This window comes from Dongia mobilis (assembly GCF_004363235.1).
Classification (GTDB): Bacteria; Pseudomonadota; Alphaproteobacteria; order Dongiales; family Dongiaceae; genus Dongia; species Dongia mobilis.
Map to the genome: position 1 here is coordinate 115,343 of NZ_SNYW01000009.1, position 115,343 is coordinate 230,685.

At 63.4% G+C, this 115,343-nt stretch carries 96 protein-coding genes, 1 pseudogene and 1 riboswitch (2 of these 98 running past the window's edge); of the genes and pseudogenes, 55 read left to right on the top strand and 42 right to left on the bottom strand.

The window, feature by feature from the left end; translation table 11 throughout:
- A protein-coding gene (locus A8950_RS12180; protein ID WP_133613956.1) for a pyridoxamine 5'-phosphate oxidase family protein crosses the window boundary here: on the top strand, positions 1-507 show its 3' portion. Its footprint begins 117 nt before the window's first position; 507 of the gene's 624 nt are visible here — the last part of the coding sequence; its start codon lies beyond the left edge, outside the window; the stop codon is at positions 505-507.
- Between the two features lie 6 nt (positions 508-513).
- Here the strand turns inward: A8950_RS12180 and A8950_RS12185 are convergent, their stop codons facing one another.
- The 5 genes from A8950_RS12185 to A8950_RS12205 form a co-directional block, all read right to left on the bottom strand.
- Entirely contained in the window at positions 514-1,038 is a 525-nt protein-coding gene (locus A8950_RS12185) for a GNAT family N-acetyltransferase (protein WP_133613957.1), read from the bottom strand.
- A complete protein-coding gene (locus A8950_RS12190; RefSeq protein WP_133613958.1) occupies positions 1,035-1,604 on the bottom strand; it encodes a helix-turn-helix domain-containing protein in 570 nt (189 codons plus the stop codon). Before A8950_RS12190 ends, A8950_RS12185 begins: the two co-directional genes overlap by 4 nt.
- 43 nt (positions 1,605-1,647) lie before the next feature.
- On the bottom strand, positions 1,648-2,262 hold the full coding sequence (locus A8950_RS12195) for a GNAT family N-acetyltransferase (RefSeq protein WP_166645141.1): 615 nt from the start codon (positions 2,260-2,262) through the stop codon (positions 1,648-1,650).
- 206 nt (positions 2,263-2,468) lie between these two features.
- On the bottom strand, positions 2,469-2,975 hold the full coding sequence (locus tag A8950_RS12200; RefSeq protein WP_133613960.1) for a TIGR00645 family protein: 507 nt from the start codon (positions 2,973-2,975) through the stop codon (positions 2,469-2,471).
- On the bottom strand, positions 2,975-4,360 hold the full coding sequence (locus A8950_RS12205; protein ID WP_133613961.1) for an aspartate aminotransferase family protein: 1,386 nt from the start codon (positions 4,358-4,360) through the stop codon (positions 2,975-2,977). The genes A8950_RS12200 and A8950_RS12205 overlap by 1 nt, the downstream gene beginning before the upstream one ends.
- A 133-nt stretch (positions 4,361-4,493) precedes the next feature.
- On the opposite strand from A8950_RS12205, the gene A8950_RS12210 reads away from it, so the two are divergent.
- The 6 genes from A8950_RS12210 to A8950_RS12235 all read left to right on the top strand — a co-directional run bounded on the left by A8950_RS12210 (position 4,494) and on the right by A8950_RS12235 (position 10,997).
- On the top strand, positions 4,494-5,426 hold the full coding sequence (locus A8950_RS12210) for a 2-hydroxyacid dehydrogenase (protein ID WP_133613962.1): 933 nt from the start codon (positions 4,494-4,496) through the stop codon (positions 5,424-5,426).
- Between the two features lie 96 nt (positions 5,427-5,522).
- Positions 5,523-6,023: a hypothetical protein gene (locus A8950_RS12215; protein WP_133613963.1), complete on the top strand. Its 501-nt coding sequence runs from the start codon at positions 5,523-5,525 to the stop codon at positions 6,021-6,023.
- 177 nt (positions 6,024-6,200) lie between these two features.
- The gene (locus tag A8950_RS12220) at positions 6,201-7,463 is read left to right on the top strand and encodes an imelysin family protein (RefSeq protein WP_133613964.1); all 1,263 of its coding nucleotides are present in this window, start codon (positions 6,201-6,203) and stop codon (positions 7,461-7,463) included.
- A 74-nt stretch (positions 7,464-7,537) separates the two neighbouring features.
- The gene (locus A8950_RS12225) at positions 7,538-8,896 is read left to right on the top strand and encodes a di-heme oxidoredictase family protein (RefSeq protein ID WP_133613965.1); all 1,359 of its coding nucleotides are present in this window, start codon (positions 7,538-7,540) and stop codon (positions 8,894-8,896) included.
- Positions 8,897-8,905: 9 nt separating this feature from the next.
- Complete coding sequence (locus A8950_RS12230; protein ID WP_133613966.1) at positions 8,906-9,964, top strand: imelysin family protein; 1,059 nt, start codon at positions 8,906-8,908, stop codon at positions 9,962-9,964.
- The gene (locus A8950_RS12235) at positions 9,939-10,997 is read left to right on the top strand and encodes a DUF1513 domain-containing protein (RefSeq protein WP_133613967.1); all 1,059 of its coding nucleotides are present in this window, start codon (positions 9,939-9,941) and stop codon (positions 10,995-10,997) included. The genes A8950_RS12230 and A8950_RS12235 overlap by 26 nt, the downstream gene beginning before the upstream one ends.
- Here the strand turns inward: A8950_RS12235 and A8950_RS12240 are convergent.
- Complete coding sequence (locus A8950_RS12240) at positions 10,994-11,755, bottom strand: GntR family transcriptional regulator (RefSeq protein ID WP_166645142.1); 762 nt, start codon at positions 11,753-11,755, stop codon at positions 10,994-10,996. The genes A8950_RS12235 and A8950_RS12240 overlap by 4 nt on opposite strands.
- A 172-nt stretch (positions 11,756-11,927) precedes the next feature.
- Here A8950_RS12240 and A8950_RS12245 point away from each other — a divergent pair, with 172 nt between their 5' ends.
- The 8 genes from A8950_RS12245 to A8950_RS12280 all read left to right on the top strand — a co-directional run bounded on the left by A8950_RS12245 (position 11,928) and on the right by A8950_RS12280 (position 18,177).
- Positions 11,928-12,389 carry a PAS domain-containing protein gene (locus A8950_RS12245; protein WP_166645143.1) on the top strand — a complete coding sequence of 154 codons (462 nt, stop codon included), beginning with the start codon at positions 11,928-11,930 and terminating at the stop codon, positions 12,387-12,389.
- Between the two features lie 178 nt (positions 12,390-12,567).
- Positions 12,568-12,981, top strand: coding sequence for a hypothetical protein (locus A8950_RS12250; RefSeq protein ID WP_133613970.1), 414 nt, complete (start codon positions 12,568-12,570; stop codon positions 12,979-12,981).
- Between the two features lie 160 nt (positions 12,982-13,141).
- Positions 13,142-13,522, top strand: a complete 381-nt coding sequence (locus A8950_RS19960; RefSeq protein ID WP_133613971.1) for a glycine zipper family protein — start codon at positions 13,142-13,144, stop codon at positions 13,520-13,522.
- Positions 13,523-13,675: 153 nt separating this feature from the next.
- A complete protein-coding gene (ppa, locus tag A8950_RS12260) occupies positions 13,676-14,203 on the top strand; it encodes an inorganic diphosphatase (RefSeq protein ID WP_133613972.1) in 528 nt (175 codons plus the stop codon).
- A gap of 538 nt (positions 14,204-14,741) precedes the next feature.
- Positions 14,742-15,509 carry an SDR family NAD(P)-dependent oxidoreductase gene (locus A8950_RS12265; RefSeq protein ID WP_133613973.1) on the top strand — a complete coding sequence of 256 codons (768 nt, stop codon included), beginning with the start codon at positions 14,742-14,744 and terminating at the stop codon, positions 15,507-15,509.
- Between the two features lie 11 nt (positions 15,510-15,520).
- Entirely contained in the window at positions 15,521-16,720 is a 1,200-nt protein-coding gene (locus A8950_RS12270; RefSeq protein WP_133613974.1) for an acyl-CoA dehydrogenase family protein, read from the top strand.
- A 6-nt stretch (positions 16,721-16,726) separates the two neighbouring features.
- The gene (locus tag A8950_RS12275) at positions 16,727-17,773 is read left to right on the top strand and encodes a phosphotransferase family protein (protein ID WP_133613975.1); all 1,047 of its coding nucleotides are present in this window, start codon (positions 16,727-16,729) and stop codon (positions 17,771-17,773) included.
- Between the two features lie 2 nt (positions 17,774-17,775).
- Positions 17,776-18,177 (top strand): DUF6285 domain-containing protein, encoded by a 402-nt coding sequence (locus tag A8950_RS12280; RefSeq protein ID WP_133613976.1) that lies wholly within the window; start codon positions 17,776-17,778, stop codon positions 18,175-18,177.
- A 2-nt stretch (positions 18,178-18,179) separates the two neighbouring features.
- Here the strand turns inward: A8950_RS12280 and A8950_RS12285 are convergent, their stop codons facing one another.
- The 6 genes from A8950_RS12285 to A8950_RS12310 all read right to left on the bottom strand — a co-directional run bounded on the left by A8950_RS12285 (position 18,180) and on the right by A8950_RS12310 (position 25,508).
- A complete protein-coding gene (locus A8950_RS12285; protein WP_133613977.1) occupies positions 18,180-18,749 on the bottom strand; it encodes a manganese efflux pump MntP in 570 nt (189 codons plus the stop codon).
- Positions 18,750-18,843: 94 nt separating this feature from the next.
- A riboswitch (yybP-ykoY riboswitch) is annotated at positions 18,844-18,963 on the bottom strand.
- A 39-nt stretch (positions 18,964-19,002) separates the two neighbouring features.
- Positions 19,003-20,415, bottom strand: coding sequence for an FGGY family carbohydrate kinase (locus A8950_RS12290; protein ID WP_133613978.1), 1,413 nt, complete (start codon positions 20,413-20,415; stop codon positions 19,003-19,005).
- A gap of 2 nt (positions 20,416-20,417) precedes the next feature.
- Positions 20,418-21,650 (bottom strand): NAD(P)/FAD-dependent oxidoreductase, encoded by a 1,233-nt coding sequence (locus A8950_RS12295; protein WP_133613979.1) that lies wholly within the window; start codon positions 21,648-21,650, stop codon positions 20,418-20,420.
- Positions 21,643-23,031 carry an NAD(P)/FAD-dependent oxidoreductase gene (locus A8950_RS12300; protein ID WP_243735620.1) on the bottom strand — a complete coding sequence of 463 codons (1,389 nt, stop codon included), beginning with the start codon at positions 23,029-23,031 and terminating at the stop codon, positions 21,643-21,645. Before A8950_RS12300 ends, A8950_RS12295 begins: the two co-directional genes overlap by 8 nt.
- Positions 23,032-23,193: 162 nt before the next feature.
- The gene (locus A8950_RS12305; RefSeq protein ID WP_133613980.1) at positions 23,194-24,876 is read right to left on the bottom strand and encodes a methyl-accepting chemotaxis protein; all 1,683 of its coding nucleotides are present in this window, start codon (positions 24,874-24,876) and stop codon (positions 23,194-23,196) included.
- A gap of 20 nt (positions 24,877-24,896) precedes the next feature.
- The gene (locus A8950_RS12310; RefSeq protein WP_208109847.1) at positions 24,897-25,508 is read right to left on the bottom strand and encodes a hypothetical protein; all 612 of its coding nucleotides are present in this window, start codon (positions 25,506-25,508) and stop codon (positions 24,897-24,899) included.
- Positions 25,509-25,796: 288 nt separating this feature from the next.
- On the opposite strand from A8950_RS12310, the gene A8950_RS12315 reads away from it, so the two are divergent.
- The 11 genes from A8950_RS12315 (at position 25,797) to A8950_RS12365 (ending at position 36,340) form a co-directional block, all read left to right on the top strand.
- Positions 25,797-27,116 (top strand): YihY family inner membrane protein, encoded by a 1,320-nt coding sequence (locus tag A8950_RS12315; RefSeq protein ID WP_133613981.1) that lies wholly within the window; start codon positions 25,797-25,799, stop codon positions 27,114-27,116.
- Positions 27,117-27,215: 99 nt separating this feature from the next.
- Entirely contained in the window at positions 27,216-28,496 is a 1,281-nt protein-coding gene (gene eno / locus A8950_RS12320) for a phosphopyruvate hydratase (protein WP_133613982.1), read from the top strand.
- Positions 28,497-28,578: 82 nt separating this feature from the next.
- Positions 28,579-28,911 carry an FtsB family cell division protein gene (locus A8950_RS12325; RefSeq protein ID WP_133613983.1) on the top strand — a complete coding sequence of 111 codons (333 nt, stop codon included), beginning with the start codon at positions 28,579-28,581 and terminating at the stop codon, positions 28,909-28,911.
- Between the two features lie 214 nt (positions 28,912-29,125).
- Positions 29,126-30,130: a pyruvate dehydrogenase (acetyl-transferring) E1 component subunit alpha gene (gene pdhA / locus A8950_RS12330; protein WP_133613984.1), complete on the top strand. Its 1,005-nt coding sequence runs from the start codon at positions 29,126-29,128 to the stop codon at positions 30,128-30,130.
- 15 nt (positions 30,131-30,145) lie between these two features.
- Entirely contained in the window at positions 30,146-31,507 is a 1,362-nt protein-coding gene (locus A8950_RS12335) for a pyruvate dehydrogenase complex E1 component subunit beta (RefSeq protein ID WP_133613985.1), read from the top strand.
- Between the two features lie 15 nt (positions 31,508-31,522).
- Positions 31,523-32,803: a pyruvate dehydrogenase complex dihydrolipoamide acetyltransferase gene (locus tag A8950_RS12340; protein WP_133613986.1), complete on the top strand. Its 1,281-nt coding sequence runs from the start codon at positions 31,523-31,525 to the stop codon at positions 32,801-32,803.
- A gap of 2 nt (positions 32,804-32,805) precedes the next feature.
- Complete coding sequence (locus A8950_RS12345) at positions 32,806-33,132, top strand: hypothetical protein (RefSeq protein ID WP_133613987.1); 327 nt, start codon at positions 32,806-32,808, stop codon at positions 33,130-33,132.
- Positions 33,133-33,138: 6 nt separating this feature from the next.
- Positions 33,139-33,501 (top strand): hypothetical protein, encoded by a 363-nt coding sequence (locus A8950_RS12350; protein WP_133613988.1) that lies wholly within the window; start codon positions 33,139-33,141, stop codon positions 33,499-33,501.
- Between the two features lie 23 nt (positions 33,502-33,524).
- Entirely contained in the window at positions 33,525-34,925 is a 1,401-nt protein-coding gene (gene lpdA / locus A8950_RS12355; RefSeq protein WP_133613989.1) for a dihydrolipoyl dehydrogenase, read from the top strand.
- Positions 34,918-35,883 (top strand): lipoyl synthase, encoded by a 966-nt coding sequence (lipA, locus tag A8950_RS12360; RefSeq protein WP_133613990.1) that lies wholly within the window; start codon positions 34,918-34,920, stop codon positions 35,881-35,883. Before lpdA ends, lipA begins: the two co-directional genes overlap by 8 nt.
- Positions 35,884-35,890: 7 nt before the next feature.
- A complete protein-coding gene (locus tag A8950_RS12365) occupies positions 35,891-36,340 on the top strand; it encodes a type II toxin-antitoxin system RatA family toxin (RefSeq protein ID WP_133613991.1) in 450 nt (149 codons plus the stop codon).
- Positions 36,341-36,382: 42 nt separating this feature from the next.
- Here the strand turns inward: A8950_RS12365 and wrbA are convergent, their stop codons facing one another.
- A complete protein-coding gene (wrbA, locus tag A8950_RS12370; RefSeq protein ID WP_133613992.1) occupies positions 36,383-36,982 on the bottom strand; it encodes an NAD(P)H:quinone oxidoreductase in 600 nt (199 codons plus the stop codon).
- 132 nt (positions 36,983-37,114) lie between these two features.
- On the opposite strand from wrbA, the gene A8950_RS12375 reads away from it, so the two are divergent.
- Both A8950_RS12375 and A8950_RS12380 read left to right on the top strand, forming a co-directional pair.
- Positions 37,115-38,023 carry a LysR family transcriptional regulator gene (locus tag A8950_RS12375; RefSeq protein WP_133613993.1) on the top strand — a complete coding sequence of 303 codons (909 nt, stop codon included), beginning with the start codon at positions 37,115-37,117 and terminating at the stop codon, positions 38,021-38,023.
- Positions 38,024-38,036: 13 nt separating this feature from the next.
- Positions 38,037-38,741: a cytochrome b/b6 domain-containing protein gene (locus A8950_RS12380; protein ID WP_133613994.1), complete on the top strand. Its 705-nt coding sequence runs from the start codon at positions 38,037-38,039 to the stop codon at positions 38,739-38,741.
- Positions 38,742-38,743: 2 nt separating this feature from the next.
- Here the strand turns inward: A8950_RS12380 and A8950_RS12385 are convergent, their stop codons facing one another.
- Positions 38,744-39,181, bottom strand: a complete 438-nt coding sequence (locus A8950_RS12385; protein ID WP_166645144.1) for a c-type cytochrome — start codon at positions 39,179-39,181, stop codon at positions 38,744-38,746.
- A gap of 196 nt (positions 39,182-39,377) precedes the next feature.
- Between A8950_RS12385 and A8950_RS20010 the strand changes: the two are divergent.
- Together A8950_RS20010 and A8950_RS19820 are read left to right on the top strand one after the other, a co-directional pair.
- Positions 39,378-39,911: pseudogene (locus A8950_RS20010) on the top strand (CYTH domain-containing protein); the annotation flags it as partial.
- A gap of 15 nt (positions 39,912-39,926) precedes the next feature.
- A complete protein-coding gene (locus A8950_RS19820; RefSeq protein ID WP_243735622.1) occupies positions 39,927-40,934 on the top strand; it encodes a CHAD domain-containing protein in 1,008 nt (335 codons plus the stop codon).
- 36 nt (positions 40,935-40,970) lie between these two features.
- Here A8950_RS19820 and A8950_RS12395 read toward each other — a convergent pair whose 3' ends face one another.
- Positions 40,971-41,486, bottom strand: coding sequence for a SixA phosphatase family protein (locus A8950_RS12395; RefSeq protein ID WP_166645145.1), 516 nt, complete (start codon positions 41,484-41,486; stop codon positions 40,971-40,973).
- A 145-nt stretch (positions 41,487-41,631) separates the two neighbouring features.
- On the opposite strand from A8950_RS12395, the gene A8950_RS12400 reads away from it, so the two are divergent.
- Complete coding sequence (locus tag A8950_RS12400; protein WP_133613998.1) at positions 41,632-43,785, top strand: RNA degradosome polyphosphate kinase; 2,154 nt, start codon at positions 41,632-41,634, stop codon at positions 43,783-43,785.
- 4 nt (positions 43,786-43,789) lie between these two features.
- Positions 43,790-45,295, top strand: a complete 1,506-nt coding sequence (locus A8950_RS12405; protein ID WP_243735623.1) for a Ppx/GppA family phosphatase — start codon at positions 43,790-43,792, stop codon at positions 45,293-45,295.
- A gap of 17 nt (positions 45,296-45,312) precedes the next feature.
- Here A8950_RS12405 and A8950_RS12410 read toward each other — a convergent pair whose 3' ends face one another.
- On the bottom strand, positions 45,313-46,278 hold the full coding sequence (locus A8950_RS12410; RefSeq protein WP_133613999.1) for a 2-hydroxyacid dehydrogenase: 966 nt from the start codon (positions 46,276-46,278) through the stop codon (positions 45,313-45,315).
- Between the two features lie 249 nt (positions 46,279-46,527).
- Here A8950_RS12410 and A8950_RS12415 point away from each other — a divergent pair, with 249 nt between their 5' ends.
- Positions 46,528-47,376 (top strand): EipB family protein, encoded by an 849-nt coding sequence (locus tag A8950_RS12415; RefSeq protein ID WP_133614000.1) that lies wholly within the window; start codon positions 46,528-46,530, stop codon positions 47,374-47,376.
- A gap of 13 nt (positions 47,377-47,389) precedes the next feature.
- Here A8950_RS12415 and A8950_RS12420 read toward each other — a convergent pair whose 3' ends face one another.
- Positions 47,390-48,658 carry a DNA polymerase IV gene (locus A8950_RS12420; protein ID WP_133614001.1) on the bottom strand — a complete coding sequence of 423 codons (1,269 nt, stop codon included), beginning with the start codon at positions 48,656-48,658 and terminating at the stop codon, positions 47,390-47,392.
- Between the two features lie 223 nt (positions 48,659-48,881).
- Here A8950_RS12420 and A8950_RS12425 point away from each other — a divergent pair, with 223 nt between their 5' ends.
- Positions 48,882-49,289, top strand: a complete 408-nt coding sequence (locus A8950_RS12425) for a response regulator (protein WP_133614002.1) — start codon at positions 48,882-48,884, stop codon at positions 49,287-49,289.
- A gap of 18 nt (positions 49,290-49,307) precedes the next feature.
- Positions 49,308-50,693 carry a PleD family two-component system response regulator gene (locus A8950_RS12430; RefSeq protein ID WP_133614003.1) on the top strand — a complete coding sequence of 462 codons (1,386 nt, stop codon included), beginning with the start codon at positions 49,308-49,310 and terminating at the stop codon, positions 50,691-50,693.
- A 9-nt stretch (positions 50,694-50,702) separates the two neighbouring features.
- Here A8950_RS12430 and A8950_RS12435 read toward each other — a convergent pair whose 3' ends face one another.
- From A8950_RS12435 to A8950_RS12485, 11 genes are all read right to left on the bottom strand, one after another.
- Positions 50,703-51,641 carry a dimethyl sulfoxide reductase anchor subunit family protein gene (locus A8950_RS12435; protein WP_133614004.1) on the bottom strand — a complete coding sequence of 313 codons (939 nt, stop codon included), beginning with the start codon at positions 51,639-51,641 and terminating at the stop codon, positions 50,703-50,705.
- 5 nt (positions 51,642-51,646) lie between these two features.
- Positions 51,647-52,396, bottom strand: coding sequence for a 4Fe-4S dicluster domain-containing protein (locus tag A8950_RS12440; protein WP_133614005.1), 750 nt, complete (start codon positions 52,394-52,396; stop codon positions 51,647-51,649).
- Positions 52,393-55,299 (bottom strand): molybdopterin oxidoreductase family protein, encoded by a 2,907-nt coding sequence (locus tag A8950_RS12445; RefSeq protein WP_133614006.1) that lies wholly within the window; start codon positions 55,297-55,299, stop codon positions 52,393-52,395. Before A8950_RS12445 ends, A8950_RS12440 begins: the two co-directional genes overlap by 4 nt.
- Positions 55,300-55,333: 34 nt before the next feature.
- Complete coding sequence (locus A8950_RS12450) at positions 55,334-56,644, bottom strand: aspartate aminotransferase family protein (RefSeq protein WP_133614007.1); 1,311 nt, start codon at positions 56,642-56,644, stop codon at positions 55,334-55,336.
- Between the two features lie 129 nt (positions 56,645-56,773).
- A complete protein-coding gene (locus A8950_RS12455) occupies positions 56,774-57,574 on the bottom strand; it encodes an NTP transferase domain-containing protein (protein WP_133614008.1) in 801 nt (266 codons plus the stop codon).
- A complete protein-coding gene (locus tag A8950_RS12460; protein WP_133614009.1) occupies positions 57,571-58,719 on the bottom strand; it encodes a dATP pyrophosphohydrolase in 1,149 nt (382 codons plus the stop codon). Before A8950_RS12460 ends, A8950_RS12455 begins: the two co-directional genes overlap by 4 nt.
- Before the next feature lie 10 nt (positions 58,720-58,729).
- Positions 58,730-59,518: a sterol desaturase family protein gene (locus A8950_RS12465; RefSeq protein ID WP_208109848.1), complete on the bottom strand. Its 789-nt coding sequence runs from the start codon at positions 59,516-59,518 to the stop codon at positions 58,730-58,732.
- A 113-nt stretch (positions 59,519-59,631) separates the two neighbouring features.
- The gene (locus A8950_RS12470) at positions 59,632-60,846 is read right to left on the bottom strand and encodes a CDP-alcohol phosphatidyltransferase family protein (RefSeq protein ID WP_133614010.1); all 1,215 of its coding nucleotides are present in this window, start codon (positions 60,844-60,846) and stop codon (positions 59,632-59,634) included.
- A 4-nt stretch (positions 60,847-60,850) separates the two neighbouring features.
- On the bottom strand, positions 60,851-61,942 hold the full coding sequence (gene lptG / locus A8950_RS12475; protein ID WP_133614011.1) for an LPS export ABC transporter permease LptG: 1,092 nt from the start codon (positions 61,940-61,942) through the stop codon (positions 60,851-60,853).
- Positions 61,939-63,153 (bottom strand): LptF/LptG family permease, encoded by a 1,215-nt coding sequence (locus A8950_RS12480; RefSeq protein WP_133614012.1) that lies wholly within the window; start codon positions 63,151-63,153, stop codon positions 61,939-61,941. The genes lptG and A8950_RS12480 overlap by 4 nt, the downstream gene beginning before the upstream one ends.
- A gap of 123 nt (positions 63,154-63,276) precedes the next feature.
- Positions 63,277-64,299, bottom strand: a complete 1,023-nt coding sequence (locus A8950_RS12485) for a metallophosphoesterase family protein (RefSeq protein WP_166645146.1) — start codon at positions 64,297-64,299, stop codon at positions 63,277-63,279.
- A gap of 366 nt (positions 64,300-64,665) precedes the next feature.
- On the opposite strand from A8950_RS12485, the gene A8950_RS12490 reads away from it, so the two are divergent.
- From A8950_RS12490 to A8950_RS12500, 3 genes are read left to right on the top strand one after another with little or no spacing between them, the layout of a single operon-like run.
- Entirely contained in the window at positions 64,666-65,571 is a 906-nt protein-coding gene (locus A8950_RS12490) for a CDP-alcohol phosphatidyltransferase family protein (RefSeq protein WP_208109849.1), read from the top strand.
- Entirely contained in the window at positions 65,550-66,530 is a 981-nt protein-coding gene (locus A8950_RS12495; RefSeq protein ID WP_133614015.1) for a diacylglycerol/lipid kinase family protein, read from the top strand. The genes A8950_RS12490 and A8950_RS12495 overlap by 22 nt, the downstream gene beginning before the upstream one ends.
- A 14-nt stretch (positions 66,531-66,544) precedes the next feature.
- Positions 66,545-67,453, top strand: coding sequence for a hypothetical protein (locus A8950_RS12500; protein ID WP_133614016.1), 909 nt, complete (start codon positions 66,545-66,547; stop codon positions 67,451-67,453).
- Positions 67,454-67,510: 57 nt separating this feature from the next.
- Here the strand turns inward: A8950_RS12500 and spt are convergent, their stop codons facing one another.
- The 4 genes from spt to A8950_RS12520 all read right to left on the bottom strand — a co-directional run bounded on the left by spt (position 67,511) and on the right by A8950_RS12520 (position 71,920).
- Positions 67,511-68,731, bottom strand: a complete 1,221-nt coding sequence (gene spt, locus A8950_RS12505) for a serine palmitoyltransferase (protein ID WP_133614017.1) — start codon at positions 68,729-68,731, stop codon at positions 67,511-67,513.
- A 3-nt stretch (positions 68,732-68,734) separates the two neighbouring features.
- Positions 68,735-68,974: an acyl carrier protein gene (locus A8950_RS12510; RefSeq protein ID WP_133614018.1), complete on the bottom strand. Its 240-nt coding sequence runs from the start codon at positions 68,972-68,974 to the stop codon at positions 68,735-68,737.
- A gap of 243 nt (positions 68,975-69,217) precedes the next feature.
- Complete coding sequence (locus A8950_RS12515) at positions 69,218-70,162, bottom strand: NAD-dependent epimerase/dehydratase family protein (protein ID WP_133614019.1); 945 nt, start codon at positions 70,160-70,162, stop codon at positions 69,218-69,220.
- A gap of 18 nt (positions 70,163-70,180) precedes the next feature.
- The gene (locus tag A8950_RS12520; RefSeq protein WP_133614020.1) at positions 70,181-71,920 is read right to left on the bottom strand and encodes a fatty acyl-AMP ligase; all 1,740 of its coding nucleotides are present in this window, start codon (positions 71,918-71,920) and stop codon (positions 70,181-70,183) included.
- Between the two features lie 222 nt (positions 71,921-72,142).
- Between A8950_RS12520 and A8950_RS12525 the strand changes: the two genes are divergently transcribed.
- From A8950_RS12525 to A8950_RS12535, 3 genes are read left to right on the top strand one after another with little or no spacing between them, the layout of a single operon-like run.
- Positions 72,143-74,128 carry a hypothetical protein gene (locus A8950_RS12525; RefSeq protein WP_133614021.1) on the top strand — a complete coding sequence of 662 codons (1,986 nt, stop codon included), beginning with the start codon at positions 72,143-72,145 and terminating at the stop codon, positions 74,126-74,128.
- Between the two features lie 8 nt (positions 74,129-74,136).
- Positions 74,137-74,799: a hypothetical protein gene (locus A8950_RS12530; protein ID WP_133614022.1), complete on the top strand. Its 663-nt coding sequence runs from the start codon at positions 74,137-74,139 to the stop codon at positions 74,797-74,799.
- Entirely contained in the window at positions 74,792-76,504 is a 1,713-nt protein-coding gene (locus A8950_RS12535; RefSeq protein WP_133614023.1) for an ABC transporter ATP-binding protein, read from the top strand. The genes A8950_RS12530 and A8950_RS12535 overlap by 8 nt, the downstream gene beginning before the upstream one ends.
- On the opposite strand, the gene A8950_RS12540 is transcribed toward A8950_RS12535, so the two are convergent.
- Positions 76,444-78,300: an ABC transporter ATP-binding protein gene (locus tag A8950_RS12540; RefSeq protein ID WP_133614024.1), complete on the bottom strand. Its 1,857-nt coding sequence runs from the start codon at positions 78,298-78,300 to the stop codon at positions 76,444-76,446. The genes A8950_RS12535 and A8950_RS12540 overlap by 61 nt on opposite strands.
- A gap of 338 nt (positions 78,301-78,638) precedes the next feature.
- Between A8950_RS12540 and A8950_RS12545 the strand changes: the two genes are divergently transcribed.
- Positions 78,639-79,547 (top strand): hypothetical protein, encoded by a 909-nt coding sequence (locus tag A8950_RS12545; protein WP_133614025.1) that lies wholly within the window; start codon positions 78,639-78,641, stop codon positions 79,545-79,547.
- Positions 79,548-79,665: 118 nt separating this feature from the next.
- Entirely contained in the window at positions 79,666-80,523 is an 858-nt protein-coding gene (locus tag A8950_RS12550; protein WP_133614026.1) for a 2OG-Fe(II) oxygenase family protein, read from the top strand.
- A gap of 80 nt (positions 80,524-80,603) precedes the next feature.
- Here A8950_RS12550 and A8950_RS12555 read toward each other — a convergent pair whose 3' ends face one another.
- The gene (locus tag A8950_RS12555; protein ID WP_166645147.1) at positions 80,604-81,896 is read right to left on the bottom strand and encodes a CDP-alcohol phosphatidyltransferase family protein; all 1,293 of its coding nucleotides are present in this window, start codon (positions 81,894-81,896) and stop codon (positions 80,604-80,606) included.
- A 110-nt stretch (positions 81,897-82,006) separates the two neighbouring features.
- Positions 82,007-83,182 (bottom strand): mitochondrial fission ELM1 family protein, encoded by a 1,176-nt coding sequence (locus A8950_RS12560; protein ID WP_166645148.1) that lies wholly within the window; start codon positions 83,180-83,182, stop codon positions 82,007-82,009.
- Between the two features lie 303 nt (positions 83,183-83,485).
- Here A8950_RS12560 and A8950_RS12565 point away from each other — a divergent pair, with 303 nt between their 5' ends.
- Both A8950_RS12565 and pbpC read left to right on the top strand, forming a co-directional pair.
- Positions 83,486-88,726 carry an alpha-2-macroglobulin family protein gene (locus A8950_RS12565; RefSeq protein WP_133614029.1) on the top strand — a complete coding sequence of 1,747 codons (5,241 nt, stop codon included), beginning with the start codon at positions 83,486-83,488 and terminating at the stop codon, positions 88,724-88,726.
- A 42-nt stretch (positions 88,727-88,768) separates the two neighbouring features.
- Complete coding sequence (gene pbpC / locus A8950_RS12570; RefSeq protein WP_243735625.1) at positions 88,769-90,832, top strand: penicillin-binding protein 1C; 2,064 nt, start codon at positions 88,769-88,771, stop codon at positions 90,830-90,832.
- Between the two features lie 3 nt (positions 90,833-90,835).
- On the opposite strand, the gene A8950_RS12575 is transcribed toward pbpC, so the two are convergent.
- Both A8950_RS12575 and A8950_RS12580 read right to left on the bottom strand, forming a co-directional pair.
- A complete protein-coding gene (locus A8950_RS12575; RefSeq protein ID WP_133614031.1) occupies positions 90,836-92,233 on the bottom strand; it encodes an aminotransferase in 1,398 nt (465 codons plus the stop codon).
- A gap of 27 nt (positions 92,234-92,260) precedes the next feature.
- Positions 92,261-93,952, bottom strand: coding sequence for a tetratricopeptide repeat protein (locus A8950_RS12580; protein ID WP_133614032.1), 1,692 nt, complete (start codon positions 93,950-93,952; stop codon positions 92,261-92,263).
- A 165-nt stretch (positions 93,953-94,117) separates the two neighbouring features.
- Here A8950_RS12580 and A8950_RS12585 point away from each other — a divergent pair, with 165 nt between their 5' ends.
- The 3 genes from A8950_RS12585 (at position 94,118) to A8950_RS12595 (ending at position 96,878) form a co-directional block, all read left to right on the top strand.
- Positions 94,118-95,350, top strand: coding sequence for a D-alanyl-D-alanine carboxypeptidase family protein (locus A8950_RS12585; RefSeq protein WP_166645149.1), 1,233 nt, complete (start codon positions 94,118-94,120; stop codon positions 95,348-95,350).
- 101 nt (positions 95,351-95,451) lie between these two features.
- Positions 95,452-96,048: a CC0125/CC1285 family lipoprotein gene (locus tag A8950_RS12590; protein WP_133614034.1), complete on the top strand. Its 597-nt coding sequence runs from the start codon at positions 95,452-95,454 to the stop codon at positions 96,046-96,048.
- Between the two features lie 122 nt (positions 96,049-96,170).
- Positions 96,171-96,878 (top strand): DUF502 domain-containing protein, encoded by a 708-nt coding sequence (locus A8950_RS12595; RefSeq protein WP_133614035.1) that lies wholly within the window; start codon positions 96,171-96,173, stop codon positions 96,876-96,878.
- Here the strand turns inward: A8950_RS12595 and recG are convergent.
- Positions 96,870-98,951 (bottom strand): ATP-dependent DNA helicase RecG, encoded by a 2,082-nt coding sequence (gene recG, locus A8950_RS12600; RefSeq protein WP_133614036.1) that lies wholly within the window; start codon positions 98,949-98,951, stop codon positions 96,870-96,872. The two genes, A8950_RS12595 and recG, sit on opposite strands and share 9 nt — an antisense overlap.
- Before the next feature lie 76 nt (positions 98,952-99,027).
- On the opposite strand from recG, the gene A8950_RS12605 reads away from it, so the two are divergent.
- Entirely contained in the window at positions 99,028-99,303 is a 276-nt protein-coding gene (locus A8950_RS12605) for an FAD assembly factor SdhE (protein ID WP_133614037.1), read from the top strand.
- Positions 99,304-99,307: 4 nt separating this feature from the next.
- Complete coding sequence (gene mfd / locus A8950_RS12610) at positions 99,308-102,787, top strand: transcription-repair coupling factor (protein WP_133614038.1); 3,480 nt, start codon at positions 99,308-99,310, stop codon at positions 102,785-102,787.
- Between the two features lie 3 nt (positions 102,788-102,790).
- On the opposite strand, the gene A8950_RS12615 is transcribed toward mfd, so the two are convergent.
- The 3 genes from A8950_RS12615 to A8950_RS12625 form a co-directional block, all read right to left on the bottom strand.
- Positions 102,791-103,438 carry a DsbA family oxidoreductase gene (locus tag A8950_RS12615; protein ID WP_133614039.1) on the bottom strand — a complete coding sequence of 216 codons (648 nt, stop codon included), beginning with the start codon at positions 103,436-103,438 and terminating at the stop codon, positions 102,791-102,793.
- Positions 103,439-103,515: 77 nt separating this feature from the next.
- Positions 103,516-105,741: a N,N-dimethylformamidase beta subunit family domain-containing protein gene (locus A8950_RS12620; protein WP_133614040.1), complete on the bottom strand. Its 2,226-nt coding sequence runs from the start codon at positions 105,739-105,741 to the stop codon at positions 103,516-103,518.
- Between the two features lie 7 nt (positions 105,742-105,748).
- On the bottom strand, positions 105,749-106,087 hold the full coding sequence (locus A8950_RS12625; protein WP_133614041.1) for a hypothetical protein: 339 nt from the start codon (positions 106,085-106,087) through the stop codon (positions 105,749-105,751).
- Between the two features lie 68 nt (positions 106,088-106,155).
- Here A8950_RS12625 and A8950_RS12630 point away from each other — a divergent pair, with 68 nt between their 5' ends.
- Positions 106,156-106,731 (top strand): PAS domain-containing protein, encoded by a 576-nt coding sequence (locus A8950_RS12630; protein ID WP_133614042.1) that lies wholly within the window; start codon positions 106,156-106,158, stop codon positions 106,729-106,731.
- Here the strand turns inward: A8950_RS12630 and A8950_RS12635 are convergent, their stop codons facing one another.
- Positions 106,732-107,883, bottom strand: coding sequence for an aminotransferase (locus tag A8950_RS12635; RefSeq protein ID WP_133614043.1), 1,152 nt, complete (start codon positions 107,881-107,883; stop codon positions 106,732-106,734). It lies immediately after the preceding gene.
- Between the two features lie 206 nt (positions 107,884-108,089).
- Between A8950_RS12635 and A8950_RS12640 the strand changes: the two genes are divergently transcribed.
- The 4 genes from A8950_RS12640 to A8950_RS12655 form a co-directional block, all read left to right on the top strand.
- Positions 108,090-109,214, top strand: a complete 1,125-nt coding sequence (locus tag A8950_RS12640; RefSeq protein WP_133614044.1) for an alpha/beta hydrolase — start codon at positions 108,090-108,092, stop codon at positions 109,212-109,214.
- 55 nt (positions 109,215-109,269) lie between these two features.
- Complete coding sequence (locus A8950_RS12645) at positions 109,270-110,178, top strand: protein-methionine-sulfoxide reductase heme-binding subunit MsrQ (protein ID WP_133614045.1); 909 nt, start codon at positions 109,270-109,272, stop codon at positions 110,176-110,178.
- A gap of 562 nt (positions 110,179-110,740) precedes the next feature.
- Positions 110,741-112,015 (top strand): TolC family outer membrane protein, encoded by a 1,275-nt coding sequence (locus A8950_RS12650; protein WP_166645150.1) that lies wholly within the window; start codon positions 110,741-110,743, stop codon positions 112,013-112,015.
- Between the two features lie 49 nt (positions 112,016-112,064).
- Positions 112,065-115,343 carry the 5' portion of a cadherin domain-containing protein gene (locus A8950_RS12655; RefSeq protein ID WP_133614047.1) on the top strand. 1,728 nt of this gene lie beyond the right edge of the window, so only the first 3,279 of its 5,007 coding nucleotides appear in the window; the start codon lies at positions 112,065-112,067; its stop codon lies off the right edge, out of view.

A 115,343-nucleotide genomic window follows, 5' to 3' on the forward strand; every position in this document is an offset into this window, starting at 1 on the left:
ATCAGGGCGTCGCCCTTCGTGGTCATCGCAACGGCAGGGGAGGAGGGGTTGGATTGCTCGCCGCGCGGCGGCCCGCCCGGTTTCGTGCGTGTGGTCGACCCGAAGACCCTGATGCTGCCGGACCGCAGCGGCAACAACCGCGTCGATACGCTCAGCAACATCGTGAGCGACGGCCGCATTGCCATGCTGTTCCTGGTGCCGGGCTGTGGCGAGACCATGCGCGTCAACGGCCGGGCCAGGGTTTCGGACGATACCGCGCTGTGCGAGAGCTTTGCCGATGCGAACGGCAAGGTGCCGCGCTCTGTCATCATTATCACCGTCGAGAGTGCCTATGTGCATTGCTCGCAGGCATTCTCGCGCTCGAAACTGTGGGATCCCGCAGCGCAGGTGGATCGCAGGTCCCTGCCCAGCATGGGGACCATGCTGCAATCGGCGGCCAACGCCTTTGACGGCGCCAAATACGACCGCGACCTTGCGGCCGAGGGCGGGCTCGTCCCGGACGACTGATGTCGACTACAGCACCTTATAGAAAAAGCTGGCCGGTACCGGCACGGGATCGTCGGCATGGCGGGCATAACTCGGCACCTCGCCGAACTTGATCCAGCCCATGCGGGCATAAAACCTCTCGCCGTCGCTGCCGCTTTCGGTGTCGAGGGTAAGGAGGGTGCGGCCGATTTCCCGCGCGTGGCTCTCGGCGGCGTCCAGCAAGGCTTTGCCGAGACCCTGACGGCGGGCGCGGCGGTGCACCAGCATCTTGGCAATATCCGCGCGATGCGGCTGGTTCTCCTGCGGCGCCAGGATGAGCTGCACGGTGCCGTCGACGCCGCCGTTCCGCTCGGCGACGAAGATGCGCCGCTCGCCCGTGGCAATGTCGCCGAGTGCCCGGTCCCACCATCGTGCCGACTTCTCCCGCGTCATGGGCCACACGAAATTGACCGAGGCGCCCCCCTCCACCGCATCGACCAGCAGATCGATGAGGGCATCGCGATAGGCCGGTGCCTCATCGCTTCGCAGCAGGCGAATGACATACTCGGTCATGGCAGTGTTTCCAGGGTAAGGATGACGGCATAGCGCGCCTTCTTGCCGCTGAGATTGCGGAAGGAGTTGCCCTCGCCCAGGCGCATGTGGAGGCAATCGCCGGACTTCAGCGAAAATGTTTCGCCGGCCATCTCGATTTCGATCTCGCCCTGTAGCATCCAGACATGCTGTTCGATGATGCGGTGCCGGCTCTTCTCGAAGCGTACCTCGGCACCGGCAGGGAAATCGATTTCGACAATGCGGACTGGCGATCCGGTGCCGGCGGGGGCCACCTCGCGACGCAGATAGCCGGTGGCGGGGTCCTGCCAGACCGGCTGGTCGGCAGCGCGTAGCAAAGGCGTAGCGTTGTCCCTGGCGAAGAGGCCCGACAGACTGAGGCCGAGCCCGGCGCAGAGATTGTCCAGGATGACCGCGCTGGCATGCACCTCGCCGCGCTCGATGCGCGATATCATGGCGCGGCTGACACCACTCCGTAGCGATAGTTCGTCGAGAGAGAGGCCAAGGCTTCGCCGCCTTGCGCTGATGCGGGTGGCAATCAGCTGGGAGAGGGGATCGGGTGTTTCCATTAAAAGAGAATATTATCTCTTAATAGAGAAACCAAGCCTATTCCTATTGCAGTGCCGGGAGTTCCCAATGATACCCGATCACCGGGAAGTCGGCGCCGCCGACGCGCTCCAGCCGCGCAACCGGCAGCCTTCTGCCGCCGAGTCGCTGGTAGAATCCGATTGCCGCCCGATTTTCAGCGAGGCACCAGACTTCGGCGCCGCTGGCGCCACCCAGTTGCAGAGCGGCAAACCCGTGCCGCAGCAAGCTTCGGCCGATCCCCTGGTCGCGCCAATCTGTGGCGACATAGAGCATGAAGACCTCGCCGGCCGATTCCTCGTGGCCCTGGGTGTCGCGGCTCATGCCGAAATGGGCAAAGCCGACGATCTCGTCTTCGCTTGCCGCCACCAATGTGCCAGCGCGGCCGGCGAGGCTGGCAAGACGGCGATCCCAACTGGCGATTTGGGCTTGGGGTCGCAAGCGGATGAGATGCGCGTCCGGCAACAGCCCGGCATAGGCGTCGACCCAGCTTTCGACATGAACCCGGGCAATGCCGCCGGCATCGCTGGCGCGGGCGGTGCGGATCAGTGGCTGGGCGGACTCGGTCGCCGGCTGCATGGCGACAGTATAGGGCCAAAGTTTCGCCGGAATGCAAAGCTTGCGCGTGCTGCGTTGCGGCAAGGAAAAGGGCCGACGTCATGGGGGATGACGCCGGCCCGAGGGCTCAAATGGGGGTCGAGATGATCTGTGGAACTCCATGCCACCGCGTTTCGGTTCCGTGGCGGTGACAAGCAGACCTTAGCATCGCTTCCCTTTAATTTGGATGAATCCACCTGCACCATAGTGTGCAGAAGTATCGATTGATCCCTGGACTTGGGATTTGGCGTTCAGTTGCCCTTGGCAGCGGCCATCCTGTCAAGGAAGGCGAGCAGCATAGCCGATGCTACGAAGGTCAAGTGAATGATCACCAGCCACATCAGGTTTTCGTTGCTGAGAGACTGGACATTCAGGAAGGCCTGCAACAGGTGGATGGAAGAAATTGCGACGATGGAGGCCGCCACCTTGACCTTGAGCGTTCCGGTGTCGAGCTTGCCGAGCCAGGAAATGCCATGGCGCTCGGCGTCGATATCGAGGCGCGAAATCATGTTCTCGTAGCCAGAGATAACGACCATCACGACGAGGCTGGCGACCAGCACTGCGTCGACCAGCTTCAGCACCGACAGCAGCATGTCGTTCTTGCTCCAGACCCCGATGTTCTGGAACACGCTGACCAACTCGCCGGCAAAGCTGACGAAGTAGGCGACAAGGGCGAGACAAAGGCCGAGATAGAAGGGCAGCAGCAGCCAGCGCGACCAGAAGATCAGCCGTTCCATCAACGCTTCGAAGCTTTGCATCACAGGATCTCCGCAAGCACCTGATCCAGGCTGACCTTCAGGATGTCGACAATCTCGTCGATCTGCGGTCGGCTCGCTATGTACGGGGGCGAGATGATGGCGATATCCCCGCTGTGACCGTCGACATTGCCGCCGACCGGATAGCAGATCAGGCCATTGAGGAAGCAGCGGTCGCGCAGGCGCTGATACATGGCAAGGCTGGCCGCGAAGGGTCTCTTGCTGCCGCGGTCCTCGACCAGTTCAATCGCCCAGAAAAATCCGCGGCCGCGGATGTCGCCGACATGCGGATGCTCGCCCAGAGCCGCTCGCATCCGACTTTCCAAATAGCGCCCGTCCTCGCGGACCTTGTCGAGCAGCCGGTCGCGCAGAATGATCTTCTGCACCGCAACGCCGGCGGCGCAGGCCAGGGTATGGCCGGTGAAAGTGTGTCCGGTCAGCAGTCCGCCGTATTTCTCGAACATCGGCGCCTTCAGGCGCTGGTGATAGATGGCAACGCCCAGCGGTACATAGCCTGCAGCTAGTCCCTTGGCGGCCGACATGATATCGGGCTCTACGCCGTCATGTTCCAATGCCCGCCAGGTACCGGTCCGCCCGGCCCCGCACATGACTTCGTCGGCGATCATCAGCACGCCATAGCGGTCGCAGATTTCCCGGATACGCTTGGCATAGCCCGGCGGTGCCGGCACGCAGCCACCGGCAGCGCCGACCACAGGTTCGAACACGAAGGCTGCGACCTTGTCCGCTCCAAGTTCCTCGATCTTGCGCTCCAGCTCCTGGGCGCAGTACTCGCCGACTGCGACCGGGTCGATCCGGCCGCCGCTCCCGGCCAGATAGCCGGCCGGTGGCCGGTAGGCATTGGCCGGAGACAGCAGGTGGCTCGGCATCAGCGCCCCTTCGAATGCCTCGCGCCGGGCCTGGAACCCCGAGATCGATGTCGCGCCCATCGTGTTGCCATGCCAGGAACGCTCGCGCGAGATGAACAGGCGCCGGCTGCGCTGGCCGATCGAGGTCTGGTACTGCAATGCAATCTTGATGCAGGACTCGATCGCCTCGGACCCGCTCGAGACAAAGGTCATGTTGCGCAGGCCGCCGCCGCAGAAATTCGCCACCATCTCGGTCATCTCCTCCAGCGGATCGCTGGTGAAGGTATAGCGGTAGCCATGGGCGATGCGGTCGAGCTGGCGCTTGATCGCCTCGTTCACCTCGGGATGCGCATGGCCGAGCGAGTAGACCGCCGGGCCGGAAGAGCCGTCGATATAACGCTTGCCCTCGGTGTCGAAGACATAGCAGCCCTGGCCATAATCAACCTTGGGCAGTCGCATCGGCTGCCAATCGGTTCCCTGTTTGGCGGCAGAACCTTCGGCAATTGCTGGCCCGGTTGACATTGCTTGCTTCCTTTGGCTGCTATGACACGGCTGCGATCTGGGGCCAGCCGGTCCGGATATAGCAGATGGCCATGCCCGAGATGCGCCGGGCGTGTCAAGACGCGCGGAATTGCCGGCAGACTGGATCGAAGCGATGGCGATACTCTATGCAGCAGAGGCGGATGAGGCGGCGCAGTGGCGCCAATCGCTGCTGTCACTTGACCCGGGTCTCGATATCCGGGATTGGCCCGATTGGGGCGCGGCAGACGACATCGACTTCGTGATCGTCGGCGGGCGGGCGCCAGGGGATTTGAGTATTTTTCCGCGATTGAAGGCGATTCAATCCACCTGGGCCGGCGTCAACCACCTGTTGCGGTCTTCGGGTCTGCCGCCGGATGTTCCGATCGCCCGAATGGTCGATCGCGGCCTGACCGAAAGCATGTCCGAGTTCATCGTCTACCATGTCATGGATGAATTGCGCGGCGGGCCCGCCCTACGGGCGGCGCAACGGGAGCGGCGCTGGCTGGAGACAACGCCGCGCTTTCCGCGTGACTTGACGGTCGGGATCCTGGGACTGGGGACGCTGGGCGGCGATGCTGCCGCCAAGCTGGCGACAATCGGTTTTCACGTGCGCGGATGGAGCCGCACGCAGAAGGACGTGCCGGACGGGGTCGATTTGTTTGTCGGGGCGGCGGCATTGCCCAATTTCTGCGCCGACCTTGATGTCGTGGTTTGCCTGCTGCCTTTGACAGCCGAGACCGAGAATATCCTTTGTGCCGATCTGTTCCGGCATTGCAGGATGGGCGCCCTGCTGGTCAATGCGGCGCGGGGAGCCCATCTGAATGAAGCCGACCTGCTGGCCGCGCTCGCCGATGGCCGGATCGGCCGCGCCGTGCTCGATGTCTTTCGTACCGAACCCTTGCCGGACGAGCACCCCTTCTGGCGTCACCCGGCGATAACCATCTCGCCCCACGTCGCCGCCATCACCCGGGCCGGTACCGGCGCCGAGGATATCTTGGCCAACTTCCGCCGCGCCATGGCCGGCGAGAAGTTGCGCAACGAGGTCGACCGCGACAAAGGATATTGATCCCATTTCAGCGGCTTAACCGCTGGTTAACGGGGTTGCGCCATGCTGCCCCGATCGCGCCCGTACCCCGGGCGCCTGTGGCATGGACTTGCGCCGATGGCCATTCGCCGTCATCACCTGATCGAAGAAGCCAAGGCCGAACTCGATCTCGCCTATGAGGAAGTGAAACGGGCCGAACAGGCCGTGATGGCGCTTGAATTCGAATACAACGAACGGCTCGGGCGGGAAGGTGGCGACGGTGCCGCCCTGATCGCCGAGAAGGAAGCCAAGCAGGAGGCGTTCCATCTGGAAGCCCTGTACGACCTGCAGAACGAATCAGCGCAGCGCTTTGCCATGGTAAGCGCCGCCTTTGCCATCGTCAGTTCGGTGCCCGACGAGGACATGTCACTCGACCTCATCAAGCGCATCCTGTTCCGACGGGATTTCCTGCGCCGGAACAAGATCGCCGTCGATCGCAACATTCGGGCCTTCCACCGGGGCCTCCGCGAGTACATGCGCAAGGAAAGCAACGCCGAGGCCGATCAGGCCGTGCGTCAGGCCTGGGGCGAGATCGAGCGCATGACTACCGCCCAAGCCAAGGAAGCCCAGGCCGCCTGACCTCGGAGGCAGCATCCCGGTAAGGTATGGCGTTGTCCGCCCCGATTTTGACGCCTGTCAATGCGAGTAAGTTGCAATCGCGAAAACTCTAGGTTAGGACTGTCGGGTGGGTAATCGATCTTGGTTCCGGCCAAGCGAATGCCGTCCGACAATTCCCGGTTATGAGGCGCGATACACATGCGACAGATGATTCTGGCAGGGGCTGCCGCCGCCGCCCTGGTCACGGCGAACGGCCCGGCAATGGCTGCCACGGAAGCCGAAATCCTGCAGAACTATGCAGATATCGCCGAGGCGATGTATGGCGATGCCATTACCCAGGCCGCAGCACTCCGTGCTGCGGTTGCCCAATTGGTGGCCCAGCCGACAGACGCAAATCTCGAGGCGGCCAGGACCGCGTGGCGCGCCGCTAGGCCCCACTACCAGCAGACCGAGGTCTATCGCTTCGGCAATCCCGAAGTCGATGAACTTGAAGGCCTGGTCAATGCCTGGCCCCTCGACGAAGGGCTGATCGACTATGTCGACGCTTCCTATGGGGAGGGTTCCGACAGCAATCCCTATTACACGCTGAACGTGATCGCCAATCACGAACTACAGATTGGTGCCGAAAAGGTCGACGCCGCCGATATCACCAAGGAACTGCTGCAATCATTGCAGGAAGTGGGCGACAACGAGGCGAATGTCGCCATCGGCTATCACGCTATCGAGTTCCTGCTTTGGGGCCAGGATCTCAACGGTACCGGTCCGGGTGCCGGAAAGCGCCCGGCCAGCGATTTTGACCCGGCTGCCTGCACCAACGGCAATTGCGACCGCCGCGCCGCCTATCTGGTGGCGGCGACCGACCTGTTGGTCGACGATCTGCAGCAATTGCAGGATGTCTGGAAGGCGGACGGAACTGCCCGGAAGCGACTCCAGGCTGACGCGCGGGCCGGCATCGGTGCCATCCTGACGGGTATCGGCAGTCTCTCCTATGGCGAACTCGCCGGCGAGCGCACCAAGCTCGGCCTGATGCTGCATGATCCGGAGGAGGAGCATGACTGCTTCAGCGACAACACCCACAATTCGCACTACTACGACCAGGCCGGCATGGTCGCTGTCTACAACGGCAGCTATCGAAAGCTGGATGGCGGCACCGTCTCGGGTGCCAGCGTCAAGGAGTTGATCGCCGCGAAGGACATTGCGGTCGATGCACGCATCACGGCGGCCATGGAAGCGACCACCGGCGCCATGACCGTGCTGAAGGAGACGGCCGATGGCGGCGAGATGGCCTATGACCAGATGCTGGGCGAAGGCAATGCCAAGGGCAATGCCATCCTGGAAGAGGTGGTGGCAACCCTGGTTGCCCAGGCGCGCGCTGTCGAGGCCGGTGTCGCCGCCCTCGACCTCACGATTGCGGTGGAGGGCTCCGACAGCCTCGACAATCCGTCTGCCGTCGGTCAGTAATGACCGATCTGGTCATGATCTAGCCGGGCGGGCGGGCTGGCCCGCCCGGCTAACGGCGCCCAAGAGGCCATAACTTGCGCTACGGATGGATTGCCATCGCGCTTCTTGTCGCGCCGATCGCGCCGCCCGCGATGGGCCAATCGTCGCCATCGGCGAGCCATGATGCCCATGTCAAGGCGACCGTCATGCGTGACCCGGTGCTGCCGGCAGATGGCCGCGGCCGCATGGAATACACGCTCGGTCAATCGATCTTCGAGCGCATCTGGGTGTCGGCTCCATCCTCGACCGAGGCGGCTGACGGACTTGGCCCACTGTTCAACGCCCGCTCCTGCGTTGCCTGCCATCCTGGCGGCGCGCGGCCCAAGGCACTGATCGATGTGCAGGGTGTCGTGCCCTCGCTGCTGCTGCGCCTTGGCCGCGCCGACGGCAGTCCAGATCCGGTCTATGGCGTGCAATTCCAGACAGCGAGCGTTGCGAATGTTCCCGCCGAAGGTCGCCTGGACCTGGTGATGGAAGAGAGCACGGTGGCGCTGTCGGACGGCGAGGTGGTGCAGCTTAGGCGCCCGATCGCTGTGGTCTCGGCACTTGGCTATGGTGCAATGGCGCCCGACACCGTATTCGGCCTGCGCATCGGTCCAGCCATTCACGGCATCGGACCGATCGACGCCATTCCGACGGGCGAAATCCTGTCCCGCGCTGACCCGGACGACCAGGACGGCGACGGCATTTCAGGGCGTCCGTCCTTGCTTGATGAAGGGCAGAGCATATTGGGGCGGTTCGGCTGGAAGGCAGTTCAGCCTGACATGAAGAGCCAGAACGCCCATGCCTTCATGGCCGATCTTGGCCTGTCGAGCGAACTTTTCCCTGATCCCTATGGCGAATGCAGCGCCACGCAGACGGCCTGCCGCTCTGCGCCCAGTGGCGCCTCGCCGCAATATGGCGATCTCGAGGTCTCACCCTTGCTGATGGAAGTGCTGGACCGATTTGTTGCCGAGGCGGTGCTGCCGCCCGTCAATCCGACTGACGACGCGGATCCGGCAAGCATCGCCCGCGGCAAGGCGATTTTCGGCAAAGCAGGTTGTACGGCCTGCCATCGCGAGAGCTATGAGGTGGCCTGGCCGGCGGGTTCGACCGCATTGCGCCGCATATCGCCTTATAGCGATCTGCTGCTGCATGACATGGGGCCGGGGCTGGCCGAGTTCCTCGCCGAGGGCGCCGCCGATGCAGCCGAGTGGCGCACGGCACCGCTTTGGGGTCTGCGCTGGGCGCTTGACGAGAATGGCGAAGGGGCCCTGCTGCATGACGGCCGTGCACGCAACCTTCTGGAGGCGATCCTCTGGCATGGTGGCGAGGCGCAGGCGGCACGCGACCGCGTGGTCGACCTGTCAGCCGAAGAACGTGTGGCACTGATATCCTTTCTTTCCAGTCTGTGATGGCAAGCGATGACCGACAATCAATTCGACAAGATTTCGCGGCGCCAGACTTTGGCCACCATGCTGGCTATCGGTATGGTCGGGCGCATGGCGCATCCGGCCGCGGCCGCTGATTTCGGAGCTTTCAATACCGGCTATGCGAAGGCCATCGTGGTGCCGGCGCTCGCAAGCTTGCAGGCTGCCGCAGATCAATTCCACGACTTGGCGCAGCGCGCGGGCGGGAACCCGGATGCACCCGATATCGAGGCGCTGAGGGCCGGCTTCAACGATCTCGCCGATGCCTGGGCGGCGGCGCAGTTGTTTCGCTTCGGGCCGCTGGCCGATGCCCAGCGAGCCGAACGCTTTTCCTATTGGCCGGAGCGCCGCAATATCATCGACAAGCAATTGTCGTCGCTCCTGGCGGGCGGCGAGGCCAAGACGATGTCGCCGCAGCGCCTGGGCGAAGCCAGTGTGGCCGTACAGGGCCTTCCGGCGCTGGAGCGTCTGCTCTACACCGACAATCTGCGCCATGAGGCTTGGCTTTCAGTTGCGATTGCCGCGAATCTGCAGTCGATCGCCACGGAAGCGGCTGCGGCCTGGCGAGAAGCGGCGGTCAACCCGGCGCCCTTTGCCGCAAGCCCCGTCGAGGCGACGACGCAGTTCTATACCAACCTGCTTACCCTCCTCCAGATTGTCGCGGAGCAGAAGATCGGGGTCCCGTTGGGAAGCGAGCTGGCAGCGGCAAAACCGAAGGCAGCCGAGCAATGGCGCTCCGGCCGCTCGCTGCGCAACATCCGCCTCAACCTCGCCGCGGCGCAGGCAGCTTTCCTGGATGAAGGCGGCTTCGCGGCGCTGGTCGCATCGGACGAGCTCAACGGTGCGGTGGCAGCAGCCTTTGCCGAGGCAATCGCGGCAGCCGATCGTGCCGGCGAGGATCTGGTGGCTGATGTTTCCGACCCGGCACGGCGATCGCTTGTAACAGAACTTCTGGTCAGGGTGAATCATCTGCGCGACATGTTGCGCCAGGACGTTCCGCCGGTCATCGGCATCACCCTGGGCTTCAATGAACTGGACGGCGATGGCTCCTGAATTGTCGACGCCGGCATATCTTGCTTGTTGTGGGGTGGGCGGCGGCTTCGCAGCCATCGGGCTGGATGGCGATGGCCGTCCACTGTGGCATCAAACGCAGCCGGCCCGGGCGCATGACATTATTGGTCATGCAGACCTCGGTATTTGCGCGGTGGTGGCGCGAAAGCCGGGCACCTATGTCGCCGTCTGCGACCTGGTGACCGGTAAGACACAAGTGACTTGCAAGGCCGTATCCGGGCATCACTTTGACGGCCATGGTGTCTTCAGCCTCGACGGCCGGGAGATCTTCGCCACGCAGAGCGCCGACCGGACGCAGGACGGCCTGATTGCGGTCTACGACACCAGAAGCGGGGCGTTGCTGAGGACCTTCCCCAGCCAGGGCACCGAACCCCACGAATTGATTTGGTCGGAACCAGGCATTCTCGCAATCGCCCATGGTGGCATCGTCAACCGCAACGATCCGGATGCGATCGATTCATCCCTGGTGTTGCTCGAAGCCGAGAGTGGCGAGGTCCTGCGGCGCTGGGTGCTGGATGATGATTGGGAAACACTGTCGATCCGGCATCTAGCCGGCCTAACGGATGGCGGCATCGTCTTTGCGATGCAGGACCAGGACGCCGCGACCGACCGGCGTCCGCTGGTCGGTATTGCCACTGCCAGCGGCGCATTGTCTTTCCTGCCTATTCCCCCGGAACTGCAACCCAGGCTGGATGGCTATATCGGCAGCGTGGCGGCGGACACCGCTGGCCGCGTTGTCGCCGCCACTGCGCCGCGCGGTGGCGTGGCAATGTTCTGGTCCGTGGATGACGGCCGCTTTATTGGCCGCGTCGACCTGCCCGATGTCTGTGGCGTGGCGCCCGGCGCAAAGCCGGGGACTATGCGCCTCACCAGTGGTCACGGCCGCCAGCTATTGGCGGCGGTGGATTCCCGAAACGGCATTTCGGGTCTCGAACTGGCGGAAATGACCGAGGCCGGCATTCAATGGGACAACCATCTGGCGCGGGTCGCGCCGGGCGCCGGCGGGCTGGGTTAGGGCCTGGCTTCGGTGTCGCGAACCTGGGCCATGCGTGCCAGCATCATGGTGATGTGGTTGCGGCGGATATAACCGACCGCCTGGTAATCCTCGATCTCCAGGGCGCGCTGGGTTTCCTCGACCTCGTGAAGAAAATGCGTGACCTCGATGCGAATGTCGGCGCGTTCCATCCAGCCGTACCAGAAGCGGTCGGTCTGGTGGTAGAGCGTGTCGATGAAGCTGCGCAGCATGCGCGCGCCGATCACATGGTTGACGACATTGTGGAAGCGCTCGCACAGTTCGGCGAACCGCTCGACGATCGGTGGTTCCTTCTGACGCAGCAGGTCGATCACCCCTAGGCGAATCGATTCCAGTTCTGCCAGCTGGTCCCTGTCGAGCGGTTGCGGCGAATGCTTGCCGATCATCGCGGCCAGTTCGCAGCGCAGCGCATAGGCCTGGTCGATTTCGGTGCGATCCGGATCGGTCACCGTGACGCCGACCCCATTGCGGATCTTGACCAGGCCGCCTGCCTCCAGCAATTGTAGCGCCTGCCGCACGGGCGTCCGGCTGAGGCCGAATTCGGTGGCGAGGTCGGACTCGCTCAATTTTGCCCCTGGCGGATAGGCACGGGTCGCGATGCGCAGTCGCAACTGGTCATAGACCTGCGCCGGGGTCATCGACGACTTGCCGGTGGGCGATTTGCCGCCCGTCCGGGGTGCGCCGCCCTTGCGCTGATGGCCAGGCTTGGTCCATCCGCCGGTCGTTGCCGATCTGGCCATAAGGCAAATTTTCCCTTCAACACCTATTCTCATCATCTGTCTAAAGCGGGCAGCCGCCGTGTCAATACCGCGTAACGGCACTGTCTGGCGGATGGATACGCATTTGGTTCATACTGTCCCTGGCTTCGCGCAGCTGCCGCGGGCCGTCGCTGGCCGCGGGGAAGTGGCAAGGATGGATGCATCTTACAGCCGGGAACTGGAAGCCAGGGCGGAACATCCGACGATCAAGCGCATGATCGCACTCTGGGAGAGCAAGAGGGCGGGGCGGGCAGCACCGCTCCGCGCCGATTTTGATCCGGCCGAGATGGTGTTCGCCCTGGGCGATCTCAGCCTGTTCGATATCAAGGACAATCCCCGACGCTATTGGTGCCGGCTGGACGGGACCCGGCAGGTCGAACTCTTCGGTGTCGATTGCACCGGGAAACACCTCGATGAGGCCTTCTCGCCGGACTATTACGCGATTGCTCACAAGAGTTTCACCGAAGTGGCAGATAGCGGATTGCCAGGCCTCTATCAGCGGCAGATTCCCTATGCCGGTCGCCTGATCCGCTACGAGGTGGCACTGCTGCCGCTGTCCCGTGACGGCACCAGGATCGACATGCTCCTGGTGGTCCTGACACCGCACTGGGACTGAGTTACAGGCCCGATAAGTCCCCTGCGGCGTGATGTGGCTCACGCCGCAGGCTGGTTTGCATCCCTTCGGCCCGGATTCTGTGCGGCAGGTCACTGCGCCGGTTTCGGACTGCCGCTAAATAGCCAGTCATACCGAACGGCGCGGCCGGTTTCGGACAGGTTGGGAAAGGGATCACACCATGAAACGGATTGCTCTGCAGCGGATTGCTCTGGCCTTCGCGATATTGACCGTGTCGGGCGCGGCCCAGGCGCAGACCTATCAGCCTTATCAGCCCCAGTATCCGAACCAGTACCAGACCCAGTATCAGCCCCGGAATTACCAGCAGGACCTGGCGGAATGTCAGGCCTATGCCAACCAAGTGAGCCCGGTTCAGGATGCCGCCGTGGGTGCCTTGGGTGGCGCTGCGGTTGGCGCCGGTCTCGGGGCCCTGACCGGGGCTGCCTTCAAGGGCGTCAGCGTCGGCAAGGGTGCGGCAATCGGCGCCATCGGTGGCGGCGTCATTGGCCTGGCTGGCGGCGCCTATACCGGTCATCAGAACCAGCGGGAAGTACTCAACAATTGCATGCGCGGGCGTGGCTACAGCGTCTACTGAGATGACGGTTTCCGGCTGCAAATGTGCGCCAGATCACTCAGATTTGACTGGGTGGGAGCACCGGGAACCGCGTTATACTCCGTGTAATTTCGCGGACGCTCCGGGGACGGCGGGGGCAGACCCTGCCGCACGGGGGAAAAACACAGGAAAGGACAATCAGATGAAGCGTTTCGTGGCGTTGGCCCTGGCCTCGGCGGTGTTGGCGGGCTGCTCCAGCTTCAGCCAACCCATGGTAGACACCAAGGGCGTCGATTCGGCCAGGTTCAACCAGGACAAGTACGAGTGCGAGCAGTATGCGGCCCAGGTAAGCCCGGTTGGTGATGCCGCCGTTGGCGCGCTGGGTGGTGCTGCGGCGGGTGCTGCCCTTGGCGCCATCACGGGCGCTTTGGTGGGTGGCGTTGGCGCCGGCGAAGCGGCCGCCTTCGGCGCTGCCACCGGTGGTGCGCTCGGCCTCGGCGGCGGCGCCGTCACCGGTGTTCAGAACCAGAATGACGTTTATCGCCGCTGCATGGCTGGTCGCGGCTATAACGTCCTCAACTGATTGATTTTGTTAACAATTGACCCCGCCCAGGCGACGCCAGGGCGGGGTTTTTTGTCGCGCGGGCGGATTTCTGTTGCGAAATCGACCGGGTAGTCCTTATGTGCACTGCAGCATTGGGCGCCAAAGTGGCGTCATCCGCTCAGGAAACTCCACATGGATATCAGCAAGATCAAGATCGGCGAAAATCCGCCCTACGATATTAACGCAATCATCGAGATTCCGCTGGGCGGGTCGCCGGTGAAGTATGAACTCGACAAGGATTCGGGCGCCATGTTTGTCGACCGTTTCCTCTACACCGCCATGTTTTACCCGGGGAATTACGGCTTCATCCCGCATACGTTGGGTGGCGATGGCGATCCCCTCGACATCGTGGTGTTGGGCCCGACCCCGGTCGTCCCAGGCGCCGTGGTGCGCTCGCGCCCGGTCGGCTGCCTGATGATGGAAGATGAAGCCGGTGGCGACGAGAAGATCATCGCTGTGCCGGTCGACAAGCTGCACCCTTTCTACTCGAATGTCGGTTCGTATCGCGATCTTCCCGAGGTGCTGCGGGAGCAGGTGCGGCACTTCTTTACGCATTACAAGGACCTGGAAAAGGGAAAGTGGGTCAAGTTTGCGCGCTGGGCCGAGCCCGAGGAAGCGATGGAATTGATTCGACGCGGGATAGAAGCGGGACGCAAATAGCGCTGGCGCAATAAAGAGAACAAATATTGCGCAACATGCGCATATTTGTTGCGTAATGCTTGATTCAGCACGGCGATGGTGCCACGTTCCAAGGGCTGGTTTCCTGGATCTTCCAGCGCCGCGCCAACGGAGCTCCAAGTTCATCTCGGGAGGGTCGGGGCAGCGAGGCAGCGGAAGGTGACTCGGTCCACCAACCAGGGAGGGTGCCTAAAAACATGACTCCACCGGCGATAAACAGCGACAATCTGGCTACGACAGCAGATTGAGCACTCAGCTCTCACACTGAGAACCTGGGATACCGAGGGGTTACGGCCCGCGACGGACCGGACCTGAGATTGGCTCTTCGCGGAGCGGTTCTCCTCGCCGCGGCAAGCCGGTCAGCTAGATCCCAGCGACAGACAAGCGAAGCGAGACCCCGCCAGTGCCGAGGCCAGAGCGGGGTCTCCGTTTTCCGGGGTAGCCGTTTTTTCGTCGTCGGACGGCATCAATCGGGCATAGTACCGCTGGATCGCAACGGACCGGGTTGCCAGGGGGACCCATGCCGTCACCATTTGATCTTGCTGGAGAAGTCGCTCTCGTTACCGGAGCCGGCGGCGAGTTGGGCCGTCATTTTGCTCGTGTGCTGGCGGAAGCCGGCGCTGCCGTGGCTCTGATTGGTCGCCGGGCCGCGCCGGTCGCGGAGGAAGCCGAACGACTGCGGGAGATTGGCTTTCGCGCCATTGGCATCGTCGCAGACGTCACCCAGGCCCACGCCCTTGCCGGTGCCTGCGCGGAAGCAGAGGGGGAACTGGGGCCGATCTCGATCCTGGTGAACAATGCCGGCCGAACCGCAACGGTTCCGGCCCTGGAGGTCGAGGAGGCCGCCTGGGATGACATCCTCGACACCAATCTCAAGGGTGCCTGGCTCATGAGCCGAGCCATGGCGCGCCGTTGGGTGGAGGCGAAGCGGCCAGGCAACATCATCAATATTGCCTCGATTCTCGGCCTGCGCGTAGCCAGCCAGGTCCTGCCCTATGCGGTTTCCAAGGCCGGCCTCGTGCAGATGACCAAGGCCCTGGCGCTGGAATGGGCGCGGCATGACATCAGGGTCAACGCGCTGGCGCCGGGTTACATCCTCAGCGACCTCAATCGGGATTTCCTGGCGAGCGAAGCCGGCGGCGCCCTGTTGAAGCGCATTCCGCAGCGCCGCCTCGGCAGCCTCGACGATCTGACTGGTCCAATGCTGCTGCTGGCCTCGCGCGCTTCCGCCTATATGACCGGCAGCGTGCTGACCGTCGATGGCGGCCATCTCAATTCCGGCCTCTGAAGGATCCCTGCATGGATTTCCAGATCAGCGATCGTGCCCGCGACTTCGTTGCCCGTATCGACGCCTTCCTCGAGCGCCATGTCCTGCCGCTGGAAGTAGACCGGGCCAATTTCGATGTCGGCGAGAACATTCGCGACGACATCTTGCAGGGCCTGCGCGCAAAAGCCATGGCCGAGGGCCTGTGGAATTTCCAGCTGCCCGAGGCGATGGGCGGGCCGGGCCTCAAATTCACCGAACTGGTGCCGATCTATGAAGCAGCCGCCCGGTCGATCTTCGGCCCCGTCTGCTTCAACATCGCGGCACCCGATGACGGCAACATTCACCTGCTCGCGCGTGTGGCCACGCCCGCGCAGCAGGAGCGCTGGCTGATGCCGATCGTCCATGGCGAGGTACGCTCGGCCATCGTCATGACCGAGCCGGCGCCCGGCTCCGGTTCGGATCCAGCCGGCATGATGCGCACGACAGCCGAGAAGAAGGGCGAACTCTGGACCATCCGCGGCCATAAATGGTTCATCACGGGGGGCGAGGCGGCAGAGCATTTTATCCTCCTGGCCCGCACCTCGGATGACCCGCGGCGGGGCTTGACCGCCTTCCTGTTCGACAAGTCACAACCCGGCTGGCGGATCGAGCGGCGCATTCCGATCATGGGGCCCGAGGAACATGGCGGCCATTGCGAGCTCGCCTTCGATGGCCTGGAAATTCCTGACGAGAACCGCCTGATGGGGGTGGGCGAGGGGATGAAGGCGGTGCAAATACGCCTCGGCATCGCCCGCCTCACCCATTGCATGCGCTGGTCGGGCCTGGCCAAGCGGGCGCTCGACATCGCCGGCCAGCATGTGCAGGTGCGCGAGGCCTTCGGGCAGACATTGATGGCGCATGAGGGTGTCCAGTGGATGCTGGGCGATGCAGCCCTGCAGGTGCAGATGGGTCGACTGCTGACCCTGCACGCCGCCCACAGGCTGGATTGCGGCGACCGGGCGCGGAAGGAAGTGTCGATGGCCAAGATCGCTGTGGCCGATGCGCTGCACAAGGCGGTCGATACCGCGATCCAGTTGCTCGGCGCCAAGGGTTATTCCCGCGACACCATCCTGGAATGGATCTATCGCTATGCCCGCCAGGCCAGGCTGGTGGACGGCGCCTCGGAAGTCCATAAAATGGTGCTGGCGCAACATCTCGGCGCCGAAGGGCGCGATTTCTGGAAATGGGATTGAGATCAATTGCTGGCCAACAGGATTGCGGCGCTCTGCGCCTTCGTCAGGGAAAAAAGCGGGGCCGGCGATGTCACGGCCACTCTCATCGGGCGCCTCGGCGGGGGGGCGATCCAGCACAACTGGGCGATCGACCTTTCGCTTGATGGCGTCGCGCATCCGGTTGTCCTGCGCACCGATGCGCCGAGTGGCATCGCCGAAAGCCGAGGAAAGGACCAGGAATTCGCCATCCTGCGCGTGCTGCATGCCGCCGGCATCAAGGTACCGGAACCGCTCTGGCTAGAGGAAACCGGCCGCGTCATCGGCACGCCCTTCCATGTGACAAGGCGCCTCGGCGGTTCGGCGGATCCCCGCAAGCTGGTGCGCAACATCGAGGAAGAGCCGGGCGAGACATTGGCGCGGGAATTGGGCGCCGAGATTGCAAGACTTCATGCCGTCAAGCCGGGCGACGCGCTCGGCTTCCTGCCGCAGCCGGCCTCGAACCTCGTGGCGGACCGCCTCAATCACCACCGCGCACAACTGGATGCGCTGCCTGAGCCGCAGCCGGTGCTGGAATGGGCCATCAATCGGCTGCAGGACGAGGCGCCGGCCTACTTGCACAACGATGACCGCGTCGTCCTGTGCCATCGCGATTTCCGCACTGGCAATTACCTCGTCGAGAACGACCGGCTGGTGGCACTGCTGGATCTTGAATTTGCGGGGTTGAGCGACCCCTATGAGGATCTCGGCTGGTTCTGCGCGCGCTGCTGGCGCTTCGGCATGGTCGGTGCAGAAGCCGGCGGGATCGGCAGCCGCTCTGCCTTTTACGCAGGCTATGCGGAAGCAAGCGGCCGCAATGTCGATGACGACAAGGTGCGATTCTGGGAGCAGATGGCGGCGCTGCGCTGGGCGATCATGGCGCTGGAGCAGGCCGAGCGCCATCTCGCCGGTCGCGAGCGGTCGCTGGAACTGGCCTTGACTGGATTGGTTGCCCTGGAAACGGAATACGACCTGCTGGTCGACCTCAACCTGCCGGGCTTCAAGCCGGCGCCGCGCAAGACCCGTTTGGAGAACTGACCATGAAACAGCGTCCAGGCCCCGACGCCCTGGTCGAGGCAGCGCTTGCCACGTTGCAGGAGGAATTGCTGCCGGGCCTCAAGGGTCGGCAGAAATACCTTGGCGCCATGATCGCCCGAGCGCTGCAGGTCGCCCGGGCCACCCAGGCCGCGGCACACGAACTGGAAGCGGAAGAGCGCGCCAGCCTGTCGCGGCTATACGAGCGCCGCATTGAAGGGGACCTGGTCGAAGCACGGCGACAACTCGCCGCGGATATCCGCGCCCGCAGGTTCCAGCCCGGCTCGCCAGCGGAGACTCGATTGCTCGATCACCTCGTCGAAACCACGGCCCATGACCTGCGCATCGCCAACATCAAATACCTGGCGCAACGGCAGCGGCGCCATGGCGCGGAATCTGCCGTTTAGGTCTAGGCGAATACGCCGTGCTCGAAGAGCAGCTTCACGCCAATGGCGATGAGGCAGAGACCGCCCACGCATTCGGCCCAGCGACCGAGCAAGGGGCCGGCAACGCGCGCAATCAGCACGCCGCCGAAAGTCATGCCGAAAGTCACTATGCCGATAAGCATGATGGTAAGCGGAATGTGCAGGTCCATATAGGCGAGCGTGACGCCAACGGCAGTTGCGTCGATGCTGGTGGCCATGGCGGTCAGCATCAGGACGAGTGGGCCGTGGCGGACCGGTTTGGGGGCGTCCGCATCCTTCTCGCCCATGAAGGCAAGCCAGCACATGCGGCCGCCGACACCCAGCAACAGCGCAAAGGCGATCCAGTGGTCGACCGCCTCGATATAGCGGCCGATGGTGTAGCCGAGGCCGAGGCCGATGACGGGAGCAACCAGTTCGAAGATGCCAAAATAGGCGGCGATGCGGGCAGCTTCCGCCACGCGCGGCCTGTGCAAGGCGGCGCCCTTGCCGAGCGAGGCGGCGAAAGCGTCAGCGGAAAGTGAAAAGGCGAGGGCAAGGGAGGTGGCGATGGACATCAGCTAAAATCCCGAAGCCAGTATTGAGCACAGCGGTCACGACGCCTATCCCCCTGGCTTTGGCGGGGATGGGTGCGTGCCACTGGTCTCGCCCGGTTTCGATTGATCGCCGATCATCGAAATCTGCGCATACCATGAAGGCCGAAACCTCCAAGCATGTTGATATGCGCCCTGCCTGGAGCCCGGCAGGCGGCTACTCCCCAATGAGTGACTGTCGAATACGTGCCGGCGCGGTCGAAGTCAAGCGCGGCCCTCACACGCGGCGCCAGGATTTGGCGCGCGCCACCGCATCTGCAAATCGTTCGCAGTATTCGCGACTATCCTGCCCTGGTGCCACCACTGTTGTAGCACCCGGGGGCAATTCCAGGTCGCGACCGACGGCACGTCCGGCGAAGGCTGCACAGCCGAAAGCGGTGAGTTCATCAAAACCGCGCGTCACCAATTCGCGGCCGGTGACGTCGGCCAGGAACTGAAGGAAATAGGGGTTGCGGGTGAGGCCGCCATCGACCGAAATGCGGGCATCCAAGGTGATGTTGCCGGCCATCGTGGCAACCACTTCCGCGGTCCGCAGCGCGATCCCTTCGATGACCGACCGGGCAAGGTCGGCGGGCGTTGTCTCAAGGCCCATGCCGAGCCAGAGGCCGGCGGCACCCCGGTCCCAATGCGGGCAGGCGAGCCCGGATAGCGCCGGCACGAAAACCAGTTCGCGGGCGATGGCCGGCACGCCTTCGAAACGATTGAGTGCCGCCATGTCGGGAACGAGGCCGAGTTTCAGCAGCCAGTCGACGGCCGAGCCCGCATTGTAGACGCCGCCATCGACGGCATATGTACGCTCGCCGCCGAACTGCCAGGCAAGGGTGGGCAACAGGCCCTGATCGGGCCGACGCAGGATCTCGGACCCGGTAAGGGCGAGGGCGAAGGCGCCGGTGCCGAAGGTGATCTTTGCATCGCCGGTGTTGCGGCAGCCATGGCCATAGAGGGCGGCTTGCTGGTCGACCATCGAGGCGGTCACGGGAACGCCGCCGATGGTTCCGAATTCACCGATGGTGGGGCGGATCGGAGGCAAGGTTTCCATCGGCACGCCGAAAAGATCGCAGAGCACCGGATCCCATTCGCCGGTGGCGAGGTTCATCAGCGAGGTGCGGCTGGCGGTGGTCGCATCCGTGGCGCAGGTGCCGGTCAGGCGCTGCAGGAAGAAGGCATCGGTGGTGCCGAGGCGCAGGCGCCTCTGCTTCAGCAAATCCCCGGCTGCCGGCACATGATCCAGCAGCCAGCGCAGCTTGGTGGCCGAGAAATAGGCATCAAGCGGCAGGCCGGCACGGGTCAGGGTTTCCGTCTCGGCGCCCGCAGATTTCAGCTTCTCGATCTCCGCCATCGTTCGCGCATCCTGCCAGACGATGACGGGCGAGATCGCCTCACCGGTCATGGCATCCCAGGCGAGGCAGCTTTCGCCCTGGTTGTCTATACCGATCGCCTCGGCCTTGCCGGCCGCGGCGAGGCAGGTTTGGATATGTGCAATGAGTTCTTCGGGGTCGTGCTCGACCCGGCCGTCGGCACCCAGAATCTGCCGGTGCTTCTCGCTGTGGACGATACGCGCGCCACCGTCATCCGCGACCAGAAGCGCGCGGGTCGAGGTGGTGCCCTGGTCGATGGCCACGATCGCCATGGTCAATCCTCGATCGAGACGCGGATGCTGTCAGCGCCTTCGGGCAAGGCGAGATCAGCCAGCGGTATCAGAATGCGGCGCTCGGGCAAGGTGTTTCGCCAGCCGCGCCAAATGACTCTGTCGCCGCACGAGATGCTGATCATGCCACCTGCCTTGTCGCTTGCGCGCAACTGGATGAAGTCACCGAGACCGGTACCAAGTCGCGGCAGCGCCAGGCGTTGTGGGACGGTCAGTTTGACATGGGCGCCGCGCTCGATGCTAAGCACCCGGTCAGGCGCCGGCAGATCGCCGGCAAGATCCTGTGCCACCACGGCTCCCACACGCCGCCCTTCGCGCCAGGACCAGCCGGCCGTTTCGACCGGGCGGAGCAGATTGCCGGTGGCGAAATAGGCCGCGTCGGAACAGCGGCCGTGTTGATCGACCACCGGTCCGCCGCTACCGACGTCCAGCGCCAGATGGCTTGACCGCACCAGTTCGGCTGCCGGCACGAAGCGGCCGGTGAGGATGACGCCGTCGCAATCCAGCAGAACCTCGGTATTGTCCCGCCGGAGGCGCACGCGCCCGACCTGACCGCTACCGCAGATCTCGATAAGTTCGGTTTCCAGCAGCAGCGGAACACCGAACAGGCGCGGTGCCAGGGCGTATGGTGACCATGCCGTGACGCGGTCATTCGCCTCCACCATGGCGACCGGCTGCATGCCCGCCTTGCGACAGGTGAGGAGTGCCGAGAAGGCAACCAGTTCCGATCCGATGATGACCGGGCGCGCGAAGGGTCGCTGTTTCTCCAGATAGGTAAAGGCCTGCAGGGCGCCGGTGTTGATGACGCCCTGGGGCCGGTCGCCGCCGATAAAGCGGGCGCTGCGCGGTGTCTCGCGGACCCCGGTTGCCAGGATGACACGTCGCGCCTGCAAAGTGGCGGTGCCGTCGGGTGTCGCGAGATCGAGGCTGCCGCCTGGATGCAGGGCGACGACGGTGTGCTGCCGGCGGATGTCGATGCCGGCACGTTCCGCCGTTTCGACCAGCCTCGCCGCATAGCGCGGCCCCGACAGAATACGGCCGAATTCGCGCAGGCCGAAGGGTGGGTGGCCGCAATGGCGCGGGATGCCGCCTGCCTGCTTTTCCCGTTCAAGGACGACCACCTGCGCGACACCCGCTTCGCGCAGCGCCATGGCGGCAGCAAGGCCCGAAGGGCCACCGCCAATGATGGCGACATCGCAGGCGCTCGTCTCAGCCATGGAGGCGCCCCGCGCTGATGGCAGCGACATGGGCGCTGCAATAGAAGCCCTGGCAGCGGCCCATGCCGGCCCGCGTGCGCCGCTTGAGCCCGCCCGGATCGCCGGCCGGCAAGGGCCCGGTCAGCGCCTGTTCGATCTCGCGTCTGGTTACCAGTTCGCAATGGCAGACGATCTCGCCATGCCCCGGCTGTTGCCAGTCGCGCGGCAGGTGGTCGGCAAGGTTGGGCATTCTCGGCCACTGGGGCTCGGCCCGAGTTGCGGTCTTTGCGCCGTCGTAGAGCGCAACCACATGCTGGGCAATGCCGAGGGCCGCCGTGAGTCCGGTCGAACGGATGCCGCCGACCGAGATCCAGTTCCGTTCCTTCACGCCGATACGGTATTCCTTGCGCTCGGTCGCCGGCCGCAAACCGGCATAGGTCGCGGTGACCGGAATTGGAGCGAGTCCCGGAATCATGCGCAGGGCGGACGCGTGCAGCTCTTCCAGCATGCGTCGGTCGAGGTTGGCGCGATCTCGTTCCGGCTGTTCCTCGGCCGTGGGGCCGACCAGCACATTGCCGAAGATAGTGCGGCAGATGACGACGCCCTTGGACCGCTCGGTCGGCACTGGCAGGATGATGGTGCGGAGCAGGGCGGCGGCGGCCTTGTCGAAGACGACGAATTGCCCCTTGCGCGGGCGAATCTCGAAATCGCATTCGCCCAGCAGGCTGCGTTCCAATTCGTCGCCATGGAGCCCGGCGCAATTGACCACATGCCCTGCCGTGATGCGCCCCCGGGGCGTTTCCAGCCGCCAGGACGCGCCGTCGAACGAACCGGCGGTGACCGGCGCGTTGCGCAGGCAGGCAGCACCCTCGGCCAATGCCTGGGAAATATAGGCGAGCGGCGCCGACCATGGATCGATCAGATGCTCCCCCGGTACCAGCACGGCAGCGCGCGCCTGCGGTGCAAGGTTGGGCTCACGCGCCAGCAACTCGTCGCGGCCGATGCGCCGCGCATCAGAGACATCGTTTTCATGCGCCTGGGCCAATATGCCGTCGAGTTTTGCCTCGTCCTCGTCCGACCAGGCGACGACCGCGGCGCCGGTTTCCAGGAGCGGCAGATTGAGGCGCTCGCGGATTTCCAGATATTCACGGTAGCCCGTCTGCATGCAGCGGAGCTCGAGCGAGCCCGGTGGCGCGTCGAACCCGGTGTGCAAGATGGCGCTGTTGCCCTTGCTGGCCCCTGCCAGGATATCGGGCGCGCGCTCCAGCAGGATGACGGCTGCCCCTTCCAGTGCAAAGCGCCTGGCCACGGCGCAGCCCACCACGCCACCGCCAATCACGGCCACATCCCAGTTGCGACCCAGCGCCGCTTGTGCCGTCATCCCCGCTTCCGGCTGCGCCATTTCAGTTTGTTCCCGCCCGCTTTCATTCTGTGCGGGCCGGATGTTAGGGGAGCGACACCGGGGCGGTCAATTGCCCGGCCGTCTTGCATGCAACGCCCAAGCAAAACGGCCCGCCGGCGGATCCGCCGGCGGGCCGGGCCATCATGGGGACGATGATGGCCCTCAGAGGGAGCGCACGTCCGCGATGAATCGCTCGATGGTCTGGCGGATGGTTGCCGTGTTCTGGCCGAGCGTCTTCGCCGCGTTGAGCACGGTTTCTGTGGCACTCTGCGTATGGCCCGCCGCCTGGGCGACAAACTCGATCTTCTCCGAGACTTCCTGGTTGCCGATCGATGCTTCCTGGACGTTGCGCGAGATCTCCTTGGTGGCGGCGTTCTGCTCCTCGACCGCGGCAGCGACACCGCTGGATATCTCCGACATCTGGCGGATCTGGTCGCCGACGGTCCGGATCGAATCCGCCGTCGACTGGGTCGAGTTCTGGATGGACGAGATCTGAACAGCGATGTCCTCGGTGGCGCGCGCCGTCTGGTTGGCGAGGCTCTTGACCTCGTTGGCAACCACGGCAAAACCCTTGCCAGCCTCGCCGGCGCGGGCCGCCTCGATTGTCGCATTGAGGGCAAGAAGGTTGGTCTGGTTCGAGATCTCGGTGATGAGGCGCACCACGTCGCCGATCTTGGTCGACGCTTCGGTCAGCAGGTTGACGCGCGACGTGGTATCGTCGATCGCATGGGTCGAAGCCTCGGCGATGTTGGCCTGGTTGGCGACCTGACGGCTGATCTCCATGATCGAACTGGACAGTTCTTCGGTGGCGGCGGCTACCGTGGATACGTTGGTGCTGGCCTCCAGCGCTGCCGCAGCCACCTTCTGCACCTGTTCGAGGGATTCGGTGCTGAGCTTGGTGAGCGTATCGGCGGTCTGGTCGAGGTCGGTAGCGGATTTCACGAGTGCCTGCAACACGGTTTCGACCTCCTGGTCGAAGCCGCGGGCAAGCTCGGTCATGCGCTGCGCGCGCTTTTCGCGCGCCGCCTGCTGTTCGGCGGCCTCGCGCTGCAGTCGTTCGTTGTTGCGCATGTTCTCGGCGAAGACCGCAACCGCCGCCGCCATGTTGCCGACCTCGTCGGCGCGCGCGGCATATGGAATCTCGACGGCCGTGTTGCCGGCAGCCAGTTCCTTCATGGTCGCCGTAATAGTCCGAATGGGCGAGCCGATCGAACGCGACAGCACAAAGAAGAAGAACACGGCCGCCACCAGCATGACAATGGCACTGCCGATCACCGTAAAGAGTGTCGTTTTCAGGGCACTGGCGATTTCACTCTTCGCGGCCTCGGTATTCTTCTGGATCTCCTGGGCCAGCAGGCCACCCGCCGCCTCAAGCTGTGTGGTCAGGCGCTCGCCGGCGCCAGTGACTTCGATTGCACGCGCCTCGTTGACTTTCGAGGGGTGACGCATGTCGAGCAGCTGGATTGTAACAGGACCATCACGCCATTCATTGACTGCGCTCCGAATGCTTTCCAGTGGTGCCACGAGTTCGGGATCGCCGGCCGCGGCATCCAGAGCCTGCTGAAGCGACGTGTCGTAGCCGGCGCTGATTTCCTCATAGGCGCGCGAGTAGTTGGAATTGCCGGTGACCAGAAGCCCGCGGATCAGGTTCTGCATCTTTGCCGCATCGGCGAGCGTCCTGCTGACGGAACTGGACTGGCGTTCGGCCGCGTCGCTGACCGCATTGGCCGCCTGGATGCGGAAGGTCTGCAGGATGGATATACCGCCCGACACGATGATGATCACGCCAAGCAGGGCGAAGGCCAGGATCAGCTTCTTGGCAACAGAGAGATTGGCAAAACTCATGATTATATCCCCCTGTCCGATCAGCCCTGCAGCCGGCGCTGCAGTTCGGTGAGATTGAATTCGATGGTGACGGCGCCGATCGATTCCTTGCTGTCGGGATCGACGATGGTCAGGTTGACCTGGGTCCGCCAGGTCTTGGTTCCTTCATGAAATTCGGCTTCGTCGATGAACACGGCATCCGGGCCGACCAGAAAGGTCTTCTGGTACTTCGCCTCGTCGCCCTGCCAGAAATCCGATGTCACCGAACTCTGCCCGACATTGAGTCCATACTGGTCCATCACGAAGATTTCGGTGTAGAGCCCGGCCGAACCAGCCTGGATATAAAGGAGATAGTTCGACAACGGGCTGCTGAGAATTTCGGCGATCAGCGGCTGGTCATCGGATTCGGCTTCGGCCCGCCAGGAGCCGTCCATCTCGTCGATTTTCGCTTGGTCGAGGCCGGTCCGCGCCTCGTTGGCTGCGCGCACCGATAGGATGGTAACCGGCTGGATGATGCGTTCGCGCATCTCGGCAATCACGTCCGGGGAAATGATGCTGGGAGAGATCGGCAGCGTGCTCTGGGCGTGAGCAGGGGCGAGGCCGGTCATGACCAGCAAGGTCAGCAGGGTTAGGAATCTGGCGGCTGGTTGCATGGTGTGACTCCGCGAACAGGAAAACTGCGCTTAGCTAAAACTTTAAACGTAAAGAAATGATTGCTATGGCAGTGGCGGCCGAGAATTAGATGAGCTGCATAAATTCAAGGGATTATTGGCGAATAATGGCGAGGAAGAATTGTTTGATTTATGTATTATGTCCTAAAACATAGGAATGCCGCCTTGATGCTGAATGATTCGGACATGCACTACGCGGTGCAGGATCATGCGCGGTGTTCTGGTTGCTTCTGATCGGCGATAGTTGAGCAAAAGAGAAGCGGAAGAAAAATGACGGTCAACGACTCAAATGATGGGGCGTTAGAGAGCGAAGGTCACGGCTCTCCATCCGCCAGGATGCAACGCGCAAGGCTGTTGGCATCGCAGGCTGGTGGGGCCGCGCAATCCTTCCTTCCCTATTTGTGGCAGCGCTTCAACGCTGATGGCTGCACGGCAATTGCCGCGGGACTTTCCTATACCTCCCTGTTGTCGATGGTGCCGATGCTGGCGATCGGCCTGGCCATGTTCACCGCCTTTCCCGCCTTTGAGTCCCTGCGCGGAGAATTGATCGACATCCTGGCGAGCAATCTGGCCCCTGATCTCGCGGACACCGCGACCACCTATCTCGAGAGCTTCGTCGCCAAGGCCGGACAGGCATCAGCTGCCGGAATCGTCGGCATCGCCGTGACGGCATTGCTGCTGATCCACAACATCCAGGTGGCGTTTGACCGCGTCTGGGGTGTCACGTCGCAAAAGGGGCGCATGCGGCGGTTGCCGATCTACTGGGTATTGCTGACGCTGGGGCCGATCCTGTTCGGCGCCAGCCTTTCGATCTCGACATATGTCTTTGCGCAGGCCGGGAGCACAGATTTCTATGGTCTCTCTACAGGTATAAAGGTGCTGGGCGGTTTTCTGCCGTTCATGTTCGAGACGCTCGGCTTCACCCTGTTTTATCGACTGATGCCGACGCGCCCCGTACGCATGCGGGATGCACTGTCGGGTGCGCTCATCGCAGCCCTCCTGTTCGAGATACTGAAAGGCGGCTTTGGCCTCTATCTCAGGCATTTCGGCGGTTACCAGGTGATCTACGGAGCGCTTGCCACCATTCCCATCTTCCTGGTCTGGACCTATCTGGTGTGGATAACGGTCCTGATCGGGGCCGAGATCGCAGCCGCCCTTCCCGAATGGCGCTCCGGCAGGCGCAGCATCGGCGCCCTGTCGCGTCGCAGTGATCTGCTCAGCCTGGCACTAGGCGCACTGGCCGAGCTTTCACGTGCCCAGCGCCATGGCAATGGCCAGCGCATCGAACAGTTGATCACTTCCCTCGCGGCCGACCCGAACCGCATGCTGGCGGTGCTCGACAGCCTGTCCGCGGCGCGACTTGTTGCCCGCAGCGATAACAATCGCTGGCTGCTGTCCCGCGACCTCGAAAGCTATACCCTCTATGACCTCTGTCATGATCTGGGGGTTGCCCTTGGCGATGCGGATGAGGAGGTCGTGCCGATCATCAAGCCCCTGATCGACGAGATATCCGGTCATGAGAGGTCGGCTCTTGGGCAAAGCGTGGGATCGGCCCTGCGGCGGGCCGGCGCCCTGGAATCGGTGGAGTAGGGGTGATGCCGGGACGGCCTGTTTTCGCTTTATGGTCCCGCCCGGCGCCCTTATAACTCGCCCGGACATCCTGATCCGCCTGTGCCGGAGGACTTTCGCATGACCGCCATTCTTGATCTCACCGCGCGCCAGATCCTGGACAGCCGCGGCAATCCGACCATCGAGGTCGACGTTACCCTTGAAAGCGGCGCCATGGGCCGCGCCGCGGTTCCCTCTGGCGCTTCGACCGGTGCCCATGAGGCAGTCGAACTGCGCGACGGCGACAGGAGCCGATATCTCGGCAAGGGCGTCCGCAAGGCCGTCGATTCCGCAAATGGCGAGATTTTCGAGGCAATCGCGGGACTTGATGCCGAGGAGCAGGTCAAGATCGACCACCTCATGATCGAACTGGACGGCACGCCCAACAAGGCACGGCTCGGCGCCAATGCGATCCTGGGTGTCAGTCTTGCAGTCGCCAAGGCTGCGGCTGCCCATGCCGGCCTGCCGCTCTATCGCTATGTTGGCGGCACACAGGCGCGAATCCTGCCGGTACCGATGATGAACATCATCAATGGCGGCGCCCATGCCGACAACCCGATCGACTTCCAGGAATTCATGATCATGCCGGTCGCGGCGGCGAGTGGCAGCGAGGCGATTCGCTGGGGCGCCGAGGTCTTTCACGCCTTGAAGGCGCAGCTTAAGGCGGCCGGCCACAACACCAATGTCGGCGACGAAGGCGGATTCGCACCCAACCTGAAGAGCGCCGACGAGGCACTCAGCTTCATTATGCAGGCGATCGAGAAGGCCGGGTTCAAGCCCGGTGCCGAGATTGCGCTCGCCCTTGATTCCGCCTCGACCGAGTTCTTCAAGGACGGCAAATATCACCTGGAAGGCGAGGGCAAGATCCTCGACGCCGCCGGCATGGTCGCCCTCTACGACCAGCTGACCCGGGCTTATCCGATCGTCTCGATCGAGGACGGCATGGCCGAGGACGACTGGGACGGCTGGAAGGCGCTGACCGACAGGATCGGCCAACGGGTTCAGCTTGTTGGTGATGACCTCTTCGTCACCAACCCGAAGCGCCTGGCGGACGGCATCCAGCGCAAGACGGCCAATGCAATCCTCATCAAGGTGAACCAGATCGGGACGCTGACCGAGACACTGGAAGCCGTCGAAATGGCACACAAGGCTGGCTATCGGGCGGTGATGTCGCATCGCTCCGGCGAGACCGAGGATGCGACCATCGCTGACCTCGCCGTGGCTACCAATTGCGGACAGATCAAGACCGGCTCGCTCAGCCGCTCGGACAGGATCGCCAAATACAACCAGTTGATCCGCATCGAGCAGCAATTGGGCAATGCGGCCGGGTATGGCGGCCGTCTGGCGCTTGCTCGCGGCTGAAGTAAATCCACCAAGACACAATCTAAGTGCTTGAATCGGTTTTCTGTTGACGGGTGGAATCACAGTGTGATTCCTTAAATCCATGGAACTGGGCCGCGAAATCAAACGTCGCTTGCGACAGGTGGCACTGCCGCTTCTCGGCGCCTGTCTTACGGCTTATTTCGTCTATCACGCCGTGCATGGCGACCGCGGCATCTATGCCTGGCTGCGGATCAACCAGGAACTGAAAGCGGCGAATGCCGAGGCGCAGGCGCTGAAGGACGAGCGGCTGGCGTTGGAACGGCGCATCACGCTGCTATCCAGCACCTCGCTGGACCTCGACATGCTGGAGGAGCGGGCCAGAGTCATGTTGAATTTTGCGCATCCTGATGACCTCATCATCTTCCTCGACCAAACCAGGACAGGTGGAGGTTAACCGTATATCAGTTAATTTCAGTATTATCATTTTAAATCAATATATTGAGCGCTGTTGATTTGTCGCATGTTAACCACGATAATTAACGGCGCGTTCGACATCCTTTGACTTATACCGCAGCAACTTCAGGATGTTTGGACGGCGGATGGCGCGATGTTTCGATGACATTGCAGCGATCCAACGCCAACAAGCCAAACCCAGTCAGGGGGGTCTCATGGCCAAATCCGCGTCCCGCGCCACAAGGGCGGCGGGCCACGTAACTTCGGACGAACTCATTCAGTTTTACCGCGACATGTTGCTGATCCGCCGCTTCGAAGAGAAGGCGGGGCAACTCTATGGCATGGGCCTCATCGGTGGCTTCTGTCACCTCTATATCGGCCAGGAGGCCGTGGTGGTCGGCATGCAGGCAGCAGCCGAACCGCAGGACAGCGTCATCACGTCATACCGGGATCACGGCCACATGCTGGCCTGCGGCATGGACCCCAAGGGCGTCATGGCCGAACTAACCGGACGCCGGGGCGGCTATTCCAAGGGCAAGGGCGGCTCGATGCACATGTTCAGCCGCGAGAAGAAATTCTATGGCGGCCACGGCATCGTCGGCGCCCAGGTGCCGATCGGCACCGGCCTCGGCTTCGCGCACAAGTACAGCGAGGATAATGGCGTCAACATGGCCTATTTCGGCGACGGTGCCGTCAATCAGGGCCAGGTCTATGAAAGCTTCAACATGGCGGCACTCTGGAAGCTGCCGGTGGTCTATGTGATCGAGAACAACAAATACGCCATGGGTACCGCGGTCAGCCGCTCCGCCGCCGGGCAGAAACTGTTCGAGCGCGGTGCTGCCTATGGCATTCCGGGCCTGCAGGTCGACGGCATGGATGTCGTCAAGGTGAAGGAAGCCGCAGCGACCGCGCTTGCTCATGCGCGGACCGGCGAGGGACCCTATATCCTCGAGATGATGACCTATCGCTACCGCGGCCATTCCATGTCCGACCCGGCTAAATACCGGACCAAGGAAGAAGTTGCGAAGATGCGCCAGGAGCATGACCCGATCGATCGCCTGCGCGAACGCCTGCTAGCGGAAAAGGTGATCGACGAGGTCGGGCTTAAGAACATCGATCGTGAGATCAAGGATGTGGTTTCGGTCGCAACCGAGTTTGCGCAGACCTCACCAGAGCCGGATCCGTCCGAGTTGTGGACGGATGTGCTGGTGGAAGCGTAAGGGGAGGGATGCGCGATGCCGACTGAAATTCTGATGCCCGCCCTGTCGCCGACCATGACCGAAGGCAAGCTCGCCAAATGGCTCAAGCAGGCTGGCGATGCGGTCAAGCCGGGCGACGTACTGGCCGAAATCGAGACCGACAAGGCGACCATGGAAGTGGAGGCGGTCGACGAGGGTATCCTCGACCGCATCCTGGTAGAGGGTGGCACCGAGAATGTCGCCGTGAACACGCCGATCGCGATTCTGCGCGGCGAGGACGAGGCCGCCGGGGCTGCGCCCGCGCCAAAAAAGGCAGCGCCTGCGGCGACACCGGCCGAGGTGAAATCCGAACCGGCGCCTGCCGCGCCACACATAGCTGCGGCACCGGCTGTCGTCGAGCCGGAATATACCGGACCTGTAAGGGCACAGACCGTCCGCGAGGCGCTGCGCGATGCCATGGCTGAGGAAATGCGCCGCGACCCGAAAGTGTTCCTGATGGGCGAGGAGGTGGCCGAGTACCAGGGCGCCTACAAGGTGAGCCAGGGTCTGCTCGAGGAATTCGGGGCGAAGCGAGTCATCGACACCCCTATCACCGAGCATGGTTTTGCCGGCCTCGGTGTCGGCGCGGCTTTCGGTGGCCTGCGCCCGATCGTCGAGTTCATGACCTTCAATTTCGCCATGCAGGCGATCGACCACATCATCAATTCGGCCGCAAAGACGCTTTACATGTCGGGTGGCCAGATGGGCTGTCCGATCGTGTTCCGCGGCCCCAATGGTGCAGCCTCCCGTGTCGCCGCGCAGCATTCGCAATGTTACGCCAGCTGGTATGGACATGTGCCCGGCCTCAAGGTGGTCTCACCCTATTCGGCGGCCGACGCGAAGGGGCTGCTGAAGGCGGCAATCCGCGACCCCAATCCGGTCATCTTCCTGGAGAACGAGTTGCTCTACGGCCAGTCCTTCGATGTGCCGGAGGACCCGGATTGGATCGTCCCGCTCGGCAAGGCGCGCATCACGCGCCCGGGCAAGCATGTCACCATCACGGCCTTTTCCAAGATGGTCCAGGTGGCGATGGCGGCCGCGGATCTGCTCGCCAAGGATGGAATCGAGGCCGAGGTGATCGACCTGCGCACCATTCGCCCGCTCGACACGGAAACCATCGTGGCTTCGGTCAGGAAGACCAACCGCCTGGTATCGGTCGAGGAAGGCTGGCCCTTTGCCGGCATCGGTTCGGAACTTGCGGCGCAGATGATGGAGCTGGCCTTTGACGACCTTGATGCGCCGGTCATTCGGGTGGCCGGTGCCGACGTCCCGCTGCCCTATGCCGCCAATCTCGAGAAGCTCTCGCTGCCGCAGCCCGAATGGGTGGTCGAGGCGGCCAGGCGCGTCTGCTATCGCTGAGAGAGGAAGCGAAAGATGCCGATCAACATCCTGATGCCCGCCCTCTCGCCAACCATGACCGAGGGCAATCTCGCGCGCTGGCTGAAACAGGAAGGGGATGCCGTGAAGGCCGGCGACGTGCTGGCTGAAATCGAAACCGACAAGGCGACGATGGAAGTGGAGGCGGTCGACGAGGGCACGCTCGCCAGGATCCTGGTTCCCGGCGGTACGCAGGCCGTCAAGGTCAATGACGTGATCGCGATCCTGGCGGAAGAGGGTGAGGATGCGGGCGCCGTGAAGGCACCCGCACCCGCTGCGGCTGGTGCACCGACGTCTGCGCCCGCGCCTGCTGCTGCCCCGCAACCGGTTGCCGCGGCGTCACTCGCTGCGCCGGCAGCGAGGCCCGGCAGCCGCATCATCGCCAGCCCGCTTGCGAGGCGGATTGCGCAGCAGCAGGGGATCGACCTCGCCGGCGTATCCGGCAGCGGCCCGAACGGCCGAATCGTCAGGGCGGATGTCGAGAAGGCGCCGAAAGGCGCGGCGAAGCCGGCCGCCGCGGCGGCACCGGCTGTGCCTGCGGCAGCGCCCGCGATCTCCGGCGCAGCCCAGTTCGGCGAACCTGCCTTCGACCTGGTGCCGCATACGTCGATGCGCAAGACCATTGCCCGGCGTCTGCAGGAATCGAAGCAGTTCGTACCGCATTTCTACCTGACCGTCGATTGCGAGATCGACCGCCTGCTGAAACTGCGCGAGGAGGTGAATGCCGCTTCGCCCAAGGACGGGCCCGACGCCTACAAGGTATCGGTCAACGATTTCGTGGTGAAGGCCTGCGCCATTGCCCTCAAACAGGTGCCGGCCGCCAATGCTTCCTGGTCGGATGACGGCGTGAAGATGTACAAGAGTGCCGACATTTCGGTCGCCGTCGCCATTCCGAACGGCCTCATCACGCCGATCCTGCGCAATGCGGATGCCAGGCGCCTGTCTGAACTTTCGATCGCCATGAAGGATCTGGCAGGCCGCGCCAAGGGCGGCAAGCTGAAACCGGAGGAATATACCGGCGGCAGTTTCTCGGTCAGCAATCTCGGCATGTTCGGTATCAAGGATTTTGCCGCCATCATCAACCCGCCGCAGTCCTGCATCCTGGCGGTCGGCGCCGGGGAGCAGCGTCCGGTCGTGCGCAACGGCGCCCTTGCCATCGCCACCGTGATGAGCTGCACCTTGTCGGTGGACCATCGGGTGGTCGATGGCGCCATCGGCGCCGAGTTCCTTGCGGCTTTCAAGCGTCTGATCGAGCAGCCACTCGGCATGCTGGTGTAGCTGTGCGCGCCGCCCTGATCGCTTTCCTGATGATGATTGCGGGCGCCCATTCGGCGACGGCTGAGCTGCGCGAGCCGCTGGAGAAGCAATTCTTCGACTATTTCGTCATCCAATGTAGTGAAGGTCTTGCCGCCGAGGCCAAGGTATTGAACAAGGATCCGACGCAGCCTGTCCTGGCCCAAGGCATCAACAAGTACTGCTCTTGCACGGCGCAGGCGATCGTCTCCTATCTCGACGCGGGAGAGATCATCGCTTTTGCCAATGACGCGTCGCAAGAGCCGGCCGCCAGCAAGATGAGGCCCTATTTCGAGAAATGCAGCGGCAAGTAACGACACATGCGAAAGCTGGCTCGCTACATCCTCTATCTCGTGATCGTCGTCTTTGTGGGCGGCGCAATCCTGTTCGTCTGGGCGATGCAGCGCGAGATAGACGTCTCGACGCCGGAAGCGCGCGAGAAGCAGAAGAAATCGATGGTGCTCGGCTGCAAGGTCAAGCTGCCGGATCTTTTGAAGTCCGAGCCAGCTCTTGCCGGCCTCGAGGTCTCGACCAGCGCGGCCGACGCGGCGTGCAACTGCGCGGCAGATCGGATTCTGGAAACCTATGCGCCAAACGGCGTCATTCGGCCGACCGACGTACCCGAGGCTGCAATCGATGCGGCCGAGCGCGATTGCCTGTTGCAAGCTATGGCCCCCGGCTGACGGGGCGGGAAAGGACCTGAACAATGGCCGATACTAGCTTTGACCTCGTCGTCATCGGTGGCGGTCCCGGCGGCTATGTTGCCGCCATCCGCGCGGCGCAACTGGGCCTCAAGACCGCGGTCGTGGAGCGCGAGCATCTGGGCGGCATCTGCCTCAACTGGGGTTGCATTCCGACCAAGGCGCTGCTGCGCTCGGCCGAGGTGGGGCACCTCCTGAAACACGCCGATGCCTACGGATTCTCGGCAAAGGAGGTGACCTTCGACCTGAAGAAGGTGGTCGACCGGTCGCGCAAGGTCGCGGCCCAGCTCTCGGGTGGTGTGAAGCACCTCCTCAAGAAGAACAAGGTCGAGGTATTTGACGGCAGCGGCCGACTGAATGGCGCCGGAAAGGTGAAGGTCGAAAAGGACGGCAAGCCAGTCGCCGATCTCGCCGCCAGGAACATCATTCTGGCAACGGGTGCCCGCGCGCGTAGCTTCCCGGGCCTTGAGCCGGATGGCAAGCTGGTCTGGACCTACAAGGAGGCCATGGTGCCGCCAGCCATGCCGCAATCGCTCCTGGTCGTCGGATCAGGCGCCATCGGCATCGAATTCGCCAGCTTCTATCGCAATCTTGGCGCCGAGGTGACCGTGGTCGAGGTGATGCCACGCATTCTCCCGGTCGAGGATGCGGAAATCTCCGCCTTCGCCCAGAAGGCGTTCGAGAAGCAGGGCATGAAAATCATGACCGGCGCCAATGTGAAGGCTTTGAAAAAGGGCGCAGACAACGTGACGGCGACGATCGAGGCCGGCGGCAAGTCGCAGGACATCACCGTGGACCGCGTCATCCTGGCCGTTGGTATCGTTGGCAATGTCGAAAGTCTCGGCCTCGAGGGCACCAGGGTTAGGGTCGAGAAGACGCACATCGTTACTGACGGCTATGGCGCCACGGGCGAGCCGGGGGTCTATGCCATTGGCGATCTGACGGGGGCCCCCTGGCTGGCACACAAGGCCAGCCATGAAGGCGTCATCTGTGTCGAGAAGATCGCCGGGGTGAAGGGCGTCCATCCGTTGGATACGAGGAACATCCCGGGCTGCACCTATTGCATGCCCCAGGTTGCCTCCGTCGGCCTCACCGAACAGGCTGCGAAGGACAAGGGTCACGAGGTGAAGGTCGGCCGCTTTCCCTTCATCGGCAATGGCAAGGCCATCGCGCTCGGCGAGCCGGAGGGACTGGTGAAGACCGTCTTCGATGCGCGGACCGGCGAATTGCTCGGCGCCCATATGATCGGCGCCGAGGTGACGGAACTGATCCAGGGCTATACCGTGGCAAGAACCTTGGAGACCACCGAGGCTGAACTGATGCACACGATCTTCCCGCATCCGACGCTCTCGGAAATGATGCATGAAAGCGTGCTGGCAGCCTATGGGCGAGCCATCCATGTCTAGACGCGGAAAGGACAGGATCTTGGCCGCAACTCCCGAACTTCGTCACCCGGAAAAAGCCCGCAAACCGGACTCGCCGCTGCAGCGCAAGCCCGACTGGATTCGGGTCAAGGCGCCGATGAGCGAGGAATACCAGAATACGCGCAAGCTGATGCGCCGCCTCGGCCTCAACACGGTCTGCGAGGAGGCCGCCTGCCCGAATATCGGCGAGTGCTGGGCGCAGAAGCATGCGACGGTCATGATCCTGGGTTCGGTCTGCACACGGGCCTGCGCTTTTTGCAACGTGGCGACAGGTCGGCCCGACCGGCTTGATCCGCATGAACCCGCCCATGTGGCCGCGGCCGCGGCCGAACTCGGCCTCAAGCACATCGTCATCACCTCGGTCGACCGTGACGACCTCGAGGATGGCGGCGCCGCCCATTTCGCCGAGACCATCTCGCGTATCCGCGCGCTGACGCCGGAAACCACCATCGAGGTACTGACGCCGGACTTTCTGCGCAAGCCCAGGGCGATCGAGATCGTGGTCGAGGCCGGGCCGGACGTCTACAACCACAACCTGGAAACCGTGCCGCGGCTCTATCGCAGAGTCCGGCCGGGCGCCCGCTATTTCAACTCGCTGCGTCTGCTCAACCGGGTCAAGGAAATCAACCCGGCCATGTTCACGAAATCCGGTATCATGGTTGGCCTCGGCGAAACGCTGGAAGAGGTCAGCCAGCTGATGGACGACCTGAGGGCAGCCGAGGTCGATTTCATGACGATCGGCCAGTACCTGCAGCCGACGCGCAAGCACCATCATGTCGACCGCTTCGTGCCGCCGGCGGAATTCCTGCAAATGAAAAAAATGGGGCAGGGCAAGGGTTTCCTGCTGGTGGCTTCCTCGCCACTGACGCGCTCCTCGCATCATGCGGGCGAGGACTTCCAGAAACTAAAGGCCGCCCGCCTCGCCCAACTCGGTCGCTGATTCCGAGATGAGTGCCAAAATTCATCGCGAGGAGCGGGTTCTTCCCTATCGTCCGGACCAGATCTTCGACCTGGTGGCGGATGTCGGGAAGTATCCGGAATTCCTGCCCTGGTGTACGGGAGCGCGTATCCGCGAGCAGCGGCCCGACATGCTGCTCGCCGATCTGATGATCGGCTTCAAAATGGTGCGCGAGCGCTTCACCAGCCGGGTCTGGCTGAATCGGGAGGAAAGTCGCATCGATGTCGAGTTCATCGACGGTCCCTTCAAATACCTCAAGAACCACTGGACCTTCGAGCCGACGCCCGAGGGCCATTGCCGCATCGGGTTCTATCTGGAATTCGAGTTCAAGTCGGTGATGCTGCAAAAGCTGATCGGCGTCCTCTTCCACGAGGCGGTCAAGCGCATGGTGGCGGCTTTCGAATCTCGTGCCGAACAGCTTTACGGCCCGGCACGCTGACAGCGTACCGGGCCGCATAGAAAGTCATCAACGCCTGCAGAGTCAGGCGAGCTTGGCGGCGATCTTCGCGACATGTTCGCCCTGGAAGCGGGCCATGCCGAGTTCCTGTTCGCTCGGCTGGCGGCTGCCGTCACCGCCGGCGATGGTGCTGGCGCCATAGGGGGAGCCGCCCTTGATCTCGTCGACGCCCATCTGCGCCTGGCAGGAATAGGGCAGGCCGACGATCACCATGCCATGATGCAGCAGGGTCGTATGGAACGAGGTGATGGTGGTCTCCTGGCCGCCATGCTGCGTGGCCGAGGAGGTGAAGACGCTGCCAACCTTGCCGATCAGCGCGCCGTTGAACCAGAGGCCGCCGGTCTGGTCGAGGAAGTTGCGCATCTGCGACGCGGCGACGCCGAAGCGGGTCGGGGCGCCGAAAATGATGGCGTCGTATTGCGGCAGTTCGTCGATGGTCGCGATCGGCGCCTTCTGGTCAAGCTTGAAGTGGTTTTTTCTGGCGACATCCTCCGGCACCAGTTCGGGCACGCGCTTGACCGACACCTCGGTGCCGGCGACCTTGCGCGCACCCTCGGCAACTGCATATGCCATGGTCTCGATATGGCCATAGGTGGAATAGTAGAGAACGAGCACTTTCGACATTCTTGCCTCTTTCGGTCGATGAAACTGGGCTGTCCGGTACGGATCAAGGCAATGTGCGGATCAACGTTTGTGGCGACAATCGGTTCCGGCGTGATAAGATCGTTCACCCCTGGATTACAATGAGGATTGCCCGTGGATCAGCTTTCGGCCATGCGGACCTTTCGCCGGGTGGTGGAACTGGGCAGTTTCACGGCCGCCGCCCGCAGCCTCAATCTCAGCAAAGCCGCGGTCTCCAAGCAGATCGGGGAACTGGAAGCCCATCTTGGCGCCACCCTGATCCATCGGACCACGCGGCGGCTCTCCGCCACGGAAGTGGGCAATTCCTATTTCGAAAGCTGCGTGCGGCTGCTGGACGAATTCGAGGCGGCGGAAGCGGCGGTGCGCAACCTGCAGGCCGAGCCTTCCGGCTCGCTGCGCCTTTCCGTGCCGAACGCATTCGGAGTCAGCCAGCTCGCGCGTACCATCAACGCGCTGGCCCGGCGTTATCCGAAGCTGCGCCTCAACATCGAGGCCAGTGACCGTTTCGTTGACCTGATCGAGGAAGGTTTCGATGCTGCCATCCGCATCCGCACCGAACTGCCGGATTCCAGTCTCATCGCCCGGCGCCTCTGCACGATCCCGCGCTATGTCTGTGCCAGCCCGAAATACATCAGGCAGTTTGGCGAGCCGAAGCGCCCGGAGGATCTGAAGGCCCATAACTGTATCATCTATACCCAGTCGCCGGCACCCTTCGACTGGGCCTTTCGCACCGCCCAGGGCCGCAAGACGGTTCGGGTTGCAGGGACGTTCCAGAGCAATCACGGCATGCTGCTGCTGGAACCCCTGCTGGACGGTCGCGGTATTGCGTTGCTGCCGCTGTTCTCCATCGACCAGGTGCTGAAGGCCGGCAAGATCAAGCGGCTGCTGACCGATTTTCCGACGGACGACGTATCCCTGCATGTCGTCTATCCGCAGAACCGCCACCTGTCGCCGAAAGTCAGGGTTCTGGTCGACCTGATGGTGGAACACTTTGCGGCGCGTAGCCCGTGGAATCCACTCTGAAACGAGGAATCGGATGACGGAAGTAAAAAGTATGCAGGACCGGGAAATGGCCGATGTTCCGGTCTGGGATATCTGGATACGTCTGTTCCATTGGGGCCTGCTGACGGCCGTGTCTGCCAGCTATGCCACGGATCAGATCGGTGATCTGGATTCTCACTACATCGCGGGCCTTGTCATTCTCGGCCTGGTGGTGTTCCGCCTGCTCTGGGGGCTGGTCGGCAGCCCGACGGCCCGGTTCGGACGGTTCGTTCGTGGCCCGAAGGCGATCATCGCCTATCTGCGGCACGCGGTCGGCGGCCATCCGTCTTTTTCCGTCGGCCACAACCCGGCCGGGGCCCTGATGGTGTTGGCGCTGCTGCTTGCGCTATTGGCGCAATCCGTCAGCGGCCTGTTCAATACGGACGACGTCCTGTTCGAGGGGCCGCTGTACGACAATGCAAGCGGCGCGGTGGCCGATCTGATGGGCGACCTGCATGGCGTGGTTGGCAACCTGATTCTGGCTTTGGTTGGCCTGCATGTGGTCGTGATCCTGCTCTATCGCCTGCTAAAAGGCGAGAACCTGCTCCGTGCCATGATCCTTGGACGCGCCAGATTGCCGCAAAAGGTGGGAGTGGCCGCCGAAACGAGCGGGGCGACGCGCTTTGCGTCGCCCCTCCGTGGACTTGCCTGTGCCTCGTTCGCGGCAGCGGTGCCGCTGGCGATCCACTGGCTGAACTGATCCTACTCGCGATAGGCCTTGTGACAGGCGCTGCAGGCGCCACCAACCTTTTCGAATTGGGCGCCGACCGTCGCCATGTCGCCGCCTTCGGCGGCGGCGGCCAGCATGGTCGCCTCGTTGCCGAGGGCCTGCGCCTTGGCCACGAAGTCATTCCAGTTCTGCCAGATCTCGGGGCGCACCTCGTCGCCGCCGGAGCCCTCGGGGAAAAGGCCTGGAATTGTCGCCGCGATCTCGGCGATTTTCTGCGCCGGCGCGACCACGTCGCCAGCCGGCCCGCCACTGCCCACCAGATCCTTGATGGTCTTCATCTGGGCGCCCATGCCTTTCATGGCCTGCTCCCGCTGGGCGAGTATTGCGTCATCCGCCTGAACCAGGCTGATCGATCCGGCAACGCCGATGAGTACAGCCAGGATGGTGGCGGATATTGTCGATTTGCGCATTTTTGGGTTCCCCTTCAAGGACCTAATCAACGTCGGGCAGCAGTATGCCGAGACTGCCGCAATGTCGCAGCCGGGTGATTCCTTATTCACGAGATTGTGAGAAACTCGATAGAATGAATAGGGAAATGTCATGAAACCGTCATTTTTTCTTGAGTTGCCGGTTCACTAGGATCGCGACCCGGGACAAGCGGATATCATGAACCAGGAAATCGAGCTGAAACTGTTCCTGCCGGATGGGGCAGCCAGGTTGCGGCCGTCGCGCCTTGCTCGATTGCTTGGGGCGACCGCGCGGGCAAGTAAAAGCCAGCTCGAAACTACCTATTTTGACGGTCCGGATGGCTGGTTGCGTGGCCGAGGCATGGCGCTGCGCGTCCGCCGAGATGGCAAGCGGCATATCCAGACCCTGAAACTGCCGATGGCCGGGCCGGATGGTCTGCAATCCTATTTTGAGCTCGAGGCCGAGATTTCTGGTGATCGCCCCATCCTGGACGCGATCGGAGATGGCAAGGTGCGGCAGCGCCTGCAGCGCAGCGGCTTGATGGCGCGATTGCGTCCGGTATTCACGACCAGGTTCGAGCGGCACGCCTTCACCTTGCATCAGGACGGCAGCGACATCGAGGTCGCCCTCGACCTGGGCGCGATCGAGTGTCGACTTGGCGCGCTTCCCATAGCGGAAATCGAATTCGAGCTGAAGGCCGGAGACCCGCGCAGCCTGTTCCATTGTGCCGAACGTGTGGTGGAGGAGGTGGGCGGTCGCCTTGGTCATTTGAGCAAGGCGGCGCGCGGTTACCGCCTGGCGCTTGGCCAGGCGCCGACGCCGATGCGCGCCGAGCCTCTGCATCTACCGCGAAAGGGGACGGCAGGCGAGGCCTTCGCGGCCATCATGCGCAACTGTCTGGAACAATTGCGCGGCAACGAGGACGCGGTTTTGGTCAGCGAGGATGCCGAGGCCATTCACCAGTTTCGCGTCGCGATCCGCCGCCTGCGCGCAGCCATCGGTGCCTATCGCGAGTTCATCGAGGATGATGCGCATGCCATGCTTTCGATCGATCTCCGGTGGCTGCAGCGGCAGTTCGGACCGGCCCGCGACATCGATGTGCTGATTGCCGATACATTGCTGCCGATGCAGGCGCGGCTGAAGGGGCAGCCGGCGATCGATACCCTGATTGATTTTGCCCAGGCGGCGCGCAGCGAGGCGCGTCGGCAGGCACATCTGGCCCTGGAGAACCCGCGCTATGCATCGTTGCTGTTGCATGCCTATCGCCTGCTGCTGACAGGCGAATGGCGGGGGCGATCACCGGCGGCACAGTCTGCGCTTGACCAGTCGGCCCGCGCCTTTGCCAAGCCGCTGCTGGCGAGACGGCACAGGCGCCTGCTGCGCCTCGGCGGTGCCCACGCCGACCTTTCCGAAACCGATCTTCACAGGTTGCGGCTGCTGGCAAAGAAGATGCGCTATGCCGCACAGGCCTTTGCGTCGCTCTATCCCGACAAGCGCACGGAGCGTTACGTCGGGCAACTCGGCGCCATCCAGGATCATCTGGGCTCCCTCAACGACGCCGTTGTCGGGCGTCAACTGCTGGTTGACCTGGTTGGCCGCCTGCGCCAGGAACACCACCTGCCGGAGGGCATGGTCCGGTTCCTGGAAGGTCTGGTGGTGGGATGGAAATCAAGGCGCATTGCCGTGGATCTCGCCGACTTCCCTGCGACTTGGCAATCATTCCTGAAACAGAAGAAATTCTGGACCGCTGACTAAGGTTGTCTGGGCACGCCGGGGGGGCAGCAGGGCCAATCAATCGCCGCCTTTCGGCGTTGCAAAATGGCGCAGGGTGCCGCTGTCGGCATCGATTTCGGTCCAGTGCTCGACATCGAAATCTAGCACTGCCACCGCGGCGGTCGGGAATTTTTCGGCCAATCGGGCAAGTTCCTGGCGGTCGCCCTGGCCGGCAAGCCAATGCGCCAGGCTGCCGATGCCGGGGTTGTGGCCGATAACCATCAACGTGTTGATATCATCGGGCGATTTCCCGATTTCGGCGAGGATTTCGCGGGGCAGCGCCATATAAAGATGCCTGGTTTCACGTACCGGCGGTTCGGCCCCCAGATCGGCACGCAGCAAAGCGTAGGTTTCCTTGACCCGGCGCGCCGTGGAGCACAGGACAAGTTGCGGGATCAATTTTCTCTTTCGGAGCCACGCGGCCATCCTGGGTGCGGCCTCACGGCCGCGGGGGGCGAGCGTTCGGTCATGGTCCGGCACATCGTCGCTGTTCCAAGCCGATTTTGCATGCCGCATAAGGATCAGTGTCTTCATTCTGTCATCAAATTGAAGTAATTGATTTGTAAGGAATACCCAGCCATCTGAGTGTAAAGTAATATTTGGAAGTGAACAGTCGGTTTTGCCAGTCCCCCGCTCGAGGTGGACGGCATCGACCGGCACTTGGGCAACGGAAGCCGCCATGGATGAAGTGCATTTGATCGAGGCCAAGTACCAGCCGGATTCCCTCAACCGGTTCATCAACCGGGAACTTTCCTGGCTCGCTTTCAACGAGCGTGTCCTCGAGGAGGCCGGAAACACCTCGCATCCATTGCTCGAGCGGGTCCGTTTCCTTTCGATATCGGCGGCCAATCTTGACGAGTTCTACATGGTCCGCGTGGCCGGTCTGCGCGGCCAGGAACGCGCCAATGTAAGTGTCATTTCGGCAGACGGCATGTCGCCGATCCAGCAATTGCACGCCATCAACCTGCGCTCGGGCGAGTTGATGCGGAACCAGCAGATGCACTGGCGAACCTTGCGCGAGGAACTGCGCGAGAACGGCATCTCGGTACTGGAACCGGCCGAGGTCACGGGAGCAGAGAAGGAGTGGCTGGATTCACATTTCATGGACCAGATCTTTCCGGTCCTGACACCACTCGCGGTCGATCCCGCCCACCCGTTCCCGTTCATACCCAATCTTGGCTTCTCGATGGTGCTCGAGTTGCGCCAACTGATCGACGGCAAGCCGATGCGTGCGCTGGTCATGATGCCCAACATGCTGCCGCGCTTCATCCGCTTGCCGGGACGCGACCCATACAATGTCCGGTTTCTCACGATCGAGGCGGTGGTCGGCCTCTATCTTGACCGCCTGTTTCCCGGTTTCGAGGTCATCAGCAAGGGGTATTTCCGCCTCATCCGCGACAGCGAGATCGAGATCCTCGAAGAGGCAGAGGATCTGGTCCGCCATTACGAGACGGCACTGAAGAGGCGTCGCCGCGGTCTGGTCATCCGGCTGAAGGTCAATGCCGATATGCCGGAGGACCTGCTGTCCTTCGTGATCGATGAACTGGATGTCGAGCGGGAAGACGTCTTCGATCTGGACGGTCTGCTGGGACTTGCGGCAACATCGCAGTTGATCATCAGCGAGCGCCCGGATTTGAAATTCCAGCCGTTCAATCCGCGCTTCCCGGAGCGCATCCGCGAAATGGGCGGCGATTGTTTTGCCGCCATCCGGGCCAAGGACATCGTCGTTCACCATCCCTATGAAAGCTTTGACGTCGTCGTCCAATTCATCCTGCAGGCGGCGCGCGATCCCAATGTCGTCGCGATCAAGCAGACGCTATATCGCACCAGCGACGACAGCCCCATCGTGAAGGCGCTGATCGAGGCGGCGGAAGCAGGCAAGTCGGTAACTGCGCTGGTGGAACTGAAGGCCCGTTTCGACGAGGCGGCAAATATCCGCTGGGCGCGCGACCTGGAGCGGGCTGGCGTGCAGGTGGTCTATGGCTTCGTCCAACTGAAGACGCATGCCAAGGTCTCGATGGTCATGCGCCGCGAAGGCGCCAACATGCGGACATACGTGCATTACGGTACCGGGAACTACCACCCGATCACGGCGAAGATCTATACCGACCTCAGTTTCTTCACCTGTGATCCCGGTCTGTGCCATGATGCGGCGCGGCTGTTCAACTTCATGACCGGCTATGCGCGGCCGGAATCGACCGAGAAAGTCTCCTTCGCGCCGGTAAACCTTCGTCCGAACATCGTGCAACTGATCGAGGACGAGATTGCGCATGTGAAAGCCGGACGCGCCGGTGCGATCTGGGTAAAGCTCAATTCGCTGGTCGATTCCGGACTGATCGACGCTCTCTATCGGGCTAGCCAGGCCGGCGTAAAGATCATGCTGATCGTGCGCGGCATCTGCTGCCTGAGACCGGGCGTCAAGGGCTTGTCCGAGAATATTCGGGTCAAGAGCATTGTTGGCCGCTTCCTGGAGCACTCGCGCATCATCTGCTTCGGCAACGGCCATGCCCTGCCGTCGCGCTCGGCCAAGATTTTCATTTCCTCGGCCGATTGGATGCCGCGCAATATGGATCGGCGGCTGGAGATTCTGGTTCCAATCGACAACCCGACGGTGCATCAACAAGTCCTTGACCAGATCATGATGGCCAATCTCAAGGACAACCTGCAGAGTTGGGAGCTGGACGGCGATGGCAAATACCATCGCCTCAAGCCGGCCGATGGCGCCGGTTTCAGCGCGCACACTTATTTCATGACCAACCCCAGCCTCTCTGGGCGCGGCTCCGCGTTGAAGAAGCAGAAGAAGATGCCGAAACTCGATCTGCCGAAAGCCTGATCTCGTGACGGCATCCCTGCGTAAAGCCGCCGCGACTGCCCGGGCCGCAAAATCGGGCCGCGTCGCGGTCATCGATATCGGCTCCAATTCATTGCGCCTGGTCGTCTTCGACAAGCGCTCTCGTTGTCCTGTGCCAGTGTTCAACGAAAAGGCCCAGCCCGGCCTGGGCAAGGGGTTGGAGCGGAACGGTCACCTCAACCCGGAAGCGATCCCTGTTGCCATCACCAATATCCGCCGCTTCGTGACACTGGCCGAGGCCATGGGCGTTGAGGCGATCGCACTTCTGGCCACGGCCGCTGTCCGCGATGCGAAGGATGGCGCGCTGTTCGCCGCGCAAATCGAAAAGCAGACCGGTCGCAAGGTGCAGGTCGTCAGCGGCGAGGAGGAAGCGCGCCTGTCGGCCCAGGGGGTGCTAGCCGGCATTCCGGAAGCGGACGGGCTGATGGGCGATCTGGGCGGCGGCAGCCTCGAACTGGTTCGCCTCGAAGCCGGCCAGATCCGTGAACACGTCACCCTGCCGCTAGGCCCGCTGCGGCTTGCGGAAGCGACCAATGGCGATCTCGACGCTGCGCAGAAGCTGATCGACCGGCAGTTCGAAAAGCTGGGCTGGCTGTCGCAGGTAAAGGGCCGGACGCTCTACCCGGTCGGCGGTACCTGGCGCTCGCTGGCGCGCATTCACATGGAGCAGACGAACTATCCGCTGCACATCATTCACGAATATCGCATGACGCGGCGGCAGGGCGAAGATCTGGCCGGTGTCCTTGCGCATCTCGGCCGGAAGTCGCTCAGCAACGTCGCCGGCATTTCCCGCCGTCGGCTGGAGACGGTGCCGCTTGGGTCTCTGGTGCTTGAGCGCCTGATCAAGGCGGTGAAACCGGAGTGCATCCTTTTTTCGGCCTATGGACTGCGCGAAGGTTTTCTTTTCGGCACCCTCGACAAATCCGCCCAACAGGGCGACCCCTTGCTGGTCGGATGCGCCGATCTTGCCGGGGCGGACGGCCGATTCGGCTCGGTGAGCGACCAGATCGACGACTGGCTGGCGCCATTGTTTCATGGCGAGGGCAAGGCGCGGGCGCGGCTGCGCGAGGCCGCCTGCCTGCTCTCCGACATTGCCTGGCGCGAGCACCCGGATTATCGCGCCGAACACGCTTTCCTGCGTGTCCTCCGGCTGCCGGTCGCCGGCATCACGCATCCGGAGCGCATTGTCCTCGCCTTGGTCATTGCCACACGATATGGCGGTGGGCTCGAGATGCCATGTGCGCAGGGTTTGCTGGGGCTGCTGACCGAAGACGAGCGCGACTTCGCCTTGCGCGTCGGCACGGCATTGCGTCTTGCCTACGCACTCTCGGCCGGAACCGAACACATGTTGCGGCTGACCAAGGTGGCAAGGCGCGACGATTGCATCGAACTGCACCTTCCGAAGGATGGCGATGCAATGTTCGGCGAAGCGGTACAGCGCCGCCTTGATGCCGTCGGACGAGCCTTCAGATTGCCAGTAGCGATCGCCTAGCCGGTCTGTTGGTTCGTTCAAGCGATCTCGTCGATCAGCGGTTTGCCAGCAAAGAAGGCATCCAGGTTGTCGAGTGCCTTGAAGCCCATGGCATTGCGGGTATCGATCGTGGCGCTGCCGAGATGCGGCAACAGGAACACGTTCGAGAGGTCGCGGTAGGCCGGATTGAGGTTGGGCTCGTTCTCGAACACGTCGAGGCCGGCGGCGAACAGTTTGCCTGACTTCAGGGCAGCGATCAGCGCTTCGTCATCAACAAGGCCGCCGCGCGCCGTATTGACGACAATGGCGCCATCCGGCATGCGGGCGATACGCTCGGCGTTCAGCCAGCGATAGGTTTCCGGCCCGCCCGGCGCATTGATCGATAGGAAGTCGCAATGGGGCAGCATGTCCTCGGCTGTCTGGTGGTAGATCGCACCCAGTTCCAACTCCGGCTTCAGGCGGCTGCGGTTGTAGTAGTGGATGGTCATGTCGAAGGCGCGGGCGCGCTTGGCGACAGCCTGGCCGATGCGGCCCATGCCGAAGACGCCGAGTCGCTTTCCGGTCATATGCACGCCCAGCATGTAGGTGGTGGACCAGGACTTCCAGGTTGCCTCGCGTACGGCGCGCTCACCCTCATAGGCGCGACGCGCAGCGCCCAGCATGAGGAGGAGGGCGATATCGGCCGTGGCGTCGGTCAGCACGTCCGGTGTGTTGGAAGCCTTGATGCCGCGCTGCTTAAGGGCATCGATGTTCAGGTGCTCATAGCCGACCGAGAAGGTCGCCACCATTCGGATGCTGGCCGGAAGCTTGGCGACGATCTCGGGTGTGATCTTGTCCACCGGCGTCACCAGAAGGGCGTCCTTGCCGGCAGCCTTGGCGAGCAATTCCTCGGCCGGCATGACATGGTCGTCGGGATTGAGCTCGGCATCATAATGGGCGGTCAGGCGCCGGGTTACGTCGTCCGGCAGGCGGCGGGTGACCAGCAGTTTCGGCCGAGCAGTCATCTTGTTCCCCCAAAATTCCGAAAAATTGGACCTCGGGCCGGACCCAGCCGTTTGGGGCCGCCCGGATTGGCGCCTGAGTGCGGTCGGCGCCCAGCATTCATGCGCCCTATCATGCAAAGTAATCGCATGCCATACTTGTCAGAAGCGCCTAGTACTGCCCCCCGAACGACATGATTTCGGCTGGAACAAGGGCCGGGCGCGGTCATCTGGGCGGACGGTATGTGCCGCCGACGCTACGACGGATAATCGATGGTTTTTGGGCACTTCCTCGCTTTCATTTCCGCCAGTTTCCCCGGTCGCGCGCGTCCTTTTGCTTGTTTCACGTGGATTCTGGCGCTGCTGATCATTCCCGTGTCGGCAAGTGGCGTTTGCGCGGCTGACCTTATCCCGCACCGGGCCGGCTATGTGCTGCGGCTGGCGGCTGGAAGCGATACCAGCGGCGGCGGCACGATGACCTACGAAATCAAGAGCGTCTGTGACGGCTGGGCCGTCGAGATGAAGGCCGACCTTACCCTGTTGGGTGCCGACGGCCGGGTCCAGCGTCTTGGGTGGAACCAGATTACCTGGGAGGCAAGGGACGGCTCGCGGTATCGATACTTCATGCGGGAATCCTCGGATGGCGAGGAAACCGGGCGCCGTCGCGGCGAGGCTCGGCGCCAGAGTCCACAATCCGAGGCGACCGTTACGGCCGACCTGCCGCAGAGGGAGGAGTTTACCCTGCCGGGCGGGATCCTTTTCCCGGTCCAGCATACCGAGGCCCTGATCGCCGCAGAGGCGTCCGGGCAAACCTTCCTGTCGGCGCAATTGTTCGACGGGGCAGTCGAGAACGACGTGGTCGAACTCGGAGCGTCTCTGGGAAAAGGCGTCAGCGACTGGAAGGGGGCGGGCAAGGCTACCGCAGCCCTGTCAGGGGTGAGATCCTTTCCGGTCGGGCTGGCCTATTTCTTTTCGGAGTCGCCGGAAGGCCTTCCGGACAGCGAGCAGCACCTTCGGCTATACGTCAATGGCGTGGTCGGCGAACTGATCTTCTCGCTGGGCAGCCTGGAAGTGGAGGCACGGCTGGAGGAGTTCCGGCAACTTGAACCCGAAGGCTGTTGATGGCCGCGACGGCCTAGCGGTTCGGCTTCAGACTGCGCCCCTTGATGATCGCGTCATGGCCCAACTTGGCACGTACACTGTCCATCGCCTCCTCGACCTTGCGGCGCCGCTGCGAATCCGGATCGCCCAGGTCGATCGGGTCGGCATCGCGCGGGTCCTGCAGGGCGTCGATGCCGATGCCGATCAGGCGGAACCAATCGCCCTTGGCCTCTTTTTCTAGGAGGGCGTGACCGGCCCGGTAGATCGTTTCGGCCAATTGCGTCGGCGCGGACAGCCTGGATTGGCGGGTGATCAGGCGAAAGCCTGCTGTCTTCAACTTGATATGCACAACCCCGCCGGCCAGGGTGGCCGCCTTCAACCGCTCGGCAACCTTCTCGCAGAGGGGCCACAATTCCGCGGCGAGGCTGGAAAGGTCGGCGATGTCGCGATCGAATGTGGTCTCTGCGGAAATGCTCTTGGCAGCGCTATCAGGTTCCACCCGCCGCGCGTCTAGCCCCCGCGACAGGTGCCAGATATGAGTTCCCATTTGGCCGAAGCGCTCGACAAGGTAGTCCAGCGGCATTTCCTGAACCTGAGCCATCGTGACGATGCCATCCCTTGCCAGCGCCTCGCGCGAGACGCGGCCGATCCCCCAGATCTGGCCGACCGGGCGTGGCGCCAGAAAGGAAAGGGTCTCCGTCCGCCCGATGATCGAGAAGCCGCGCGGCTTGTCGAGATCGGAGGCCAGCTTCGCCAGGAATTTGTTGTGGCTGAGACCGACCGAAACGGTGACCCCGATCTCGGACTCGATTCGTCGTGCCAGCCGGTTGAGCGAGCGGGCCGGGCTCATCCGGTGCAGTGATTCCGTGCCGGTCAGGTCGAGGAAGGCCTCGTCGATCGATATAGGCTCGACCAAGGGGGTCAGTTCGCCCATGAGTTGGCGGATCTGCCGACCCGCTTGGCGGTACTTTTCCATGTCGGGCGGCAGGACGACCGCCTCGGGACACAGTTTCCTCGCCTGGAACATGGGCATGGCGGACCGCACCCCGGACAGGCGGGCGATATAGCAAGCCGTTGAGACGACCCCGCGATGGCCGCCGCCGATGATGAGCGGCTTGTCGCGCAGATCCGGCCGGTCGCGCTTCTCCACAGCGGCATAGAAGGCATCGCAGTCGATATGGCCGATTGCCAATTCATGAAGTTCGGCGTGGACCAGCAGGCGCGGCGAGCGGCAATGCGGGCAGCGGCCGTCGCCACCTTTCTCGGGAAGGATTGCTTCGCATTCGCGGCAAAAGCCGGCCATGGCGCCCTCAGTTCCCTCTGGATTTGCCCCTGGCGACCGGCAGCATCTTCACGGCCAAGGGGGTAAATATTAACATCATTCAGAATCGCGTTGGATTTTTCGCGCGGTTTACTATTATGGCATTGATAAGTCGGCGGGATTGGGCCGTTGGGGCCATCGCCAGCTGGCCCGGACAGGGTGTTGCCCTGACCGGGTGTGGCGTGGTGGGCCGGCAGGAGGGGTCATGGCAGAACAGCTTTCGCCAGAAGAAAAGCGCAAGAAGGCGGCGTCCAAGACGATCTTGATCGTCGAGGACAACGAACTGAACATGAAGCTCTTTCATGACCTGATCCAGGCTCAGGGCTACAATATCCTGCAGACAAAGGACGGGATGGACGCCCTGAAACTCGCCCGCCAGCACAAGCCTGACCTGATCCTGATGGATATCCAGTTGCCCGAAGTATCCGGCCTGGAAGTGACCAAGTGGATCAAGGAGGACGACAACCTCCGCTCCATCCCGATCATCGCCGTGACGGCGTTTGCCATGAAGGGCGACGAGGAAAAGATCCGCGAGGGTGGCTGCGAGGCGTATATCGCCAAACCGATATCCGTGGTCCAGTTCCTGGAGACCGTTGATCGCTTCCTGCAGTAACGGATGGCGTGAGATCGTATGTCCGCACGCATCCTGGTCGTCGACGATATTCCGGCGAATGTCCGCCTGCTCGAAGCAAAACTCGCCGCCGAATATTTCGAGGTGGTGAGCGCTTCCAGCGGCAAGGAAGCGCTGGAACTGATAGACAAGCAGATCCCCGACATCGTCCTGCTCGACGTCATGATGCCGGAGATGGATGGTTTCGAGGTTTGTGCGCGAATCCGCGCCAACCCGAAGACGCATTTCCTGCCTGTCGTCATGGTGACGGCACTTAGCGACCCCAGCGACCGCGTGCGCGGCCTCGAGGCAGGTGCCGACGATTTCCTCACGAAACCCGTCAATGACCTGGCGCTGTTCGCCCGCGTGCGCTCGCTTGTGCGCCTCAAGATGATCATGGACGAGTGGCGGATGCGCGAGCAGACGTCGGGCCAGTTCGATCTGCTGACGGCCGCCACCGAACCGGACCAGAACGAAGACCGCAACGCCTCGGTCCTGCTGGTCGAGGGGTTTGCCCCTGCGGCGCAGCGGATCGTGCAGGTGCTTTCAAAGGACGGTGACAAGGTCGAGGTCTGCGAAAGTCTTGGACGGGCGCAGGAACTGGCGACCAGCAACCGCTTTGATCTCATCATCACCAACATCCAGGTTGGCGGCGAGGACGGGCTTCGCCTCTGTTCGCATCTGCGCTCGCAGGAAGAGACACGCCAGACGCCGATCCTGCTCATCGTCGAGGAATTCGACATGCCGCGCCTGATCAAGGGGCTCGACATCGGCGCCAGCGACTATCTGATGAAGCCGATCGATCCCAATGAACTGCTGGCGCGCGTCCGCATCCAGATAAGGCGCCGACGATACCAGGACCGCTTGCGCGCCAATTACGAACGTTCGCTGTCACTGGCGCTGACCGATTCGCTGACCGGGCTCTACAACCGGCGCTATGCCATGCGCCATATGGAAGGCCTGATGGAGCGGGTGAAGGAATCCGGCAAGGCGCTCAGCGTCCTCGTCTGCGATCTCGACCACTTCAAGAACGTGAATGACACCTATGGCCATGCCGCCGGGGACGAAGTCCTGAAGCAATTCGCCCAGCGCGCCACCGCCTCGATGCGCAATTTCGACATGGTGGCGCGCACTGGCGGCGAGGAGTTCGTCTGCCTGCTGCCGGATACCGATGGTCAATCGGCGCTGAAGGTCGCCGAACGCCTGTGCAGGCGCGTAGCTGAAACCCCGATGAAGGTCGACGGGGCGCCCAATGGCGAGCTCACGGTGACCGTCTCGATCGGGCTTGCCGCCACCAGCCGGGTCATGTCGGGCGAGGAATTGCTGAAAGTCGCCGATGCGGCGCTCTATCGTGCCAAGCAGAGTGGCCGCAATCGGGTCATGGCCGACCCCAGCGCGATGCTCTGACCGGCACTGCTACGCGCGTTCTGCCCCGTAATACAGCGTTACCGTATGCCTGGCCTCGGCGAAGAACAGCCAGCGCTCGGCAAGCGTGCCGGCGGCATTGGCCATGACAGCCAGGATTGCGAGCATCACGCCGAGAACTGATCCCGGTGCCGGGACCAGCGGCAGGATGACCAGCGGCAGCAGGATGGCGAGCCCGAAGGCAATAGCCCGGAGCCTGACGGCGTGCCGGCGGGCGATTCGATAGCCCATTTCCTTCAGCAAGTAGTTCTCTTCGGTATGAGGGGCCGTCAGCAGGCGTACCTTGCCGAAGCGGTCGAGGCCGGTCGCTGATCCGGAAGTGGCGACACCCGTTTCCGTGTCGATGAACCGCCAGTAGCCGTATTTGACGATTCCGGCCGCGAGCAGGGCGACCATGGCGATGGGGCGGGCCATCGTGTCGTTCAATGCGAAGATGCCGGCCAGCAGAAAGAGCCAGGCGGCGCCGCTGGCCAAACCCATGGCGAGATAGGCTGGCGTCGTCCAGCAATTCGACCAGCGCCGGACCGTTTTCAGGCTGGCATAGATCATCGACGTCGTCACGGTCGTGGCCATACACGCGGCTGCGAGTACAAGCGCCGGAACCAGCCAGATCTCCTGGAAGATCACCCAGCCCAAGGCGGTGATTCCGGCCGGAACATAGGTGAAGAGGGCAAGCACGCCCTCGCGCGACAGCCAGGACGAGCGCCACTGCGAGAAGGCGCGCCAGGCACGCTCCGGCCGTCCGAGATGATAGGTCGAGGAGAGCAGTCCGGCGGTAACGGCAATGAGACCGACGAGGAACCCGGCAAGGCCGAACCAGCGTTCGGCCGGCAGCATGCCAAGGGCACCCATCAGGCTCATCAGGGCCAGCAGAGCATAGCCGGCGCCGGAAGCGGTCGTGAAGAATATGACGGAATAGGCTGGGTGCATGATCGCTACCGGGTCAGCATCCGGTCGACCCAGCGCAGGAAGGGATGGCCGCTGAGATCGGCTTCTGCCTCCACCTGAGTTGCGGTCACCGCCGTTCCGCAAGCGCCATTCTGGCGCGGCCTGGGTGGCAGGTACTTGTTGGTGGGCTTGTAGCCAAGCTCCGGCATCAGATCATATCCACCGCGCTCGGCGACCAGTTGCGAGACCTCCGATGTCGGGTCGCCGAGATCGCCGAAATGGCGCGCGCCGGCGGGGCAGGTCGAGACACAGGCCGGTACCCGCTCGTGCTGCGGCAAGGTTTCGTTGTAAATGCGGTCGACGCAGAGGGTGCACTTCTTCATCACGCCCACATCCTCGTCGAACTCGCGGGCGCCATAGGGGCAGGCCCAGGAGCAGAGCTTGCAGCCGATGCACATGTCCTCGTTGACGAGGACGATGCCGTCGGCCGATCGCTTGAAGGATGCCCCGGTCGGACAGACCGTCACACAATCCGGTTCCGCGCAATGCAGGCAGGATTTGGGGAAGTGCACGGTGCGCCCATCGGCGCCTTCGCCCGCCTCGAAGGTATGGATGCGGTTGAACCAGACGCCGCTGGGTTTCTCGCCGAAGGCATCGAAATCGGTCAGCGGCGCCATGTGTCCGCCGGCATTCCATTCCTTGCAATTGACGGCACAGGCATGGCAACCGACGCAGATGTCTAGGTCGATGACGAGACCGAGGCGGCGCATCGCCGGATTGGCGGGTAACGAGGTCATGGTTTATTCATTCCGGCACCATAGCGCAACGTCCGAACCGGTGCCGGCCCAAGCTGCTTCTGCGGCGCGAAGCTTGGTTCGGTCGCGGCGATTTCGTCCGGGCCGCATTTGACTAGGCGGACCTTCAGGTCGAACCAGGCCGCCTGGCCGGTAACTGGATCTGAATTCGTGTAGCGATACCCGTCCTCGCGCGGCGGTAGCAACTCGGAGATCACGTGGTTGAGCAGAAAACCCTGTTTCGCTTCCGGCGCTTCCGGGTCCAGATTCCAGGCACCCTTGCGCTTGCCGATCGCATTCCAGGTCCAGATCGTGTCCTCATGGACACCGTCCATCAGCTTGACCTCGGCCTTCACCCTGCCATGGGCGCTTTCGATCCAGACCCAATCGCCATCGGCGAGGTCAAGTTTGCCCGCCAGTTTGTGGTGCACGAATATCGGATTGCGTGCCTGCAACTGCCGCAGCCAGGCATTGTGCGTGCCCCAGGAATGGTACATGTGCATCGGCCGCTGGGTAAGGGCATGGAGCGGGAAGCCATCCTTGGTCTCGGCCTCGCCAAAGGGCGGATACCAGACCGGCAGTGGATCGCAATAGGCGCGGATGCGGGCGGCATCGACCTCGTTCGGCGGTTGCTTGGGGCCGAAGCCTTCTGCTGCAAGCTGGAACTTCCGCATCGGCTCGGAATAAAGCTGCAGCACCATCGTGTCCGGGCTGTCGATCAGGCCGCGCGCCGTCGCCCAGGTCAGATAATCCTTGTTGCCATAGCGGTAGTAGCGCGCATTCTCGGGGATGGTTGCCTGGAAGAAGCAGCCGTTTTCGACATAGCGCTTGATCTGGTCCGGGTTCGGCTTGCCGCGGCCGATTTCGTTGCCGTCCCCGCGGAAGCCGCTCAGCATGCCGATGCCGGGCTTGCGCTCGTGCTTCAGGATGTAATCGTGCAGCCCGCCCGGATAGAGCGGGCGGCCATCCTCGCCCACCATACCGGGAAGCTGCAGACGGGCCCCGAGATCCAGCAGCACATCCTGGAAGGCGCGCACGTCGCGGTCAGGCTGCACTACCGGCTGGCGGATGGCATCCGCCGCTGCATCGGCGTGGCTGATCGGGCGGTCCAGCAGCGAGATGCAATCCCAGCGTTCGAGATAGGTCGTGTCGGGCAGGATGATATCGGCGAAGGACACCATTTCCGAATAATAGGCGTCGCTGTAGATGACGAAGGGAATCCGGTAGTCGCCGGTCGCGGGGTCCTTGTCCGTCAGCATCTGCATCGTGCCGGCGGTATTCATCGACGAGTTCCACGCCATGTTGGCCATGTAGAGGAACAGCGTATCGATGGGATAGGGATCGGCCTTCCAGGCGTTGTGGATCAGCATGTGCATCAGCCCGTGGAGGGCCAGCGGTGCTTCCCAGGAATAAGCCTTGTCGATGCGCTGCGGCCGGCCCAACGCATCCACCAGCAGATCGTTGGGCCCCTGCGGGAATCCCAATGGCATGCCGCCCAGCGGCTGGTTGGGTCCAACCATGGGGGAGGGCATGGGGCCTGAGCCCGGGGTCTTGGGGAAGGGCGGCTTGTAGCGCCAGCCGCCCGGGCAGTCGATGCTGCCCAGCAGCATCTGCAGGACATGGATGGCGCGGCAGGTCTGGAAGCCGTTGGAATGGGCGGAGACGCCGCGCATGGCATGCATCGAGACGGGGCGACCGACGAAGCTGTCGTGATGCCGGCCGGCCCAATCGGTCCAGGGTTGCTTGATCTCGATCGTCTGCTCGAAGGCGACCTCCGCCAGCTCGCGCGCGATCCGCCGGATGGTTTCCGCCGGAATGCCGATCTGCGGCGCCACCTTGTCCGGTGCATATTGCGGATCGAGATAGCGGGCCGCCAGCAATTCGAAGACGCTGCGCGCCTGCCGGCCGTCCGGCAGGAGGGCCGGGCCGATCAGATGCGGCCGGATGCCGGGCTGCAGCGCATCGACGTAGTTGCCGGTGTCGCGGTCGAGAGCCAGGGGATCGCCCTCCTGGTTGCGATAGATGAGGCCGTGCTCCTCGCTGCCGGGCTCCTGGATAACCAGCCACGGCGCATTGGTATAGCGGACTAGAAATTCGAGATCGATCCTGTCGGTGCGCAGCAACTCATGGATGAGCGACAGGACCAACAGACCGTCGGTTCCCGGCTTGATGCCAAGCCATTCATCGGCGATGGCTGAATAGCCGGTACGGATTGGATTGACCGAGACGAATTTGGCGCGGTTCTCCTTCGGACGGCTCTTGAGCTGGCCGAGGCCGATCTTGATCGGGTTGCTGTCGTGATCCTCGGCGACGCCGAACATCAGGAAATACCTGGTGTGCTCCCAATCCGGTTCGCCGAACTCCCAGAAGGCGCCGCCAATCGAATAGAGGCCGGCCGCTGCCATGTTGACCGAGCAGAAGCCGCCATGGGCGGCGAAGTTGGGTGTGCCGAAGCGCGATGCCCACCAGCCGGTCAACGCCTGGCTCTGGTCGCGGCCGGTGAAGAAGGCAAGCCGCTTGGGGTCGGTGGCGCGGATTCTGGCGAGGCGCTCGGTCACGACGGCCAGCGCCTCCTCCCATTCGATTTCCTCGAATTCGCCGGCGCCACGCTCGCCGACTCGGCGCAGCGGCTTGGTCAGACGGGCCGGCGAGTACTGCGTCATGATGCCGGCCGAGCCCTTGGCGCAGAGCACACCGCGATTGACCGGGTGGTCGCGATTCCCCTCGATGAAGCGAATCTTGCCGTTCTTCAGGTGGACCTTGATGCCGCAACGGCAGGCGCACATATAGCAGGTCGTCGCCTTGACTTCGTCGTCGGTCCGCACGGAGTAGTCGATGGCCTGTTCGCCGGGCTGCGGCGGTGGCACGGGGATGGATTCCGCGATGAAGCGGCGCTGCTGGGTCATCGGGCGACAATGGGCCTGGCGGGTTGCTGCTGCATCAGTACTCGCTGAAGACCTCTTTGAAGATGCGCCAGATCTCGTCGATATCGGCCTTGGTGGCGACCAGGGCCGGGGCACAGATGCCGGCGTCTCCGGTGAATTTGATGTGCAGGCCGCGCGCGAACAGCTTCTTGGTTGCGTCAAAGCCACGAAGGCCGGGGCGACCTGCGGTGGCTAGGTCGATGCCGCACAGCATGCCGTAGCCGCGAATATCGGTGACCGCCTTGATGCCCTGAAGGTCGTACATGCGGTCGAGGAAATGAGGCGACATTTCAGCAGCCCGCTCGAACAGGCCTTCCTTCTCGTAGATGTCTAGGGTGGCAATGCCGGCGGCACAGGCGGCCGGGTGCGCCGAATAGGTATAACCGTGGAAGAACTCGACTGCGCCGTCGAGGGCCGAACTCGTCACCGTGTGGTAGATTTTTTCGTTCACGGCGACGGCGCCCATCGGAAGCGCACCATTGGTCAGCGCCTTCGCCATGGTGATGATATCCGGGGTGACGCCAAAGCTCTGCGCGGCAAAGGCCTTGCCGGTGCGGCCGAAGCCGCAGATCACCTCGTCGAAAACCAGCAGAATGCCGTGGCGGTCGCAAATCTCGCGCAGCCTTTCGAGATAACCCTTTGGCGGGATGAGCACGCCGGTCGAACCGGCGATCGGTTCGACGAAGCAGGCGGCGATGGATTTCGAGCCGTAGAGGTCGACGAAGCGCTGCAGGTCGTCGGCGAGATCGGCGCCGTTCTCCGGCTGGCCGCGGGTGAAGCGCGCGTCCGGGCTCCAGGTGTGCCGCAGGTGGGCGACGCCCGGCATGACGGCGCCGAAAGTCTCGCGGTTGCGCACCATGCCGGAGAGGGAAACGCCGCCGATATTGACGCCATGATAGGCGCGCTCGCGGCTGACGAAGCGGGTGCGCTGGGCCTCGCCCTTGGCGACATGATAGGCGAGAGCCATCTTGATCGCGGTCTCGACAGCTTCCGAACCGGAATTGCAGAAAAACACGTAGTCGAGATCGGCCGGCGTGATCTTTGCGACCTTGCGCGCGAGTTCGAAGGAAGAGGGGTGGCCGACCTGGAAATGCGGCGTGTAGTCGATCTCCTGCATCGAGGCATGGACCGCCTCGGTGATCTCCGGCCGGCCATGGCCGGCAGCACAGCAGAACAGGCCCGACGACGCGTCGATCAGCTTGTCGCCCTTGTGGTTCCAGTAATGCATGCCCTTGGCCTTGACCATCAAGCGGGGCTCCGACTTGAAGTCGCGGTTGGAGGTGAAGGGCATCCAGTGGTTTTCGAGCGTGTTGGCGGCGTACTGCATGGAGCGGCTCCCGACTCGGATCTTATCAAGTCTGGCCCCATTCCACAGGGCCATTTGCGACAATCTAGGCGGTAATGCAGCAGGCAGCCAAGGGTGCAGGCAGGGCCGAAACGGGGGGCCAGCCAGTGCCTATTGCGGCGCGGTTTCCCGGCGACGCAGTATTTCGCTGACCAGTTCGAAATCGGCTGGCTTGTCGACATCGATCGGCGCCTCGGGGAAAGGCAGCAGAACCGGGCGAATCCGGGCGCGGGCAAGGCGCGAGACATGGGCAAAGGCGTCTTCCAGTCCCAGGTTGCCCAGGGCCACACGGAAAAGTGCCAGCGGGCCGATTTCCCAGATCAGCCGCAAGGGCTTCTTGCGATGGCGCTCCATGCGGCGCCAGAACAAGGCGACGTCGCGCGCCCGGCCGGTTCGTGCCAGGAACAGGTTGCAGCCCGACACGCGCAGTTTCCCGAACCGGTAGAAGGTGCGGATGGCGCCGGGATAGGCAGCACTCACGATTGCCGCATCGGCAAGCCCGACGGCAAGGTCGCAGTCGGCCGGCGCCTGGCCAAGTATATGTTCCACCATGGCGACGCTCAGCAACGGATGGTCGGCGGTCGTCACCAGCAGAGGCAGATCGAGGCCGATTTCATCGAGCGATCGCGCAAGGCTCGCCGCGGGACTCTCCGCCGGCGGGATGATGCGCAGGCGTCCGGCATCCCGCGCGTCGGCAAGTCCCGGGATATGGTCGAGCAGCGCCGCGTCATCGATGCACACATGGACCGCGCCGATGCCTGGCACGGCGCTGAGGGTCCGATAGAGCCGGAGCAGCATCGGCACACCGTTGATCGCGGCAATGGCCTTGTGGCTGACACCGGCCATCTGGGCAACGGAATCGCCCTCGCGCCGGTTGCCGGCCAGAACCAGTGCGTTGCAGGCGATGCTCATCCGCCGCCCGATGCCAGGGCTTTTTCAAAGAGCCGATAGGTCTTGTAGGGCCGGGCACCGATACCCTCGATAACCCGCCGCATCGGCATGTTGTCTTCCAGAATCCAGGATAGCTCGACCCGCTCCAGGCCACGCTTCAGGAACGGCTCCTTCAGGCGCTCGAACATCAGCGGCAGCAGGGCGGCGCCCAGGATCGAGCCGTGATGCGTCTTGCGGATGCCCATCAGGGGGATGCGGGCACTGGTCAGCGTCTTGCGCTTGAGGCGCCAGAGCAGCTTGAAGAGGTTGAACGGCAGCAGCGAGCCGTCGAAATCGCGGATCGCCTCCATCAGATTGGGCAGACAGACCAGCATGCCGGCTGCCTCGCCCTTGACTTCGGCTATGACCACGAGGTCGGGGTCGATGAGCGGCCTCATCGATTTGGCAGCGGCGGAGATCTCCGCCTCGGTGAACGGCACCATGCCCCAATTGTCGCTCCAGGCGTCATTGAAGATATCGAGGATGACGCGCAGGTCGCGGGCATAGTTCTTCATGTCGAGGCCGCGCAGGCGCACGGTGCCGTCGGCCTGCCATTTCTGCAGCATGCGCGACGAGCCCATGGGCTTGTACATGCTCTCGTCAACCTCATAGGCGATGACGTCCTTGACCTTGGCCAGGCCGGCCCGTTCAACATGCTCCGCGGCATAGTTCGCATGGTAGGGCATCATCAGCATGGGCCGTGACGCAAAGCCCCCGACCAGCAGGCCGGTTTCCTCGTTGCTGGAGAAGCTGAACGGACCGACCATACGATGCATCCCGCGCGCGCGCAGCCAGTCGGCCGCGGCCGCCAGCAGGGCCTCATAAACGGCGCCATCGTCGATCGCATCGAGCCAGCCGAAATGACCGGTGCCGGGACGTTTCTCCTGCTCCAGCCGGCAAATCTGCGCCGAGATGCGACCGACCGGATGTCCGTCCCGGAGCGCCAGGAAAAGCTCGGCCTCGGCATGGGCGAAATACGGGTTCTTCTTGCGGGACAGGACCTCACCACGCTCCATGTCGAGCGGTGCTACATAACCCGCATCGCCGCGATAAAGCTCCTTCGGCAAGGCGATGAACTGCTTCAGCCGCTCGCGGCCGGCGACGGTGACAACCTCGATCCTTGCCATGTTTGGCTTGTTATTCCGCCGGGCCGTTATGCGTGGCGTCGGCATTCGCCCGGAAGCGGCGCGGGTTGCCGTCCCCACGCGTGTTGTTCGAGAGCTGCGCTACCCAAGGATAGCGCTGCGCCATTTCCGCGGTGTAGCCGATGTTGAAAACCGTCGGCGACTTCGGGACCATATTCGCCTTCGGGTAATAGGTGTTGCCGAGCCGGTCCCACAGAAAGTTGGTGATGCCGAAATTGCCCTGTTCGTTGTGGAAATGATGCCACATGTGAAGCTGCTTGAGGCGCTTCATGAAGCGGGTCTTCGGGCTGGTGTTGAGGTGCTGCACGCAGTGGCAGAACTCGTAGAAGCAGGTGGTCAGGAGGCCGGCGGCAAAGGCCATGGCAGCACCGGAGAGGCCACCGACCAGATAGCCGATCGGCAGGGTGACGATGGCAATGGTGGGGATGGTCGTATAGAGCGCGCCGAACAGCACGACCAGATTGTGCGGGTCCTGGTGATGGTCGAAATGGATCCGCTTCCAGGCCTTGGCGGTCAGTGGCGATTTGTAGAGAAACTGGCTGTGCAGCACCCAGCGATGCAGCACGTACCACACCAGCGGGTAGACGATGATGGTGAGGCCCGTGGCAATCAGCAGCGGCAGCCAGCCCTCGAACCAGCGCTGGACGAGATAAAGGCTGATCGCGGCAAGGCCGAGATAGGCATGGACAGCGGGATAGGTCGCGAATGCCTTCACGAGGTCCGCCATGCCCATGCGGGCAAGGTTGTGGGTGCGGTCTTTCCAGAAGCCGAAACGGAGCATGATCGGGCGACTCGCTGCCTGTCGTTGGTGGAATTGTCTGCGTGGCCGGTAATCTAGTTGGATCAAGGAATTACGGCAAGCAATCCCTCCCGGGGGCCAGCCGGGTGCGCGGCTTAGTCGCGCGGCCTGTCGAAGGTCAAGATCCAGGCGGTGCGAAGGCCGTGATAGGCGCAGGTAGCCGCCTGCCAGAAAACAATGAAATAAAACGCTTCGATTGCATATCCGACCGCATAAGCTACTGTGAATAAAGGAAGATTGATGTTGCGGCGTGAAATGAAGGTGCGCACGAAGCCGTCCAGCGGCCGATGCGTGTGCAGGCCTCGTTTGAACTTCGCCCGGTAGACCGCCAGGATCAGCCGGTCGAGGATATAGAGCGCCAGCATGATCCACGCCGCCTGCCACAGCGGCTCGGCCCAGGATACCGTCGCCCAGCCGCCCAGCAGACCGGCCGCCCAGCCAAAATACCAGAAGGGCGGGTGCACGATGTCGAGGCCGTGGTCGAGGACATTGCCGATGGCGGAATCGGTGAAGGTGAGGCGCGCCAGCTTGCCGTCGACGGAATCCAGAACGCTCATGCCGTAGGCGCAGGCGAAGCTCCACCAGAAATGACCGCCGGCAGCCAGTGGCACAGCCAGCAGGGTCAACACAATGCTGACCAGGGTGACGGCATTGGGGTGGATGCGCGCCCGCGCCAATGGCGGCACCAGTGCCCAGACCAGTGGCGGGTAGACGTATTTGGTGAAAAAATCGGTGGAGCCCTTGTAGTTCGACCAGAACAGGAAGCGCTCGACCGATCTGCGTTCGGCCCCATTCGTGACCGCGAATAGGTAGAAGGGTAGCGTCCGGCGCAGCTTGGCGACGAAAGCGGGGAAATCGTCCTGCCGGATTTCCGGAAGCGTGGCGGCGGTGGCGTCCAGTGTCGGCGCGGCGATCAGCAGCGGCGCATCGTCCGGCTCGATCCGCGCGATGACGGCGCGGTTTTCCCGGGCGGCACCGCTTGCCTTCTGGTCGGCCAGGAACCGGTACAACCTGCCATCGGCCAGGGTCGTCGCGTCGGTGGCAATCAGCGGCTCACCGGCAGAAAGTGCGCGCCGCAGCCGCTCCGTTGTGCTGCCGCTCTCGCGCAGGATGCGGACGGGACAGCCCAACCCGGGTTCCCCACGAAAAGCCGGGGTCGTGGCCGCATCGCCAATGTCGATGATGACTTCGGAGAGCGCCAGTTTCTGATGCCGTGCCGCCTTGAGGTGACGCTCGATCAGCGTCATGCCGAACACGCGTTCCGTGGCCGCGGCACCTTCCAGGTGCGCGGCATCGATCCACAATTTCATGACGCTAGTAGCCCTCCTGCCGGATCAGCCAGGTGCCGCCGATCGCTGCGAACAGCAGGATCGGCAGCCAGGCGGCGAGGAAAGGCGGTACCGCGCCCGATTCACCCAGGGCCAGAACCAGGCCGTCCGTCACGAAATACAGGAAACCGAGGCTGAACCCGATGGTGACACCCATGGCAAGGCCTCGTTCGCGACGCTGCAGCGAATGCGCCACCGGTGCCGCCAGCAGGATCATGAGGATCGCACTGACAGGCTGGGCAATGCGCTTCTGCAGCCAGGTCTCGTAGAAATAGGTCGGCCGCACGCCAACCTGGGTCGAGGTCACCAGATCGTTCAGCTTGGCGAACGACATGGCCTGCGGTCGCTCGACCAGATCGGAAAACTCGGCCGGTGTCAGAACCGTGTCCCAGGGCTGGCTTTCCGTGTACTCGGTTTGCACCGGTTGCTGCTTGATGATGTGCGTCGTCCAGACCCGCAGCAGGGTCCAGGTTTCGCTGGCAATGTCGAAACGCGCTTCGTCGGCGAAAACTTCGGAAACGATATTGCCGCCCGCATCGCGTTCGTAGATGCGCACGTCATTGAGACGATTGCCGTCATGCGAGATGCCGCCGGCCTCGACCACGCTGGAGCCGTCCTGCACGAAAAGTGAATCGCCCTCGTCCTTGTTCGGCGCCCTGGCAAACTCCGCTTCAAGCTCGAATGTAATCAGGGCCTGGCTGGTGCGCGGTACGACCTGGTCGGCAAGCACGAAATGCAGCACGGCAACCAGGCCGACCGCCGGCAGGAAGGCCCAGAGAATGGAGAAGTAGGGCGCACCGGCAGCCTTGTAGGCCATGATCTCGTTGGCACGCTCCATGCGCCCCAACGTGGTAAGCGTGCTCATCAGGACGACGAACGGCACCAGGAAGGAGGCAATCTCCGGGAGGCGCAGGACGGCGTATTCGAACACTGCGGAAATGCGCCCGCCATGGTCCCGCAGGATATCGGTGCTGTTGCTGAGCAGATCGAACAATTGCAGCAGTGCCGTGAAGCTGATGAGGAACAGTCCGAACTGAACCATGAAGCTTCTGAGAACGTAGCGGCTGAAAGTGTTCATGAGGACGCCTCCGCCTTGCGGCGCGGCAAGCGCTTACTGACCATGGCGGTGGCCCAGCGCGAAGCGTCACCGACGGCATCGAATACATGGGCCAGCGGATCCGCGCCGGGTCTTCCGTTGGTCATGTGGAAGAGCCATGTCGTGGAAATCGCGAACACCAGAAAGGGAACCCACAGAACCAGGAACGGCCCGGCGAGTTGCTCGCCCACGGCATCGTGACCGAATTGCAGGATCTGGAAGTAGCCGACCAGGAACAATGCCCCGAAGGTGACGCGCAGGCTCTTCGATGTGCGTCTGGACGACACCCCCAGCGGCATCGCGAGGAGCGGCAGGAACAATATGGAAAGGATCCGCACCAAACGGCTGTTTATTTCGGCCTGCAGGTCCTCGAGGTCGTGTTCCGGCGACTTTGCGAAATACGCCTCGACTAGTTCGACCAGATCCAGCTCGCTTTCCTTTTCGCCGCGGCTGCGGAACGGTTCCACCACCGCAGATTCCATCGGCAGTTCGAGTACGGTGAACTCGACCGACCGCGCATTCGTCGTGCCCGGCATGGATTCCAGTCGCGTCCCGTTGCGCAGCGTGAGTAGCAGTTGAAGCGACCCGCTGCCGGCGCGCGTGAGTTGTCCGGATTCTGCCGTGATGATCACGTCGCGACCCTGGTCGTCCTTTTCCTTCACGAAGACCTGAGATAAGACCCGGCCGCCATCGGAAATATCGCCGATCAGAATGGTTTTGCCGCCGAAGCCCGAAAAGAAGGCGCCACGTTCGATCGCCGAATCCCACGCGGTCTCCACCACCAGATGGACAAGCCCGCGATACGCCCAGCGCGTATGCGGCTGCAGAAATCCCATGATGTAGGTGCTGGCGATAACCAGGACGATGGTCAATCCCATGATCGGCACCATCAGCCGGCGGAGAGAGAGGCCGCTGGCACGCATGGCGTCAAGTTCGCTGTCGGATGACAGTCGCATGCTGGCGAACAATACGCCGACGAACAGTGCCGCCGGCAGCGCGATGCCGAGATAATGCGGCACCAGGTTGGCCAGCATCCTGATGATGATGTCGAGCGGTCCGCCACGATTGGCAAACAGGTCGAGGAGGCGGATGAGACGCTCGAGCAGCAGGGCGGCCATGGCAATGCCGACGGCCGCCAGTAATGGCAGCGAAACGCGCTTCAGCAGGTAGAAATCGATCCGCGACAAGGTCATGGCCGGACCGTCCGGTTGCGCCGGCCAGTATTGGCGTCAGCGGCGGGCCCGGGCGCCGCCGTGTTTGTCCTTGCCTTCTGCCATCTCGCGGCGCGGGTCGTCATTTGCTCAATCATCCTTGGCCTACGCGGTCGCCGCTGCCGCCCCCGGCTGGTCCGCACTCGGAGAATAGGCCTTTTGCGGGCCAGATGTCAGGGGGATCGCCATGGACATGCGCCCCTGCCGCTCGAAGCCGTCGGCCGCAGCGTTGAGGCCGCGGATCTCAACATCCAGTGACCACGAATCCGGTTCCTTACGGATGGTATAGAGATGGTATCTTGCCGGATCCTTGTGGCCGGCCCTGACGGCCGATGCAGACGGAACCCCGAAAACCGGAACCGGGCCGACCGCGGTGGCGATGCGGCCGAGACCGGAGACATGGGTATGTCCGTGCAGCACAAGTTCCGCGCCGGCTTCCGCTATGACTTCCTGAAACGCCTTTGCGTCCAGCAGCGATTTGCGCTTGTAGGCACCACCGCCAAAGGGCGGATGGTGGATCAAGACGATCCGGAACAAGCCGTCTGCGCCCGCCGTCCGCAGCTGGCCGGCAAGGCGTTCGCATTGTTTCGCGCCGAGACGCCCCGCTGCAACGAAAAGGGGCATGGGCAAGGCCGTCGTCGTACCGATCAGGGCGACGGGGCCAAGGCGCCGGGTGAAGGGGAAATCATCATGGGAACGGGGCAGGCGGTCGTCTTCCCCCGGCTGGCGCTGACCACGCATGTAGGGAGCCCAGAGGGAGAGGGATTCCTGCCACGGCACGTCGACATAGGCGTCGTGATTTCCCGGTATGACGGTCACACGGTCTGCCGGGCCAAGTGTGGAAAGCCACTCGGCCGCGGCGGTGAACTCCGCCGGCAGGGAGATGTTCACCAGATCGCCGGTGACGACGGCGTGATCCCAATTCTGCCGGGCAAGATCCGCTGTCAGCAGGTCGAGGACGTCGCGCCGGTGTATCCGGATACGATTCTGGGTCCAGGACAAAAATCCTGAAAGACGCTTGTTCAACAGTGCCGGCCATTCGGCCTGAGGCAACGGGCCCAGATGGGGATCGCTGAGATGCGCCAGAACAAAAGCCGTCACTGCATTTGACCCTTTCCTTCCGGTCATATCGGTCGATCCCGACCGGTTGGTCAATCTGGACTGTATGGTCAACAATCTGCCGGTATGACGGTCGCTCGCCGCCGATTTGGCTAGACGGCAGTCCAATTCGGGTTTAACTAAGCCCCGATTTCCCGCGGACTTACACAAAAACGCATGCCAAATCAATCGGATAGTTGGCCCGATCCCACCTTTCTGAACGAGTCTGATGCCGCCATCTGGGGGCTGACGCCGCGCGCGCGGTTGGAACGCGCGCTCCGTCGCGCCCAGTCCGGGGCAGGGGAGGCGGCCAAGCCGGGAAAACTGGTGTTCCGGGCAGACATGGTCCTTCACGAGAGCCTAGTGCGCGCGCTGGTGTGCCGGCCGGGCACAGTTTTGACGGATGATCGAGGCAGGCCGGTCGCGGGCCATGGGCGGGACGAGGCCGAAGGCGAAATTATTTCCGGCACCATCAAGGCCGAACGGATGCCGCATGCGGGGTCGGACCTAGTCGTCGTCGATGCTGCCGGGCTAACCGGCACCTACGACCAGGCCCTGCGCCGCAAGGGGGCGCCGTATCTATTTTCTCTCGAGACACAGTCGCCGGCCGAGATCGAGCGGCGCATGTATCTCGAGTCCTACAAGGGGGTCACCGATCTGGTGACCAAATATGTCTGGCCCGAGCCGGCCTTGCTGGTGACGCGGTTCTGTGCCGGACGCGGCATCTCGCCGAACATGGTTACACTCGTCAGTTTTCTGTGCGTCGTGCTGGCGACGTGGCTGTTTGCCGTCGGGCAGTTTGGCCTCGGCTTGGTCGCAGCCTGGGCGATGTGCTTCCTGGATACGGTCGACGGCAAGCTTGCCCGCTGTACCCTGACCTCCAGCAAATGGGGCAACGTATTCGATCACGGCACCGACCTCATTCATCCCCCCTTCTGGTATTGGGCCTGGTATGTCGGCCTCGGCGGTGCTGCCGTCGTCGATCCCTGGATCTTCTGGGTCATTATCGCCGGCTACATCCTGGGGCGCGGCCAGGAAGGGCTGTTCATGTGGCAGTTCGGCATCGAGATGCATATCTGGCGGCCACTGGATTCATCCTTCCGCCTGATCACTGCAAGGCGCAATCCGAACCTCATCATTCTCAGCGTCGCGGTGGCATTCGGGGCGCCCGATACCGGCTTCGAAATCGTCGCCTGGTGGACCATTCTCAGCTTCCTGTTCCATTGCGTCCGAATAGCGCAGGCCTTCATGGCGCGCGCTCAGGGTGCGAGGCCGGTATCATGGCTGATGGATCGCGCATGAACGACGTCCGGATCGGCGTCATCAGCAACGCCCACAGCAAGCGCAACAAGCGCTCGATGCGCGAGATCCATGCCCTGCTCCTGGAGCATCCGCAGGTCCTGCATCGCAGTTTCGACCACATTTCCGAATTGCCCAATTGCTTGAAGGAAATGGCTGCCGCCAGGGTGACGCATCTGGTGATCAGCGGCGGCGACGGTACCGTGCTGGCCGCCATTTCGAGCCTGATCAACAATTCGCCATTCCGGACCCAGCCAAGCCTCAGCCTGCTTTCCGCCGGGATGACCAATGTCATTGCCCATGCGGTCGGGCAGCCGGGCCTGCCGGCGACGGGATTGCGGCGTCTGGTAATCCGGGCGGAAGCCGGGACCAGTGCACAGGTCCTCGAACGCCCGGTGCTGTCGGTTGATTTCGGCGACGGTCGCCCCATCGAGCGGGGCTTTCTCATCGGTGGGATCGGCTTCTATCAGGGAACGCAGCTCGTCCGGCGCGATATCCATTCCCTGGGTGCCAAGCAGACTTTTGCGGCAAAGCTCGGCATCTTCTGGTCGATCCTGAAAATTCTCGCCTTCGGCGCCGGTCCGCGTTCCGGCTTTCACGGCGAGGAAATCGGACTATCCCTCGACGGACGACAGGAGAGGCGGAACTGCTTCATGTTTCTCTGTTCCACGCTGGACGAGATCCTGCCAGGCGTCAGGCCCTTTTGGGGAACGGGTACCGGTCGCCTCAGACTCACCACAATCGACTCGCCGCCACGGCGGTTTGCCCTGGCGGCGCCGGCCGTGCTGCGCGGGCGGCCGCGTCCCTGGATGGCCGAGTCCGGTTATCTCAGCCGCCGCTCCGAACGGCTGGAGATCGAGATCGCCTCGCCGGTCATGATTGATGGCGAGAAATTCGACCCGCCGGAGAGCGGCCGGATCACGGTCACGGCCGGTCCTGTCGTAAGATTCCATCGCTACTGAAGGAATCGTGCCAAATGGCCACCGATGCCGTCGCCACCTTGATTGCCGGGGAACTGGGCCAGCCAATCGCGCCGGCAGCCCTGGCGATGGCCGAGCATTGTCGCGCCCGTCATGGCAAGGCTGCGATCGCCGTCCTTTTTTATGGCTCGTGCCTGCGCCAGTCCGAACAGGCGCTGGCTGACGCCCTGCTCGATTTTTATGTCGTCGTGGACGATTACGGCACGGCCTTCGACAGCCGCCTGATGGCCCTGGCGAACCGCCTGCTGCCACCCAACGTCTTCTATGTCGAATTGCCCTGGCAGGGGATCACCCTCAGGGCCAAATATGCCGTGATGTCGCTCGACCAGTTCGCCGCGGGCTGTGCGCGGTCGGCCGGCAATGTCTCCATATGGGCGCGGTTTTGCCAGCCGGCGCGGCTGGTCTGGGCCGACAGTGCCGCGACACAGCATGCGCTTGCCGCGGCACTCGCCGACGCTTGCCGTACGATGCTTTGGCATGCCTGGCCGACGGAAACGGGCGGCAAGGTCATCGAGGCGGACAGCCTGCAGGTCTGGGAGAATGGCTTCCGGCGCACCTATGCAGCGGAGATCCGCTCTGAGACCGGCGAGCGTGCGCGCGCCCTCGTTGCCGCGGACAAGGTGCGCTATCAGCAACTGGCCCGCATGATTCTGCCGGAGCTGCGCCGCTCGGGAGCCGCCGGAGAGGGTGTCTGGCGGCGGCGAGGCGTGATCGGCAAGTCGCTGAACTTCCTGCGCCTGGTCAAGGCCGCCTTTACCTTCGACGGCGCCGTTGACTATGTGCTGTGGAAGGTACGCCGCCATTCCGGCGTGGTTGTTCCGGTCAGCGACTGGCAGCGGCGGCACCCGCTCCTGGCAGCGCCGGGACTGGCGTGGAAGCTCTACCGCCTGGGCGCGTTCCGCTAGAAAGAAAGGGCCGATGCGATGCATCGGCCCAATAGACAGGTCGTTGGTATGCTGGATTTACTCGGCGGCAACCGCATGCGCCGGGGTCGGGAGGATGCCAAGTTCGCGGCCAACGCCACTCAGGACATCGACCACGCTCTGCAGCTGTTCCTTGGTGTGCGCGGCGGAAACCGAACAGCGGAGCAGGGCGGTGCCGGATGGTGTCGCCGGCGGCAGCGCCAGATTGACGTAGACGCCGTTCAGCAGCAGGGCGCGCCAAGCGCGCGCCGCCAGGGCCGGGTCATTGATGTGGACCGCCACGACCGGACCCTTCTGTGCGCCGACCGTAAAGCCAGCGGCGCGGGCGCCTTCGTAAAGCGTGTCGACATTGTCCCACAGCTTTTGCATCAGGCCGGGATTGGCGCGCAGCTTGGCCAGCGACTTGCGGACCGAGGCCACAGTCGCGGGCGGCAGTGACGCAGTAAACATATAGGGGCGGCAGGCGACCCGAAGGATGTCGAAATCCTCGATGTTGGAGACGAGGAAGCCGCCAATGGCGCCCATGCTCTTCGAGAAGGTGCCGGTGATGAAGTCGACCTGGTCGAGCACCCCGTCATGTTCGACGACACCCTGGCCGGTCTTGCCCATGACGCCCATCGAATGGGCCTCGTCGACCAGGATGTAGGCGCCATGCTTCTTGGTCACCGCAACGAATTCTTTGAGCGGCGCATGGTCGCCCAGCATCGAATAGATGCCTTCGACCACGACAATCTTGTTGCCGGGCTCGTTCGCAAGCCGGCCGAGGCGGCGATCTAGGTCCGCCGGATCATTGTGCTTGAAACGGATCACGGTCGCGGAGCCGAGCTTGCAGGCATCATAGATGCTGGCATGGCTGTCGGCGTCGATGATCAGGAAGTCGTTGGGTCCGGCGAGGGTCGAGATGGCGCCGAGATTGGCCTGATAGCCGGTGGTGAACACCATGCAATGCTTCATGCCGTAGAAATCGGCCAGGTCCTGCTCCAGCGCCTTGTGGTCGTGATAGGATCCATTGGCGATGCGCGAGCCGGTGGTGCCAGTGCCGCAGGTATCGAGCGTTTCCTTTGCCGCCTCGATGCAATCGGCATCAAAGGTGAAGCCAAGATAATTGTTCGAGCCGCACAGGATGGTGGGCCGGCCCTCGATCAGGGCTTCGGTGGCGGAGAGAATTTTCTCCATCTTCACACCAAAGGGATCGGCGCCGCAGCTCTTCACCTGGGCATGCAGCTCGCGCTGCGCCTTGAAGCGATCCAGCAACCCCATTGTTCAAGCCCCCTTCTTGGATTCGATCACGGTGCGGGCCAACTGACCGACCGTGGCAATTTCCGGCACCATGTTGAGCGGGATCGAGACATCGAACTTGTCCTCGAGCTCCATCAGCAGATCCATCACCGCCAGCGAATCCATGTTGAGATCCTGCGCGATGTCGGTATCTGCGGTGATGGCAATGTCGCCCTTCTTGAATGGCTGCAGGGCGATGGCGATCTCCGCCACCACTGCGTCCATGGACAAATTCGCCACTTGCTGAGCCGCACTCGCCGTCACTGTGCCAACCAATCTTTTTCTGTCTGCGCCGGAATTTGGTGAACTCCGGGAATCTGCTAAATTCGGGAACCCCTTAGAGGACACGTGATTCGTGCCTCGCCCCACGGGTAAGTTGTCTTAAATTTCGCCGCCAACGTTAAATGACAAATTGTTACCGAATGTAACATCGTCTTGATTTCAGTCGGTTAGCGGCTTTTCCTCAAATCACAGGAGAGAATGCCGTCGGTACCAGGCGGCGGTGTCCCTGAAGCCTTCAGCCAAGCCAAAGGCCGGCTGCCAATTAACCATTTCGGTCAGCCGCGGCCCCCCGGCAACCCAGTCCGGGTGGTAGAGTTCGGCGACCTTGGCAAGGGAAAGCACCATTGGCCGCCGGATCAGGCTGGCGCGAAGGCTGGCTGCCGCCGCAATTGGCAGGAAGAGTGGACGCGGAACCCTGATGCCAACCGGGCTGCGCCCGCAGGCGCCGGCCAGCGCCGACAGAATTCCCACCCAATCGTGCCCGGCGGGCGCACCGTCATCAATCTCGATCAGCCTTTCCTGCCAGGCCGGGGTGTCGAGGAGTGCGGCGATCGCTGCCGCAAGATCGGTGACGTGAACGACCGATACGCGGGCATTCCGTGCAGCCGGATAGGTTACGAGGCCGAGTTTTGCCGCCTGGAAGAGCGGAAGCAACTCCCGGTCGCCCGGGCCATAGATGGCTGGCGGGCGCAGGATCACCCAATCCCTTTGTCCGGCCCTGGCCTCGACCATCTCCTCAGCGGCACGCTTGCTGGCGGCATAGGGGGAGAGGTGCGGCGCACGCGCGGCCAGCGAAGAAATGTGGATGAGCCGCGCCGCGGGCTCCCGCGCGGCTTCCGCCAGCAGGCATTCCGTACCGCCTGCATTGACGGTGGCAAACTCGGCCGGCGACAGCGCCTTTACCACGCCGGCGCAATGGATGATTGCGGTCGCGCCGGAAACCAGTCGGTGCAGGGCATCGCGGTCGTCGAGATCGCCGAGGACGATTTCTACATGCCGGTCGGGGCCCAGAACTGCCTGCGGCAGGCGCCTTGTCAGGATGCGCACCCGCCAGCCCTCCGCCAGCAGCCGCGCGGTCAGGGCGGCGCCGACAAAGCCGGTTGCCCCAGTGACGGCGACTATGCCACGCATCAGGGCTTGCGCCGCTGGTCAGGCACTGATGCTGAATTCGGCGTTGGCATAGTGACCGGCCAGAAAATTCGCCTTCGCCTTGGCACGCGACAGCTTGCCGGAAGAAGTCTGCGGCAGGCCCTTGGGCGGCACCAGCTCCACCCGCGCCTCGACCGACATGGATCGCTGCAGCAATGCCGCCACATCCTGCTTCAGCTTGGTGCGTGCCGCCAGATCGGCGACGCGGCACTGCACCAGAATGACGACCTGCTCCTCGTCATTGTCGCCGAGCATCGAAAAGGCCGCAGTATCGCCGCGGCGCAAATCCGGCAGGGTCTCGGCGGTCCATTCCAGATCCTGCGGCCAGATATTGCGGCCATTGATGATGATGAGGTCCTTGGCGCGGCCGGTTATGACGATCTCGCCATCCAGCAGATAGCCCAGATCGCCGGTGTTCAGCCACCCATCCGGACCGATTGCCTCGGCGGTCAGTTCAGGCTGACCGAAATAGCCGCTCATGACGCTGGGCCCGCGGAAGAAGATGCGGCCGATCCGCCGCTCCGGCAGCAGGGCGCCGGATTCATCGCGGATCTCGAAGGCATGGCCGGGCAGGGCCTTGCCGCAGGCGACAAGCGCGCGCGCCTGGCGCCCGGGCTCGACCGGGGTTGCGACCTGGTCTTCCAGGTCGCCACGATCAATGTGATCGACGTGATAGGCGCGGTCGAGCGGCGCGAAGCTCATCGCCAGCGTCGTCTCCGCCATGCCGTAACTCGGCACGAATGCCTCGTGATGGAACCCGAACGGGCCGAAGGTCTCGCTGAAGCGACGCAGGATCGGATCCTGGACCATGTCGCCCCCAATGCCTGCCGCGCGCCAGCAACCTAGGTCGCCAGAAAACTCCGTGCCGCCGCGCATGCGCTTGGTGCAGAGTTCGTAGCCGAAGGTGGGCGAATAGGCGAGGCTGCCGCGATTTTCGGCGATCAGTTTCAGCCAGGTCAGCGGCCGGCGGGCGAAATCGCGCGTGGCGATGTAATCCACGGAAACCTGTCCGGTCGCGGGCACCAGCAGGAAGCCGACCAGGCCCATGTCGTGATAGAATGGCAGCCACGAGGCGCAGCGGTCGGATTCGGTAATATTGAGGCCAAAATGGGTGATGGCGTAGGCGTTGGCCATCAATACGCGCTGGTGGATCTCGATGCCTTTGGGAAAGCGCGTCGAGCCGGACGAATATTGAAGGTAGCCCGGTTCGTCGGCGGCGAACGGCTTGAGGTCGGCGTCGCGGGTCGGTAACGCCATGAAATCCGCGGCGCTGGCCGCCATCCGCACGTGATCCAGTCCCTTCACCGCTTCGGCGAGAAAGCCGAGCAACGATTGCGGCGCCATCGCAAGGCTGGCCTCGCAACCCGCAATCTGCTGCCGAAGCTGCGCGACATAGGCATCCCGACCGCCGAGGCTGGTCGGAATTGCGACCGGCACGGGCAGCAGCCCGGCATACTGCGTGGCGAAGAAGGCCGTCACGAAATCCATGTCTGTGTCGGCAACAAGGACAATGCGCGAGCCGCGCTGCAACCCCAGACCGAGGAACCGGCGAGCCATGTCCTGCGCCCGATCACGCAGCTCGGCGTAGGAAAACACCGCCTGGAGATCACCCTTGGCCGAGTAGAAATTGAGCCCCGTCGCGCCCTTTGCCGCATAATCCAGAGCCTGCCAGAGCGTGTCGAAATCGCTGCGACGATGCGGGAGGCTGCTATTCGTTGTGGGCGTCGGTTTGAGGGTCATCTGTTCGTCGGCCTGTTCCGGGGGCGTTCGTTCCGGCGGGAATGAGACCTTCGGTCGCATTCGGATAAATTGCGCCAGGGCCTTGCTATCCTTAGGATTTTGCGGTCCATAGCAAAACTGCCGGCCAGGGACAAGGCAATCCGGGGCCAGATCAAAGGAAGGTTGGGTTGAGTATGCAATTCAGCTTACACTTTCCTTACCATTACGTCGGGACCTATCGGAATGAAGACATCGGATGTTGAAGTGGCGCCGGCGGCGGAAAAAGGATCCAGCCGGAACTTCCTGCTGGAATGGTTTCTGCCGGGCAAGGAAAAACCCAAGAAATTCAAGGCCGGTACACATCCTTCGGCCGGCGGCGTGCCAGACGCCAAGACCAAGGTCAGCCAATCCATTGCCGATGTCCTGGGGCTGCTGCGGGCCGACAAGGCGCATCGGGTCGGTGTCCACGGCGACGAGGCCTTCTTCCGGGCCTTCGCCGCCGAGTCGGCGGAAATCGAGGCCGTCTGGCTTTCTACCGACATCTTCCAGGACCAGCCGCGTGGGGCCCAGCCGCTCACGGCCGCCTCGCTCAAAACGGTCGACGCATTGGTCGCCGGCGGCGCTGACGTCGCGACCAGGTACCGCTACTCCCTGCGATTGATGCTGGCGCACGCTCCTGAAAAGCCGGTGCATTGGGTGGCGGAAAACTGGGAGTTCTGCGCCGGCACGGCTGCCATCCCGGCCGTGATCGACGACGTCGATGCGCTGGTTTTCAATCACTTCGAGGAATTCTTCGGCATCAAGGACCCGATCCAGTTCCGCTTCGAGGTCATAGCCGAGGGCAAGACGCTGCGCACCTATCGTGTCCTGGGCCCGAGCCAGTCGACAAACCTCAATCTGAATTCGCTGATGCCCGACCGGCAGGGCGCCGTGTGCATGAAAGTATATGTGGCCCATCCGTTCCTGACCCGCGGCCGGCACTACCGCTTCCGGGTCTGCGGCGACGTATTCTGGAAGGACAGCTTCACAATCATTCACGGCTCGCACCAGTTCTTCAAGGACCCGCGCAAGATCCAGCCCTTTCGGCTGATCGATTCGGTTGTACGTTCGGGGGAAGTCGTGATGACGGTACCGAACTACGATCTCGACATGAGCGATGATGACGCCATTGTCATCGGCAGCGGCGCGGACAAGCGGGTGCAGAAGCGCTCCCGCAGCAGGCCGGTCGAGGAGGTCCACTTCCAGCACGCCGCCGGCGGCGGCACGGTACGCAATTACTTTGCCGCATCCTATGCCGGGTATGGCACGTCGTTCTGGTACGCGCTCGATCACGATCTGGCGCCCGGCTCGGGCAAGCAGGGGTCGATAGCAGCCAACCATCTGTGCCGCGTGGGTGTCGACAACCGCGATGACATCCTGTTCACGCCGGAAGAACGCAGAATTGTCGAAACAGCCATCGCATCCGGCTTCATGATTCATCCGTGCTGCCTGCCGGTCACATCGCCGGACGATGCCCTTGCCTTTGGTTTCAACTTTGATGCGTCGAACCCGCCATTCGATGACTACTGGATTCGCTTCTATGACGCGGCCGGCGGCTGTGTCGGCGAGCATCGCTATCACAAGGATTTCATCGGGCCAGTCCTGATCGACGACGTCCTGGCCCAGTGGTCGCATCCGCGCAAGGCGGAGGTCGTGATGGCATTGGTCTGTCCCGACCATCTCAAGATCGGGCTTGCGCCGCAGCGTCTGGTGACCACGGCGGACATGGTGGTACGCCATCGCCGGACCGGCGATCAGGATTTCACCGAATTCCAGTCATCCTGGCGCAATATCGGCGCCAACATCCCGACCCTGCCGCATTGGCTGCACCCGTCCATCGGTGTCATGGGCCGCACCAACGTAATCGGCCGTGTGCGCACCAAGGGTGGCGGCCGAACCGGCGTGTTTGTCGCCAATGCCAGCGGCAACCTCAATTACGACATGAACGCCCGGGTCGAGATCTCGGCCATCAATCATGCGGGCGATCGTCTCAGCTACCACCTGACCTTGCCGGCTTTCGCAATCGGCCTGGTCTGGCTGGACGACGTCATGCCGGGGCTGGCCGCTCATATTGGGGCGAGCGGAATTGCCGCGCTTCAGGTAAAATCCGCGGATGCCGACCTGACGGCGCATGTCCTCGGCCTCTCGCCGCAGGGCGCCGTTGGCCTGCAGCATCTTTGGGGTTACTGACAGCCTTCATGGTTCTGGCATCGTTTCTGAAAATTTGGCCGTCGCCTGCCAATCCGGCCTGGGGCAGTGCTGCAGCGGCCGCGGCCGTGCTGGGACCGGCGCTTGCCGTCGCGGTGGCGCCGCGCGCCGTGCTGCGCAAATTGAACGCGGCCGCGATGGCGCCCCTCAAGAACCGCTTCCTGGTCGATGGTCTCGGCGACCTGCCGTCGAAGGCGATTTGCGAGCACTATACCTATCTCGACATGACCGATGTCGCCCGCCACGGCGATGACGTGGCGGCGACAAGGCTGCACCGCTGGCTGGTCGCCAGCTGCGAGGCGGGGCGGCCTGTGACAGCTCGCGGTCAGGTAATTGACAGCGTCGAACTGGCGACCGCCTATTGCCAACGGAACCTGGCACTCTTTCGGTCACTGCAGCAGAACGGCTATAGTTATACTGGTCGAGATGAGATATGCCTTGGCATCACCGCCGACGGCGCGCTCCTGCACATGCGTCGCGGCACCCATCGCATGGCGGCGGCGCATATGTTGGCAATGCCGCGCATTACGGCCCGAATAACCCATGTCGACCGCAGGTTCGCCGCGGATGCGCTTCGGGCCGGTGAGCGGGGCGGGGCAATTGCCTCGTTGGCCAAGGCCATCCAGGAAGTGACGAGACAGACGCTTGCGTGACGTATTTCGCATCTTTTTCAGCACCGGCTGGCGACAGCAGGTGCTTATCCTGATTGTCCTTCTGACCTCGGGGATCGTCGAGGTAGTCGGCATCGCCACGCTGTGGCCCATCATCGGCATTATCGGCGGTGAAGGCATGCCCAATGATCACATCATTGACGACTACATCCGGTGGGCTCTGGAAGCGGTGGGACTCCCGCTGACCATCGAGGTACTGCTGGGCGTGATCCTTGGCGCCGCCATCCTGTCTTTCGCCTTTGGTACCGCCGGATCGGTGTTCGTCGGTCGCTCGGTGGCAAATTTCGGCACCGGCATACGGCTGCAACTGATTGACGCCCTGGTGCGCGCGCGCTGGAGCTATTTCGTGGCACAGCCGGTCGCCCGCTTCACCGCGGCCATGAACTCGGACGCTGAACGCGCCAGTGTCGCCTTCAAATCTGCCGGCATGTGCCTCGTCGCCTTGACCCAGGCCGCCGTCCTCATGGTCATGGCGATCTTCGTTTCCTGGCCGTTCTTCCTTGGCGCCGTCGCCATCGCCACCGTCCTTTGGCTGGCGGTCGGACGCTACATGCGCATGGCCAAGAAGGCCGGCCGCGGCAAGAGCAAGCACAACCTAGCCCTGCTGCATTCGGTCACCGATGCGCTTACCAACGTCAAGGCGTTGAAGGCGATGAACCGGCACACCTTCATCGGCCATACCTTCGCGGTCCATATCGATCGCCTGCGCCGCGCCACCCAGGCGGAAACCTACAGCACCAGCGCAATGCGCGCGATCCAGGAACCGCTGTTCATATCGCTGCTCCTGGGCGGCCTTTACATCGGGCACACATTCCTTGGCATGGACTTGCGCGTGATGCTGGGATCAACCCTGCTGCTGAAGCGCATTGCCGACGCCATCGGATCGGTGCGCGCGAACTATCAGCGCGTCGCACTCGACCGGATCAGCTACTGGCAGCTTCAGAATCTCCTGGCGGAAATTCGCGCCAATCGCGAAGCCCTGATCAGTGGCAACCTGCCGCCGCTGCCGGCCGACATCACCCTTGCCAATGTCAGCTTCTCCTATCCCGGCAAGCAGGTGATGCAACACGCGAATCTGACGATGGATGCCGGACGGCTGACCACGGTGATTGGTCCGTCCGGCGCCGGCAAGACCACCATCGCCGACATGGTTGCGGGCCTTCACGCCCCGACCGAAGGTACAATCACGGTCGGCTCGACCCCGATCGACCAACTTGACATGGCGGCCTGGCGTCGGCAGCTCGGCTACATCCCGCAGGACAGCATCCTCTTCAACGACACCATCCTCAACAATGTGTCGCTGGGAGATCCGCGCATCCAGGAGAGTGAGGTCCGCGAGGCGCTGGTGGCGGCAGATGCCTGGGGCTTCGTCTCGAAACTGCCGGGCGGCCTCAATTTCTCAATCGGTGTCCGTGGCAGCCTGCTGTCGGGCGGCCAGCGCCAGCGATTGGCCATTGCGCGGGCCCTCGTCGGCCAGCCGCGACTGCTGATCCTCGATGAGGCAACGAGTGCACTCGATCAGAAGACAGCGCAGGAGATTGCGAAGTCGGCCCAGGCGTTGACCGGCAGCCGGACGATCCTCGCCATCACGCATCAGGCCCTCTGGGTCGACGCCGCGGACGCTGTCTATGAGATCCGCGACGGGAAAGTGACGATGGCGGCGCCGGCCTTGTCGGGCTCGGCCTGAGTACTCCGGCCATTGCCCGCGTGGTGCGGCCTGGCCCGGTCGATGGCGGCCTTTCGCTCGGCTGCATCGAGTTCACTGACCTTGCCATGCGCGACGCGGTAGACCCGGTCGGCCAGTTCGACCCAGGCCGGCTGATGCGTGATAGCAAGCACGGTCAGTCGACCGCGTTCGCGCGAGACGGTGGCGCAGATTTCGGCCTCGGTATTGGGATCAAGCGCGCTGGTAGCTTCGTCCAGGATCAGCAGGGCGGGCTTCGTGACCAGCGCCCGCGCCAGGGCAATCCGCTGGCGCTGACCGCCGGACAATAGCACGCCGCGATCGCCGACCGTGGTCGCCAGCCCCTGCGGCAGTTCGCGCACGAAGGCCATGGCACCGGCCCTTTCCAATGCCTCGATGGCCGCGGCTTCGCTGATGCCGGGATCGCCCAGGGTGACGTTCATCAGGATCGTGTCGTTGAAGAGCAGGATCTCCTGCGGCACATAGCCGACCATGGAACGCCAGCGGCCAAGGTCGATTTCCGTGAGCGGTACGCCATCCAGCGTGATTCGGCCCTGATCCGGCTCGAACAACCCGAGTATGAGGTCTGCGGTCGTCGTCTTGCCCGAGCCCGACTCGCCCACCAGTGTGGTGATACTGCCAGCCTTCAGTTCCAGCGACACGTCCTCAAGTACCGTGGCGCGGCCATAGGAGAAGGTGACCCGTTCCAACCTGCAGGATTCCTGCAGCGTCGGCAGCTTGCGGCCGCTGAACGTCTCAGCCGCGGCCATGGTGTCATGCAGCGTCTCCATCACGCCGTAATAGCCGACTTCGGCATTGACGGACTCGCGTATCGATTTCTGCATCTTGGCGAAGCTGCGGGTGAGCCCGATGATGAGCAGGCCGGAAACCAGCATGCTGGCCAGATCGAGTTCAAGCAACCTGACGCCGATATAGGTTATGGCTGCCAGCATGACGATGATGATCAAATCCGGCAACCGGCTGGCCAACTGCTCCAGCAGGACAAGTTCGCGCAGCGACTGGCGAAGCGACTTCGTCTCGTTGCGCAGCTCGTCGATCAGGACCTCGTGGCGATGCATCGCCTTCATAGGCTTGAACCCGACCACCACGTCATTGAGGTCCATCACGATCGTTCGCGTGGTCAGCAGCATCCGGCGCGAGAAAATGCGCGAACGCCGGGTCAGCCAGCGCATGGCGGTCCCGACCACCAAAGCCATGCCGACGCCAACCAGCCCAACCTGCCAATCCACCACAAAGACGATGCTGCCGAGGACCAGCACCTGGATGGCCGAGGTGATGAGGGCCAGCGAGGTGCGATAGATGGCTGCGCCCCAGTTCGCCTCGTGGCTAATGGCGGCGGCGAAGCGGCCGATCGGATTGACCGTATAGTAGGACCAGCGCGCCGCCAGCATTGCGTCCATCAGGCGCGAGCGCAGCTCGGTTGCGATCTCGGCCACCAGATAGCCGATATACCGGCTGACATTGAGCGAGATCACCGCCTTCAGGACGGCCAGGCTGACCATGACCAGGACCAGGGCGCCCAGGGACTTGTCGATGTGGAGCATCTCGAGGGCGCCAAGGATGATCCGTTCGACCTTGTTGGGCGCCTCGGTCTGGTCGCCGGCGACGATGGTCAGGATGGGGAACAGGCTGGCGACGCTCATGCCTTCCAGCAACGACGCCGCCATGACCCCCAAGATGACGGGAATCTGACGCCACAACCCATGCTTGCGGATGACCAGGAAGGCATTGGTCAGCGGCGAGGGGGTCTCTTTGGATTCGGTCTTGGATCTGCCCATGGTCTCGGGTCGGCCCGATCTGAAATGGTTCCGTCAAGCGCCGGGGGCGGCCCTGAAATGTCCTAGGAGCTGCCGATACCGCCGCATGCCCCGTCCGGTGCCCGGCTGTGATAACACCCGGGTCCCGGAAGTCAATTGGCGGCTTTTACGCACATGGCGGGGGGCGAATAACCCTGCAGGATTTGCGGCAAATCGGCGCATTTTCAGTGGGTTCGGTTGCTGGCGCGGGCGTTCGCCAGTATCATTTTGCCATCAAGGGCCGCGTCCGGGCCGGTAGTTTGGCCGATTCCGGGCGGTTTCCGGCCCAGTGCCGAGCCGGTACTCAGGGGGTCACAGGCGTGCAGTACAAGCTGTTTATCCAGTCCAACGACGAACAATATCTGGGTGCGCTCGTCGCCGGATATGCGGCCAAGCGCAACAGCCGCCAGCCCGATGCGTTCGATGTCGTCATCATGCATTATGACGATTACCCGTGGCTGGAGGCCCGGGTGGGGCAGCCGTTCCTGCGCGGACTCGAGCGTCGGCCCTGGGCGCATGATGACCTGCAATCCTTTACGCCGCTCCGCTTTACGCCGCCCAAGGCGATGAACTATCAGGGCCGCGCCATCGTGATAGACCCAGACTGCTTCGCCGTTGCGGATATCATGGAACTCTTTACCCGCGACATGCAGGGCGCCGGGGTGATGTGCCGCATGCGCCCGCCGCTCAAGGAAATGCCCGCCTATCGGGCCTCCAGCGTCATGTTGCTGGACAATGCCAAACTCACCCACTGGGATGCCGAAAAGACCTTCAACGAGATGTTCGAGTTCAAGACGGATTATCTCAAATGGATCAAGCTGGAATACGAGGCGGATTCCAATGTCGGCCTGTTCGAGCCGGAATGGAACGATTTTGACAAGCTGACGCCGGCGACCAAAATCCTGCACACGACCTACCGCCGCACCCAGCCGTGGAAGACAGGGTTGCCAATCGACTTCACCGTCCGGGTAAAGCCGGAAAAGCCGAAGTCACTCGCCCGCAATTTCCTCAAGAGCCTGAAACGCAGCATCGCCGGAGATCGTCCGGGGCGCACCAAGAACGGATTCTATCAGCCGCATCCCGACCCGAACCAGGAGCGCCTGTTCTTCGGCCTTGTCGCGGAGATGCTGGCCAAGGGTTTGATCGACGAGAAACTGATCGAGCGCGAGATGGCCAGCAATCACGTGCGCCACGACGCCCTCGACCTGTGCCGGAAAGTGGCAGCGTGAAGCGGCGACGGATCGTCGCTGCGGCGGATTGTAAAATTGTGCCCTTGGCATCGCGGCGTCAGTCTGGCGCCCGGAAGCACGCCCAAAACCGGGCACGTGCAAATTGGAGAGGCAAGTAATGCTGGCGGCGACTGCAACGATACAAGCTCCCCATATGCTGGAGACCGTGCGGCCCGATCAGGTCGCGACCGACCCCTATCCGCATCATGCGCGGCAGAACGCCGTGCCGGCCGAGATCTACCAGCAGCTGGAGGCCGAATTCCCGAGCCTTGACATGATCCTCAACGGCCGTACCGACGTCGGCAGCAATGTGGCGGTGCGCATGACCGTCAAGCAGGTGCTGGGCGACCGCAGGATATCGCCGCTCTGGCGCGAGTTCTTCGAATACCATACCTCGGCGGACTACTGGCGCCACGTCACGCGGCTTTTCGGCGATCATTTCCGTCGTGCGTTTCCCACCCTCGAGGAAAAGATGGGCCGCCGCTTCGAGGATTGGCGCGTGGTGCCGCGCGGCTTCGGCGGCGATGCCGAATTGCGCCTCGATTGCCAGTTCGTCATGAACACGCCGGTAACGACCGAGGTCAGCAGTGTCAAGACACCGCATGTCGACCTGTGCGACAAGATCTTCTCGGCGCTGTTTTATTTCCGCGATCCGCGCGACAGCGTGACCGGCGGTGACCTCGACATCTACGCCTGGAACCGCGAGCCGCGCTTCATCAAGCACCGTTCGATCGATCGGGATGTCAAGCTGGTGAAGACCGTGCCTTATGCGGCTAACACCTATGTCTGCTTCCTGAACTCGGAAAATGCGGTGCATGGCGTTTCGCCGCGGGGTCTTACCGAGGTGCCGCGACGCTACATCAATTTCATCGCCGAACTGCCGTTCCATGCCTTCGAACCCAAGCAGCTCAACAAGCTGCAGCGCATGTTCTTCGCGAGCGAAGTGCGCGAGGCGGCGCAGGACGACAAGTACTGAAACCGGCGCCGCCGCTACGGCCAGAATGGCGGGGTGGAAGGACGAGGCCCCCGTACCTGAAGGTACGGGGGCTTTTTCTCTCAGTCGACCTTGAGGGCGCCGGCGACGTCGGTCGGCTTAGCGCCCTTTTTGTGGGCCTGCTGCACGGCGAGGATCCAGAAGGTGCGGCCACCGTGATAGGCAGCGGTCAGGATCTGCCAGGCGGTAATCAGATAGAACGCCTCGAGGGCAAAGCCCAGCACATAGCCGATGATGAAGATCGGCAGGGTGATGTTGCGCCGCGCGATGAAGGTGCGCATGCGCCCATCCAGGCGCGAATGGGTGTGGAATGCGCGTTGGAAGAAGCGCGGATAGATTTTCAGGATCAGGCGGTCGATGACATAGAATGCGACAACCAGCATGGCCGCCGTGCCGAGGGGCGACCCCCAATCCAGCGACCCGCCGCCGATGCCATAGGCCCAGGCCACATACCAGAAGGGCGGATGCACCATGTCGAGGCCGTGATCCAGCCAATTGCCGATCCTGGAGTCGGTGAAGGTGAGGCGGGCAAGCTTGCCGTCGACGGAATCGAGGACGCTCATGCCATAGGCCATGGCAAAGCCGGTCCAGAAGCTCCATGGCGCCCCGATCGCCCAGATCGGGATAGCGCCAAGGGCCAGGAAGATGCTGAAGATTGTCACGGCATTCGGATGAATCCGGGCGCGCGCCAGCGGCCCGACCGATATCCAGACAAGGGGCGGATAGACATAGCGGGTGAAGAAGTCGGTCGATCCCTTGTAGTTCGACCAGAACATGAATTTCTCGACCTTGGCGGCCTTCTCGGCCGTCTCTACCCGGAACATGTAATAGGGGATGGTCCGGCGCAGCTTGCGGATAAAGCCGTCGAACTGATCCTGGGCATAGGCCCGGGTGGTGCCGTTCGCGATCAGTATTTCCGCCAGGGCGGCAAGATCGTCGGCAGCGATGGCGCGGCCGGCAAGGCGGCCGGGTGCCAGGCGGATCATGGCGGCCCGTTCTTTCGCCTCAGGGGCGAGGACTGCAACCGAGTCGTTGAGCGGCACCAGGGCTGCATGCAGGCGCGCATCCGGCAGGGTGGCGCCATCCAGCAGCAGCAGCGGCGCTTCGCCGGCCTTGGCGAGGAAGGCGTTGAGGCGCTCGGCGAAGGTGCCGCTGGCCTGGCACCATTCGATGGTAAAGGCCTTCTCCAGGCTGGCATCGATCTCCGGCTTGCTGCCGGTACCGCCCAGATCGACAACGATGCGGGCGGGGCGGGGCAGGCTTCGCTTCAAGGCCTGCAGATGGCGTTCGACCAGAGTGAGGCCGAACACCTTCGGCACGCGCCCGCAGGCGGCAGCATCAATCCAAACCAGCATTGGCCGAAAGTCCCTAAGATCAAGCGATTGCGCAGGGTGACATGGCGGCGTCATACACGCGATTGGCCCGCCCCTCAAGCGTTCCGCGCACATTGAATGGGTGCAAAAACCTATCCCTGGCGATCTGCCCACAACTGCTGGATCCGCGCGACGACGGCAGCGATTTCCTGCTCTGCAATGCTGGGACCGGCATCGGTCGGCTTTGGGGGCGGCGCCCCCCGCATTGGCACGGCGATCCCCGTATCTGTCAGCCGTTTCATCAATTGGCCGATATCGCGGCGGGGGCGGGCCTTGCCGCGACGGGTCCAGGCGTCGTAGAGGCGATCGCCGAGGTCGGGTGCCAATCCCGCATCCTGTCTTCGTTTGCGGCGCAGGCGCCAATGGCGAGACAGCGCGGCCTTCAACCCCGGCTTTTTCCGTGGCGCAATTGTGGGCAGATCAAACAGATAGATGGGCTTTCGGCGGGTCGCAGCCTCGGCCACCATCGAGGCGCTGTCGATCGTGATGACGAAATCGTCGGCAAGCGCCAGCAATGCGGGGTAGGCATTGGCACGGCCGTCCGGCACAAAAGGCAGGAAAAGCTGGTGCGGTTGGTTGCGGAAGTGACCTTGCAGCACGGCAAGGATTTCGGGCGGCGTCCGCGGGGACGTGGTGAACAGCAGGCTGCCGCCCTGGCCTGCGTGCCAGGCTTCAAGTTCCTGCGCCAAATGTTCGGCCTCGGTCCCGCCAAAAGCCAGTTGCGGCGTTGGCCCACCGATCAGGACGGCATGCCAGGGACGCGGCAGCGCTGCAAAGCGCGGATGCCAGATCCCCGCCGCCGCCGCCAGTTCATCCGAGTCGACGGCGACGATAGGCAGGCTGATTTCCGCCACATTGGCGGCCGGCGGCAGATTGTATTGCGGGGTCGTCACCACAAGGTCGAACAGGCCGAGATCGGTCCGCGGCCTGCCGAGATGGATGTGAAGCACCTCACCACCCGCCGCTTTGGCCTGTTCCCTGATCCAGCGCGTGACCGGCACGGAGCGCCGGCCAATGGCTATGATCGCCTCGGGCCAGGGCGGCTCCAGCCGGTCGCTGAGCGCAAGGTCGGTTCCGATCAGGCTGGCGCCGCGATCCTTGAAATCCACGGTGACGCTGTCGTCATAGCGGATCTGCTTGACCGCACCCGGCCAGCCGAGGGCGCGGGCGAGGGCCAGGACCTGCGCATTGTCGCCGCGCCGTTCTCCCAGGATCAGCCAGGTCAAAGGTGGCCGGTTGCGCGGGGTGGTGTCGGAAGAGGCAGCCATGATGCGGCGGACCATAGCAATCGAATCGGGAGGCGCCAAGAAACACGGCATCTCGATCCGGCCGGCGGCCGATTAGGGCGCCGCCGCCGGTCAGGCAACAGCACTTGAACCGATGTAAGGTTCACGCCGACAGATTACCGCCCGGCTGACAAAATCCGGTCGCAATCGACTGCTAGGAAAGCTGTTCGCCGCCCTTGGGGGCCGGCGCTATACTGTGATCAGCCCGCAAGCCGGTGGACGGTCCGGTCCGGGGCAGACCTAGCCAGCTCTTTTCATGCAACAGAGAGTTCCGGGAAGACCGACATGCGGAATACCAGCCATATGTTCGACCTCGTCGCAACGCGCCTTCGAACCCTGTGGCGCATATTACTTATCCTCGCCTTCCTTGCGCCGCTGCCGGCGGCGGCTGCCGACAAGATCGACGAGATCGCGCAGGAGGCCGCGACCTATCGCAGCCAGCTCATCAAGGATGCGGTGGGGGGAGATTCCAGTCGGATCGAGGAACTGAACAGGCAGGCGGCAGACGAGACGCGTGTCGGCCGCTTCCGTGAGGCTGGCGACCTTCTGGCCCGCGCCGTCGGACTTGGTGACGAATCCTATGAGACCTGGATGGCACTCGCCAGTGCCCATGAAGGGGCGCAGCAATGGAAGCTTGCGGGACTGGCAGCCTACCGGGCCTTCATCGAGGTGACGGATTACCAGCGGCAGGGCGATGCGCTCAATCGCGTCGGTCGTAATTTCGACCGCCTCGGCGAGTTCGAGCGCGCGCTCGCGGCCTATGACGCCGCCGGTCGCTATTCGTATGACCAGGAGGCCTATGCGCGCGCCGATCAGTTGCGTGGCATGCTGGCCTTCGGGCTCGCCGGGACGCAACTGAACACCGATGGTGACAGGCCAGAGGCATGCCTCGAATTCCGCGCCGATCTCGCCGCCACCGATGTGGTCGCCTATGAAGACTATGTCCGTATCGAGCCTGCGACCAAGGTGTCATACCGCGTTTCGGGCAATCAGCTCTGCCTGGGCGATCTCGATTTCGGCGGCAACTACAAGGTGACCGTCCTGCGCGGCCTGCCGTCGCTCTATGAAGACAAACTGGACCGGAACGAGGAATGGGCCTTTTCGGTCGGTGATCGCAACCCGACCGTCGGCTTTCGCAACCAGTCCTACGTCCTGCCCAAGATCGGCAGTACCGGCATTCCGGTCATTACGGTCAATGTCGACACCGTGGCTTTGCGCCTGATGCGGATCAATGACCGAAACCTGGTGAACGAACTCTATGAAGGCCGTTTCCTCAACAACCTCGAGGAATACGACAGGGAACGGATTGCGCAGGAATCCGGCGAGGAGATCTGGACCGGCGAGATGGATGTCGCACGCGAGCGGAACAAGCGAACCGTCACGGCCTTTCCATTCGACGAAGTGGTGCCCGCGACCGAACCCGGAATCTATATCCTGATGGCCCGCAACGCCGCGGATCAGCAGGATCCCAACGACTACAGGTGGCGCTGGCAACCCCAGGCCACGCAGTGGGTGATCGTCTCCGATCTCGGCCTCACCACCTTTGCCGGGATTGATGGTCTGACGGTACAAGCGCGCTCGCTGGAAACCGGCCGCGCCCTGCATCGGCTGGAACTGCGCCTGCTGGCGCGCAATAACGAGGTCCTGGCATCGACCCTCACTGATACCGCCGGCATCGCGCGCTTTGATCCGGGCCTGCTGCGGGGCGAGGGTGGGCGCCGTGCGACGGCGATCATGGCCTTCCGACGCGACGGCGATTTCAGCTTCCTCGATATCGGCGGGCCGGCATTCGATCTCTCCGATCGCGGCGTCGGCGGGCGCGCGATGCCCGGCGATCTCGACCTGTTCTTCTATACCGACCGCGGCGTCTATCGCCCGGGCGAGACGGCACAAGTCATGGCCCTGTCACGCAACCCCACGGCGCAGGCGCTGCCGGGTCAGAAGCTGACCTTTGTCCTGCTGCGCCCGGATGGCGTCGTTTCCCGCCGCTTCACGGATATCGCGGATACGGGCGGCGCCTATCACCTGCCGATCGAGTTTTCCACGACGGCGCGGACCGGCGCCTGGACCGTCGACGCCTATCTCGATCCCGAGGGAGCACCCATCGCCAGCACTAGTTTCCTGGTGGAAGAGGTGGTCCCGGCACGTATCGAGGCGACCCTGACGCCGGCGGATCAGGATCTGGTTCCGCCCAATCCATTGCCGGTCCAGATCGAGGCCAGGTATCTCTACGGCGCGCCGGCTGCCAACCTGCCGGTGAAGGGCGAGGTGCTGATCGCCGCGGATCCGCAGCCATTTCCCGCCTGGACCGGCTATCGCTTCGGACTCGACGACGAGAAAGTAGATCCAGTTCGCCTTACCTATGACGCGTTCACGACCGACGAATCGGGCCGTCTCGAAATCGATATGTCCTTCGACGAGGTACCGGAAGCGCAGACGCCACTGGCGGCGACGCTGCGCGTCGAGGTCTACGAGTTTGGCGGCCGGCCCGTCATCGAATCGGTGACGAAGTCGATCCGCGACCGCGACCTCTATCTGGGGTTGAAGCCGCTTTTCGCCGACAGCCAGGCGAGCCAGGGCAGTGAGGCGGGGTTCGAGGTGATCGCCCTGGACCGGGAGGGCAGGCAGGTGGCGAAGCCTGACCTAAGCTATCGACTGGTCAAGGAAGAGTGGGATTACGTCTGGTATTACCGCGACAATCGCTGGGACTATGATTATGTCGTCAGCGATGCGGAGAGCAGCACCGGAAGCGTTGACGTACCGGCCGACAAACCGGGCCGCATCGACGTTCGGGTCGATTGGGGCCGCTATCGCCTCGAAGTCTACGATGCCGAGGGCGGCGTTGCGACGTCGCAGCGTTTCTATGCCGGCTGGTGGGCGCAGCCCGGCAGCGGCGGCACGCCGGACAAGCTGCAGGTCGTTGCCGACAAGACCGTCTATGGTGCCGACGAAACGGCGGAAATCCGCCTGACCTCGCCCTTCGCCGGCGAGGCCCAGGTTACCATCGCGACCGACCGCGTGGTTGATTCCTTTCCCGTCACGATTCCAGCGGATGGGAAAACGGTGAAGGTGAAAGTCGACCGCGCCTGGGGAGCCGGTGCCTACGTCCTGGTCAATGCCTTTCGGGCCGGCAACGAACCGAGCCAGGGGCCGGGGCGCGCCATCGGCCTAGCCTGGCTCGGCATTGACCCTGCGCCGCGCAAGCTCGACGTCAGCATGGAGGTGCCGTCGTTCATCGAACCCCGGCGCTCGGTGGAGATCCCGGTGATTGTTGCAAATCTCTCCGGGCAGAGTGCCTATCTGACCCTGGCGGCGGTCGATGAAGGCGTCCTCCAATTGACCGATTTCGCCACGCCGGACCCGATCGGCCACTATTTCGGCAAGCGCCGCCTCGGTCTCGATATTCGCGATCTCTATGGCCAGCTGATCGAAGGCCGCGAAGGTGTCAGGGGGCAGATCCGCAGCGGCGGCGACGGCGAGGGCCTGGCGAAACGTGGTGCGCCGAAGCAGATGAAACTGGTCGCCCTCTTTTCCGGTATCGTCGAACTCGACTCGAGCGGCAAGGCCAGCATCCCCCTCGACGTACCTGACTACAACGGCCGCCTGCGCCTGATGGCGGTCGCCTGGGACGCGGATAAGGTCGGTGCAGGCGAAGCGGACCTCGTGGTGCGTGACCCGGTCGTGGCTCTGGCGACAGGGCCGCGTTTCCTCGCCCCCGGTGACAAGGGCAGCTTGTCCGTATCGGTTCAGAATGTGGCCGGTGCGGCCGGCCTCTATGCCATCAAGCTTTCGACCAGCCAAAATCTGCGACTGACCGGTGAAACCACCTGGTCCAGGGAACTTGCCGCCGGTGCTGCCGGCGATTGGCGGGTCGATCTGGCTGCGACCGGCATTGGCGAAGGCCATGTCGACATGGCGATCACCGGACCGGAGAACTTTGCCCTGACGCGCCGCATCGAACTGCCGGTTCGCGCGGCCCAGCCCCCGGTTACCCGCACCATCACGCAGCGCCTGCAGCCGGGTGAAAGCATGCGCGTGTCGCCGACATCGCTGGCCGATTTCCTGCCGGAAACGGCTGATCTCAAGCTGTCCTTCAGCGCGACACCAAACCTCGACGTGCAGACCGTGCTTACCTCCCTTTCGCACTATCCCTATGGCTGCGTCGAGCAGACGACTTCCGTCGCCTTTCCGATGCTGTTTGCCAACGAACTGGCGGAGCGGTGGAGCCTGAAGGCTGAACTGGTCAAGGACGACCAGCAGAGGGTCCAGGATGCCATCGGCAGGGTTCTTGAGCGACAGCGGATCGATGGCCTGTTCGGCCTTTGGTCGAGCTATTCGCCCTCCGACAACTGGCTCTCCGCCTTTGTCATGGACTTCCTGACCCGAGCCCGGGAGCAGGGCTATGCGGTCTCCGATATCGCCTATCGCAACGGCCTGGACGGGCTTGGCTATGTCGTGACAACCTATTACGACCAGTCGGCCAGCAATCTCGCCGCCCGCGCCTATGCGCTCTATGTCCTGTCGCGGGCGGGGCAGGGGCGGCTGTCCGAGTTGCGCTATATGGCGGACAACTTCATGGACCGGCTGCCATCGGGCCTCAGCCTGGCGCAATTGGGCGCGGCGCTTGCGATCCACGGCGACAATGCCCGGGCGGGCCTCGCCTTCGACGCCGCTATTCTCAACGCGAACCGCGCAAGACGACCGTTGATGGATTACGGCTCCGAACTGCGCGACTGGTCCGGAATCATCACCTTGATGGCAGAGGCAGGTCTGCCCGGCTATGATGCTGCCGCCTATCTCGACAAGCTGGCCGGGCTGCAGCTCTCGCGCGACTATCTCAGCACCCAGGAACAGGTCTGGCTGCTGCTGGCCGCACGCGCCACCAGTTCGGCGGCAACGCCCAATGTCAGCATAGCGCGTGACAACCAGGATGCGGTCTCGCAGGCGAAACCCTACATGCTCGCACTTGCCAGCGGAGAGCTGACCGAGGGGACCGTCTTCGTCAACAAGGGCAGCGATGTCGTCTATGCCAAGGCGTCGGCCAGCGGTGTTCCATTCGCCGATCTGCCGGCACAAGAGAGCGGCTTCAGGATAAGCCGCAGTTTCTATCATCTTGACGGCTCTCCGGCCGACCTGTCGCAAGTGCGGCAGAACGACGTGCTGGTGGTCCTGGTCGGCGGCGAACTGACGGCGCGTCATATGCGCCGGACGCTGGTGGTCGATATGCTGCCCGCTGGCTTCGAGATCGAGAATGCCCGCCTCAGCGATGCGCGCCAGACGACCGACCTCTCCTGGCTGGCCGAGCTTACCAACCCGGTTTACGCCGAGTATCTCGATGATCGCTTCATCGCGGCGCTCGAACTTGACGGCGACAGCGAGTACCGCAGCTTCACGCTGGGCTACATGGTGCGCGCCGTGACGCCGGGCACCTTCACCCTGCCGGCTCCCGCGGTCGAGGACATGTATGCACCGGAGGTGCAGGCCCGTGGCAGTCGTGGCAGTGTGACGATCACGCCGTTCCGCTGAATGTGGCGTTCGTTGGGATCGGGGAGAAGGCGTCGGCGGGCATTGGCCGTCGTACTTCTCCTTGCGCTGCTGTCGGGCGGCGCCTGGTGGCTGGACCGTGCCAATCCGCCGTTTCAGGGCCGGCTCGGCGACCAATCCGCCCTGGTCCTGGCCGCCGACGGCCAGATCCTGCGGGCCTTCGCTACGGCCGACGGCGCCTGGCGCTTTCCAATCGAGGTAACGGATGTCGACCCACGGTTTCTGCGCTATCTGAAGGCCTATGAAGATCGACGCTTTGACCGGCATCCCGGCATCGACCCGCTGGCGGCCATGCGCGCAATCTGGCAGGCGGTCGTTCACGGCGAGATCATCTCCGGCGCGTCGACGCTCACCATGCAGACCGCGCGCCTCCTTGAACCGCGACCAAGGGACCTGCAGGCGAAGGTGATCGAGGCCCTGCGGGCGTTGCAGTTGACTTGGCATTGGGGCCGGGCGCGCGTTCTGGATACCTACCTGACGCTGGCACCCTATGGCGGCAATCTCGAGGGCATTCGCGCCGCAGCGCTCGCCTATTTCGGCAAGGAACCGCGGCACCTGACCGAGGCCGAGGCGGCATTGCTGGTCGCCCTGCCGCAGAGCCCGGAACGATTGCGTCCCGACCGGTTTCCGGAAGCTGCCCGCGCCGCGCGCGACAAGGTGTTGCAGCGCCTCCTCGACCAGGGGGAGATCGATTCTGCGAGCTATGAGGCGGCGCGCGCTGAGGCGGTGCCGACGCGGCGTCGTCCGGCCCTCACCGATGCGCCGCATCTCTCTGAGCGGCTGCGACGGCAGTTTCCCGGAAATCGCGAGATCAACACCTATGTCAATCGCGCGCTGCAATTGCGCCTGCAGGATATGCTGAGCCGCGCCGCGCGAGAGCTTGAAGCCGGCGCCACGGCGGCCGCATTGGTGGTCGCCAATGACGGGCGCCGGGTGATCGCCTATGCCGGCTCGGCGGACTATTTCGACCGGCGGCAATTTGGGCCGATCGACATGGTGCGGGCGGTGCGTTCGCCGGGGTCGACGCTGAAGCCGTTCATCTACGGCATGGCCTTCGACCAGCTGGCGGTGCATCCCGAGAGTATCATGGTCGACCAGCCGATGCGCTTCGGTGATTATGCGCCAGAGAATTTCGACCGCCTTTTCCGCGGCGAGGTGCCGGCGCGCGAGGCGCTGCAATTGTCGCTAAATCTGCCGGCGGTGGCCCTGCTCGATGCGGTCGGCGCCCCCCCTTTTGCGCGACGCCTGGCTGATGCCGGGTACCCGCTGGCCCTGCCGAAGGATTCGGGACGGCCCGGCCTACCCATCGCGCTCGGCGGGGTCGGCGTCACCCTGGAACAGATGGTCGGCCTCTATGCGGCTCTGGCGGATCAGGGGCGCGCCCTGCCACTATCCCTTGCCGAGGGTGAAGCGCCGGGGGGCATGGTCCGGCTGCTGGATCCGCTCGGCGCCTATTATGTCACAGATATCCTCGAGGATACGCCGCCACCGCCAAGCTGGCTCGCCGCCGGCAACCGTCGGGACGGCAGCCGCATTGCCTACAAGACCGGCACGTCCTACGGCTATCGCGATGCCTGGGCCCTCGGCTATACGCGCGACTATACGATCGGCGTCTGGGTTGGGCGCCCGGATGGCAGTTTCTCGGCCGGGCGCATGGGGCGGGACGCGGCGGCGCCGTTGCTGTTCGACATATTCGACCAATTGCCGCCCAGCGGCAGCGCGCTTGCCGAAACGCCGCCGGCTGGCGCCCTGCTGGTTGGGCAGAATGCCCTGCCGCCCAATCTGCGCCGCTTTCGTACCGCCGGCGAGATCGACCTGGCTGGCCCCGAGCGGGACAAGGTGCGGATTGCCTTCCCGCTGGACGGGGCAACGATGATGTTCAGGTCGATTGGCGGCACCGCGGCACCTCTGGTGCTGAAGGCGGAAGGTGGCAGGCTGCCGTTGCGCTGGATGGTCAACGGCCGGGCGGTCGGCTCGCAGCCCTATCTGCGCCAGACGCAATGGAACCCCGACGGCCGGGGCGCCCATCGCGTCACGGTGATCGACGCCAACGGCAATTCGACCAGCGCCGAGGTATGGCTCAAGTAGCCTCTACTTCCGCAATCCTTCGCGGGCGAGGTCGCCGGTCACTTCGACAATGCTCTGGCGCAGGATGCTGACGGCGTCGTCGATCTGGCCGCGATTGACGATGAGGGGCGGCGAGAGGACGACCAGATGACCCATGGGCCGGGCCAGAAGGCCCTTTTCCTGGCATTTCTCGAAGATCCGGCGGCCGACTTCCCATTCCGCGGGCGGCACGGTCTTCTTCTCCTTGTCCGCCGTGCATTCGACGCAGACCATGAAATGGCTGCCGCGCACGTCACCCACCATGTCGAGATCGATGAGGGTGCCGAGCTGCTCGCGGAAATAGGGGCCTACCTTGCGCACGTGGCCGCAGATATCCTCGCGCTCGAAGATGTCGAGATTGGCCATGCCCGCGGCGCAGGAAACCGGATGCGCCGAATAGGTATAGCCATTGGCGAAAATCTGCCCGCGCCCGGCCTTGTCGGTTAGCGTCGAATAAAGCCGGTCGGAGACGATCATGGCACCCAGCGGTACATAGCCGGAGGTGAGGCCCTTGGCGCTGGTGATGATGTCAGGCTCGATGTCGAACACGTTCTTCGAGGCAAAGATGTGCCCCAGGCGCCCGAAACCGGTCACCACCTCGTCCGAGATGTAGATGACGTCATACTGGCGGCAAACCTCGCGTGTGCGCTTCTGGTAACCCTCGGGCGGCACGATGACACCGCCGGAAGCCAGCAGTGGCTCGGCGATGAAACAGGCCACATTGTCCGGACCCAGTTCCAGGATCTTGTCCTCGAGATCCTTCACCTTCGCGTCGCAGAACGCTTCCATCGTCATCCCTTCCGGGCGACGATAGGGATTGGGCGCGGGCAGGTGATGAATGAAACCCGTTTCGAGATCCATATTGCCGCGATCGGCCGGCTTGCCGGAGACCGATGCGGTGAGGTAGGTCGAGCCGTGATAGGCATATTCGCGGGTGATGATGTGCTTCTTTTTCGGTCGGCCGTGGAAATTGTTGAAAAAGGAGACAAAGCGCAGCGCCGAATCGACCGCGGTCGAACCACCCGTGGTAAAAAAGACGTGCTTCAGATCGCCCGGCGTATGTTGCGTCAGGCGATGCGCAAACTCGATCGCCGGCGGGTTGCCGATCTGGCCGAAGGGCGAGAAATAGGCCATGCGCCTAGCCTGCGCTGCCATGGCATCCGCGATCTCGTCACGGCCATAGCCGGCATTGACGCACCACATGCCGCCGATTCCGTCGAGCAGCTTCTTGCCGTGCACGTTATAGACATAGGCGCCTTCGGCCTGCGCCACGATCAGCGGTTCGCGCTCCTTCACCGTACCCAGATCGACCCATGGATGAATCAGATGGTCGCGATCCTTCGTGGCGAGATCGATCGCGTCGAAGGCGAAATTGCTGGACATGGAAAACTCCGGATACGGACGGGAAAATCAGTTCGTCGGCGATTTCAGAAGCTGCTTCGCCTTGGCGATGTCGGCCTCCGGCATCTGCCGGTCGAGATCGTTCAGCATGGATCGCGCCGGTATGGCCATGGCACCACCGCCATCGGCTACTAGGCTCAGCCATCGGTATGACTCGACCAGGTTCTGCGGCACGTTCGGGCTGCGGAAGTAGAGCAGTCCGGCCTGGTACCGCGCCTTTTCATTGCCGGCTTCGGCGGCGCGCAAATACCATTTCAGCGCCTCGGTATCGTTTTGCGGGACGCCCTGTCCGAAATCGTGAATTTGCCCGACCAGCACCTGCATCGCGGCATCGCCGCCTTCCGCCAGTTGCGTGAAAATGGCGAGTGCGGTCTGCGGTTCCCCGCGTTCGAAGGCGGCCCAGCCATCGGCGGCGGTGGCGCCCGCGGGCACCGCCACTGGCGCCATGACGGGTGCCGCCGCCACGTCCTGCACAGCTGCCGGCTGCGCGGCCGGGGCCGGTATTTCGCCATTTGCCGGTACTTCGATGATACCGGCGGATTCCGGCGACGCATCCTGGCCAGGGGCTGCGCCGCAGCGGCGATAGGCTATGCCGACCATAGATTGCGGCATGGAGTCGGGGACGCCGGCGATGACCATCCGGCTGTCGTCCTCGCGACGATATGCGTAAACCTGGGTCGAGCCGTCGCTGGCCGTTGATGTCACGCGAATGAGGTTGCCCTCGATCTGATAGGTGGCGCGCATGCGGACCGCCACTTCGCCATCGAACCAGCTCAGGTTTTCGGTCGTCGTGAATTCGATGCCGCCATCCCTCGGACAGCCGAGCGACGGCCCCTGCCATTGTCCGATCAGCCAATTGCCGTCGCTGCGCTGTACCGGGGCGATCATGGCCGTTTGCGCAGTGGCTGGCTGTGTGGCCTGAACCGGCTGGGGTTGAACCGGCATGGCTTGAACCGGTTGAGGCTGAGCCGCTTGAGGTTGAGCTGGCTGGGGCGCCGTCGCCGTACCGCTCCCGCCGATGGCCACGGTATCGCCGCCGATATCGAGCAGGATCTCCTGGGACGGATTGGCGGGTGCAGCCGCCGGGCTGGTCTCGGAACCAAGGCCGCTGATGGTGAGGTCACCAGCGGCCGCGCTGTCCGAGGCCCCGGTCCCGGTCGCGCCTAGGGCCTCGGTCGGACCTTGTACCGGGACGGCCAGACTGCCGGTCGTTGTCGGCGTCGTGAAGGTCGGTGCCGCATTGGCGCTCTGCGCCGACACGGCAGATGGCCGCAACTGACGCAGCAGCGACACCGACTGGCGATCACCCTTTGCTGCCGCGCGCTCATACCATTGGCGCGCCATTTCGACATCGAATGGCTTGCCATGGCCGGTGGCGTATTGGTTCCCCAGGTTGCGCATGGCCAGCGGCAGGCCGCCTTCGGCCGCCATTTCGTACCAGCGGGCAGCTTCGTAATTGTCTTCGGGCACCCCAAGACCATGGTCGTAGAGGGCGCCGATGCTGTTCTGCGCCACGGGATCGCCAGCCTCGGCCAAGGGCCGCCATGCCTCAAGGGCCGCCAGGAATTCCCCCCGGTAATAGGCATTGACGCCGGTCTGGTAGTCTGCGGCAGCCGGAACGGGCGTCATGGCGAGGAGCCCGATGCCGATAATTCCGTAAAACGACGCCTTGCGCGCGAAATGGCGCGTGATTCGGATCACAATTGCCCCCAATTCCTCTAAAATTCACACGATAAGGGTGCCGACCTTCTTGAGATTCCAGCAGATTTGGTGTTTCAACGTCCAGTCCCATTGTGGCAGCCGAGGGAAGCCGAGGGAAGCATGTTGCTGCGGGCCCATCAGAGCATTGGACGGACCGGACGGCGGATGCCGTTCCGCCGCCTTATGTCCCGCCTGCTTTCAGGTTTGTTCTGCCTGATCCTCCTTGTCGCTTCCATGGCCGTGACGCCGGCTGTCGCCCGGAACGCCTCGCTGCTGATCGATGCCACCGACGGGAGGGTGCTACAGTCCCGGGATGCCAACGCCCTGTGGTACCCCGCGTCGCTGACCAAGATGATGACGGCCTTCATGGTGTTTCAAGCGATCGAGGCCGGCAAGGTCGACTGGCAGACAAAACTCAAGGTTTCCGCCAATGCCGCCGGCCAGTCGCCCACCAAGTTCGGCCTGAAGGCCGGCCAGACCGTGACCGTCGAGCAGGCGCTCAAGGCGATGCTGGTCGTCTCCGGCAACGACGCCGCGGTGGCGCTGGCCGAGGCATTGGGCGGGTCCGAGGCGGCCTTTGCGCAGATGATGACGGCGACCGCCCGCAGTATCGGCATGGAGCGCAGCGTCTTCCGCAATGCATCCGGCCTGCCCGACGATGGCCAGGTAACGACCGCCCGCGACATGGCGGTCCTGGCGATGCGGATCATCAGCCACTTTCCGCAGCACTACCATCTGTTCAACCTGCGCAGCGTGACCATCGCCGGACGGACGCAAGGCACGGTCAATGGCATACTCAGCAGCTATCCCGGGGCCGATGGCATGAAGACCGGTTTCACCTGCGGGTCTGGCTACAATCTGGTGGCCTCGGCCGAGCGGGATGGCCGGCGCCTGATCGGTGTGGTCCTGGGCGGTCGCAATCGTGGCGAGCGCGCCGCCCTGATGACGCAGCTTCTCAACGCCGGCTTTGCCAACAAGGGCAGCGGCAGCCAGTCGCTCAAGGACCTTGCGATCCAGGTATCGGCGGCGGAGCAGGGCCCCCCGCCGGTTGCGCTGAATGGCGGCGACTGCAGTGTCGCCTCGCGCGAGGAAGGCGGCACCATCACCTCGGCAGCACGGCTTTCCGGTTGGGGCGTCGTGTTCGGGGCATTCCCCAAGCGCAACCAGGCGGAGGCCCTGGTCGAAAAAATGCGCAAGGACCTGGCGGGCACAATCGGGAAATCGCGCCCGGCCATCATCGAAAAGACCTGGGAAGGCGTTTCGCGCTATTCGGCCCTCCTGGTCGGCCTTGAGCAGGCCGACGCCGGCAAGGCCTGCAAGAAAGTCTGGGCTGAAAAAGGGTATTGCCTGGCCTTGAGTCCGGCTGTCCTTACCAATCCGAACGCGGAATGGCGATGACTTGGTCCGCCTGCGCGGCGGGCCTGGACGGGATGATCACATTTTTGCGTGCCGGCAATACGACTGTCACGCCCCGCGCGCCCCGATGCTAGAATAAGGTGATGCGCGCTCTTGTCCCACACTCCCTTGCTCTGGCCGTCTGTCTGCTGCTGGTTGCCTGCACCACCCCGCAGCCGCCGCGGCCTGCCATGCAGCCGTTGGCGGTCGCGGGCAATTTCGGCTATAGCGACCGCCGCGTCGACGCGGATACCTTCGAGGTCACCTATCGCGGTGCCGAAGTCACGGTCAGCAGCAGCAACGCCCGCAACGATCCCCGTCTGGATGCAGAAAAGCTGAAAGTCCACGACCTTGCCCTGCTGCACGGTGCAAGGCTCGCGCAGACGGAGGGGGCGGCGGCCATCCGCATCGTGAGTGAAAGGATCGACAGCGACACTGATGTCCGGTCGCATCCGCGTTGCCGGCCATCGCCCTTCTGGGGTCCGCCGGGCTATTGGGGCTACTACCCGCACTATTACGGCTATGGCGGGTATGGTTGGCCCGGGTCCTATTACGATTGTTATGAATCCCGCTGGGCCAAGGCCCGCGCAACCGCCGTCCTGACCGTCGATCTGGTCCCGGCCGGGACCGAGGGGGCCGAACCCACCGCCGCCGTGATCGAGCGCCTGGAAAAGCTGTACGCCGGTGCGACCTATCCCTGAGGCGGGCAATCCGGCCGGATTTGCGGGGACTGATAACGGCTAATTCCTGCTATTGCGATGCAGACGCGGTTGCTGTTGGATAGCCCGCCTTGGACGGATACTGGCAAAGGGACGGAACGAATATGGGTGAACCGGAGGAGCCGCAGGCTGGCCGCCAACAGGGCAGCCAACCGCCCCGCCACGTCATCGGTTTTGGCGCAAGGCTGCGGAACTATTTTCTCGCCGGGATCCTGATCACGGCGCCGGTCGGCCTGACGGTCTATATCGCCTGGTTGTTCATCTCGTGGGTGGACGACACGGTGCTGCCCCTGGTGCCCCCGAAATACAATCCCGAAGCCTATCTGCCATTTTCGATCCCAGGAATTGGCCTCATCATCATTCTTGTGGTCCTGACCACGATCGGTGCCGTGACGGCCGGCATACTCGGCCGCGTGACGCGGCAATTGATGGAGAGCATCCTCAACCGCCTGCCGATCATCCGCTCGCTCTACGGCGCCATCAAGCAGATTACCGAGACGGTGCTGGCCAACAAATCCTCGGCCTTCCGCGAATGCGTGCTGGTCGAATTCCCGCGCAAGAATGCCTGGACCATCGCCTTCGTCACAGGCGCAACTCCCGGTGACGTGGATGCTGCAGTCGCGGGAGAGTTGGTGACGCTGTATGTCCCCACGACGCCGAACCCGACCTCGGGTTACCTTATTTTCGTACCGCGCGAGGAGGTTCGCCCGCTCGACATGTCGGTCGAGGACGGCATCAAGCTGATCGTCTCGGGCGGCATCGTTACCCCGGATATGGCGAAAAAGAAGCAGAAGCTGCCCGCCTCAACCTGACCGGATGGTCTTCACCACCGCATCTTTCGCGAAGAGATAGAGGAGCACGCGCAGCGCCGTGCCGCGCTCGCTTACCAGCTCGGGGTCCTTTTCCAGGATCAGGCGTGCGTCATCGCGTGCGATCTGGATCAGGTCGGCATGGGCGGCAAGGTCAGCCAGGTGGAATTCCGGCATACCGCTCTGCCGCGTACCGAGGAGTTCGCCGGCGCCGCGTAGCTTCAGGTCTTCCTCGGCGATGCGAAAGCCGTCCTCGGTTTCGCGCATGATGGCGAGGCGCGCTTTCGCGGTTTCGCTCAGGGGCGTCTGGTAGAGCAGAATGCAGCTCGACTTGCCGGTGCCGCGGCCGACCCGGCCGCGCAGCTGGTGGAGCTGGGCAAGACCGAAGCGCTCGGCGTGCTCGATTACCATCACGGTCGCTTCCGGGACGTTGACGCCGACCTCGATCACCGTGGTCGCCACCAGGATTTCGATCTCGCCCTTCTGGAAGCGGGCCATGGTCTGGTCGCGCTCGGCCGCCTTCTGCTGGCCATGCACCAGGCCGACCCGGTCGCCGAAAAGCTGCCGCAACATGTCATAGCGTTCGGTGGCGGCCGCCAGGTCGACCAGTTCCGATTCATCCACCAGCGGGCAGACCCAGTAGACGCGCGAGCCCTGGCCGACGGCACGGCGCAGGCCGTTGGCGACCTCGTCGAGGCGGTCGAGCGGGATGGTGCGCGTATCGATCGGCTGGCGCCCGGGGGGCTTTTCGGTCAGGCGCGAGACATCAATATCGCCATAGGCGGTGAGGGTGAGGGTGCGCGGGATCGGCGTCGCTGTCATGACCAGCAGGTCGACGCCCTTGCCCTTGTCGGCCAGGGCCACCCGTTGCTGCACGCCGAAACGATGCTGCTCGTCGACCACGGCGAGGCGCAGATCCTGGAAGGTGATGCTCTCCTGCACCAACGCATGGGTTCCGACCACCAGCCGTATGGCGCCGTCAGCCAAGCCGTTGAGGATGTTCTCGCGCGCCTTGCCCTTGTCGCGGCCGGTGAGCAATTGCAGGCGAATGCCGGCCGCCTTCGCCAGCGGTTCCAGCGTGGCGAAATGCTGCCGCGCCAGTATGTCGGTTGGGGCCAGCAGGGCGGCCTGGCCGCCGGCCTCGACCGCGATCAGCATGGCAAACAGGGCCACCACCGTCTTGCCGCTGCCGACGTCGCCCTGCAGCAGGCGCAGCATGCGCTGCGGTGCCGCCATGTCGCCGGCGATCTCCTCGATCGCCTGGCGCTGCGTATTGGTAAGTTCATAGGGCAGCTTGGCCTTCACCTTTGCAGTGAGGGCGCCAGTGGCGACGCTCGGCCGCCCGGCGAGGCGCCGGTTGTGCTGGCGGACCAGGGCAAGCGCCACCTGCGAAGCCAGTACCTCGTCATAGGCGAGGCGCTGGCGCGAAAGGGTGGCGGGCGAAAGATCCGACGGCGCCGCCGGGCGGTGCACCTGCTCGACCGCCTGCTTCCATTTAGGCCAGGCATGGCGCTTCACCACATGGGGATCGATCCATTCCGGCATCTCCGGCGCGCGCTCGAGCGCCGCCTGTATCGCCTTCAGCACCATGCGCTGGGTAAGGCCGGCGGTGAGGCCATAGGTGGGCTCCAGTTCCCTGATCTCGCCAACCCGCTCTACCGGCAGGATGTAATCCGGATGCACCATGTTGAGGGTGCCGGCATAACGCTCGACCTTGCCGGAAACCAGACGCCACTCCCCCGGCGGCAGCAGGTTCTTGAGATAGTCGCCACGCGGATTGAAAAAGACCAAATCGACCGCCCCGGTCTCGTTGACGCAGGAGACTCGATAGGGCTGGCGCGGCCGCTTCGGCTCCAGATGGACCGTCACCTGGACCTTGAGGGTTACCGTGGCACCATCCGCCACCGTGTCGATGGGCGGCTCGTGCTGGCGGGCCAGGAGACCCATGGGCAGGTGCCAGAGCAGGCCGGCGACATGGGGGCCGGTCAATTTCTCGAACAATTTCCCCAGCCTGGGGCCAATCCCCGGCAGGCTGGTCACCGGCGCAAAGAGCGGGTAAAGGAGTTGCGGTCGCACGAGAATCCGGGTCCGGCTGCTGCTGGAAACGGGGGGACTCTATGCGCCAAAGGCTTGTGAGGGAAGGGTTTCGGCGATGGCCGACGCGACCTATCTGCGGAAGAAGCTGCTGTTTCAGTGCCAGCATCGCGGCACAAGGGAGCTGGACCTGGTGCTGGGTCCCTTCGCGCAAGCCAATCTCGAGACGATGGATAGAGACGAGTTGCTGGCCTTGGCTGCATTCCTGAACGAACCCGATCCCGACATCTATGACTGGCTGACCGGTCACACGACCTTGCCGGACCGCCTGCGCAGCCCGGCCATCGACCGGCTGGTTGCCCTCGGCCGGGCACGGCTGGGCGGGCAGGGCTGATCCAATGAAGACGAAATTGCCGTTCGATTTGCCGCAAGCGGGCCGCCATGAAATCGGTGGCGTTCCCGATGGGTATGACGCCCAGCTCGTGGCCGGCATCGCCCGGGCGCGGTCCGTCAACGGCGTGATTCATGTCGCCCGTGACGATCTGCGCCTGGCTCGGATGGTCGACGCGCTACGTTTCCTGGCGCCGGACCTCGAGGTCCTGGCATTCCCCGCCTGGGACTGCCTGCCCTATGACCGCGCCTCGCCGCACCGGGACATCCTGGCGGCACGGATCGAGGTGCTTTCCCAGCTGGCAGCTGCCGGTGCCAGTGGCCGGCCCCTGCCGCTCGTGGTGACTACCGTCGCCGCCATGCTGCAGAAGGTGCCGGCTGCCGCGGCCTTCAAGGGGGCGACGCTTGATCTCGCGAAAGGCGGCGAGGTGCCGCAGGAGAAGCTGGTCGAATACCTGCTCGGCAACGGTTATCTGCGCAATGCGACGGTTTCGGAACCGGGCGAGTTCTCAGTCCGCGGTGGGATCATCGACCTCTATCCGCCGGGAACGGCGCAGCCGTTGCGCATCGATTTCTTCGGTGACGAGATCGAGGACATCCGTACCTTCGACCCACTGACCCAGCGCAGCCTGGAAAAGCTCGAGAGATTCTCGATCAAGCCGGTCAACGAGGTGACTCTGACTCCCGCCGCGATCGAGGCCTTCCGCACGGGCTATCGCGAGACCTTTGGCACCAGCGGCACCGACGACCCGCTCTACGAGGCGATCAGTGCCGGCCGGCATTACCCCGGCATGGAGCATTGGCTGCCCTTGTTCGGGACGCCCCTGGTGCCGCTCGACGCCTATCTGCCCCAGGCCATCGTCACGCTGGATCACCAGGCGGATGACGCCCGCAATGCACGCCTCGACACCATCAAGGATTTCCACGCCGCCCGCAGTGAATTGCAGCGCGCCGAGCGGGAATCCGGATCGCCGGTCTACCGGGCCCTGCCGGTCGCCGATCTTTATCTGGGCGAGGCGGAGTGGCGCAATCTCGGCCGCAAGCACCTGGTTCTGGCCTTCCACCATTTCGGCAAGGGGGCGGCCACGGAGTTGTCCGCCGGCGGCGCGCCCGGCCTAAATTTCGCCGAGGCGCGGACCAATCCGGACGTCAATATCTATGACGCCGCTGCCAGGGCGATCCGTACCGAACAGCAGGCGGGCAGGCGCGTGCTGCTGACGGCGGTGAGCCAGGGGGCCGTCGAACGCATCGGGCATCTGCTCGCCGAGCATGGCCTTGCCAAACAGGTCGCCGTGACGAGCCTCGCCGAGTTCCTGGCTTGGCCGCGCGATACATTGGGCCGGGCTGCCTTGGGGCTTGAGACCGGATTCAATGCCGAAGGCCTGCTGGTAGTGACCGAGCAGGATATTCTGGGCGACCGCCTCACGCGCACGGTCTCCCGGAAGCGCAAGAGCGAGACCTTCCTGGCGGAACTTGCCAATTTCAGCGCCGGGGATTTCGTCGTCCATGTCGATCATGGCATCGGCCGCTACGAAGGGCTGGAGACACTTGATGTTGGTGGCGCACCGCATGACTGCCTGCGCCTGACCTATGCCGGCAATGACAAGCTCTATGTGCCGGTCGAGAATATCGAGGTCCTCTCCCGCTATGGCGGCGAGGAGGCCATCGTCGAACTGGACAAGCTGGGCGGTGCTGCCTGGCAGGCGCGCAAGGCCCGCGTCAAGCAGCGCATCCGCGATATCGCCGCGCATCTCATGAAAGTGGCGGCGCAGCGCGCCATTAAGGAATCGGATCCCCTGACGGCGCCGGCCGGGCTGTTCGACGAATTCTGCGCGCGATTCCCCTATGCCGAGACCGAGGATCAGCAGCGCGCGATCGACGATGTGCTGACCGACATGGCCTCAGGCAAGCCGATGGACCGCCTGGTCTGCGGCGATGTCGGCTTCGGCAAGACCGAGGTGGCGCTTCGCGCCGCGTTCGTTGCCGCCATGGGTGGCAAGCAGGTCGCCGTAGTGACGCCGACCACCTTGCTCTGCCGCCAGCATTTCAAGAATTTCAGCGAACGTTTCCGCGGCTTTCCGCTGAAGGTGCGCCAGCTGTCGCGCCTGGTCGGCGCCAAGGAAACCAGGGAGATCAAGCAGGAGCTGAAAGAGGGCAAGGTCGATATCGTCATCGGTACCCATGCCCTACTGGCGAAATCCATCGAATTCGCCGATCTCGGTCTCCTAATCGTCGACGAGGAACAGCATTTCGGAGTCAGCCAGAAGGAGCGGCTGAAGGAACTTCGCGGCGACATCCATGTACTGACCCTGACCGCGACGCCCATCCCGCGCACGCTACAACTGGCCTTGACCGGCATCCGCGAGATGAGCCTCATCACCACTGCGCCAGTCGACCGCCTCGCGGTGCGCACCTTCGTGCTGCCCTTCGATCCGGTGGTGATCCGCGAAGCGATCCTGCGCGAGCAGTTCCGGGGCGGGCAGATCTTCTATGTCTGCCCGCGCATCGAGGATCTCGACATGGTTGCTGAACGCATCCGCAAGCTTGTGCCGGAGGTAAAGATCGTCACTGCCCATGGCCAGATGCCGGCAACCGCATTGGAGAAGGCGATGACCGCCTTCTATGACCGCAGCTATGACCTGCTGCTGGCGACCAACATCATCGAAAGCGGCCTTGACATCCCGACCGCGAACACGATGATCATTCACCGCGCCGACATCCTCGGCCTTGCCCAGCTCTACCAGCTCCGGGGCCGCATCGGCCGCTCAAAGCTGCGCGGCTACTGCTATCTCACCACCATTCCCAACAAGGCGCTGACGCAATCGGCCGAGAAGCGGCTCGAAGTCATGCAGACTCTCGACCAATTGGGGGCTGGCTTCACGCTGGCCAGCCACGACCTCGATATCCGCGGCGCCGGCAACCTACTTGGCGAGGAGCAATCGGGCCAGGTGCGCGAGGTCGGCGTCGAACTCTACCAGTCGCTGCTCGAGGAAGCCGTCATGGAGGCGCGGGGGCAGGCGCGGGAAGCGCAGAAACAGGATTGGGCGCCGCAAATCAATCTCGGTACCTCGGTCCTCATCCCGGAAGACTACGTCACCGATCTTTCCGTCCGCCTCGGCCTCTATCGCCGCATCGCGACGCTCGAAAACGACCAGGAGGCCGAAGCATTCGCCGCCGAGATGATCGACCGCTTCGGCAAGCTGCCGGTCGAGGTCGAGAACCTGCTGAAGATCGTCGCGGTCAAGCGGCTCTGCCGTGCCGCGGGCGTCGAGCGGATCGAAGCGGGGCCCAAGGGCGCCGTACTTGCCTTCCGTCACAACAAGTTTGCCAAGCCCGATAGGCTGATCGATTTCATTGCGCGCCGCTCCGACATCATGTCGGTCCGGCCGGACCAGAGGCTGGTCTATCGCCAGGAATGGCTGGATGCCGATGCCCGCGTCGCCGGCGTGCGCAAGATCATGGACAAACTGGCGGAACTCGCGGCGTGAAGGTCATGACGCCGCGCGCTCGCGGTCGTCCTCTTTGGCGAGGTCGAACATGTTGTAGAGCACTTCCGGCTCCTGGGCGCCGGAAAGGCCGAAGCGACCGTTGAAGATGAGATAGGGGACACCGGTGATGCCGAGGCGGCGCGACTGGAAGTCCTCGTTGAGGGCGGTGTCGATCTCCGGCAAGCCGTCGACGGCGGCATGGGCCACGTCGTCCGGCAGGCCGACATCGCCAGCAAGGCGGATGAGGGCATCGGCATCGCCGATATCCACGCCTTCCGTGAAATAAGCGGCGAACAGCCGGTCCAGCATCAGCCCGTCGCGCCCCAGCCTTGCCGCCGCCTGGACGAGACGATGTGAACGCAACGTGTTGGGCGTCCGCTTTACGAGGTCGAAGCGGAACGCAATTCCCTCCTGTTGACCGACCCGTGCCACATTGTCGAAGACCCGCTGTGCCCGATCGAGGCTGCCGAATTTCGCTTGCATGTATTGCTGCCGGTCGATGCCGGACATCGGCATGCCGGGATTGAGCTGGAACGCCCGCCAGCGCAGGCTGAGGCCCGGCTGCGGCCGCGCGCTGAGGGCGCGCATCAGCCGACGCTTGCCGATATAGCACCAGGGGCAGACCGTGTCGGCGAAGATTTCCAGCAGCATGGCCGGATTGTTTCACGCGGGCAGGTTGGGAGGCAAGGCCCCTGCCTGACCCTCCCCCCCCCATCCGGGCGAGGGAGTTAGGCGAACGGTTCCGGGTCCAGAAACCGCTTCAGGACGTTCCGGGTCAGGCGCGAGACATTGTTGTCATAATGGTTGTGAGCGAGGGCGGAGGCCCAGGCGATGGAGCCGGTCGCAAAGACCGCACCGCCGGATCGCGTTTCGAAGAATACCAGTTCCGCCCGGCAGCGGTCGCTCTCGATGGCGTCCAACCCCGGAAAGCCCGCCAGCAATTCCTCAGGCGTCAGCAGGAAGGTGTTCGAGTGCTCGACTGATCTGGCGAGGATGAGGGCATGCCGGGGCGTTCCCAGTTCCGGGTCACTGGCGTCGAGTTCGAGGCCGGCCGCCCCGCCCAGGATGCCGAAATCGCCGATCCGCTCATCATCGCCGATACCGGAAAAAATGAAACGAGCCCGCGGATCGAAGGAATCGGCCAGTCGGACGTAGTAGGAACTGGCGTCGAATCCCTCGGTCACGAAACCAACCCCCAGCATCTTCTGCGGCGCGCGGCCCTGGCTCCGCCATAGCCCGCCGAACTCGCCACCCCAGGCATGGAAGCGCTCGCCCGGCGGCAATTCATAGCAGCGCGTACCGGCCTCGCCGCGCCGGAGCTCGATGGCACCCGGCCAGTCGGCGTGGGTGGCGATGCGCCAATAAAACCCATTTCCGCCGGTATAGATGATGCGGCCGGCCTTCTGCTGGTAGGTCTCGAAGGCATCGAGCATCGCCGTGCTATGGTATTCGGGGTGCGTTCCCGTCATCACGCAATGATAGTTCTTGAGCAGGTCATAACCCTCTTCATGCAGCCGATCGTCGGTGATGACGTCATAAGGTTGGCCGATGCCGTGCAGCCAGTCGATGATGTGGAGATCCGCGTTGAAGTTCCAGATGGCGCGCTTGGGTCTGGTGTTCAGGATCGGCCGGTGCCAGCTGGAATGGCAAGCACCCGAACCGTCGCGGTGCCGGTCATAGAGCGAGACGCCATAATCGCGCCGATCCTTCAGGAACTGCTCGGCCGGGCCCAGTTCCAGCAGCGACCCGTAACAAACTTCCGAGAGCGCATCCTCATAGCCGTGATGCGAATTGGCATAGGCGAGATAGGTATAGGTCGAGGCGAGGAAGGCGAGGGAGGCCGTTGCCTTGCCCTTGGGCGGCAGGACGAAGAACGGCACCACGTCCTCGCCGCCATCCGTCGTGGTCAATTCGCAGCCATAGACTCCGCTGGGGAGGTTCGCCGGCAGGGCCCAGGAAAAATCCGTTTCCCAGCCCATATCGTAGAGATCGTCGCAGTGAAAATGGATAGCGCCATAGAGGTCGGGCCGCTCGCGCCAATTGAGGGTCTCGCCACGCCAATGCGCACCGGTGACGGCGCGGGTCGGCAGGTTGACGATCTCCGCGTCGTGGCCGTGTCCGGAGAGATCGCGTAGTTCGCGCCCGCCCATATCGCGGCTGAAATCCCAACTCAGATAGCGATTGACCTTCTTGCTGGTCGGATAGCCGATCGCCGTGAAATCCAGCTCGCCTTCAAAGATGGCCGGCGCCTCGATCTTGCCGTCGAAATGCAGTGACGACTGCCGGCGCCTGTCGGCAGCGAGCGTGACGCTGGCCGCGGCACTCACATAGGCGCCGGCAAGATCGCGGAGGTCGAATTCTACCTCGGCTTCGACAAGCCGATCGGCGATTTCGCCAAAAGCTGGCTCGAGGGCCGTCTGGCACAGCACCAGGCGGCCACCTTGCGCATCGACAAAGAGGCTCAGCCGATACCAGCGGCCGGCCAGCAGGGGCGTTTCGCTGCTGATTGCGATGCGGCCGTCGCCATCGTTCAGTTCTGCGGCTGCGGCCCCCGACCGGTCGAGCCCGAGGACAAGGCCGCGCTGTCGTCCGGATGCGTCGGCGACTGCCTCCTGCCAGGCCAGGACAGTCTGTTTCGCCTCCTTCGCCGGGGCGGTCGGCATGACCAGGGCAACCAGGGTAAAGCCGCCTGCGAGCGGCATTTCCGCCGGGACCTTCGTCACGACATAGGAGCCGATATCTGTTGCCTGCTTGCGGCCTGGATAGTTGCCATTGACCCGGGCGTCGATCGGCTGTGCCTTGTAGCCTGGGCTGTCCGGCCCGTCATCTCCACAGATCAGGCGCACGATGCGCGCGTTGAAGCTTTGCGCGCCACCCTCGCAGGATACCTTGAAATCAAGGCGCTCGCCGGGGCGCGCCGATGGCCGATCCGTATAGCCGGTGATATTCAGCATGACCTGATCATGGCTCCGGCGGCAGATCCCGGTCGCGGAGTTCCTGGCCGGTCAGGCGCTGCCAGCGCAGCTTGAAGACCTCCCATTCCGCCTCCAACTTGCTGGCAAAGACATGACCGGTGGGAGTCACCGGATCCTGTGGCCGGCGCCCCAATTGCGCGAGGCGCCAGGGGCCAAAGCGCCCGTCGCGCAGCAGCACGTAATGTCCCTCAAATGGCTCGGAACGCATGCGGTTGAGGATGCGCTGCAGTTCGGCGCTATGGCGCCCAAAGGGCTTGCGCCTGAATTCGGCGACGAGGTCAAGACGGGTCGGGTCGATTTCATACATGGCGGCGCAGCCTAGCATTCACCTTGCCAGCTGGTCCATCGCATGGAATGTATTCCGTGCAGCGAGAATCGCGGGGGAGTTAGTGCGTGGCGCCGGAAGGAGATGTGGCTGGCAACGGCCTGGTCTTGACTGACTTGACCTCGCCACTGGTTCGAGAACTGCACCGCTATTGGAACGAGATCAAGGGCGACAGGCGCTGGCCGGCCAAGCGGGATTTCGACCCAGCCGCCGTCAGGCGGCTGCTGCCCTATCTGACGATCGAGGAAGTCCATCGCGATCCGCTGCGCATCCGCTTTCGCCTCGTCGGCACGGAACAGGCTCGCTTTGCCGGCCTCGACTATACCGGGTGCTGGCTGCACGAACTGCCATGGCATCCGGCCGTGATCCAGGATCTGCTCGGCCAGTATCGACGCTTGCTGGCTGCGGGCGAACCGGTATTCGGCGCATCCCGCTACAGTTGGGCTGACGGTTTCGAAAAGTCCTTCGAATGGGGCCTGTTTCCATTTGGCGATGGCGGGGACCGGATCGACCATGTCCTCGGCATCGAGGACTTCTCAGGCATCGATCGCGAGCGGCTGGAGCGATTGCTCGAAGGCAATAACGGGAAATTGCGCCATGCGCGACCGATGGCAGCCGGCGGCGGGCAGCCGAAGCCTCTCTGATCAGTTTCTCTTTCTCATGAAGGCGCCGATCCGGTCGATCGCCGTGTCGAGTGTCGTGTTTCGCTTGGCAAAGCAGAAACGGACAACGGAGGTTACCGGTTCCCGGTCATAGAATGCGCTGACCGGAATGGCTGCCACCCGCGCCTCGGCAACGAGCCGCCGGCAGAAGGTGGCGTCATCCTCGCCCCTCTCGCCCAGATCTATGTTGAGGAAATAGGTGGCCTTGGAGGGCAATACCTTGAGGCCGACCTCGGCGAGGCCGCGCGCGAAATGGTCTCGCGCTGCCTGGAAATCCCGGCGCGTACCGAGAAAATAGGAATCCTCCTTGTCCAGCCCATAGGCCACCGCGGCCTGCAGTGCCGGCGGCGTGGTGAAGGTAACGTATTGATGCGCCTTGGCGATGACACGCAGCAGATGCGGTGCGGCGCAAACAAAGCCCACCTTCCAGCCGGTGAGGGAAAATATCTTGCCGGCAGACCCGATCTTGACGACCCGGTCGCGCAATGCCGGCAGGGTAAGGAGCGGCGTATGCGCGACGTCGTCGAAGAGCACATGCTCCCAGACCTCGTCACAGACGGCGACGGCATCAAACCTGGCCATATAGCGGCCGAGCAATTCCAGATCTTCCCGCGCGAATACGGTCGCCGTCGGATTGAGTGGATTGTTGAGCAGCACGACGCGCGTGCGGTCGTTGAACAGCGCCTTCAACTGGTCTTCCTCGATCCGCCAATGCGGCGGCCGGAGGGTCACGAAGCGCGGAATCCCGCCGGCGCGCCGGACCAGCGGCAGATAAGCGTCGTACATCGGCTGGAACAGGATGACCTCGTCCCCCGGTTCGATCAGGGCAAGGAGGGAATCCGTCAGGGCCTCGGTCGCGCCCGAGGTAACCATCACCTCGTTCTCCCAATCCAGCGTCAACCCGTGGAAGCGCTGATAGTGCCGCGCGATCGCCTGACGCAATTCCGGGATGCCCATCATGGGCGGATACTGGTTCCAGCCCGAGACAACCGCCTCGGCAGCTTTCCGGCGAACATCCTCGGGCCCGGGATCATCCGGAAATCCCTGGCCCAGATTGACCGCATCATGCTCGCGGGCAAGGCGCGACATGGTTTCGAAGACCGAGGTGGAAACCTGCGAAAAGATCGGATTCATGGGACTGCGACGGTTGACGTGACCGGCGCATTTTTTGAGCGGCGCGCGGGTGCTTGTCAATTCCACGCGAGCAAATCTATTTCCGCCTATGCCCATGTGAAATCCGCCTTGCATTCCGGTCCGTAACGGCCAAGTCTTTCACCACGGGACCATGGCGGGGCTGATCCTTGCGCAATTGCCGACAGATATTTCTTGCAGCCGTTCTGATGGTGACGGGTTGTTCGGCGACGGCGCCGACCCAGCCGCCGGCCAGTTTTGCGGCCTATCAGGCGGATGCCGCAGCCCTTGTCGCGCAGCGCCGCGCTTTCCAGACCCATGACCGGACGGCCGAGATATCGTTCAACGCGCCACAGGAATGGCGACCGGCGGGCAGGCCGATAAGAGGCATCCTCCTGGTCCATGGCCTTGGCGACTCGCCCTTTTCCTTCACGGATATCGGTCCGGCCCTGGCGCGGCAGGGTTTCCTGGTGCGGTCGGTTCTACTGCCGGGCCATGGTACTCGGCCCGCCGACCTCGTCGATGTCAGCGATGCCGATTGGCATCGTGTCGTGATGGAACAGACGGACCTGCTGAAGCGTGACGCCGGCAAGGTCTATCTGGGGGGCTTTTCGACCGGCGCCAATCTGGTGACTGCACGCGCCCTGGCGGATGACGAGATCGCCGGCCTGCTCCTGTTTTCCCCCGGCTTCAAGTCGGATGGCGGCCTGGAATGGGTAGCGCCCCTGATTGCGCCCTTTGTGACCTGGCTGCGTGAACCCGACCCGGCACGTCCGCAGCAGAACCTGGTGCGCTACCTCAATGTCCCGACGAACGGCTTTGGCCAATTCCACCATACCAGCGCCGACGTGCGTGCCGCGCTCTCGGCCAAGGCATATCAAAAGCCGACGACCATCGTGATAACCAGGCACGATTCCGTGCTTGACGCCCAAGGCATCGCGGATTTGTTCGCCGAGCGCTTCACGCATCCGGACAGCCGCCTCATCTGGTACGGCGATCCCCCGGCCATCGACGATCCCCGGATTGTGGTTCGCCCCGACCATCTGCCGGACTTTCGGATCAGCCAGTTCTCGCATATGAGCGTGCTGTTCTCGCCCGATAATCCGCTCTATGGCCGGGACGGCTCGCTGCGGCTCTGCGAGAACGGCCAGAACCCCGACTTCTATGCCCGCTGCAGGAATGGCGAGGAGGTGTGGTATTCCGATTGGGGATTCGAGATGCCCGACCGCATCCATGCGCGGCTGACCTTTAATCCCTATTTCGACTGGCAGATGCAGATGGCCGGCGAGGTATTGGGCCGCAGCCGTCCAGATGTTCTGACCGGCCAGCCGTAACATTATTCGCATCGCTGCCGAATTACCGAACGGTGCGACCTGAAATGGTGTTGCCTTGTATCCTTGGCTTGACCGAAGCGGCCGCGTTTCCGGCCTCAAACTGAGCGTATTCCTGGCGCTGTTGCTGCCCGGCGCATGGATTGCCGTTGCCTGGGCTTTTGCAACGCCGGACCCTGCGGCCGGCGGCCTGATCGCCGGTGCGGTCACCTCTGCCACCGATGCCATGCCGGTCACCAAGGCATTGCACGAGATCGGTCTCTGGACTGTTCGGTTCCTCATTCTCACCCTGGCGATCACGCCGCTGCGGCGGTTGGCCGCCTGGCCGGCACTCGTCCAGATCCGCCGCATGGTCGGCGTCGCCGCTTTCGCCTATGCCGCCGCCCATTTCTTCCTTTATGTCGTGCAGCAGAACTACCGGTTCGGCTTCGTCGCCAGCGAGATTGTGCTGCGCTTCTATCTTGCCCTCGGCTTTGTCACCCTGCTGGGCCTGTCTGTCCTGGCACTTACGTCGACGGACAGGGCGATGCGGCGTCTCGGCGGGAAGACCTGGCAGCGACTGCACTACCTCGTCTATCCCTTCACAGCGCTTGGCCTCTGGCACTTCTTCCTGCAATCCAAGATCGATGTCAGCGAGCCCGTGCTGATGAGCGGGCTGTTCATCTGGCTGATGCTCTATCGCCTGGCCTATCGCTGGAATGGCGAAAAATCACTGGCGCTGTGGCATCTCCTTACCCTGGCCTGTGCCAGTGGCGCTCTTGCCATGGCGGGTGAATGGGCCTGGTACGAAGCCATGACCACGCTGGGCGGCAGCCGTGTTTTTGCCGCCAACTTCTCGCTCGCCGCCGGATTGCGGCCTGCCTGGTGGGTCCTGATCGCGGGTCTTGCCATGGCCCTGCTGAAGTTGATCGCAGATCACGGCTGGGGCCGGAATCGCGCTGCGGCCAGAACGCGCGCCGCCGCCTGACGGCGGATGAGGCGAGGGCACCTACTCATCCGCCGATAGCCCGTTTCAGGCAGCGCTGATCGACACCGATCACCAGCGAACTTCAAATCCAGTGTCGCTAAGGTCCTTGGCGATGACGAGGGCGAGGCACCGTTCGGCCGCCAGAATGCCTATCGCAAAAGTCGAAAGGGCGTTCTTGCCAAGGTTGAGTCGGTTGAGCCCAGACGTCGATGATGCCCTGCCCAATTACACGGAAGAACCTCGCGGTCGCGGGAATTACGTCACAAGTTCCACACATTCCGTGGGAATAAGGCATCGCAACATATAATATTGTGTGTTTTTGACCGTCTGGTCAGCTGTTCCGCGATGACAGAAGTAACCTTTTAATAATAATTTTAGCAAATTCCTGAGTTCGCTCCTGCTACTTTACGCTCTGTTAAGCACAGTTTCGGCTTCGCAGCGCAGACGCAGTTTGGCGCGCGCTCTTTTGGGGGATGGTATGGGCACGAGAACGGGTAACAGTCGGCGATTGCCTTACAGGCTGGGGGTGTCCTGCCTTGTCGGCATCATGCTGCTAACGGGAATGGGGAGCGCATCCGCCGAGACCCTGGAGCAGGCCCTGTCGGGCCTGTTGCAGAGCAGCGACCGCGTCACTGCCGCGCAGATGAACCTGCAGGCCAATACCGAAGGGATCGACGAGGCGCTGTCGGCCTATTACCCGAAAGCGGCCATTACCGGCGACGTCGGCTATGAATACACAGATTCCCCGTCGCTGCGCGACGACGGCATCGACCATTTCGATACCGACCGTCAGGGCGTCGCCCTTACCCTCACGCAGAACGTCTGGGACGGCTGGCGCCGCGAGGCGGCGGTTGACGTGGCGCGACTCAACGAGCAGGTGGCCAGCCTCAGCCTCGGGGCCACGATCCAGGATGTTCTGTTCGAGGCGATCACCGCCTATCACGAGGTCCTGCGCCAGACCCGGCTGATCGAGATCGCGAAATCCGACGAAGAAAACCTGCAGACCCAATTGCAGCTCGAGGACGAGCGCGTCCAGCGTGGGTCGGGCATCACCGTGGACGTGCTGCAGGCGAAGTCACGTCTGCAGCTGGCCAAGGAGCGGCGCGTCGCTTTCGAAGGCCGGCTCAAGGATGCGATCGCCCGCTACCAGCAGGTCTACAGCACGGCGCCGAACGTTGCCGGGCTGGTCGATCCCGTCCCGCCCATGGGCATGCTGCCAGCGGATATTGACTCGGCCATTTCCCTCGCACTCGACGAAAACCCAGCCGTGGATGCCAGTGCCCGCGGCATCGACATCGCGAGCCAGGAACGGATCGCGGCACGCAGCGACTTCTTTCCGCGCTTCGACCTGGTGGGCACTGCCGGCTATGACCAGGATGTCGACGGCGTCGAGGGCTATCGCGAGAATTACTCGGTCGTGCTGCGCATGACGTGGGAATTCTTCTCCGGCTTCCAGACGCAGTCGCGCGTCAAGCGGGCTGCGGCCGTCTATAACCAGCGCATGAGCGAATTCAACGACACCGGCCGACGGGTGACCGAGGAGGTCCGCCTCGCCTGGGAAAATCTGCAGACCTCCAGGGAGCGGGTCGAGCTGCTGCAGAACGCCGTCAACATCGCCGAGGAAGTCTATGCCGCCCGCCAGAGGCTGCGCGAGGCCGGCCAGGAATCCTCGATCAACGTCCTCGATTCGTTGAGCGAATTGAAGAGCGCGCAGATCAACTTTGTCGATGCCAGCTACAACGCGCGTCTTTCGGTCTACCGGGTCTTGCGCGCGGTCGGGCATCTGCGACCGCAGGATATGGGCCTGCAGGACCCGGAAATGCGGAGCGTCGAATAGCGGCAGCCGGTGACCGCGGGCGCGGTCCGGCTGCTTTCGGGAGGTTAACATGGTTGCGACACCGGATCTCGATTTGAGTGGTGATGGCCGGCGCCTTGTCATAAGGGCGGACGGCGAAGCCAGGATCGATCTTGCCGATCTCGGTGGCTCTGGCGATGCCGGCAGCATTCTGAAGGCTGGCTTCCAGCAGCATGGTGCCGATCTGCTGATCGACATGGCCGGCGGCCGCGACATCGTGATCAAGGACTACTTCACGCAGGACGTCGCGGCGGACCTGGTCCTCGACGGCGCCGCGCGTCTTGACGGCAGCCTGGTGACCCGCCTCGCGCAGCCGGCTGCCAGCGGCCTGTTCGCCGAGAGCGGCCAACTCGCCAGCGATGCGCTCCAGCAGGCGCAGGCGGCGGATGCCGTGGGCTCGGTCGAAAGCATTTCCGGTACGGTCAGCGTGCAGCGCGGCGGCACCACCGTCGAGCTCGCTCAGGGCGACCCGATTTTTCTCAATGATGTGATCCTGGCGGGTAGCGACGGCAGTGTCGGCATCGTCTTCGTCGACGGCACCACCTTCTCGCTGTCCGCCGGCGCCCGCATGACGATCGACGAGATGGTCTATGACCCGTCCAGCGGTGGCGGCAGTCTGGTGACCAGCGTCCTCCAGGGCGCCTTCGTGTTCTCGACCGGTAGCATTGCGCCGAACGGCAACATGGAGGTGAACACGCCGGTCGGCACGATCGGCATCCGCGGCACGACGGTGGCGGCCCGCATCGCCCTGGAAGGCAGCGATACGGTCATCGTCCTGCTGGCCGATCCGGACGGCCATGTCGGCCGCATCTTTTTCCAGAATGGCGGTGGCCTGGTCGAACTGACCGAGGCTAATACCGCCGTCTTCGTCACCAGCTTCTTCATCGGGCCCGGCGAGCCGACCGAGGTCACCCCGGCGCAGCTGATCGAGTTCTTCGACCAGTTGCTGCAGTTCCACTCGACCGGCCCCGCCAACCAGGAAGGCGCCATTGATGAGGGTGATGTCGAGGATCTGGCGTCGCAGCTTGCAGACCAGCTGGGCCTCGGCGATTTTGCCCTGGCCGCCGGTGGCGACGGCGAGCAGATGCAGATGGAGACCACGGATTCCGTCGGCAAGCTGTCGGAATGGCTGGGGTTCGTGCCGGATCCGCTGCAGCCGGTCAGCTTCACGACAGTAAACCTGTCCGGCAATGTCGGCACGAATGGCATCCAGATTCCGGGTGGACCCAACCAGCCGGGGATCCCGAATGACTACCTCGACCCGTTCTCACCGCCAGCCGGAACGACACCGCCGCCGTCACCCTTCAACTTCTTCACCGGCGGTCCCGGCAACGACCTGCTCGACGCCAGCAATTCGAACAAGTCCGCCATCATCACCGGTTCGGGCGGCGACGATACCCTGATCGGCAGTTCCTTCGACGATCAGGTCGCCGGTGGCGGGGGTGACGACACAATCGTCGCGGGCCATGGCGGTGGCAACGATTTCTATGACGGCGGAGACGACGAGGACACGATCGTCTATGCCAGCACGGACGAGGGAGTGATCGTTGACCTCGGCGCCGGAACGGCGTCCGGTGATCCGGATATCGGTGTCGACAAGCTGGCAAATATTGAGAATGTCACGGGCGGTTCCGGCAATGACAAGCTGATCGGCAACGGCGGCGCCAATGTTCTAAGCGGGGCCGCCGGCGCGGATGAACTGCAGGGCAATGGCGGCGACGACACGCTGATTGGCGGCGAGAGCGGCTCGCTCGGCGGCGCCTACGGCAATTCCTGGGTCGAGGACACCGATGTGGCGGTCTTCACGGGCAATGCGGCCGATTACAAGATCGTCGTCGGCGAAGGCGGCGACATCCAGGTTTTCGACCTGCGCGAAGGCAGCCCGGACGGCGCCGACTCGCTCCAGGAGATGGAGAAGATCCGCTTTGCCGACCAGGAGATCTGGATCAGCGACCTGAATTATGGCGACAATTATGCGCCCACCGACATCCAGATCGAGGGCGGCGCGGTACCCGAGAATGCGCAGGGCGCCACGGTCGGCTATCTCTATGCGGTAGACGCGGACGAGGAAGATTGGCATCAGTTCAGTGTCGCCGACGAGCGCTTCGAAATCGTCGAAGGCGAACTGCGCCTGCGCGATGGTGTCAGCCTGGACTACGAAGCCCTTGAGAACGGTGAGATCCAGGTCGAGGTGACCGCCACCGATTCCGCCGGCCTCAGCGTGACCAAGACACTGACGATTGCGGTCGGCGACGAGAACGATCCGCCGAGCGGCCCGACCGATGTCGACAACGCCGCCAATCTGGTCAACGAGAACGCCGCTGCCGGAACCTATGTCGGCATCACCGCGCAGTCGACCGACCAGGATCCGGACGAGACTGTCACCTACTCCCTCGCCGAGGATGCCGGCGGCCGGTTCCAGATCGACGCCCAGACCGGCAAGGTCACGGTGGCCGAGGGCGCCGACCTCGATTTCGAGGAAGCAACGTCGTATCAGATCACCGTCCGCGCCAACAGTTCCGGCGAACTCGGCAACGAGGAGACCTTCACCATCAATATCGGCGACGTGAACGAGGCGCCGGGCGAAATCGCCGACACCGACCAGGACAACCCGTACTACAATTCCGTGTTCGAAAATGCCGGCAATGGCACGACAGTGGGCATCACCGCGCAGGCAAGCGATCCGGATGCCGGTGACGTAATTACCTACAGCCTCGAAGACGATTTCGACGGCCTGTTCCAGATCGACGGCGCTACCGGCATCGTCACCATCAAGGACAATTCCAAGCTCGATTTCGAGACCACCAGCAGCTACGACCTGACCGTGGTCGCGACGGACAAGGGCGGCCTCAGTTCGCAGCAGACCTTCACGGTCCAGGTCGAGGACGCCGATGAGGGCGGTGATGGCGGCCAGGTCATCCGCAATGACGGCCTGCTGATCGTCGGCAAGGACGGATTTGGGGAACTGGAGATCAGCGGCGAAGAAAGCGAGCAGTCCACCAAGGCCATTATCGGGCAGGAGGTCGGCGGCGACGGCATCATCCGGATCTCCGGTCCCACGGCAAGCCTGATCACGACGCCGAACGGCATCATCGTTGGCGATGCGGGCAAGGGCCATCTCATCGTCGAGCAGGGCGGGGCGGTATATTCCTTCAATGCCGAAAGCGGCCTTGGCAATCAGATCATCATCGGTCGCGAGACGGGCAGCGAGGGCCGCGTCGATGTGGACGGGGTCGAATCCATCATCGGCGAAGGCGAGCAACCGACCGATTATCACAGCACCATCCTGCTGACCGGCGACAACAACGCC

Excerpts from the sequence above, each read along its gene's own strand:
- A8950_RS12500 (WP_133614016.1), top strand. The coding sequence starts at position 66,545 with ATGGCCACCGATGCCGTCGCCACCTTGATTGCCGGGGAACTGGGCCAG.
- ppa (WP_133613972.1), top strand. The coding sequence starts at position 13,676 with ATGGATATCAGCAAGATCAAGATCGGCGAAAATCCGCCCTACGATATT.
- A8950_RS12205 (WP_133613961.1), bottom strand. The coding sequence starts at position 4,360 with ATGTCAACCGGGCCAGCAATTGCCGAAGGTTCTGCCGCCAAACAGGGA.
- A8950_RS12385 (WP_166645144.1), bottom strand. The coding sequence starts at position 39,181 with ATGCGCAAATCGACAATATCCGCCACCATCCTGGCTGTACTCATCGGC.
- A8950_RS12430 (WP_133614003.1), top strand. The coding sequence starts at position 49,308 with ATGTCCGCACGCATCCTGGTCGTCGACGATATTCCGGCGAATGTCCGC.
- A8950_RS12605 (WP_133614037.1), top strand. The coding sequence starts at position 99,028 with ATGGCCGACGCGACCTATCTGCGGAAGAAGCTGCTGTTTCAGTGCCAG.
- A8950_RS12620 (WP_133614040.1), bottom strand. The coding sequence starts at position 105,741 with ATGCTGAATATCACCGGCTATACGGATCGGCCATCGGCGCGCCCCGGC.
- pdhA (WP_133613984.1), top strand. The coding sequence starts at position 29,126 with ATGGCCAAATCCGCGTCCCGCGCCACAAGGGCGGCGGGCCACGTAACT.
- A8950_RS12420 (WP_133614001.1), bottom strand. The coding sequence starts at position 48,658 with ATGGCCGGCTTTTGCCGCGAATGCGAAGCAATCCTTCCCGAGAAAGGT.
- A8950_RS12540 (WP_133614024.1), bottom strand. The coding sequence starts at position 78,300 with ATGGGCAGATCCAAGACCGAATCCAAAGAGACCCCCTCGCCGCTGACC.
- A8950_RS12635 (WP_133614043.1), bottom strand. The coding sequence starts at position 107,883 with ATGAATCCGATCTTTTCGCAGGTTTCCACCTCGGTCTTCGAAACCATG.
- A8950_RS12265 (WP_133613973.1), top strand. The coding sequence starts at position 14,742 with ATGCCGTCACCATTTGATCTTGCTGGAGAAGTCGCTCTCGTTACCGGA.
- A8950_RS12550 (WP_133614026.1), top strand. The coding sequence starts at position 79,666 with ATGCTGGCGGCGACTGCAACGATACAAGCTCCCCATATGCTGGAGACC.
- A8950_RS12210 (WP_133613962.1), top strand. The coding sequence starts at position 4,494 with ATGGCGATACTCTATGCAGCAGAGGCGGATGAGGCGGCGCAGTGGCGC.
- A8950_RS12590 (WP_133614034.1), top strand. The coding sequence starts at position 95,452 with ATGCGCGCTCTTGTCCCACACTCCCTTGCTCTGGCCGTCTGTCTGCTG.
- A8950_RS12395 (WP_166645145.1), bottom strand. The coding sequence starts at position 41,486 with ATGAAGACACTGATCCTTATGCGGCATGCAAAATCGGCTTGGAACAGC.
- A8950_RS12625 (WP_133614041.1), bottom strand. The coding sequence starts at position 106,087 with ATGCTAGGCTGCGCCGCCATGTATGAAATCGACCCGACCCGTCTTGAC.
- A8950_RS12515 (WP_133614019.1), bottom strand. The coding sequence starts at position 70,162 with ATGCGTGGCATAGTCGCCGTCACTGGGGCAACCGGCTTTGTCGGCGCC.
- A8950_RS12425 (WP_133614002.1), top strand. The coding sequence starts at position 48,882 with ATGGCAGAACAGCTTTCGCCAGAAGAAAAGCGCAAGAAGGCGGCGTCC.
- A8950_RS12450 (WP_133614007.1), bottom strand. The coding sequence starts at position 56,644 with ATGCAGTACGCCGCCAACACGCTCGAAAACCACTGGATGCCCTTCACC.
- A8950_RS12560 (WP_166645148.1), bottom strand. The coding sequence starts at position 83,182 with ATGGCTGCCTCTTCCGACACCACCCCGCGCAACCGGCCACCTTTGACC.
- A8950_RS12305 (WP_133613980.1), bottom strand. The coding sequence starts at position 24,876 with ATGAGTTTTGCCAATCTCTCTGTTGCCAAGAAGCTGATCCTGGCCTTC.
- spt (WP_133614017.1), bottom strand. The coding sequence starts at position 68,731 with ATGGGGTTGCTGGATCGCTTCAAGGCGCAGCGCGAGCTGCATGCCCAG.
- A8950_RS12280 (WP_133613976.1), top strand. The coding sequence starts at position 17,776 with ATGAAACAGCGTCCAGGCCCCGACGCCCTGGTCGAGGCAGCGCTTGCC.
- A8950_RS12440 (WP_133614005.1), bottom strand. The coding sequence starts at position 52,396 with ATGACCTCGTTACCCGCCAATCCGGCGATGCGCCGCCTCGGTCTCGTC.
- A8950_RS19960 (WP_133613971.1), top strand. The coding sequence starts at position 13,142 with ATGAAGCGTTTCGTGGCGTTGGCCCTGGCCTCGGCGGTGTTGGCGGGC.
- A8950_RS12510 (WP_133614018.1), bottom strand. The coding sequence starts at position 68,974 with ATGGACGCAGTGGTGGCGGAGATCGCCATCGCCCTGCAGCCATTCAAG.
- A8950_RS12480 (WP_133614012.1), bottom strand. The coding sequence starts at position 63,153 with ATGACCTTGTCGCGGATCGATTTCTACCTGCTGAAGCGCGTTTCGCTG.
- A8950_RS12525 (WP_133614021.1), top strand. The coding sequence starts at position 72,143 with ATGAAGACATCGGATGTTGAAGTGGCGCCGGCGGCGGAAAAAGGATCC.
- A8950_RS12565 (WP_133614029.1), top strand. The coding sequence starts at position 83,486 with ATGCGGAATACCAGCCATATGTTCGACCTCGTCGCAACGCGCCTTCGA.
- A8950_RS12350 (WP_133613988.1), top strand. The coding sequence starts at position 33,139 with ATGCGAAAGCTGGCTCGCTACATCCTCTATCTCGTGATCGTCGTCTTT.
- A8950_RS12595 (WP_133614035.1), top strand. The coding sequence starts at position 96,171 with ATGGGTGAACCGGAGGAGCCGCAGGCTGGCCGCCAACAGGGCAGCCAA.
- wrbA (WP_133613992.1), bottom strand. The coding sequence starts at position 36,982 with ATGTCGAAAGTGCTCGTTCTCTACTATTCCACCTATGGCCATATCGAG.
- A8950_RS12460 (WP_133614009.1), bottom strand. The coding sequence starts at position 58,719 with ATGGCAAGGATCGAGGTTGTCACCGTCGCCGGCCGCGAGCGGCTGAAG.
- A8950_RS12520 (WP_133614020.1), bottom strand. The coding sequence starts at position 71,920 with ATGACCCTCAAACCGACGCCCACAACGAATAGCAGCCTCCCGCATCGT.
- lpdA (WP_133613989.1), top strand. The coding sequence starts at position 33,525 with ATGGCCGATACTAGCTTTGACCTCGTCGTCATCGGTGGCGGTCCCGGC.
- A8950_RS12325 (WP_133613983.1), top strand. The coding sequence starts at position 28,579 with ATGGAACTGGGCCGCGAAATCAAACGTCGCTTGCGACAGGTGGCACTG.
- A8950_RS12415 (WP_133614000.1), top strand. The coding sequence starts at position 46,528 with ATGGTTTTTGGGCACTTCCTCGCTTTCATTTCCGCCAGTTTCCCCGGT.
- mfd (WP_133614038.1), top strand. The coding sequence starts at position 99,308 with ATGAAGACGAAATTGCCGTTCGATTTGCCGCAAGCGGGCCGCCATGAA.
- A8950_RS12340 (WP_133613986.1), top strand. The coding sequence starts at position 31,523 with ATGCCGATCAACATCCTGATGCCCGCCCTCTCGCCAACCATGACCGAG.
- A8950_RS12585 (WP_166645149.1), top strand. The coding sequence starts at position 94,118 with ATGCCGTTCCGCCGCCTTATGTCCCGCCTGCTTTCAGGTTTGTTCTGC.
- A8950_RS12640 (WP_133614044.1), top strand. The coding sequence starts at position 108,090 with ATGGTGACGGGTTGTTCGGCGACGGCGCCGACCCAGCCGCCGGCCAGT.
- A8950_RS12250 (WP_133613970.1), top strand. The coding sequence starts at position 12,568 with ATGAAACGGATTGCTCTGCAGCGGATTGCTCTGGCCTTCGCGATATTG.
- lipA (WP_133613990.1), top strand. The coding sequence starts at position 34,918 with ATGTCTAGACGCGGAAAGGACAGGATCTTGGCCGCAACTCCCGAACTT.
- A8950_RS12245 (WP_166645143.1), top strand. The coding sequence starts at position 11,928 with ATGGATGCATCTTACAGCCGGGAACTGGAAGCCAGGGCGGAACATCCG.
- A8950_RS12445 (WP_133614006.1), bottom strand. The coding sequence starts at position 55,299 with ATGACCCAGCAGCGCCGCTTCATCGCGGAATCCATCCCCGTGCCACCG.
- A8950_RS12485 (WP_166645146.1), bottom strand. The coding sequence starts at position 64,299 with ATGACCGGAAGGAAAGGGTCAAATGCAGTGACGGCTTTTGTTCTGGCG.
- A8950_RS12270 (WP_133613974.1), top strand. The coding sequence starts at position 15,521 with ATGGATTTCCAGATCAGCGATCGTGCCCGCGACTTCGTTGCCCGTATC.
- A8950_RS12530 (WP_133614022.1), top strand. The coding sequence starts at position 74,137 with ATGGTTCTGGCATCGTTTCTGAAAATTTGGCCGTCGCCTGCCAATCCG.
- A8950_RS12240 (WP_166645142.1), bottom strand. The coding sequence starts at position 11,755 with ATGGCCAGATCGGCAACGACCGGCGGATGGACCAAGCCTGGCCATCAG.
- A8950_RS12575 (WP_133614031.1), bottom strand. The coding sequence starts at position 92,233 with ATGTCCAGCAATTTCGCCTTCGACGCGATCGATCTCGCCACGAAGGAT.
- A8950_RS12400 (WP_133613998.1), top strand. The coding sequence starts at position 41,632 with ATGGATGAAGTGCATTTGATCGAGGCCAAGTACCAGCCGGATTCCCTC.
- A8950_RS12435 (WP_133614004.1), bottom strand. The coding sequence starts at position 51,641 with ATGCACCCAGCCTATTCCGTCATATTCTTCACGACCGCTTCCGGCGCC.
- A8950_RS12200 (WP_133613960.1), bottom strand. The coding sequence starts at position 2,975 with ATGCAAAGCTTCGAAGCGTTGATGGAACGGCTGATCTTCTGGTCGCGC.
- A8950_RS12615 (WP_133614039.1), bottom strand. The coding sequence starts at position 103,438 with ATGCTGCTGGAAATCTTCGCCGACACGGTCTGCCCCTGGTGCTATATC.
- A8950_RS12185 (WP_133613957.1), bottom strand. The coding sequence starts at position 1,038 with ATGACCGAGTATGTCATTCGCCTGCTGCGAAGCGATGAGGCACCGGCC.
- A8950_RS12365 (WP_133613991.1), top strand. The coding sequence starts at position 35,891 with ATGAGTGCCAAAATTCATCGCGAGGAGCGGGTTCTTCCCTATCGTCCG.
- A8950_RS12300 (WP_243735620.1), bottom strand. The coding sequence starts at position 23,031 with ATGGCGCAGCCGGAAGCGGGGATGACGGCACAAGCGGCGCTGGGTCGC.
- lptG (WP_133614011.1), bottom strand. The coding sequence starts at position 61,942 with ATGAACACTTTCAGCCGCTACGTTCTCAGAAGCTTCATGGTTCAGTTC.
- A8950_RS12650 (WP_166645150.1), top strand. The coding sequence starts at position 110,741 with ATGGGGAGCGCATCCGCCGAGACCCTGGAGCAGGCCCTGTCGGGCCTG.
- A8950_RS12295 (WP_133613979.1), bottom strand. The coding sequence starts at position 21,650 with ATGGCTGAGACGAGCGCCTGCGATGTCGCCATCATTGGCGGTGGCCCT.
- A8950_RS12285 (WP_133613977.1), bottom strand. The coding sequence starts at position 18,749 with ATGTCCATCGCCACCTCCCTTGCCCTCGCCTTTTCACTTTCCGCTGAC.
- A8950_RS12495 (WP_133614015.1), top strand. The coding sequence starts at position 65,550 with ATGGCTGATGGATCGCGCATGAACGACGTCCGGATCGGCGTCATCAGC.
- A8950_RS12215 (WP_133613963.1), top strand. The coding sequence starts at position 5,523 with ATGGCCATTCGCCGTCATCACCTGATCGAAGAAGCCAAGGCCGAACTC.
- A8950_RS12220 (WP_133613964.1), top strand. The coding sequence starts at position 6,201 with ATGCGACAGATGATTCTGGCAGGGGCTGCCGCCGCCGCCCTGGTCACG.
- A8950_RS12380 (WP_133613994.1), top strand. The coding sequence starts at position 38,037 with ATGACGGAAGTAAAAAGTATGCAGGACCGGGAAATGGCCGATGTTCCG.
- A8950_RS12410 (WP_133613999.1), bottom strand. The coding sequence starts at position 46,278 with ATGACTGCTCGGCCGAAACTGCTGGTCACCCGCCGCCTGCCGGACGAC.
- A8950_RS12335 (WP_133613985.1), top strand. The coding sequence starts at position 30,146 with ATGCCGACTGAAATTCTGATGCCCGCCCTGTCGCCGACCATGACCGAA.
- A8950_RS12190 (WP_133613958.1), bottom strand. The coding sequence starts at position 1,604 with ATGGAAACACCCGATCCCCTCTCCCAGCTGATTGCCACCCGCATCAGC.
- A8950_RS12555 (WP_166645147.1), bottom strand. The coding sequence starts at position 81,896 with ATGCTGGTTTGGATTGATGCTGCCGCCTGCGGGCGCGTGCCGAAGGTG.
- A8950_RS12465 (WP_208109848.1), bottom strand. The coding sequence starts at position 59,518 with ATGCTCCGTTTCGGCTTCTGGAAAGACCGCACCCACAACCTTGCCCGC.
- A8950_RS12470 (WP_133614010.1), bottom strand. The coding sequence starts at position 60,846 with ATGAAATTGTGGATCGATGCCGCGCACCTGGAAGGTGCCGCGGCCACG.
- A8950_RS12290 (WP_133613978.1), bottom strand. The coding sequence starts at position 20,415 with ATGGCGATCGTGGCCATCGACCAGGGCACCACCTCGACCCGCGCGCTT.
- A8950_RS12315 (WP_133613981.1), top strand. The coding sequence starts at position 25,797 with ATGACGGTCAACGACTCAAATGATGGGGCGTTAGAGAGCGAAGGTCAC.
- A8950_RS12310 (WP_208109847.1), bottom strand. The coding sequence starts at position 25,508 with ATGCAACCAGCCGCCAGATTCCTAACCCTGCTGACCTTGCTGGTCATG.
- eno (WP_133613982.1), top strand. The coding sequence starts at position 27,216 with ATGACCGCCATTCTTGATCTCACCGCGCGCCAGATCCTGGACAGCCGC.
- A8950_RS12455 (WP_133614008.1), bottom strand. The coding sequence starts at position 57,574 with ATGAGCATCGCCTGCAACGCACTGGTTCTGGCCGGCAACCGGCGCGAG.
- A8950_RS12230 (WP_133613966.1), top strand. The coding sequence starts at position 8,906 with ATGACCGACAATCAATTCGACAAGATTTCGCGGCGCCAGACTTTGGCC.
- A8950_RS12235 (WP_133613967.1), top strand. The coding sequence starts at position 9,939 with ATGAACTGGACGGCGATGGCTCCTGAATTGTCGACGCCGGCATATCTT.